The organism is Flavobacterium sp. AC267, from assembly GCF_979258715.1.
Genome location: NZ_OZ409875.1, coordinates 2,418,479 through 2,533,821, shown reverse-complemented (window position 1 = coordinate 2,533,821; position 115,343 = coordinate 2,418,479). Strand labels below are relative to the sequence as shown.

Below are 115,343 nucleotides of genomic sequence, written 5' to 3'. Positions count from 1 at the left end.
CGATGTTAATATTCAATATAATTTAGCTGAACTTGAAAAAGAATTTTTCGAAGCTATTGAAGAATTGAAAAAATTAGATTTCATTGACAGTGAAGAATACATGCACCAAGCTCAAAAAGCAGGTAAATCTATTCTTTGTGAAGGTGCTCAAGGATCTTTACTAGATGTTGATTTCGGAACTTATCCTTTCGTAACTTCATCAAATACTACTGCGGCTGGCGCTTGTACAGGTTTAGGAATTGCTCCTAACAAAATCAAAGAGGTTTACGGAATTTTCAAAGCTTACGTTACACGTGTAGGAAGCGGACCTTTCCCAACTGAACTTTTTGACGAAGTTGGCGCAACAATGGCAAGAGTTGGTAACGAATTTGGATCTGTAACAGGAAGACAAAGACGTTGCGGATGGTTAGATTTAGTAGCTTTAAAATATGCTGTGCAGGTAAATGGAGTTACGCAGTTAATGATGATGAAAGGTGATGTACTTTCTGGTTTTGAAACTTTAAAAGTTTGTACGGAATACAACTATAAAGGACAAAACATTTCTCACTTCCCTTATAACATTGAACCAGAAAATGTTACTCCGGTTTACAAAGAATTTAAAGGATGGAAACAAGATTTAACCGGATTGACAACTTACGATCAATTACCGATTGAGCTTAAAGAATATATTGAATTTATTGAGAAAGAAATCGAAGTGCCAATCAAAATTGTATCGGTTGGACCAGACAGAAAGCAAACAATAACAAAATAATACAATTAAACGCTCTGATAATCAGAGCGTTTTTTTTATGAAAATTTTTCAAAATGAGAAAAAATCCAGAAATTGAAATTACAGATACCAAATTACTATCAGACAATTGGTACGTATTAAACAAAGTTACCTTTAACTATACAAAGCAAAACGAAAAAACAGAATCGCATATTCGTGAGGTATACGACCATGCAGCAACGGCGCAGGAATTTTGTTATACAATACTGCGAAAAAAACGGTTATACTAACCAGACAATTTCGTCTGCCAACTTATCTTAACGGAAATAAAACCGGAATGATGATTGAGGTTTGTGCAGGACTTCTAGATAAAGACAATGCAGAACAGGCTATTATTCGCGAAACAGAAGAAGAAACTGGATACCGCTTAAAAAAGGTTCAGAAAGTAATCGAAACTTACATGTCGCCAGGATCTGTAACTGAAATTTTATATCTCTTTATTGGAGAATATGATGAAAGCATGAAAGTAAGCTCTGGCGGCGGATTGGACGCTGAACAAGAAAACATTGAAGTTTTAGAATATACTTTTGACGAAGCTTACAATATGATTGAATCTGATGAAATTACAGATGCTAAGACTATTTTATTCTCTGCGACATGCAAAAATAAAAGGTTTGATTTAGTAAGCCTCAAAATCATGTTTCACAACGCTCAAAAATAAAACATCTATTTGGAAGCAATTCGCAGAAGATACTAACGGTACTTTCATAAAAGGATATTCTTCGTATTCAGATTCTGTAAAGATTGGACACAAAAACTGGAATCTAGTCTTTGATAACTTCACACTTTGGTCTGGAAAATATAGCACAGAAATGACCAGAATTATTGTTCCAATTACTTTAAAAGATAATTTTAAGTTTGAAATATATTCAGAAGGATTCATTCGTAAAGTAGAAAAAATATTTGGAGCTCAAGATATTGAAATTGGTATAGCAAAATTCGACAAATCATTTACTATTAAAAGTAATAATGAATTCAAAATAAAATCATTACTACGAAATAGCACAATTCGTAATTTGCTTTTAAAACAAAAAGACGTTAATATTCAAATATCAGATCAAAAAGGAATTTGGGAACAAAAAATGCCTGAAGACGAATTTGAATTATCTTACTATGCAAATGAAAAAATTAATGATTTACAAATACTAAAGCAACTACTTGAACTTTTTCAATTATTTTTAGACGAGTTAGTTCAAATAAATACAATTTATAAATGAAAATCAGACAAACTATTCAAAAAATTATGTAACCCTGTTTAGCTATCACATTTATAACTTTACTATCATAAAAATACGACCTATGAGAAAGTTATATTACACAGCAAACGCATTACTTATATTGATGTTAACTTTAGCAGTTTCTTGCAAAAAAAGCGATACAATCAATCTAACCGAAAATAAAACTACCAAAAAAGCAATTGAATATAAGAAACCAGAATCTGCTGTTTCTTATCAAATTCAAAATACGAAAGAATGGCTGAAAACCAATCAAGCCGACAGCAAGCAAAAACAAAATGGATATTATTTATGCTTTAAACAGAACTGATAAAGCAAATTTCAAAAAACTTGATTCTGTTGTTATTCCAGCAGACTTTACTGGTGATTTGGTTTATTATCTTCCGTTTCCACTGCATGTTGCGGCTTTGCAGGAAGTTTCAAAAATTATCATTTTTTCTTATCCAACACAAACTTTTGCGGCTTACGAAAATGGCGAATTAGTTTATACAGGACCAACAAACATGGGTAGAAAAAAAGATCGTACTCCAACTGGATTATTTTTTACCAATTGGAAAGCAGAACAAACAACCAGCACGTTTAATGACGAGTGGGATTTGAAATGGAATTTTAATATCGAAAATAAACTTGGTGTTGGTTTCCATCAATATGAATTACCAGGATATCCTGCGTCTCATTCTTGTTTAAGATTATTAGAAAAAGATGCTAAATATTTGTACAAGTTTGCAGATGAATGGATTTTAAAAGACAAAGAAAATGTAAAAGTAAAAGGAACTCCGGTAGTTGTTTTTGGAAGTTACGATTTTGACGGCCCAAAACCTTGGTTGAAATTAGCATCAGATCCCGAAGCCTTAAATATATCAGAGTCTGAAATTGAAACACAGACAAAACCATATCTAAAAGAGATTTTAGAAAATCAAAATCTTAGAGAAGCCGAGCCCACAAAGACTTTATAAAATATACTATAAGTACACAATCAGCTGAAACAATTTAATATTGTTTCAGCTTTTTTTGTGATATAAAATAGAGATATGCATAATTTGGCTAAAGCCTTTTCCTCTTCTTTTCCATAACCTCCAGCTAAAGCTGGAGGCAATTCAAATACATAAATTTGAAATTGCAGATAGCAAAAGTACAATCACCAACAAGTAAAAAACACCAACCACCAACCACAAACCATCAGCCAACAACCAACAACCAAAAACCACAAACCAAAAACCATAAACCATCAACCATAAACCATTAACAATTAACCATTAAATCTTAGCATCTCAGCCCCTCAGAACCTTAGAACCTAAAAAAACATAACTAAGCGATCGTTCATTTATTATTTATTTATATCTTTGTACCATAATTAGAGAAATTATGAGAACAAGAGATACTAATAAAGAAGAAATTGTAAAGCAAAAAGCAATCGAAATGATTGTTTCACAAGGCGTTGAAGGCTTTGGAATGAATCGGCTGGCAAAAGATTGCGGTGTATCTGTTGCAACACTTTACATTTACTATTCAGACAAAGAGGATTTAATTCGTAAGATTGGAATTGAAATTGGTCGTAACTTTTTTGATAAAATGCTCGAGGGATTCTCTTCTGAAATGTCTTTTAAAGACGGATTACGAAATCAATGGGAAAATCGTATTTATTTCATGCCGCATTTTACCTTGGAAGCTACTTGTTTTGAGCTCTTGAAACATTCTAGTTACGGCGATGCAATTGTAGAGGAAATTACAGGCGATTTTAAACAAACGATGTCACAGTTTATGCTTTCGTCAATTGAGAAAAAAGAACTGATTCCAGTCACTTTTGAAGTATTTTGGAGTATTGCTTATGGCTCGCTTTATTCTCTTTTAGAACTTCACAGAGAAGGAAAATCTATGTCAGGAAAACCTTTTAAGTTTAATGATGATCTTAAAAATGAGGCTTTTAATTTGGTTTTAAAGGCGCTTACTCCTTAAGACAATGGCAAAATTCAATATCAATATCAATTTTAAATTTTAATTTTAGTAAAATGAAAAATTCAATTATAGAAAATAAAAAAATAGTGATAATCGGCGGTGGTCCCGTGGGACTTACAACGGCTCGAATTTTACAAATAAATGGTGCGGATGTAACGGTTTTTGAAAGAGACACGAATGCTCAAGCTCGAACTTCGGGAGGAACTCTTGACATTCACTCAGATTCTGGTCAATATGCGATTCAAAAAGCGGGGTTGATGGAGGAGTTTCGAAAATACGCGCGACCAACGGGCGAAAAAATGGCAGATATAGACGAAAATATTACTTCTGATGAAATGCCAGATGAAAGCAATGCTTTTTCCCGCCCCGAAATTGACCGCAATGATTTAAGAAAAATCATGTTGGATAATCTGGAGGAAAATACAGTTGTTTGGGACAGTCAGTTAATTAATATTGAGAAAACTGGAAATCAATACTATTTACAATTCAAAAACGGCAAAACCGCATACTGCCGATTTTGTGATTGTAGCAAATGGCGGTAGATCTAATGCAAGAAAATTTGTGAGCGATCAAGAACCAAAACTTTCTGGAACTTATATCATTCAAGGAGAAATTAAGAATCCAGATCTAGATTATCCTGAATTCAAGCCCAAATACGGAAATGGAAATGTTATGGCAATGGGCGAACAAAAAATGTTTTACACGCATACTATGCGCGATGGTTCTGTTCATTTTGGAGTTTCTTTTAAAGCTGATGAAAACTGGATTTTAAATAACCAAATTGACTTTGAAAAGGATCAGTCCGTAATTTCATTTTTAAACGAAACTTTTAAAAATTGGGGAGACGACTATCACAAATTCTTTAAAGCCTCAACAGAATTCTCAGGTCTACCATTAAGATTGTTTTCGCTAGAAGAATCTTGGAAAGAACATTCCAATATTACTCTTGTTGGTGATGCGAGCACATTTAATGCCCCCTTTTGCAGGTGAAGGCGTAAACATGGGACTTTTCGACGCTTATCATTTAACCAAAAACCTAACCGACGGAAAATTTGAAACAATAGACGAAGCAATTGCTGATTATGAGAAAAAGATGTTTGGTTACGCATTAGAAGCACAGCGCATGACAAAGAAAATGGAAGATTTACTCCATTCTGATGTTGTTGCTGAAGATATTTTAAATAGTAGATTTTAGTTAGAAATTAGATAAAACCCCAGCGGGGTAAAATATTTATAGAATTTCATTAAACAAATTGAAAAAGCTCCAGCGGAGCGACATATATTAGATTAAAAAATGTCGCTCCGCTGGAGCTCTGTATTATAAACGTATAATTTTATCTATAAATATTTTGCTTCTCCGAAGCTTACAAAGAAAACTAAAAATTATCTAGAATAATTTGGAGCTTCTTTAGTAATAGTTACATTATGAGGGTGACTTTCAGTGATTCCGCTAGAAGTGATTCTAACAAAACGTCCAGATTCTTGTAAAGTAGGAATATCTTTTGAACCACAATATCCCATTCCTGCACGAAGTCCACCAATAAATTGAAGCATACTTTCGTTTAATTCTCCTTTGTAAGGAACACGACCAACAATTCCTTCTGGAACTAATTTTTTAACATCATCTTCAACATCTTGGAAATAACGATCTTTTGAACCAGTCTGCATTGCTTCAACAGACCCCATTCCGCGGTACGATTTGAATTTTCTTCCTTCAAAAATAATAGTTTCTCCTGGAGATTCTTTTGTTCCTGCTAATAATGAACCTAACATTACACAGTCAGCACCTGCGACGATTGCTTTAGGAATATCCCCTGTATAACGAATTCCACCATCAGCAATTACAGGAACACCAGTCCCTTTAATAGCAGAAGCAACTTCTAAAACTGCTGAAAATTGAGGAAAACCAACACCTGCAACAATACGTGTAGTACAAATAGAACCAGGTCCGATTCCAACTTTTACACCATCAGCACCATTTTCTACCAAATATTTAGCAGACTTCCGGCGTTGCAATGTTTCCAACAATTACATCAATTTGAGGGAATTTTGATTTTACTTCTTTTAATGTATTAACCACACCTTCTGTATGTCCGTGTGCTGTATCGATAATAATTGCGTCTACTCCGGCAGACAACTAAAGCTTCAGCTCTTTGAACTGCGTCTCCAGTAACTCCAATTGCAGCAAGCAACTCTTAAACGTCCAAAAGAATCTTTATTTGCGATTGGCTTTTGAGTTAATTTTGTAATATCTCTAAATGTGATTAAACCAACTAATTCGTTTTTATCGTTTACAACTGGTAATTTTTCGATTTTATGACCTTGCAAAACAACTTCAGCCTGTTCTAAAGAAGTTCCTTCAGCAACAGTTACCAAGTCTTTGCTTGTCATAACCTCAATGATTGGTCTTGCACCATTTTTCTCGAAACGTAAGTCACGATTGGTAACAATTCCTTTTAAGATTTTGTTTTCGTCAACGATAGGAATACCGCCAATTCCGAATTCTTTCATGGCGTTTTTAGCGTCTGCAATAGTAGAACTAAGTGGTAAAGTCACAGGATCGATAATCATTCCTGCTTCAGCACGCTTAACTTTTCGAACTTTTCCTGCTTGTTGTTCGATAGTCATATTTTTATGTAAAACACCTATTCCGCCCTCTTGCGCCATAGCGATTGCCATTGCACTTTCGGTAACAGTATCCATAGCGACAGATACGATTGGAACGTTTAATGTGATGTTTCTTGAGAATTTTGATTTGATACTCACTTCGCGGGGAAGCACATTCGAGTAGTTAGGTACTAATAATACATCGTCGTAAGTTAAACCTTCGCCGATAATCTTGGAGTTGTGTGCTATCATGTTGCAATTTCTAGTTGAATTGCGTGCAAATATAGTGAATAAATTGGAAACTTGAATACTAACTTATTCATAAATTTGACTTTACAGGAAAAAACCTATATTTAAAATTCCAAATTTTTTAAATTCCAAATTCCAACTAATCTTAATCTTACTCTTTTAAAATTTCAAATTCCAATACAGTACCTGTATTTTATTGGAATTCGGAATTTAAAAAATTGAAGTTTTTACCTAATCTTCTTTACCCTCAAAAACAAAATTTATACCTATCTGAAATGCTCTGCACTGCTGGCTTTTGACAAATCTTTGTATTCAAGAATATTGTTTACTAAAGCATAAATATTGACTGGACCAATCGTTCCTGCGAGCCCGAGTCCTATATTTTTGTTTGAAAATGTATCAAAAGTATAGGTAGCTTTTACATCTAATTTTCTAAAAATATTTCTTCGATAAAAAGCAGTCAAAGCAACTAAAGGATCTCTTGGCGTAGTCATCGCGAATACCTGTGCTCCTACTGCGTTTTTATAATATTTTTCGACCTTACCTCTGCAATTGCATTCGTCATCAGGACGTGCTTCTCCAAAGGAGTATTGAATGGAGGAATAAAATTTAGTGGGACGCCAAGTAGTATATTTATTGTAAAGTGTATCTCTTGGAATGGCTTTTTCAAATTCATCGAAAACATCTTCTGGATCATCATTACCCATAAAATCAGGATTTACACCATTGTATTGATAGGTTCCTTTGTAGGTAATTGTCTCAATGTCTTTGGACTGTCTTATAAAACCTAAATCGACTATACTCGCTGTAAGCTGTAAATTATCTTTTATATAATAAGTAATTCCTGCATCGATTCCAAGTCCTAAACTTCCGTTGAAGAAGGTATTATTCGCAATATCCCGAGTAACATTTCCTTCGTATTCGTCTTTTGTAAAAGTGGCAATTCCAGAAGTTTTTAATTCTAAATTTGACGAAATAATTTGATTATACAGATTTGGTGTTCCTGCACTTTCGCCTGTGTAAATATATCCTGAATTCTTGGTTGAAGTTGCGTTTGCACCACTGGAATAAATCTTAGCGCGTCCTCCAAAAACAAATTTATCATTTACTTTTTTATGAAAACCAACATGAAGCACCGAAAGTACCTCAGCTTTAGCGCTTAAATCTCCAAGATTAAATGATTTACCAATGTAATCTCTATTTCCGTTCAATGCCAGCAAAGCTGGATCTTTTGGAACGTACATGAAAAAATCAAATTCCTGATACAATCCGAATGAAACATAAGAGCGGCTTTCTCGGCCTCCAACTCTGAATCCGCCAGAAAATATTTCTAACTGCTGATTGGTTACTACTTTATCATTGCCAGACGATTTATTAATAACATCTCGCACTTTTTGATTAAAATCTACACCATTATCTGCAAATAAATCATAGGCAGAAAAACTGCTCGAACCCAAATTGGCAGAAACTCCAGACAATACTGGAAATCCAAAATAATATTTGTAAGAAACGTCAGCCCCAGGGTTTACAAGGGAAGACTGTGGAATCGAAGTAAAATTATACAGCAGTTCTTTATTTTGAGAGAAACAAGAAAGCTGAAAAACGATACAGAAAATCAGATATATTTTTCTCATTCAATCACTAAATAAGCTGTTGCACTTGATCTTAATTTTAAATTTCCTAAACTTTCATCGTTTAATGGCGTCTCAGCGAGCAATTAAAACAACAAAACCAATTTTTGTAGTCTGTTTTAAAAGAGCTAATCGCTCATTTTCAAAAACTTCTGTTGGGTATTTTATAATATTAGTAGTTCCATTATAAGAAGGAACAGTATAAGATATTGTTTCCAATATTTGATTTTCATCATTCATCAACAGCATATTTAGAACAAAAGTTCGATCGATATTGTTTTCAATCTCAAAATTAAATTCTGCTTTGTTTAAGCGATTAGTGAAAAAACTACCTTTAAATACATCAAAATTTCTTGTATCATATGCAATATTGGTACCGCCATCATCTATAAGCTGATTAGCCGGAATATCGAAGTATGCAAGATTTGCTACAACCACTGGTTCGAGTTTTAAATCTTTGACCTGATCGAAATCTAATTCACTCGAACAGGAAAAAAATAAAAAAGCTACTAAAAATATACTTGAAATTTTACCTAGAAAATTTGATTTCATATCAAACAATTATATTGATAATAAATGTAACGCTGAATGTTTACAATCATTATGTAAGGTAAGAAAATATAACTATTTTTTAATGAAACTTTCCAAACAATTTTGAAGCTTCATTATAAGCGCTTTCAAAACTTAGTGAGTTTAGCCCTGTAGTTTTTTTATTAGCAGTAAAAAAAGAAATCAGTTTTTCGGTTGGCATATTACCCGTCAATTTATCGGTTGCCATAGGACAGCCTCCAAAACCTTGGATTGCACCATCAAAGCGTGTACAACCTGCTTTTGTCTGCTGCATCAATTTTTTCGAACCAGCTGTCTGGAGTAGTATGCAAGTGTGCTCCGAATTCTATCTGCGGGTATTTCGGAATTAAATTCGAAAATAAATGCGTAATAACTTCTGGTGTAGATGTTCCTACTGTATCTGAAAGTGACAGGATTTTTACGCCCATTCCTGCAAGTTTTTCTGTCCATTCTGCTACAATTTCAACATTCCACGGGTCTCCATAAGGATTTCCGAAACCCATTGAAAGATAAGTGACTACTTCTTTATTCTTTTTAGCCGCAACTTCTAGAATTTCTTCTAGTGTCACCAAAGATTCTGTAATTGTTTTATGCGTATTACGCATCTGGAAATTCTCGGAAATAGAAAATGGAAACCCTAAATATTGAATTTGCTCATAGCCTGCGACCGTAACTGCTCCTTGTGTATTAGCAATAATAGAAAGCAGTTTACTCGAAGTTTGAGATAAATCCAGCTGTTCTAAAACCGCCGCAGTATCCTGCATCTGCGGAATAGCTTTAGGAGAAACAAAACTTCCAAAATCAATCGTATCAAAGCCTACTCTAAGCAATGCCTGTATATAGGAAACTTTATTTTTTGTTGGAATAAAATCCTTTATGCCTTGCATGGCATCTCTAGGACATTCAATAATTTTGATTTCTTTATTCAAAGCTTATTCATTTGTAATCGCTAAGTTAGTTTCTTTTTTAAATAAATAAAATATAATTTTATTGGAATCGAAATTATTACAAAATATCGTAATAGGATTAATTATTACACAAAAACGTAATATTTCATAATATTACCAAAAAAAGTAATAATTAAATTTATTACTTATATTTGTAATAGAAAGTTTATTATTTTTTAATTATATTTGGTTATGACTAGTGTTATTACAGGCGACATAATAGGTTCAAGACAGCAAAAATCAGATCATTGGGTTGAGGATTTAAAAAAAATCTTAGCTCCATTTGGTAAGATGCCAAGTCAATGGGAAGTTTACCGCGGTGACGAATTTCAAATTGAAGTTCCGAACCCTGAAGATACACTGATGACTGCAATTTTGATAAAAGCACATTTACGAGCCCTAAAATCTGACGCCAGAATGAGTATAGGCTTTGGAGATAAAACGCATAACGCCGAAAGAATTTCAGAAAGTAATGGCTCTGCTTTCATCCATTCTGGAGAACTTTTTGAAACATTGAAAAAGCAGAAAGTCACTTTAGCGTCGCGAACAGGCGATATTAATTTTGACGAAAAAGATAAATTTAATGGTTCAGCTCGCCTTGACATTTATGGACAGCTGGCTGGTACAGTCAGCAGAATTTGTAGCCACGCAATAGAAAATCCGAGTTTATCTCAAGAAGAATTAGGACAAAAAATAGGCATTAACCAAGTCGCTGTAAGCCGAAGACAAAAACGCGCTCAGTTTGATTTGGTTATGAATTTAGATCGATATTTTAGAAAACAAATAAAACAACTTACAGCCTCATGATTTTATTTATAAAACTGCTTCTAGCTCATTTATTGGGTGATTTTATCTGGCGACCAAATTCTTGGGTTACCGATAAAGAGCATAAAAAACATAAAAGTATTTACTTATATATTCATGTTTTACTTCATGGAGTTCTAGCAACTGTTTTAGTCGGGCAAATCAGTTTTATTCCGTATGCAGTTTTAATTGCTGTTACGCACGGTGTTATCGATTTAATCAAACTGAATTTTCAAAAGCCAAAAAACAAACGTACTTGGTTTGTAGTCGATCAAATTGCGCATCTTTTGATTTTATTTGGAGTTACGTTTCTTTACCAAAATAACGGCATTATCGATTTTTGGGTTATGAATGAATTCTGGATTCTAATCACTGGAATTTTATTGGTAACCAAACCTTCTTCCATTTTTATTAAAACCATAATTTCAATTTGGAGTCCAGAAAGTCAAAATAGCCACCAGGACAATTCTCTTGCCAATGCAGGAAATTACATTGGCATATTAGAACGTTTATTTGTAGTTTGTTTTATTTTGACTGGACATTTTGAAGCAATAGGCTTTTTATTGGTCAGCAAAATCTATTTTTAGATTTGGAGATTTAAAAGAAGCCAAAGACCGAAAACTAACCGAATATGTAATGATTGGAACTTTAATCAGTTTTGGAATTGCAATAGTAGTCGGACTCGTTATTCAGGCACTTCTTTTACAACTGCCCTAAAACTTTTTTGTTAATAGCTTTGATCAGCGCTGGACCTTCGTAAATAAAACCAGTATACAATTGCACCAAACTTGCACCTGCATTTAGTTTTTCAATAGCATCATCTGCAGAATGAATTCCTCCTACTCCGATAATTGGGAATGCTTTATTGCTTTTTTCCGAAAGAAAACGAATAACTTCTGTAGAACGTTTTGTTAACGGTTTTCCAGACAATCCACCCATTTCAGATTGGTTTGAAGATTGCAAACCATCTCTTGAAATTGTGGTATTGGTCGCAATTACGCCAGCAATCTGTGTTGTTTTTACAATATCAATAATATCTAATAACTGCTCATCTGTAAGGTCTGGAGCAATTTTTAAAAGAATTGGTTTTACTTTCTGGGTACTTGTTTTTTGCTTTTCAATATTTCTGTCTTGCAAAGTCTGCAATAAAGCCGTTAAAGGTTCCTTGTCCTGCAACGCTCTTAAATTTGGTGTATTTGGCGAACTCACATTTACCACAAAATAATCAACGTGGTCAAACAAAGCATCAAAACAAATAATATAATCGTCTACAGCATTTTCATTTGGCGTTACTTTATTTTTTCCAATATTTCCTCCAATCAAAACGCTAGAGTTTTTCTTTAAACGTTCTACCGCTTCTAAAACTCCTCCGTTATTAAAACCCATTCGGTTAATAATAGCCTGATCTTCTTTTAAACGAAATAAACGTTTTTTAGGATTTCCTTCCTGACCAACCGGCGTTACAGTTCCAATTTCGATAAAACCAAAACCAAAATCAGAAAGCTCTTTGTACAACTTGGCATCTTTGTCAAATCCTGCGACAAGTCCTACTGGATTTTTAAATTTAATTCCGAACACTTCCCTTTCCAATCGAGAATCTTTTACTTCATAAATTGATCTTATAATTGACGAAACTCCTGGGATTTTTGAAATGAATTTAACGAATGAAAAAGTAAAGTAATGCACTTCTTCAGGATCAAACCAGAAAAGTATCGGACGAATTATCAATTTATACATAAGTGTGTTGTTGTTTATTTTGGGTGCAAATTTAAATATTATAGTTTAAAAAGGTGCTTTTTTACCAAAACAAATAATTTCTATTTTGTTCAATTCTTTAAAACCTATTTATATAGATATAAGTCAAAAATTTAAATTTTAAGGTTGCAAGTTATAAAATGAAACAACTTCAAGGATTTGAACAACCTACTCTGGATTATTTATTATTTAATTTTGAGCTATTTAAGAAAAAAATCTTCTGCAAATTTCATTCATTAAAAAAAACAGAAGCTATGCAAAATGAAACGACATCAGGAATCAATAACCTATTTGGAATAAGAATTCTTCTGATAATCCTTTTTTGTTTTTCAGGGTATTCAAAAATTACAGCTCAGGAAGAGGAAAAGAAATCATTTAGTCCGCATCACCAAATAGGAATATCTATTAATCATGTTCACGTTTTTGAAGGTCGTGACGACGAAGGAAATCGCGAAGTTCTAAGTCTGCCTGCATGGGGAATTGATTATACCTTTCAGTTTCATGAAAAATGGGCAATAGGTCTCCATACCGATTTTATAATTGAAAAATTTAAAGTCGAAAAAAACCTTGCCAGCGGAGATGATAAGGAAACTATTGAAAGAAGTTATCCTATTGCTCCTGCGGTTATGGGAATTTACAAACCAAATGAACATTGGAGTTTTCTTTTAGGTTTCGGTGGTGAATTTGCTAAAGAAGAAGATTTTTTCCTGACTCGGGCTGGAGCAGAATATGGATACGAACTCCCAAAAGGCTGGGAAGTTTTTGGCACCGTCAGCTATGATTTTAAATGGAATGCGTATGACAGCTGGGGAATTGGATTAGGAATTGCAAAAAACTTTGGAGGAAAATAATTGGATCAATACAAACCAATCGAGCTTATGTACATCGCAAACAAAACAAATCGTAATTCTAACCTTCTTTTGGTTTTTCTATTGCTAGTTGGTTTTAAAGGCTTTTCGCAGACAAGAAAAAGATACCACTAAACTTATGAATGTTCGGTATGGAAATAAAGGAATTGAATTACAGACGAAAGACAATAAGTTTTTATTTCAATTACAAAGCAGATTACAATTTCGTTTTTCTACTCCTTATGATACAGATCCTCTAACTTATGACGATTACACCCAAGATGCCAAAACAACTTTTAAAATAAACCGAGCCAGATTAAAAATTGGCGGTCATGCTTTTGAACCTTGGTTAAAATATTATTGGGAATACGAATTGAGTCAGTCCAATTTACTTGACTTTAGAATTATGATCGAAAAGTGGGATTGGCTGAGCTTTAAAGTCGGGCAATGGAAAACAGAATTTACCCGCGAACGCTTCATTAGCGACGGTGAACAGCAGATGGTTGAAAGATCATTAATTAATAGGCCTTTTACAGTGGACAGACAATTAGGAGCCGAAGTTTATGGCCATTTAAAAGGAAGTGGCATAGCCGATTTTAATTACTGGTTTGTCGCTTTAACAGGAACAGGAAGAGGGAGCACTTCAAACGACGATAATCATTTAATGTATTTTGGACGCGCACAATGGAATTTTTTAGGAAGATTTCTTGATTTTGAAGGCTGTGATTTAGAATTTCATGAAAAACCGACTCCGATCGTTGCTTTTTCAGCCATAACAAATCGAAGCCCTTATACGCGTTTTTCGCAGGCAGGCGGCTCATTAGATGGTTATGAAGATGGTCTGCCTGGTCAATACAGAGTAAATCAATGGAATCTGGAAACTGCGTTTATGTACCGTGGCTTTTCGTGGCAGAGCGAATGGCATACCAAGGAAATTATTGATCGATTGAATAATGACGACACGACCACATTAAAAGGATATTATGTTCAGGCGGGATATTTTTTCCATAATGTTTTTGACTGGTGGCCCAAGCACTTAGAAATGGCAGGAAGACATGCGGCATATAGACCCGATAATTCCATTAGACAAAATAGACAAGATGAATCTACATTGGCTTTCAACTGGTTTTTTAAAGGACATAAAAATAAACTCACTTCGGAGGTAAGTTATTTTAGTTTTCAAGACAAAACACTTCCTTTAGAGCAAGGCTGGCGCTTTAGAATACAATGGGATATTTCGCTGTAATTCAAATAAGTACTTTTAAAAATTTGAGAAATTTCTCAAAATCGAACATTTTTTTTCATAACTTTAATTCATCTAAATAACTGAAAATGAAAAACATATCCAAATCAGTAAAAAGATCAGCAATAGCGTGTCTGATCGGAACATTTTTCCTTATTTCAATAGATAGTTTTGCACAGCGCCATGGCGGAGGCGGTGTCGCCCACAGAGCCGGCGGAGCAACGCACACAAGACCAGCTGTACAGTCTAGACCTGGCTCTAACGGAGGCGGTATCAAACGTCCTGCTAACTCTTCTACAAATAGAGTAACCAGACCAGCAAGCATCAAATAATAATAAAATTACTAGACCATCAAGCTCTAACAATAAAGTTACGAGACCAGCAACTTCTACAAATAGAAATAACAACAACATTAATGGAAATAGAACTGGAAACAGAAATACAAATATAAGCGGCAATACAAGAAATGTTGACAGAAGTCGAGATATTACCATAAACAACAATCGCAACACAGTTGTGAGACGAAACACTGTAGTGTATGCCCGCCCTCCTTATGTATACGGAGGCTATAGATATCATGCTTACAATCCGTATTATTTTCATCCGTACAGACCGTTTTATTATGGACCAGTATGGCATCCTTGGGGATTTTTTGTTGCCACTTTAGCCGTTACAGCAATAGTAGTAAGTGTCGAAAGTACGCAATATCATTACGATCAGGGAGTTTGGTATGCACCATCTAATGGAGGCTATACGGCTGTTCCAGCACCAGTTGGCGGAACTGTAAATAATATCCCAAGCGACGCACAGACCGTCAATACGGGAACAGTAAATAATTACTACTACGGAGGAACCTATTATGAAAAAGATGGCAGTTCTTATAAAGTAGTACCTCCAACGGCGGGAACTATTGTCGACAATTTACCAGAAGGCGGAGAAGAAGTTACAATTGGAGATGTAAAATATGTAAAGTTTGGCGAAACCTATTACCAACCTGTTAAAGTTGATGGCAAAGACAAATATGAAGTAGTTTTAGTTGAAGAAGATAAATAATACTTATTAATCCTATATAATTACTATACTATAATGAAATTATTTTATAATTTTACCCCATCTATTTGACAACCAATATCAGATCAAAATCATTTACCATGAAAAATAAAACATTTTGGATTATCGCTTTCCTGACAATTTCCATTATTTCACTTGCTTACAGTTATACTAAATTAGTTGTACCCAAAAAAGAAATAGTTGTCAGCGCAGAATGTCATGAGATTCCAAACACTTCAGAATCTTCTGCTTTTAAACCAACAATTGAAAATAAAGTTAAACCGACAGGAAAAGCTCCTGCTGGAATGGTTTGGATTCCTGGAGGTGAATTTTCTATGGGAAGTAATGTCGAAGACGAAAGTTTGTGCAGTATAAAAGGGGTAACAAAAGATGCTCGCTCCTATTCACCGCGTTTATGTTGACGGCTACTATATGGATGAAACTGAAGTTACCAATGAAGAATTTGAAAAATTTGTGAAAGCAACTGGTTATATAACTGTTGCAGAACAAAAACCAACTAAAGAAGAATTTCCGACTGCAACTGACGAACAGTTAATTACAGGATCTGTTGTATTTACACCTACTCCATCTGCAGTTAATCTGAATAATTTTATGCAATGGTGGCGCTACGAACCAGGCGCCGACTGGAAACATCCAGATGGCCCGCAAAGTACTATTAAAGGGAGAGAAAAAATATCCTGTAGTACACGTCGTTTATGAAGATGCTTCTTTGCGTATGCGAAATGGGTGGGAAAAAGACTTCCGACAGAAGCAGAATGGGAATTTGCGGCACGCAGCGGTAAAACAGGGAATTTATATGCTTGGGGAAATGATTTAAAACCGAAAGGAAAATTTCAGGCGAATATCTACCAAGGAAATTTCCCAATTAAAGATGGAGACACTGGAGAAGATGGTTTTAAAGGAATCGCTCCAACAGCGCAATACGCACCCAATTCATACGGCTTGTATGATATGGCTGGAAATGTATGGGAATGGGTTAGCGATTGGTACAGTGTAGATTATTATAAATCATTGGCAGAAAGCGGTAAAACTGTAAAAAATCCGACAGGTCCTGACGCTTATAACGATCCTAATGATCCAACAGAAATAAAACGAGTACATCGCGGTGGTTCATTTTTATGTACCGACCAATATTGTACACGATATATGGTAGGAACGAGAGGAAAAGGCGAAATTAGATCTGCCGCAAACCATGTGGGTTTTAGATGTGTAAAGAGTAAATAATTATAGTAAAACGACTGAAAGGGATTCTGCAGAGAATCCCTTTTTTTATTCATTCAGATATAGGAAGCTAAATTATTGAGCAGAAAAAATTTTCTATATTTGCTAAAAATTCAAAGAAATGCAACATATCATAGACCGCTTTATCAGTTATGTAACAATTGATACCGAATCGGATCCAAATTCACAAACAACACCAAGTACGGAGAAACAATGGAATCTTGCCAATAAATTAGTTGAAGAACTAAAAGCAATAGGCTTGGATGAAGTAACTATCGATGATAAAGCGTATATCATGGCAACACTGCCAAGTAACGTTGATCATGAAGTGCCAACTATTGGTTTTGTTTCTCATTTTGATACTTCTCCAGATTTTAGCGGTGCCAACGTAAAACCTCAAATCGTAGAAAATTACGATGGAAAAGATATTATTCTTAACGCAGAAAAAAACATTGTTTTATCTCCAAATTATTTCAAAGATTTACTGCAGTATAAAGGTCAAACCATTATCACTACTGACGGAACAACTTTGTTAGGTGCCGATGACAAAGCTGGAATTACAGAAATTGTTTCAGCAATGGAATATCTTATCCAGCATCCAGAAATTAAACACGGAAAAATCAGAATTGGATTTACTCCAGACGAAGAAATCGGTCGCGGCGCGCATCATTTTGATGTCGAAAAATTTGGCGCTAAATGGGCTTATACGATGGACGGAAGTCAGATTGGGGAATTAGAATATGAAAATTTTAATGCCGCTGGAGCTAAAATCACTTTTAAAGGAAAAAGCGTTCATCCTGGTTATGCAAAAGGAAAAATGATTAACTCAATGCTTTTGGCAAATGAGTTTATTAATGAACTTCCGAAAGGCGAAACTCCAGAAGAAACAAAAGGTTACGAGGGATTTTTTCACGTACATCATATAAAAGGAAACATCGAAGAAACGGTTTTAGAATTGATTATCCGTGATCACAACAAAAAGAAATTCGAAAAAAGAAAAGAGCTTATTGAAAAAATTGCCAAAAAATTCAATAAAAAATTCGCGAAGAAATTTGGTGAAGACATCGTAATTGCGGTTGTAAAAGATCAATATTACAATATGAAAGAAAAAATTCTTCCTGTAAAACATATTGTAGATATTGCCGAAAAAGCGATGAAAGAATTAAACATAAAACCGATCATTAAACCAATTCGCGGTGGAACAGACGGTTCTCAATTATCGTTTATGGGATTACCTTGTCCGAACATTTTTGCGGGCGGTCATAACTTTCACGGAAAATACGAATATGTTCCTGCTGAAAGCATCCAAAAAGCAACTGATTTAATTGTAAAGATTGCTGAATTAACAGCTATTCCAGGAATTTTTGATACCGAAAAATCTAAATCAAAGAAATAATTGGAATCACAATCCGAAAATAGAGGCATTTGGAAATATGGTGATAAATGGGAAGAAGAGCTCCTTCTTCTTAAATCAATCATCGATAAAACAGAACTTATCGAAACCACAAAATGGGGCGGTCCAGTTTATGTTTATGACAAGAAAAATGTGATCGGAATTGGGGGATTTAAAGACTATTTTGCCATTTGGTTTTTCAATGGCGTTTTTCTAAAAGACACCAAAAAGAAACTCGTAAATGCTCAGGAAGACAAAACTAAATCATTGCGTCAGTGGCGTTTTACATCCAAAGACGAAGTAAATGAGGCGATGGTTTTAGAATATATTTCTGAAGCAATTGAAAATGAAAAGCAGGGAAAAGTTATAAAACCTTCTAAAAAAGAAGCAATTGTTTCTGAACTTTTAGAGAAAGAAATGGCAAAGAATCCAGCTTTAAATGACGCTTTTAATAAATTCTCGCCTTATAAAAAACATGAGTTTTTAGAATATATTGAAACCGCAAAACAAGAAAAAACCAAACTTTCGAGAATCGAAAAAGTGATTCCGATGATTTTGGCGAATGTTGGGTTGAATGATAAATACAGGTGATTTTTTTTTAAAATTCCAAATTCCAAATTCCAAATGCTTCGCCAATTCGCGATCACTCGGATCTAAATTCCAATACTTTGTCATTCTGAGCGAAGTCGAAGAACTAAACTATACGAGACCTTTGTCAAAGTTTAAAACTTTGACAAAGGTTTTTTTATGCGCAAACAATGTCATTGCGAGGAACGAAGCAACCACACAGAAAATAACCTATTACAACTACAAAGCATTCCCACATAGTATGTCATTCCGAAAAACGACAGTACACAACTATTTTTTGTCATTTCGACCAAAGGGAGAAATCCCACCAGAAACTCCACAAGTCCTGTCGCCAATCTTTAGCGATCAGCGAGCGTGATTTCTCCCTTTGGTCGAAATGACAATAACGCGTAAAAAAAATCCCAAACTCCTTTTGGAATTTGGGATTTTTCAATATTGTAATTTTAAAAAAATTATGCTTTTTTATTCAAAGTCGCACTCAATTCTAATGAAATCGCTGAACGCTCTAATTTTAATTTTCCTGACATAGTTTCGATTACAACAGTAGTTTCTGCTAATTCAGCAATTTTACCGTGAAAACCACTTTTTGTAACTATTCTATCACCTACTTTTAGGTCGCTTTCAAATTCTTTTTCGTTTTTAGCTCTTTTTTGTTGTGGTCTGATCATAAAGAAATAGATTACCACAAACATCAATAGAAATGGCGCAAATTGAGTTAATTGTCCCATAATTTAAATTTATTTTTGATTTATATTTAATATTTTCTTTTAACTCTTTTCCCGAAGCCTCGGGACGCTCAGAGAGACAAAGCAGTTGGAATTTGGTATTTAAAAAATTGAAAATTTAATTTTTACATCAACCCTCTTCCTACTTTTACCATCTTTTTATTAGCGGTAAGTTCTTTTACAAGGTTATCTAAAATTCCGTTGATAAAAATACTGCTTTTTGGTGTAGAATACTCTTTTGCGATTTCTAAATATTCGTTAAGAGTTACTTTTACAGGAATTGACGGGAATTTTAAAAATTCGCAGATTGCCATTTTCAAAATAATAGTATCAATTTCTGCAATCCTTTCGCTGTCCCAATTTGGTGTTTTATCATCGTATTCTTTAGCAAAAACAGTTTCATTTAAAACAGTTCTTCTAAATAAATCTTTTGCAAAATCTTTATCCTCAACATCTTTATACAATTTAGGAACTCTAAAATCGTCTGGATCTTCTGTCTTAATTGCTTTTAGTCGCTTAATAATATGCGTATTTACAACCGGAATATCATCAACCCAAGTTAATTTATCATCCTCCAAATACTCATATAATTTTTCATTTGGAACAATTACTTCAGCAAACAAATCAATTACAAATTGTCTGTCTTCCTCAAATGTATTCACATTATTGCTCATGTATTTTTTATACAAATCGCTTGCTTTTACATCATTTAAAAGCAAAATGATATAATCATCGTTTAATGACCAGTTGTTGATTTTACGATTTTCTAAAGCGATGCTTAAGGAATTGCTTTCGGCAAGAAGTTGAAAAATTTTATTCTTTACAAATTTTTCGTTTGGATTACGTTCTGCAGACAGTTGCAAGGTGTTTTTTACTTGACAGATGTAAAAAAACAGACTCTTTTTTACAAATTTCTATCAATGAAGAAAGCATTATAAGATATAAGTCCTGAATATTATCAATACTATAAAAAAGGAATTTCTCTTCTTTTTCCAGATTATCAGAACCGCTTTGGTGCATTGCATAAATGGATTGCATTACTTTAACGCGTATGTGTCTTCTATTTACCACCGTGTAAGAACATTTAAAAATTAGTCTGCAAAATTAGGAATTTCAATCCTTATAATAAAATTTATTCGTAAAAAAGTATTCAGTCGCAGTGTCAGTTTTCAGTCTTAGTCACGGTATTCAGCGAAATCAAAACAGTTCTCAGAAAAAACCAAAAATTGAGACTGGAACTGCAAACTAAAAAAAGCCCCAGTTTCCAGATAAAACTGTAAACTGAGACTGAGACTGTAAACCGAGACCTAAGAATTACTTAGAAGCGTTCTCTATTCTTCTTTGATCAATACGATTTTGAGCAATTGTAAGCGCCGCTTTATGAGTTGTAATATTATTTTTAGCGGCAAAATCTATAATTTCTAAAGTAGTATTATAAATATTTTCCGTTTTAGTCATGATTTCAGCTTTACCGTAATTTGCTAATTCAGCGTAAACATTGATAATTCCACCAGCGTTAATCAAGAAATCTGGAGCGTATAAAATACCTCTTTCCTGCAATCTTGCACCGTGAACATTCTCATCTGCTAATTGATTGTTGGCGAGCACCAGCAATAACTTTAGCTTTAATTTTGTCTACTGTATTATCATTAATTGTTGCTCCCATCGCACAAGGCGCATAGATATCAACATCTGCTGTATATAAATCTTCACCAGTGTAAATTGTCGCATTGTATTTTGACGCAACCTGATATAATTTTTCTTCATTAATATCAGTAATAGTTACCTGGGCTCCTTCTTTAGTTAAATACTCTACCAAAGTTTCACCAACGTGCCCAATTCCTTGAACCAAAACTTTTTTACCATCTAAAACATCAGTACCAAACTGACTTTTAGTCGCAGACTTTCATTCCTAAATAAACACCGTAAGCAGTAACAGGAGAAGGGTTGCCAGAACCACCTCTTTCTTCAGAAATACCCGTAACATAAGGCGTTACGTCTCTTACTGTATCCATGTCTTTAGTTTCCATTCCAACATCTTCTGCAGTAATATATCTTCCGCTTAATGAATGTACAAATTCACCAAACTTACGCATTAATTCAGGCGTTTTCTGTGTTTTAGCATCACCAATAATAACAGCTTTACCTCCGCCAATATTAAGTCCAGTAATGGCAGATTTAAACGTCATACCTCTTGAAAGACGTAAAACATCATTTAAAGCTTCCCATTCTGTGTTATAATTCCACATTCTAGTACCTCCCAAAGCTGGCCCCATAACCGAATTATGAATACCAATAATTGCTTTTAAACCTGTATCTTTGTCATTGCAAAATACAATTTGTTCGTGATCGTCAAAAGATAATTGACCAAAAACAGGATCCATTTTTTGAAGTTCCTTTCCAGTTGCGAAAGTTGCATCCATAGCGCTAGTATTAATTAGGTTAAAATTATGAATTTGTCAAAAAGACTTCTCAAACATAATTAAAAAATACACATGTGCTAATTTTTTATCTTTAAAATAACAATTTTACAATACAATTGTTTTGATTAAATTGCAATTTATTATAATTTTAATTACTAATAATTCACAAAATCAAATCAATTCAATATCAGATTTCTTAAAAAAATGAAAGAATTAAGCTATTTAAACAAATATTTCATTAAGTATAAATACAGTTTTTCGCTGGGTATTTTAATCACCATAATCGCACAAATATTTTCTCTATTTACTCCAAAATTGATTAGTAAGTCGTTAAATGCTATTGAGAATTTTGACAAACTATCTGCTTGCAGACCAAAAATCGGAAATAGTTATTGCCGCTTTTCGACAAGATTTAATTCATAACGTGCTGTTAATCATAGCAACCACGATTGTAGCTGGATTTTTAACGTTTTTAATGCGCCAGACTTTAATTGTAATGTCGCGTCATATTGAGTTTGATTTAAAAAATGAGGTTTTTAGACAATATGAAAATCTTTCTCAGACTTTTTACAAGCAAAATAGAACTGGGGATTTAATGAACCGTATCAGCGAAGACGTTTCAAAAGTACGTATGTATGTCGGGCCGGCTGTTATGTATACTATTAATACATTTATCCGTTTTGCGATTGTTATATTATATATGTATAATGTATCGTCACGCTTACCTTATACACGATACTGCCGTTACCAATACTTTCGTTTTGTATTTTTAAATTAAGTTCCGAAATCAATAAACGAAGTACTACTTTCCAGCAATATCTTTCCAAAGTTTCCAGTTTCTCACAAGAAATATTTTCAGGAATCAGGGTTATTAAAGCGTACTCTTTAGAAAAACAGCATCAAAATAATATGGTTGATCTTGCAGAAGAGAGCAAACGCAAGAGTTTAAGTCTGGCAAGAGTGCAGTCTTTATTTGGCCCGTTAATGATTGCCCTTATCGGAATTAGTAATTTGGTAGTTATTTATTTTGGAGGCGTAATGTATATTAATGGAACGATTCCGAATATCGGAACTATTGCCGAATTTATCTTATATGTAAACATGCTGACTTGGCCGGTTGCTTCTTTAGGATGGGTTTCGTCAATGGTGCAAGAGGCAGAAGCTTCTCAAAAACGTTTAAATGAATTTTTGAAAATAGAACCAGAAATCAAAAACAACAACGAAAACACATCAGATATTCAAGGAACGATTTCTTTCGAGAATGTTTCTTTTACCTATAATGATACTAATATCGAAGCTTTAAAAAATGTTTCGTTTACGGTTAAAAAAGGAGAAACGCTGGCAATCTTAGGAAAAACAGGTTCAGGAAAATCAACTATACTTTCGTTAATCTCCAGATTATATGATGTAACCGATGGCGAGCTTAAAATTGATGCAAACGAAATCAGTACTTTAAACTTAAACGATCTTCGAAATAATATTGGAATTGTTCCGCAAGATGCTTTCTTATTTTCTGATACTATTAAAAATAATATCAAATTTGGAAATCAAAATGCAACTGACGAAGAAGTATTCGAAGTCGCTAAAAATGCGGTTGTCCACGATAATATTATAGCGTTTAACAAACAGTATGACACTGTTTTAGGAGAAAGAGGAATTACACTTTCGGGCGGACAAAAACAGCGTGTTTCGATTGCAAGAGCTATTATTAAAAATCCTGCTATCTTACTTTTTGACGATTGTTTATCTGCTGTTGACACCGAAACCGAAGAAATGATTTTGAATAATTTATTTGAAATTTCTAAAGATAAAACAACTATAATTGTAAGTCATCGTGTGTCATCTGCAAAGAATGCAGACAAAATTATCATACTCGAAGACGGCCGCATTATACAACAAGGTTCTCATAATCAATTAATAAATCAGGACGGCTATTACGCATCGTTATATTTAAAACAACTTTCGGAAAAAGAATTACTTTAATTGTTGCGTAATAGATAATTTTTTATGATTTTTGAGTACTATTAATTCCAAAAATGATAGAACGTATTATGAGAGAAAATGACATGTTAGAAAAAGAAGAGATTTTTTCTAAAGTATTACGAGCAGGAAGAAGAACTTATTTCTTTGATGTGAGAGCTACCAAAGCTGATGATTACTATATCACTATTACCGAAAGCAAAAAATTTACTGAGGAAGATGGTTCATTTCATTTCAAGAAACACAAAATTTACTTGTACAAAGAAGATTTTAGTGCTTTTGCCGAAATACTAGAAGAAATGACCTCTTATGTTTTGAACCACAAAGGCGAAGAAGTAATTTCTGAAAGACATCAAAAAGATTTTAAGAAAGAATACAGTTCTGAAAAATCTGAAAGCCAAAGATCTAGCTTTACAGATATTGATTTTGACGATATTTAATTCAAAATAAACTTTTTATAAGTACGAGTCCAATTTGTTCTGCATTTTGGACTTTTTTTATATATTAATTTATTATTTTAGATTTTAGTCCCGAAGTTTCGGGATAGATTTTAGATTTCTCCAATCAACTAAACTCGAAAACACAATTCAATATTTTTAAAATGAAAAAATTAATTATCCTTTTAAGTTTCTTTCTCTACGGAATTTCAATCTCTGCGCAGAATCTAGAATACGAAACAAAAACCAACATTCAATATTACAATACCGCCGCAAACAAATCTGACAAGTACATTAACGAAAGATGTGTATTGGATATTTATTATCCAAAAAACAAAACGGGATTTGCTACAATTGTATGGTTCCACGGCGGCTTAACGGGCGGGAATAAAGAAATTCCTGAAGCCTTAAAAAATAAAGGTTTTGCGGTTATTGGCGTAAATTACAGATTATCACCAAAAGTAAAAGCGGCAAAAGCTATTGAAGATGCGGCAGCATGGTTGCTTGGACTTTTAATAATATATCAAATTATGGAGGTGACAAAGCTCAGATTTTTGTTTCTGGACATTCTGCTGGCGGTTATTTGGGAATGATGATTGGTTTGGATAAAAAATGGCTTCAAAAAGAAAATATCGATGCTGATAAAATCGCTGGATTAATTCCGTTCAGCGGACAATGTATCACGCATTTTGAAATTAGAAAAGAAAACGGAATTCCTGAAAAACAGCCTACAATTGATGCTTTTGCGCCTTTATACTACGTTCGCGCCGATGCACCGCCTCTTTTGTTAATTACCGGAGATCGTGAATTAGAAATGCTCGGACGTTATGAAGAAAACGCATACATGGCCAGAATGATGAAATTATCAGGGCACAAACAAACTAAACTTTACGAACTTGACGGTTACAACCATGGAATGACTGAACCTGGTTTTCCGCTTTTAGTGAATGAAGTAAACCGAATTTTGAAAGAAAATAAAAAATAATATATAATTTAAAATCCACGGCAATGGAAACAAATTTATTGATATTACCCGGTCTGGGCGACTCAGGCGAAAAACACTGGCAGACCTTTTGGCATAAAAAATTCGAAAACTCCATTCGAGTTGTACAAGATAATTGGGACGAACCCGTTCGCGAGGATTGGATTGCGAGATTAAACGAGAACATTTTAAAGCTTACTAAACCAACTATTTTGGTAGCACACAGTTTAGCGGTTTCGCTGGTCCTGCATTGGGCAGAAAAGTACAACAACGAAAATATAATTGGAGCTTTTTTAGTTGCTCCTGCAGATGTAGATTCACCTCAACACACACCAGAATGCATTAGAAATTTTTCGCCAATGCCAATCTACAGATTACCTTTTCCATCTGTTGTTGTTGCCAGCGAAAATGATCCTTACGCTTCTTTCGAAAGAAAACAATATTTCGCCGAAAAATGGGGAAGTGATTTTGTAAATGTCGGTCAACAAGGACACATTAACTCTGATTCTGATTTAAAATATTGGGAAGAAGGACAGCAGATTCTTAGAAAGTTTATTGGAAAAATAGGTTCCTAATTTAACCGCAAAGATTTTACGCAAAGATTTTACGCAAAGATCGCAAGGTTTTATGATAAGTTTTTTGTCTGTTAAAGTTCACAAAGCTTTGCGAACTTTAACCTTTTCTAAAAATGTTATCTGCAAAAAAAACTTTGCGTGCTTTGCGGTAAAATTGATTGAACAGCAAACTACCCGATACGCAATCCATTCGGGATCTTAAAATCTGGAGCTAATAAAATTACGTCTCCCTCCTCGCCTACAGCGCCAAGAACCAGACATTCGCTCATAAACTTCCCTATCTGCTTTTTAGGAAAATTTACCACTGCAACAATCTGGTGGTTTACTAAATCTTCTTTTTGATATCTTTTTGTTATTTGTGCCGATGATTTTCGAATCCCAATCTCTGAGCCAAAATCAATAGTAAGCTGATAAGCAGGTTTTCTCGCTTCTGGAAAATCATTTACTTCGATTATAGTTCCTACGCGCATATCTGTGCGATCAAATTCGTTCCAGGTTAAATCCATTTTTTAATGTATTAGAATTACAAACCTATAAATTTTGTAATTAATGCACCTAATTCTGTAACCTATTTCTTTCGGTTAGCTTATAATTTTACTGTAGAAAATAGTATACTAACGAAAAATATATAACATGGAACATACTGAACCAAATGCATGCATGTCAATTAAAGATTTTGAATCAAATTTAAAACAGGTTCACACCGATAAATATATAGAAACAGCTCAAAACGTAAGATTATATGTTAAAGATTATGGACAGGGAAAACCAGTAATTCTTATTCATGGCTGGTCGCTTTCTAACGAAATGTGGGAATATCAAATCGACCATTTAGTACAAAATAATTACAGAGTTATTGCCTACGACCGACGCGGTTTTGGTAAATCTTCGCGACCTTGGGACGGTTATGACTACGATACTTTGACAGACGATCTTAAAGAAATTATAGAACAATTGGAATTAGAAAACGTAACACTTGTTGGTTTCTCAATGGGAGGCGGAGAAGTTGTTCGTTATTTCAGCCGTCATGGCGGAAAGGGCGTTACCAAAGCAGTTTTAATTTCTTCAGTTATTCCATTCCTTTTAAAAACTCACGATAACCCAGACGGACATCCGAAAGAGAAAAGTGAAACTACTGCGGCAACAATTAAAGAAGACAGAATTGCTTTTGTAGACAATTTCGGAAAAACGTTTTTTGGCATCAATATTATCAATAAACCAATTAGCACACCGCTTCTCGAATATTACAGATCATTATGTTCGCTAGCTTCTCCAAGAGCGACTTTGAAATGTGCTGAATCTTTCTCATTTACTGATTTTAGAGATGAATTAGATTTTATCAAGGTTCCAACTTTGATCATTCATGGTGATGACGATAAAATTGTTCCTATCGATCTTACTTCAAGAAAAGCGGCAATAGCAATTGCAAATAATACTTTTATTGAATATGAAGGAGCGCCACACGGTTTATTTTACACAGACAGAGAAAAACTAAACGAGGATTTACTGCAATTTCTAAATTCTTAAAAACATAAAAAAGTGTCCAAAGAAGCAAGCTGATTCAGCTAACTGCTTCTTTGGATATTTTTTTTATTCTTGTGCTCTTTTATTTACAGATTTTTAAAGCTATTTTTGAAAATCTAATTTCTAGTAAAAATGGCACAAGCTAAATCAACAATGCTTCCTTTAGGAACAATTGCTCCTGATTTTTATCTAAAAGACACTAACTCAAATGACACTTTTTCTTTTGAAGATTTAAAAGGGTCCAAAGGTACTTTGGTTATGTTTATCTGCAACCATTGTCCGTTTGTGCTTCATGTTATTAATGAAATTGTAATGATTGCTAACGATTATCGCGTACAAGGAATTGGAGTAATTGCTATTTCAAGCAACGACATTGTTAAATACCCCGAAGATGCTCCAGAATTGATGACGGCATTTGCTATGCATCATAAAATTGATTTTCCTTATTTGTATGATGAAAGTCAGGAAACAGCAAAAGCTTATGACGCCGCCTATACTCCAGATTTCTATTTATTTGATAATCAAGATAAACTTTTTTACCGCGGGCAACTGGATGATTCAAGGCCTGCCAACGGAATTCCTCTTAGCGGAAGCGACCTTAGAGGCGCTATAGATGCCTTAATTTACAACAGAAGTTTAAAAGAACCGCAAGTACCAAGTCTGGGCTGTGGCATTAAATGGAAGTAAAACCTCACTAAATTGAAAAAGATTACCTATCTTTGCAGATCAATTTAATTCTCCTCATGGGAAATATAATATCACATACAGCTATAAAAAAGTCATTTTCCTTTTCGGGAAAATCGCTTAGTGCTGTAATTATTTCGCATAATAGGGCCTTTATTAATTAGGCCTCCGTCTATTCCAGTTTCTTCTTTCTGACGGAGGATTTACAATCAAGCTTAAGCATTTTATTATTTGACAAAAATCAATTTTGGTCAGATATTTTTTTGTTTTTCAAATTAAAACATTTTAAATCCTTGTCTTATTTTAAGACTAAGAAGCAGTACGATTAAATTCATAAAAGAATCATTTAAATTTTATAACAATAAATTCAATATAGATATGAAACCAACACCCACTTTCTGTAAATCAGATTATAAATTTTTAAGAGAATTGATTTTAAAAAGTAAAAACTCAACAAATACCAAAGAAGCCAATCAGCTTTCGCAAGAATTAGACCGCGCTGTAATAAGCAAAGAAAGCGAACTTGATAGTTCTGTTATCCGAATCAATTCTTTTGTAACAATTGAAGATGTGAAAGCCAAAAAACAAATGAAAATTCAAATCGTTTTACCTTCTGCGGCAGACGTAAAACAATCTAAGATCTCAATTCTAGCGCCGCTAAGTGTTGCTATTATTGGTTTTAAAGAAAATGATGAAGTAGATTGGGAATTACCGGCTGGCATCAAAACTTTAAAAGTAATTGCGGTAGATAATTCGGCTGTACATCATTCTTAACTTTTTAAACACCTCATTCTGTGAAGGTGTTTTTTTATATCTATTTGAAAATAAAAAAAACGGTTCAATTATATTTTTAACCGTTTTTTTATGCTTTATTAAATCAATTATAATTGTGAATGAATATAACTGGTAACAGACGCTAATTGAGTTTCGTCTAATTTTGCTTTTTTACCCATTCTTACCAAAATTGGCGCCCATTCTTCTTTAGTGTATTTCTTTGGATCGTACAATTTGTGGCATCTTGCACAACTGTTCTCATATAAGTTTTTCGCTTCTGCTAAATCTACATATGTAGTAGTTAATTCTTTAGCATCTCCTGCTTTTGGTGGAGGTGGAGGTGATGGCGCGACTTCTGCAACCGTTTTTGTAGTACCGCAAGCCACTAAAAGCAGTGTCACAGCAGTTAAAGTTAGTATTCTTAATTTCATCTTGCTTTTTTTATTTGAAAGTAAATATAAAAAAATCCCATACACAGCGGTGTATGGGATTACAATTTAAAACAATACTAAATTGCTTGTAAATTCTTATTTTACGTCCATTAATTCAACGTCAAAAATCAAAGTTGCGTTTGGCGGGATCACTCCTCCTGCACCAGATGGTCCATATCCTAAATCAGATGGAATTACAAAACGAGCTTTGTCTCCAACTTGTAATAAAGCGATACCTTCGTCCCATCCTTCGATAACCTGCCCAACTCCTAATTTAAATTCGATTGGTTTTTTACGTGGGTAAGAGGAATCAAAAACTTTTCCGTTTTCTAATGATCCTTCGTAGTGAACAGAAACCGTTTTTCCAGCTTCCGCTTTTTTACCATCTCCTTTTTGAATCATTTTGTAACGTAAACCGCTTTCCGTTTTATCAAAACCTGCGGCTAATTGTTCCATTTTTGCTTCTGTTTCTGCTTTTAAAGTCGCTTCACGTTTTAGACGAGCACCTTTTAAACCGATGAAAGATTCGATAGCATTAAATTTTTCTGCTTCTTCTCCTACTCTAATGATTTCTACAGACTCTAAATTATCACCTTGAGCAACAGCATCAACGATATCTTGTCCTTCAACAACATATCCAAAAACACTGTGTTTTCCGTCTAACCAAGGAGTCGGAACGTGTGTAATAAAGAATTGAGAACCATTGCTTCCAGGACCAGAGTTTGCCATAGACAATACTCCTGGACGATCGTGTTTTAAACTTGGGTGAAATTCATCATCAAATTTGTAACCTGGATCTCCAGTTCCAGTTCCTTTTGGGCATCCACCCTGAATCATAAAATCAGGAATTACTCTGTGAAATGTTAATCCGTCATAGAATTTTTGTCCTTGAGGTTTAACTTTATTTTCCATATTACCTTCTGCAAGAGCTACAAAGTTCCCTACAGTTCCAGGTGTTAAATCGTGTGTTAGTTTTACTAAAATCGAACCTTTGCTAGTGTTGAATTTAGCGTATATTCCGTTTTCCATGTTGTTATTTTTAATTTGAACGCAAATTTACAAATTAATTTTTTAATCAATTTGTGCTTTTGCTTTTTTAGTCCCTACGTTTCGAGATTGATTTATAAGTCAGTCCGTAAATTGCCAATGAGATTAATGATAAAACCATACAGCCAATAGCTACCGCATGCCATCCTCCTAGTTTCCACAATAACAATCCGTATGCAGATCCAGCAAGCAGTTCCTAAGAAACTGAAAGACATAAATACAGTATTCAATCTATTTCTGGCTTCTGGTAATAAAGAATAAACGCGGGTTTGGTTTGAAATGTGAACACCTTGAATTCCTATATCAATAAATACAATTCCAATTGCAATTCCTATTACACTTTCTACAGAAAAATAGAAAACCAAAAAGCTAATTAAAATCAATAAACAGCCGTAACCAACTGCAATTCTGGAATTTCCTTTATCTCCAAGTTTACCAACCAAAGGTGCTTGCTAAAGCTCCAGAAGCACCAACAATTCCGAATAAACCAATTGTGGCACTATTAAAATTAAAAGACTCACCAGAAAGCAGTAAAACCATTGTTGTCCAGAAAGCTCCAAACTGGGCAAAACTAAAAACATTGATTGCCGTTGCTTCACGCAAAACAGGCTGTGTTTTTATAAGCGTAAATAAAGATTTAATTAACTGGCCATAAGTGCCTTGAAACTGCGGTTTATTAACTGGAAATTTATTTTGAATGACAAAAAAGATTAAAAGACAAATTCCGGCGACGATATAAAACATAGACCTCCAGCCTAAAACCTGACCAATAAAACCGCTTAAAGTCCGCGAAAGCAAAATCCCTACCAAAAGTCCGCTCATAATTGTTCCGACAACTTTTCCCCTCTGTTCAGGCGCACTTAGAGAAGCCGCCAAAGGCAGAATAAGCTGTGGCACTATAGATGTGATTCCAATAAGCAGTGAAGCAATTTGTAAAATAAGAAAACTTTTTGCCGTTGCCGCAATTAATAAGGCAATAACAGAAGCAAAAGTGGTCATTAAAATTTGTTTTTTTCGTTCTATTTTGTCACCAAGAGGCACCATAAAAAACAACCCAATTGCATAACCTGCCTGAGTTAAATAGGTTATCGTTCCTGCGCTGGCTTCGGGAATTTTAAATTCGTTGGCAATTAGAACAATCAGAGGCTGGCAGTAATAAAGATTTGCAACTATAAGACCAGTGCAAACTGCCATAAAAAGTACATTTGTTTTAGATAAATTCATGCTTGCAAAAATACCGATCTAATCTTAATCAAAAGTTTAAAAAAGTTATAAAATTTTTAAATTTAAGATCAGATCAGTCTTTTCAGCTTATATTTTGGTTGATTCTAAAAGTGTTACGACTTCAAAAAATCTTCTCTTGCCGGACCAAAAACATCCGTCAGCATACCCGTTTCCAAACAAACAACCCCATGAATTGCGTGAGGAGGAATGTAAAAACTATCGCCTTCTTTTAAAGTTTCTGTTACACCATTTATCGTGACATCAAATTTACCGCTCGCCACATAAGTAACCTGCGTATGATAATGTTCGTGCAAAACACCGATTCCTCCTTTTTCAAAATGTACATTTACCAGCATCACTCTGTCATCAAAAGCCAAAATTTTACGTTTGATTCCTTCGCCAACTACTTCCCACTCTATTTCGTCGCCTTTAATAAACTCTTTGCTTGTTCCTATCTTATGCATAACTTTAAAATTGATTTTTACAAAAATAAGGATTTTAACGAGTTGTTTTAAAGCAATTTTTCGGAAATAAAATCACAGCTTTTCTTAATAGAAGCAAAAGAATTTACTGCAAAATTATTTTCTTGTTCCACAAAAAAATGAACCATTCCAGATTGTGTCGTCGCTGTAAATAAAGGTTTAAAATCTATTAAACCCGAACCAACTTCGGTATTTAAATCGTTATTATTTTTGTCTTTATCCTTTACATGCCACATTTTGAAACGTCCAGGATTTTCTTTAAATAATTTTAGAGGATCATTTCCAGAGTGAATGACCCAGTATAAATCTAATTCAAAATAAACTAACTCTTTATCGGTTTCATTAAGTAAAATCTCGTAGCCTGTAATTCCCTCATATTTCTGAAATTCAAAATCATGATTATGATAAGCCAATTTCAAACCTGCTTTTTCGCACATTTTAGCGACTTCATTTAAGCGTGAAGCAATCTTTTTATAATCTTCAAGATTTCTTCTAAAAGGTTCATCGACCCACGGAACAGTCAAAAACTCACTTTTTAGATTTTTTGTCGCTTCTATTGAAGCTATTAGTTCTTCGGTATTTCCATCATATAAAAAGCTTCCTAAATTATAATGACCGCTTACTGCCTTCAGTCCGTTATCATCTAAAATCTTTTTCAACTCTTTAGGCGTTAATCCCCAAAACTGATCTTTAATCGAAAAACCATATGTTTCGACAGTTGTAAATCCTGCTTTCGCTACTTTTTCTAAAGTCTGCCTTTACATCTTTCGGAATCTCTTCACGAAGTGTATATAACTGTAAACCTATTTCTTTTTTATTCATAGAAAATGCAAATGACGGCGAAGCCAAAACTGCTGTTGCGACAAGACTCGTATTAATTATAAAATTTCTTCTGGTAATCATAAATCAGAACAATTAGATATTCTTTTTTGTTGAAACAGCGTCAGTATCCTTTTTCATTGCCAGAAATTCGGGAGTGAGGTTATTTCGTTTAAAATAATTCTCTAAATCTGTCAGCCTCTTCCTGTCATCGTATTTTATACAAGAGCTTAATTTTTGCTGGCAGACAGAACATAATCGTATAGAATGCTTGTCTATTTCGATCATGCTGTTAGATCCATTCATTACACAATCGGCATTAATACAATGATGTAATCCAAACATATGACCTATTTCATGAGAACTTATTTTGAGTAATCGAGACAGACAAAGATTAAAGTTTTCAGAAGTCAGTTCCCCATCTTGCAGTCTGTAAATTGAACTCACACCAACTTTGTCGTGATAAGAAGCCAAACCAAAAACATAGTTCCATTCTGGTTTAGGATATAGATCAAGTTCTGAAAGTCCCATTAACGCAATTCTGTTTACAGGTTTTTCTTTCTTTAGTACATTGTCTAAAAGATAACCTGCCAATAACTGTTCGTGCCCAAACATCATTCTTCTTGCAGAATTTGGAACTACATCATTAGGGATGGGTTCAAGAGTATTCGTTTGTAGTCGAAAGAAAATTGCTAAATATTCATTTAATAATTCGATTTGCTTCTTTTGTAAAGAATTAAAATTTCCAATTGGGCGTATATAAATAATATTTTCTTCCTTGGTCGGAATAATATGTTTAGAAAAAAAGTATTGCTCAAAAGTCTGACCTTTTTCTTTGCGAGAAAACAGCCAATCACCATAAAGCGGCTTTCCTAATTTGACATCATTACTTTTAATCTGCGTAAAATATAATGCTGTTTCAGGAACCTTTTTTAGGGTTTCTTTAGGAGTCTTCTTTAACTTTTCCTTATTACAGGAACATAATAATACAAAAATAATAATAGCTATTTTTTTCATATACTTTTTGCTAAATATATTCAAAAAACAGCTACAATTTAAATCAAATAAAAAATATTTTAACAATTTAATTAAACCGTTAAAATAATTCAATAGAGAATAGAATTACTTCGAAGTTAACAATTTCATCCCTTCTATTTTTTGTGAGTCAATGGCTTGAGGAGGATAATTCTGTTTTTCTTGTCTTGTTGAAGTAACTTTACCTTCTTTATTTAAATATATATAATTGTAAGTCCAATAATTTTGACCAGCAATTCTTGATCCGTCAGGATTATCTTCATTCATAAAAACTTGATCCGCATAAACAAGAATTTGCCCATCTTGATTGTCAGCCAATGTTCGCACAGGAGTTCCCCAAGTTTTTATCAATTTTGCTTTGGTTTCTCCAACAGAATTGTCCATTGCATTTTTTGAACTTGAACATGAAATCTGTAAAAGTATTATTGAGGCAAACAATAGTATTTTTTTCATATAGATGTGTTTTTGGAATTTTATAAAATTTTAAATATGTAATTAGGTATTGTAATGGTACTTAAAATTACGAAATAAAAAATTACACAATTACATTTTAGTGTTATATAATTATTACTAACAAACTAAAAAGCAATAAGTTGCATAAAAATATTTTCTACCAGACAGAATTTACAGCTAGTACCCTCAAGCATTTACAAGCATTTTAATTTTCCTTTTATTGCCAAATATTAACTTGTATCTTTGCGACTTAGAATAACAACAGAAAAATGCGAATTGATATTATTACACTTTTACCAGAATTATTAAGAAGCCCGTTTGAAGCTTCGATTATGAAACGTGCCATCGATAAAGGTTTGGTCGAAGTACATTTTCACAATCTTCGTGATTATAGTACTAACAGACAGAAAAGTGTAGACGATTATCCTTTTGGAGGCGGTGCTGGTATGGTAATGACAATTCAGCCAATTGATGATTGTATTACCCATTTAAAAAGTCAGCGCGAGTACGACGAAATAATTTATATGTCTCCGGATGGTGACACTTTAAATCAAAAAATGGCCAATACGATGTCTATGTATGAAAATATCATCATTTTGTGCGGACATTATAAAGGTGTTGACCAAAGAGTTAGAGATCATTTTATTACTAAAGAAATTTCGATTGGCGACTACGTTTTATCTGGAGGAGAATTAGGCGCTTTAGTTTTATCTGATGCGTTAATTCGATTAATACCTGGAGTTTTAAGCGACGAAACCTCAGCTTTAACAGATAGTTTTCAGGATAATTTATTATCAGGACCTATATATACAAGACCAGCAGATTATAAAGGATGGAAAGTCCCAGAAGTATTAACCAGCGGTCACTTTGCAAAAATCGACAAATGGCGCGAGGATATGGCGTATGAACATACTAAGAATAGAAGACCGGATTTACTTGAAGAGCACTAAGATTAGTTTCAGGTTTCAGGTTATTTTTGTTTCAGGTTTCTACATGACGTAATAAACCTGAAACCTAAAACAAAGTACTTTTATCCATTGTATCCCATAGAAGTTATTGATCTGTTATCAATTTCGATCTCTAGCAAATGATCTCTATAAAAATCGTCTCCTGCTGTGATTGAAGTAAAAATACTGCCAAAGTCGTCTATTGTTATTTCTACTCTATAAATTTCTAATGTATCAAACCAATTGTTATCTGCTTTATTTATAGCATTTTCATCTCCTTCATTATTAAAAAAATCAATTAAATCATTTTTACAATTTCCTAGCCAAGTTATATAATCAATAATTTTATCTAAAAACAAAGTAATATTATCGTTAGGCAGATATATTGAAACTTTTCCTTTTTTGATTATTTTATTAAATACTACAAGCTTTTTATCGGTAATTTTAAATTTATTTTCATGCTTTTTTGATAGTTTAAAATCATTCAATTCAATCTGAGGCTGTTCTTTCTTTTCTCGATATTTTCTAACATCTTTTATAATAAAATTATTTTTATGCGATTTCGCTTTTTGTTCCAAAACATATAATCTTGAAATATCTTTTTTATTACTCAAATCTGCAACTATCTTGAAGGTCTCATAGGCAGATTCGTGAAATTGTAATAAACTATATAAATTTGAAAGAACTAAATCCTCTTTTTTTGTCCTTTCTATATTTTTCATTTCATAAAGCAGATCATAAAGTTTACTTATACTTTCTTTTGAAGAGTTTGACTTTCTGAATTCATTAGAAAACTCAATATAATCTTTTAAATAATCCCTATTCATTTTATCTAAATTTGAAGAAACAAATATAGTAAGACTTTACCTCCTTTTATTTAGAAAACCAGAATTAGAGTTTGAAAATTTAATGTAAATTAAAAGAAACTACAAACCCCAATTGATCAACTAGTTAAGAAATTGGAATTTGGAATTTACTTTTATTGAGATTTGCTTTTTTTTATTGGAATTTGGAATTTATTTTTATTGGAATTTATATTTTTTTAATTACATTTGCACCCGAATTAGACTAACCTCTGGCGAAATCCGTGAATGTTACTCTATTAAAAACAATAATATAAAATTATCATGGCAGATTTATTAAAATTCGTTCAAGACGAATTCGTTGCTAGAAAAGATTTCCCTGAATTTGGAGCTGGAGATACTATTACAGTATTCTACGAAATTAAAGAGGGTGAAAAAACTAGAACTCAGTTTTTTAAAGGAGTTGTTATTCAAAGAAGAGGTTCTGGTAACACAGAAACTTTTACTATTCGTAAAATGTCTGGAGCTATTGGAGTTGAGCGTATCTTCCCAGTAAACTTACCAGCTTTACAAAAAATCGAAATCAACAAGAAAGGTGCTGTACGTAGAGCTAGAATTTTCTACTTCAGACAACTTACTGGTAAAAAAGCTAAGATTAAAGATAAAAGAAGATAATCATTTATCGAATTGTTATAAAAAACTCGTTTCATATTATTTGAAACGAGTTTTTTTTGTCTTCTATTTTCAGCACTAACAAAACTGTAATTTTTTAATATCAAAATCATCGAATTAGCAATTTAACGAGCTTGAAATAACAATCTGTTAATTTCTGCTTTTCTCGGGAAAACTCAACCGTTTTCGTTGTGATTTTATTATATTTGCTCCGCTCATTTTGAGCCGAATATACCTGTTACATCGTTAACTCCCAACGATACGATTATAAAAAAAAAGAAAATGACAAAATCAAAAATTTTTTACACCTTAACTGATGAGGCGCCGTTATTGGCAACTTACTCTTTGTTACCAATTGTTCAAGCTTTTACAGCGACAGCTGGAATTGAAATCGAAACCAGAGATATTTCGCTGGCAGGAAGAATTTTATCGAATTTCCCAGATTCTTTGACAGATGCTCAAAAAACTGGAGATGCATTGGCAGAACTTGGCCAATTAGCAACTCAGCCGGAAGCAAACATTATTAAATTACCAAACATTTCAGCATCTGTACCGCAATTAAAAGCCGCAATTGCTGAATTACAATCTCACGGATACAACGTTCCAAATTTCCCAGAAGATCCACAAAATGATGCTGAAAAGGAAATTAAAGCAAAATATGCAAAAGTTTTAGGTTCTGCTGTAAACCCAGTTTTACGTGAAGGTAACTCTGACCGTAGAGCTCCAAGAGCAGTTAAAAACTTCGCAAAAGCAAATCCACACTCTATGGGTGCTTGGTCTGCTGATTCAAAAACTAAAGTGGCTTCTATGCCAAATGGTGATTTTTACGGAAGTGAAAAATCATTAACTGTAAATGAAGCTAACGATGTAAAAATCGAATTTACGGCTAAAGACGGAACTACAACTGTTTTAAAAGCAAGTACTCCGCTAAAAGCTGGAGAAATTATTGACAGTTCAGTTTTAAGCGTAAGCAAATTAAAAGCTTTTGTCGCTGATGCAATTGCTGAAGCAAAAAAAGAAGGAGTTTTACTTTCTGTGCATTTAAAAGCTACAATGATGAAAGTTTCAGATCCAATTATCTTTGGCGCTATCGTTGAAGTATATTTTGCAGATCTTTTCAAAAAATATGAAACTTTATTTGCTGAATTAAACATTGATACCAGAAATGGTTTAGGTGATATCTATGCAAAAATTGCAGGAAGACCTGAACAGGCTGAAGTTGAAGCTGACATTACTAAAGCAATCGAAAACGGACCAGCTTTGGCAATGGTTAATTCTGATAAAGGAATTACAAACTTACACGTTCCTTCTGATGTTATTGTTGATGCTTCTATGCCAGCAATGATCCGTACTTCTGGTCAGATGTACAACAAAGAAGGAAAACAACAAGATACTCTTGCTGTTATTCCAGACCGTTCTTACGCTGGAATTTATACTGCAACAATTGATTTCTGTAAAAAACACGGTGCTTTTGATCCTAAAACAATGGGAAGTGTTCCTAACGTTGGATTAATGGCTCAAAAAGCTGAAGAATACGGATCTCACGACAAAACTTTTCAAGTAAAAGGTGACGGTGTTGTTCGTGTTGTAGATGCAAACGGAACTGTTTTAATGGAACAAAACGTTGAAGAAAACGATATTTTCAGAATGTGTCAGGCAAAAGACGCTCCTATTCAGGACTGGGTTAAACTTGCTGTAAACAGAGCTCGTTTATCTGATACGCCTGCTGTTTTCTGGTTAGACGAAAACAGAGCACACGATAGAGAATTGATCGTTAAAGTTCAAAAATATCTTAAAGATTACGATACTACAAACTTAGATATCCGTATTTTAAACCCTATTGTCGCTACTGAATTTACTTTAGACAGAATCATCAAAGGTTTAGATACTATCTCTGTAACAGGAAACGTTTTACGTGATTACCTTACAGATTTATTCCCAATTTTAGAATTAGGAACTTCTGCAAAAATGTTATCTATCGTTCCTTTAATGAACGGCGGTGGATTGTTCGAAACTGGTGCTGGAGGTTCTGCTCCTAAACATGTTGAGCAATTTACAGAAGAAGGATATTTACGTTGGGATTCATTAGGAGAGTTTTTAGCTCTTGGTGCTTCATTAGAGCATTTAGGACAAACTTTAGACAATTCTAAAGCAATTGTTTTAGCTGAAACTCTTGACGAAGCAAACGATAAATTCTTAGCAAACGATAAATCTCCAGCTCGTAAAGTTGGACAAATTGACAATCGTGGTTCTCATTTCTATTTAGCTTTCTATTGGGCTCAAGCTTTGGTCGCTCAAAACAAAGATGCTGAATTGAAAGCGATCTTCGCTCCAATTGCTGCTGAATTTGAAGCTGAAGAAGCAAAAATCGATGCAGAATTAATTGGTGCTCAAGGAAAAGCGCAAAGCATTGGCGGTTACTACCAGCCAACTCCTGAGTTAGTGAGTAATGCAATGCGTCCTAGCGCAACATTTAACGCTATTATTGCTAAAATCAAATAATTCAAAATACATAAATCGTATTTTTAATAAATAAAAAAAGGACAGCTCTAAAAGTTGTCCTTTTTTTTATTAACTTATGTTTAACAAAAGTTTCGTGGTAATGTCTAGCAAGAATTATTAACTATGTAATTCAAAATCAATGTAATGATTACAAAAAATACCTGCACATTTTTTCTTTTTATTTTAACGATTTTCAGCGCCTTTTCACAAGAAAAATTCACATTAAGCGTACACCATCAGCGACAGCAAAAATAATGAAACTTTAATTGGAGTAAATATCTACATTCCCGCTTTAAAAATCGGAACAACTACAAACGAATACGGATTTTACTCACTTTCTGCTCCTAAAGGAGAATATGAAATTGAAATCAGTTATGTTGGTTATCAAACCATTCAGAAAAACATTCTTTTAAATCAGAATACAAAAAACAACTTTTCTATCAGCGAAGGCGGCGAAGAATTACAAGAAGTTATAATTACAGATAACAAAAGTAAAATCAATATCAAATCGCCCGAAATGAGTACCAACAAACTTTCTATTGCCACCATAAAAAAGATGCCCGTTGTTCTCGGAGAAGTGGATGTTCTTAAATCCATTTTATTACTTCCAGGCGTTACTAATGCAGGAGAAGGCGCTTCTGGATTTAATGTCCGCGGAGGCGGTGCAGACCAAAACCTGATTCTTTTAGACGAAGCTACCATATTTAATTCATCACATGTTTTCGGATTCTTTTCTGTTTTTAATCCAGACGCCATCAAAGATTTAAAACTCTATAAAGGCGGTATTCCTGCACGCTATGGCGGAAGAGCTTCATCTGTTTTGGATATTTATCAAAAAGACGGAAGCAGTAAAGATTTTCACATGAATGGCGGTATCGGATTAATCTCAAGCCGTCTGCTTGCAGAAGGTCCGATTGTAAAAGACAAAGGTTCGTTTTTAATTGGCGGAAGAGCTTCTTACGCCCATTTATTTTTAAAACTCTCCGAAGATGATAAAAATAATACTGCTTATTTCTACGATTTAAACACCAAATTAAGCTATAAACTCAACGACAATAACAGCTTGTATTTATCCGGATATTTTGGCCGAGATGTTTTCAGCTTAAATAAAAGTTTCACCAATACGTACGGAAATTCAATTTTAAATTTGAGATGGAATCATTTATATTCTGATAAATTATTTTCTAATCTTTCCCTGATTTACAGCGATTATTATTACGGATTAGACCTTGATTTTGTTGGTTTCAAATGGGACTCTGGAATTAAAAACTATAATATAAAATACGATTTCAAGCATTATCTTTCAGATAAATTAAAACTAAATTATGGCATCAACGGAACGTATTATGAATTTAATCCCGGAACTATCAAACCAACCGGAACTGATTCAGGAATTAATCCCGATCAATTGGATAAGAAATATTCTTTTGAACCTTCTGTATATTTAGATGCAGAAAGTCAGCTTACTACTAAAATCACCATTGCTTACGGATTGCGTTACAGCCTTTTTTATAGATTAGGTTCTTCTACAATTAATTATTACGAAAATAATCAAGCAGTAATTTTTGATACTGATATGCAGATTTATGAAAAAGGAACACCCACTTCTACACAATATTTCGGCAAAAATAAAGTGATTAAAGACTATACTAATTTCGAACCCAGATTCTCTGTTTCTTACCAATTAAATAACGATCAAGCCATAAAAGCGAGTTACAACAGGATGACACAGTATCTGCAATTAATTTCGAATACCTCATCTCCTACTCCGCTTGACGTTTGGATGCCGAGTGATAATTACATCAAACCGCATGACTTGCAGATCAGGTTGCTTTAGGATATTTTAGAAATATTAGCAATGGTGATTACTCATTTGAAGTTGAAACTTATTACAAGGAAATTCAAAACAGACTGGATTATATCGATGGTGCCGATTTAATTGCGAACGATGCTATCGAACAAGTAATTTTGAACGGTCAGATGCGCTCGTATGGCTTGGAAATTATGTTCAAGAAAAACAAAGGTCAGTTTAATGGCTGGGTTTCCTATACTTTATCTAAATCAGAACAGCAGACTCCAGGCCGAACGCCAGATGAAATTGGAATCAACAATGGTCAATGGTATGCTTCTGCTTATGACAAAAGGCATAATTTAGCGATAACGTCGGCTTATAATTTAAATGAAAAATGGTCGTTTGGTGCTAACTTTGCTTTGCAGTCCGGACAGCCCGTTACGTATCCGAATGGACAATATGAATATTTAGGAATTACGGTTCCAAGTTACGGATTACGAAATGAAAACCGACTTCCTGCGTATCACCATTTAGATATTTCTGCAACTCTGACACCAACTAAAAACAAAGGCCGAAATTGGAAAGGCGAATGGGTTTTCAGCATTTATAACCTTTACAATCGCATGAATGCGACCTCAATTAATTTCCGTCAAAATGTTGACACGGGCGCAAATGAAGCAGTGCAGTTATCCATTTTCGGGATTGTTCCAGCGGTAAGTTATAATTTCAAATTCTAAAGATCAATTCAGAAACTAAAATATAATTATGAAAAAATTAGTTTTGTTAATCGCATTTTTTACATCAATTTTCTTTACCAGCTGTGAAGATGTTGTGGATGTTGACTTAGATACTGCCCCTCCAAAATTAGTAATTGAAGCGGCAATAAACTGGGAAAAAGGCTCCAGCGGAAGACAGCAGGTAATAAGGCTTACGACAACTACAGGTTATTTTGACGACTTGATTCCTATTGTTTCCAACGCCGTTGTTTTTATAAAAAACAGCAAAAACCAGCAATTTAATTTTAATGAATTTAATAAATCGGGGAATTATGTCTGTAATGATTTTAGAGCTGAAATGAATGAGCAATACACCTTAACGGTTATCAGCGGTGACAATACTTATACGGCATCAGAAATCTTAAAATCGGTTGCACCAATAACAAGAATGGAGCAAAAAAATGACGGCGGTTTTACAGGACAGGATATTGAAATTAGGTCTTATTTTACAGATCCTGGCGACGAAGACAATTATTATTTATTCAAATACGTTTATTCTAATAAGGTAACTTCAAACTTCTATGTTTCTGAAGATAAATTCTATCAGGGAAATGAAATTTTTAGCGACGACCGATGACGAAGATCTAAAAGCTGGTGATGAAATTGAAGTGACACATTTGGGAATTTCAAAACAATATTACAATTACATGAATATTCTGGTAAGCATTGCCGGAAGTAATATTGGCGGACCATTTCAGTCACCGCCGGCAACAGTAAAAGGAAACATTATTAATACGACCGATAAAAGCAATTATCCTTTGGGTTATTTCTCTTTGAGCGAAACGGTTACAAAAAAATATACTATTCAGTAATTATGCAGCCACTAATAAAATCTTTATCCGAAAAAAAACTTATTGGACATTCTATCGAAATGTCTTTCCTAGAAAATAAAACATTTCAGTTATGGAGTGGTTTTATGCCACAACGAAAGGAAATAAAAAATGCAGTAAACGCTAATTTGTATTCTTTGGAAGTATATTCCGAAAATCATTTTGATAACTTTGATCCTAGTGATAATTTCCAAAAATGGGTCGCAGTAGAAGTTTCCGATTTTGAGAATGTTCCAACAGAAATGAAAAACTTAATTGTGCCTAGTGGTTTGTATGCCGTTTTTCTTCATTCTGGACCTGCGACAGAAGCACATAAAACCTATCAATATATTTTTGCAGAATGGCTTCCAAATTCAGAATACATTGTAGACGAAAGACCGCATTTTGCAGTAATGGACGAAAAGTATAAAAAAGACGATCCAGACTCTGAAGAAGAGATTTGGATTCCGATAAAAAACAGAAGCTAGTTATGATACTTGAAACTCTAAAAATACTTTTTAATAGAGATTTGAATAAACTCAAATTCGAAATTGAATCGTACCAATATGAAAATCAAATTTGGGCTGTCAATAACGATATTTCCAATTCTGGCGGTAATCTTTGCCTTCACTTAATTGGAAACTTGAATACTTACATTGGAGCAGAAATTGGAAAAACAGGCTATATTCGAAATCGCCCACTGGAATTTTCACTAAAAGATATTCCGAAATCAGAATTAATCCAGAAAATTGAAGATACAATCCTAGTGGTAAACCATGCACTTGATGTTTTAAATGAAAAAGATTTAAGCGCCATTTATCCGCAGATTGTTTTCGAAAAAGAAATGACAACCGGATTTTTCTTAGTACATCTTTCAACGCATTTAGCGTACCATTTAGGCCAAATAAATTATCATAGAAGACTGATTTAACAAATTCCAAATTTTAAATTCCAAATTCCAAAAAAGAGCGAAGCGATTTTTTTGGAAAAATCTAAAATCTAAAATCTATCCCGAAACTTCGGGACTAAAATCTAAAATCTAAATGTACCTTTGTACAACATTCAAAAAAAACTAAAATGTCATCACACCATATAGTTCGCGACGATCAGGAACCTGCTTTAATAATTGCCAACGGCAGCCGCCTGCGATCCTGAATTATTAGGACAATTGCTTGAATGGTCTCCTTTGGTTGTTGTTTTAGATTCGGCTATCGAAAGAGTGATCGAATTGGGCATAAAAGTTGATGTTCTTTTAGGTGATTTTGACCGTGGTTTCGATCCTGAAATCTATAAAATTTCACAATTTCCAATAGAAATTGTCCATACGCCAGATCAAAATAAAACAGATCTGGAAAAAGCATTCGATTACCTTATCGAAAGAAAAATTCCTGCCGCAAATGTCGTTTGGGCAACCGGAAGACGCGCCGATCATACGATAACAAATCTTACTAATATTGTTCGTTACCGCGATTTACTTAAAATTGTTATTCTTGACGATCACTCCAAAATATTTTTGCTTCCGAATAAATTCGAAAAATGGTACACAGCCAAAACGCCTATTTCTTTGATTCCTATTGGTGTTGTAAACGGAATTTATTCGACCAATTTAGATTATCCACTTCAAAATGATACACTTACTATGGGGTACAGAACCGGAAGTAGTAATTCTGTCGCACAAGACGGGCTTGTAACGATCACACATCAAAATGGTGATTTGTTGTTGATGGAGTGTATTGATTAAATTGTTTCTGAGAATTCTGATTACTTTGACAGAAGTTTTTTTGAAATCTGATCCTCCATACACTTTTAGTAATTTAATAGCATAAAGTCACTGACACAGTAGTTCTTATTTTAAATACATAACTATTTTCTTACTTTAGCTGTTAAATTATTACAACGATGAATTGGGAAGCTAGAATTATTACTTATAAAAAAGAAAAAAGAATTGCAGTGTATTTTGAAAAAAATGCCGAATTAATACAACGAATGAAAAAACTGGCAGGTTCACGCTGGAGCCAAACTTTGGGCGTTTGGCATCTCCCTGACACAGTTGAAAACAGGAAACGATTTCATTTGGTTTCTCTTTCACATTCTTTACCATCAACAGAAGGCATTGAGCAGATAAAAAAATACATTCAATGGCTTTCTTCTAAGCGATACAGTTCCAACACTATCAAAACGTATTCTGAAGCTTTGAAATCTTTTTTGGTATTTTATAGAGAGAAAACTATTGCCGACATTACCAATGAGGATTTGATTACTTACAACAATGAATTTATCCTTAAAAACAATCTTTCATCTTCTTATCAAAATCAAATTGTAAATGCTATAAAATTATTTTTTAGTACTGTGAGAGGTGCCAAAATTGAAATTGACAAAATTCATCGTCCCAAACGTTCAAAAATTTTACCTAACGTTTTGAGTAAAGAAGAAATAAAATTGATTTTGAATGCACATTCCAACATCAAACACAAAACAATGCTTTCGTTGATCTATAGTTGCGGATTGCGCCGAAGTGAGCTTTTAAATTTAAAACCTGCTGATATTAATTCTAAAAGAGGAATTGTCATTATTAAACAAGGCAAAGGTAAAAAAGACCGAATATCACCTTTGTCCCTTAAAATATTAGAAATGCTTAGAGAATATTACAGTATTTATAAACCTGCGATTTGGTTGTTTGAAGGTCAAAATTCTGGAGAGAAGTATTCAGAACAAAGTTTGCAAAGTGTTTTGAAACAAGCTCTTCAAAAAGTTGGGACTAAAAAACCAATAACGCTTCACTGGTTGCGTCACAGTTATGCAACACATTTGCTAGAGAGCGGAACCGATTTGCGTTACATACAAGAACTATTAGGTCATAGTAGTAGCAAAACTACTGAAATTTACACCCATGTAAGTACTAAAAGTATTCAGCAAATTAAAAGTCCTTTTGATGATTTATAAGGAATTATCTATATATTTGATTTAAATAAAGTATGTAGTCAGTCATACTTATCTATCCAAAACTGGTTAGATATGTATGATTTTGTCATACATATATACTAGTTACCAGTAATGGTCAAAAATTTAGTATGAAAAACAACATTATACTTCTATTGGTAATTTTGATCATAACAGCTTCGTGTAAAACCGGAGTTGAAGTGACATTCACAAACGAAACCAAAGAAGATTTTAAGAAGCTGACAATCGGGATTTTTAATAAAAGATTTGATTTTGAAAACTTGAAAAGCGGACAAACCACACAGACTATTAAAGTCGAACAAGTTTATCCCTATTGTTATGCCAAAGTAGTAACTAAAAATGATACTGTTAGCTTTATTCCGATTGATTTTGATGGCGAAAAATTAAAGAAATACGGAAAATTAAATATGAAAATTTATATTGATTCAATACAGAATAAAAAGCGTCAATTGAGTATAGTAACCGACAAAGATTAACAGTATAAAACCACTACTGGTAACAGCCACTACAACGGATTTGGGCAATTGGCTTAATGGAAAAATGGTCTTGTATTTGGAATATTTGGCTAATCCGAAAATAGGGCTTAATTTAGTCCCAAACCCGCTGTAGTGCCAGAACGTTAGCAGTAACCCTATGACAACATTCTATTACAAAAGACATTTTGACGAAATTCGGATTGAAAAATTCGAAACTTGGGGAACTTGTGACTATTATCTTGAATCCAATCAGAACGGAGAAATACTTCGACAAATTGAAATTTATGAGAATGGCAAAAGATTAAAATACAGTGAAGAATTTATTGAAGACGAATTTGGATTTCTTGCTGACCAAACAATTAGCCTTTTGGAATTTGAAGAATACGCAATAAATAAAAAAGATTTTGAATATCAATGGACAGTGAAATAAATTATCTTATTGGAGATGCCACACAGCCGAAAATAACTGACAACAAAATCATTGTACATATTTGTAATGATATTGGAGCTTGGGGAAAAGGTTTTGTAATGGCAATTTCTAAACGTTGGAAAGAACCGGAAAAAGAATATAGAAATTGGTTTAAAAATCAAGGAAATTTTTCACTTGGACAGATACAATTTATAAAAGTTGAAGATGACATTTGGATTGCAAATCTAATTGGACAGCATAAAATAAATAAAGACGAAAATGGCAATGCTCCTATTCGCTATGACGCAATAAAAGTGGGTCTTAATAAAGTTGTAGAATTTGCAAAAGAAAATACTGCGACCGTTCATATGCCTAGAATCGGTTGTGGACTTGCAGGCGGAACTTGGGACAAAATAGAACCCATTTTAAAAGAAACTCTATTGAAAAATGAAGTCGCAACTTATGTTTATGACATTGCGTAAAAAAGGGCTACTGCTAACACACGCTACAAGCAATTTGGGGATTTGGCTTAATGGAAAAATTGGTTTGTATTTGGAAGATTTGGCAAATCCGAAGATAAGGCTTAATTTAATCCCAAACTGCTTGTAGCGCGAGAACGTTGGCAGACACCGAAGCGCGCGTGAAAGTAGATAATGTATAATTAGAAATGATAAAATGATTTAATAAAAATAACCTTTTTGGGGTCAGAAAGGTCGGAATGATACGTTTAACTATAATATACCAGTCTAAAACATACGTTAGCTGGGAAGGTAAATACCAATTTCCAAATATTCTGATGAAAGAATTAATGAGGAAAGAGTTATTAACAGCATAATGACTGTTGAAGCCCTGAGGTTGGTTCTGCGTTTCAATTTTCTGAACATATTAGATGTGTTTATGGATTTAATTACAAAGATAACAATTTCGATACCTGAAGAGAGTAGTGTCGCAATAGCCTTGCAAAAGGCAAAAGCTTCGACGGAGCCTGTACATTCTAAACCTGCTACTATAGAATCTGACCCCTTTTTTAAAATATGGAAATAGAAAACTGGTTTAAACTTAAAAAATATCCACATATTGGTTTACCAATTACAATCAAAGATTATAATTGGGCAAAAGAATATATAATGGATAAAGAAAAAATAAAAAAGCATAGCTTTCTTCCTCTTATTCATAAATGTATTTCGCAGAGAAAATTTAGACCCGATAAAACTAGAACCGACTTAACTAAAACAAAAAAAAGATTTAGAATTAAAGACAAAAAAGATAGAAACATTTATTTTGCTTCACACATTGATTCTTTAATTTTTTCATATTATAATACTTTATTAGTTGATGCTTATGAAGCATATATTTCAAAGAAAGAGTATAACAATTCGATAGTTGCTTATAGAAAAATTCCGCTTTTTAAAGGCGCAGAAAATAATAAATGTAATATTGAATTTGCAAAAGAACCTTTTGAATTTATTAAAAAAAATAATGAAAAAAAACTTTCTGTAATTGTTGCTGACGTCACTTCTTTTTTTGACAATCTTGACCATAAAATATTAAAAAAGCAGTGGACTAAAATATTAAGCGAAACAACATTACCTCCAGAGCATTATAATGTTTTCAAGGCTCTCACTAAGATTAAATATATTGAAGGCGAACAACTTTTCAATAGTTATAATAGAACTATGATAGTTGAAAGAGGATTACCTAATTACTCTAAAAAATCAATTTACAAAAGAAAAGAAATTAGTAAATCTCACTATTTCAAAGAAAAAAAAGCAGTTGCATATTGTGAAAAAAATGAATTTATAAAGAATAATTTAAATTTAGTTATTTCAAAAAATAATAAAACTGGAATTCCACAAGGAAGCCCAATAAGTGCGACATTGGCAAATGTTTATATGATCGATTTTGACAAAATCGTTTATGAAAAAGTTGATTTAATTAAAGGATACTATCAAAGATATAGTGATGATTTAATTATAATTTGCGAACAAGAATATGAGGATGATATTATCAAAACAATCAGAGAAAATATTTCGGCCAAAAATGTAGCTAATCTTGAAATTCAGCCAAAAAAAACAAGTGTATATCGATTTGAAAATATAGAAAATAAGTTTAAAGGTTTTGAAATTGATGAAATAACTAAAATACCAAATTTCAATAAAACACTTGAATACTTAGGTTTTTCTTACGATGGGCAAAAAGTGCTAATTAAAACTTCTGGTTTTTCTAAATTTTATCGCTCAATGATAAAATCATTTAAAAAATCAGCTTCACTTTCAAAATACAGCAAAAATCCAGATAAGAGAATTTTTAAATCTAAACTTTTTAAAAGATTTTCGTATCGAGGCTCAAAAAAGAAAAATAATTTATAGACCATCTAAAGACGATAAAACAAAATACGTAAAAACTAAAGAATATAATTGGGGAAACTATTTGAGTTATGTCTATAAAGCTAATTTTACAATGAGAGAAATCAATCACGAAGATTCAATTAAAAAGCAAACTCGTAAATTTTGGAAAAACTTTAATCACTTAATGAAAAAGCATAGCGCTTAATAAAAGGCGATCTGCCAACACACGCTACAAGCAATTTGGGCATTTGGCTTAATGGAAAAATTGGTTTGTATTTGGAAGATTTGTCAAATCCGAAAGATAACGCGGATTTAGTCCCAAACTGCTTGTAGCGCGATAACGTTAGCAGTAACCGTAACGCAGAAAAAACGTGGACAACGAAACAGCAAAATATGTCATTAACTATTTTTCCAACTTATTAACAATTGTGGAAAGAATGGCTATTACACATACGAATTCAACATACAAACTTGAAAATTTAATTTCCGACAATACAAACCTTACAAAAATCTATAGAGAAAAAGGTTGGTTAACTTCTGACCAATCAGTTCTTGATTTATTAAAGGATGGTTACGACAACTTTGAATTGAATGTAGCAAATAGAATTATTGAGCAAAACGCAGACAAAGTGTTTTTTAACAATTGTCCGAAATGTAATAAACTTGCAAGAACACCTTATGCAAGACAATGCAGACAATGCGGACACAAATGGCACCATATAACAGTTGCTCAGTTTAAACTTAACAGTTCGTTTCAATTGACAAGCAGACAATTTTTCCTTTTAGGAGAAATAATAAAAGGAGAAATTAAGCAGGGACAATTTATGGATTTGACAATGTTGGGATTAAATAAAAAACCGAAAATTGAAGCTGTTGAATTTGCTCTTAAACGACAAGACGGAAAAGTTTGGGAAGACGTTGGGCTAGGAACAAACGAACTAACAGAAGAAGATAAGGAATATTTAAAAAATATTGGCTCTTTTGGGACACCATTTGACATAATTAATGAACGATGAAAACGGCAATATGCTAACACACGCTACAAGCAATTTGGGGATTTGGCTTAATAGAAAAATTGGTTTGTATTTGGAAGATTTGGCAAATCCGAATAATGGGCTTAATTTAGTCCCAAACTACTTGTAGCGCGGGGACGTTAGCAAGCAACCGTAACGCAGAAAAAAACGTGGACAACGAAACAGCAAAATATGTCATTAACTATTTTTCCAACTTATTAACAATTGTGGAAAGAATGGCTATTACACATACGAATTCAACATACAAACTTGAAAATTTAATTTCCGACAATACAAACCTTACAAAAATCTATAGAGAAAAAGGTTGGTTAACTTCTGACCAATCAGTTCTTGATTTATTAAAGGATGGTTACGACAACTTTGAATTGAATGTAGCAAATAGAATTATTGAGCAAAACGCAGACAAAGTGTTTTTTAACAATTGTCCGAAATGTAATAAACTTGCAAGAACACCTTATGCAAGACAATGCAGACAATGCGGACACAAATGGCACCATATAACAGTTGCTCAGTTTAAACTTAACAGTTCGTTTCAATTGACAAGCAGACAATTTTTCCTTTTAGGAGAAATAATAAAAGGAGAAATTAAGCAGGGACAATTTATGGATTTGACAATGTTGGGATTAAATAAAAAACCGAAAATTGAAGCTGTTGAATTTGCTCTTAAACGACAAGACGGAAAAGTTTGGGAAGACGTTGGGCTAGGAACAAACGAACTAACAGAAGAAGATAAGGAATATTTAAAAAATATTGGCTCTTTTGGGACACCATTTGACATAATTAATGAACGATGAAAACGGCGATTGCTAACACACGCTACAAGCAATTTGGGGATTTGGCTTAATAGAAAAATTGGTTTGTATTTGGAAGATTTGGCAAATCCGAATAATGGGCTTAATTTAGTCCCAAACTACTTGTAGCGCGGGGACGTTACCAGTAATTTTATGAAAGAAACTGCACAAACAAAACGCTCATTGATTTTAACAACAATCATCTGTTGCATTTATCTTTTGCTGACAATATTTTATCATCATATCGATAAAAATCTTTCAGGAATTCTTTACATATTTCTGACAGTTCTAATTCCAATAACATTTGTAACCATAATTGTCTTTGAGATTAAAGGAATTATCGAAATTATTCGCAATAGACGAAATTTTAATTTTAAATTTTGCTTACCGACAATAGTTTGTACAATAACACTTCTTTATACTTTATTTTGTCCTTACAGAATTGATTCTGAAAAACTGGAAAGCGAAGCTGAATTTAGAGCTTGTTACGAAGGAACTCAAAACCAAGCTTATATTCTTTTCCGAAAAGACAAAACATTCGAATTGAATTGGACAGGTGTTTTTGGTTACAACGAGTGGTGGACTGGTAAATGGAATAAAAACGGCAATGTTTTGACACTCAAATATGACGGAAAAGAAGTTAAACAACTTGGCGATAAAATTCTAATTTCAAACGGTTATTTAAATCCAATTGGAAAATCATTTGACAGAAATAAATATCCACGCCCAATGTTCTATCTAGGAAATTGTAGAAATGAAAATTAATGCGTAATAAAAACTACTGATAACAGCTACTACAACGGATTTGGGCAATTGGCTTAATGGAAAGTTGGTTTTGTATCTGAAATGATTTGGCAAATCCGAGAATAGGGCTTAATTTAGTCCCAAACCCGCTGTAGTACCAGAACGTTACCAGTAATTGTTCCACAACTAAATCTTAAACGAGAATGAAACTTCTAAAAGGCTGTTTAATAACATTAATATTATTTATTGTCGTTTGTGTAATTGGATGGCTTTTCCTGGAAAATAATGTTAGTGGAAACTTATCAAGTTTAAATCAGAATGTAGAAAAGAATTGGGAAAATTATGTTGCGAACTTAAAAGAAAGAAATGCAGAATTTACTCAACAGAAAATTAAAAATGATAGTTTGAAATATTACTCAGAAAGTTCAAAAAAAATTATTGATTCTAAAGATTATCTAAAAGAACTTGAATTGATTGAATACAAATTAAATAAAATTGCAATGTCAAATAGCTTTAAGTCAAATTTAAATGACAAGCTCAATTCCAACTTAGACAATTATAACCAAGCAGTTAGAGAATATAATGTTTACAGAATCCGATTTCCAAATTCTATAATTGCTCGAAGAATGAATTTCCGTAAATCGTACAAGTATTTTGACATTAGATATGGAGTTGAAAATGAAAAAGTTATGGCAAGAAAAAAAGAAATGGAAAATTGGGTTAAAAATGGGGGCGAATATCCACAATAACAACTACTGCTAACAGCCGTTTGGCGAAATTGGGGTTTTAGGCTAAATTTAAAGATGATTTTGTATTTGGAAAATTTGTGTTTAACCGAAAAACCCCGCATCTTTAATCCCCAACCTCGCCAAGCGCCAGAACGTTACCTGCCATTTTAAAAAAACGAAACGATTAAACAATGAAAATTTTAATTACAACTCTTTTTACATTTTTATCATTTATAAATTATTCACAAGTAAAGCTTGATACGAAAGATTTAAAAAATCTGATTGCTATTAGTGAAATATATTCTAAAAACACAAATGCAAGAGGCGAACAATTTGCAAAATCAATTGATTCTTTAAGAACTCCAAAATTAAATCATATTTGTGATGCTTTAATTGAAGTTGGAAAAGGTGAAGAAACCATATTAACAAATAAATACCTTTCGAGACCCAGTAACGAAGAATTAGTTTTATGGTATGTAATTCGTGAAATTCATTACAACTTAGTGAGCAAAACAAAAAAATCAAGACCAAATTTAGATGTAGCAAGTGAAGTTCTCTCTCAAAAAAATGATGAACGTTGGCTTTTAGACAATTATTACTATAGAATTCACGGAGGAATTGCTACACTCTTTAACTCAGCTGATTTAAGATCAAAAAATATAAATATTGAAGAACTTGGTTTTAAAAATCAAACTGAAAAATCAATTTTTTATTTCAGCATTATGGATGCATTAATTGGAGGACGTTTTAAAATTCTCCTAATGTTAAAGAAATATGACAAAATTTTAGAATTTTCAGACAAACTTCCAACTTTTAATAACCAAAAATATTACTACTACACAGAACTTGACTTTGAAGATTTTAATTGGATAGGTTATGAAGAAACTAAATCATATAGCGAAGTAAATTTTGGAAATCTCTATAATGTGATAATAGCACAATTTAGTGCAACCTCACAATTAAGGGACAAAAAAGAAGCGCAAGAAATTTATTTCAATTCTATTTTGCATGAAGAAAAATATTTTAAATATTCAGGAGCGAAAGAAGATTTGAAAATGTTATTTGAAAAATCTAAATAAACAAAAAACGGCAGGTAACACACGCTACAAGCAATTTGGGGATTTGGCTTAATGGAAGAATTGGTTTGTATTTGGAAGATTTGGCAAATCCGAATATAAGGCTTAATTCAATCCCAAACTGCTTGTAGCGCGAGAACGTTAGCAGTAACTTATGAAAACTATCATATTCATAGCACTTTTTTTATACTTGGGAATTCCTATTCTCAAGAAAAAACTACTGTTACAAATATTGAGGGAATTTATATGCAAGGATGGGAATACTCAAACTTTATGCAATTGGATTTTGAGAATTGTGTTTGGATTTCGGATAATTGGACAGAATTTGCACCAAACCTGAAATATAAAGGAAAACCGTTTGATTTTAATCAAATTGAAAATTTAGAAGGAGTTTATATGAAAGTTAACGCTATACAGTTTACAGGAAAGACATTTGGACATTTAGGCTCTTGGAAATCAAAGATTTTTGTTACTGAAATACTCGAAATAGACACGACTCGGAACTTAAATAAATGCTTAAAAGATTACGGACCAATAAAACGGAAAAGCAGGATGTAAAGCTACTGCTAACACACGCTACAAGCAATTTGGGGATTTGGCTTGATGGAAAAATTGGTTTGTATTTGGAAGAGATTTGGCAAATCCGAAGAATGGGCTTAATTTAGTCCCAAACTGCTTGTAGCGCGAGAACGTTGTAGGATATTTTCAAATAACAGAAAGTTAAAAAGAAACAAAATGGAATCATCGGAATTAGAGTTTTTTGAAAATCAAAATTTAAACATTTCAAATGAAATTTGGAATGTAGAGGTTTCATATTGTAAAATAAACTCTGAAAACAAAAAATCCGATATTAATAAACTAATTGAATTACAAAATGAATATAAATCAAATTCATTATTTGTCAACATTCAAAAGAGGGATTCTGAAATTTATAAAAATATTGAAATAAATGGTTTAGATGGAGGATTCTATCTTCATAAATCAACAGAGAATGATAAGAGTCAATCGATAAAACTAAATGAAAATAATTTAATTATGAGTTTAGGTTTTACAATTTTGTCGTTAAACCTAAATGAAATCGAAATTGATTGGATTTTAAGACCTGATATTGCAGAATTATTTGAATTTTATGATTTAGAAAATGATATATTATTGAGAGGTGAACACCAGATTTTTCGCATCGATAAAAATGGAAATATAAAATGGGAATATGGTGGAAGAGATATTTGGGTTAATTTAGAAGGTAAAAGCGAGGTGAATATTGAAGAAAATAAAATTAGACTTTTCGATTTTGAATCTAACGAATATCTATTAAATTTTGAAGGAGAATTATTAGAGGATAAACCAAGAATAATTAAAACAAAGAAACCAACTTTTTTCACTAATCCAAGAAGATGGTTTAACCAAAAAGTTTGGGCGCATTTCACAAAAAATGAAACTTAATAAAAAAACATCCTACAACAGCCGTTACACGAGATTTGGGCATTGGGCTGAATTTAAAAGATGGTTTGCACTTGGGAAATTTGTGTTTAACCGAAAACCTCGCATCTTAATCCCAAACCTCGTGTAGCGCCAGAACGTTACCAGTAATTGTTCCACAACTAAATCTTAAACGAGAATGAAACTTCTAAAAGGCTGTTTAATAACATTAATATTATTTATTGTCGTTTGTGTAATTGGATGGCTTTTCCTGGAAAATAATGTTAGTGGAAACTTATCAAGTTTAAATCAGAATGTAGAAAAGAATTGGGAAAATTATGTTGCGAACTTAAAAGAAAGAAATGCAGAATTTACTCAACAGAAAATTAAAAATGATAGTTTGAAATATTACTCAGAAAGTTCAAAAAAAATTATTGATTCTAAAGATTATCTAAAAGAACTTGAATTGATTGAATACAAATTAAATAAAATTGCAATGTCAAATAGCTTTAAGTCAAATTTAAATGACAAGCTCAATTCCAACTTAGACAATTATAACCAAGCAGTTAGAGAATATAATGTTTACAGAATCCGATTTCCAAATTCTATAATTGCTCGAAGAATGAATTTCCGTAAATCGTACAAGTATTTTGACATTAGATATGGAGTTGAAAATGAAAAAGTTATGGCAAGAAAAAAAGAAATGGAAAATTGGGTTAAAAATGGGGGCGAATATCCACAATAACAACTACTGGTAACAGCCGTTTGGCGAAATTGGGGTTTTAGGCTAAATTTAAAGATGATTTTGTATTTGGAAAATTTGTCTTTAAACGAAAAATCTCGCATCTTTATTCCCCAACCTCGCCAAGCGCCAGAACGTTAGCGGTAATTACCACGCAGAGTCAGGAATCTAACTCAATTTAATAACCAAAAAATAAGTTGAAATTTAAAACGAATAAAAAAGCAATAATTTAAAAAAGAAAGAATAATAGAATTTTATATACAGAAAATGAAAAACAAATACAGTTTAACAATTGTTATGGGTGTTTTAACAGCAATAGCTGGAATAATTCTCCTTGTAATTAGAGAAGATATAGCATACGGTCTTCGATTAGAAAGACCAATTTCTATATCAATAACAGCTTCAATATTATTGCTGTATGGAATTGGATTTTTATTATATGCCTATTTGCAATATAATAAACGAGTTGAATTTCAAGTTTCAGATTTTTCTATTGGTAATCAATCTATCAGAGAAGAATTAGAATTACTAAAACTGGAACTCTATAAGTATAGAAATAAAAATGCCCATTCTAATGTTGACGAAGAAGAAATTAGCGGACTAATTAAACGATTAATAAATCAAAACCTTGAAAGCGAACAATTTTTAAAAACTGTTGAAACAAAATTTGGGAATCAAATAATTGAAGAGCAAAAAATTAATAGGATCAGTAGAGATTTTGAAAGTATAAATCAAAGAATTGGTTTTGAAATAAGTAGACTTTCAAAAAGTGCAAATATTAATTTAGTATTTGGTAGTCTATCAACATTGTTTGCAATTGGATTTCTAGGATACGAAGTAATTTATAATCCTGTAAAATTTACAGAACTTATTCCATTATTATCTCATTACATTCCGAGAATTTCTATAGTTATTTTCGTTGAAGTATTTGCCTTTTTCTTCTTAAAAATATACAAAACAAACTTGTCTGACATAAAATATTTTCATAATGAAAAGACAAATATTGATTTAAAACTTATTGCAATTAAGTCTGCAATTTCAACAAAAAATGAAATAAGTATTCAATTAGTAATTGAAGAACTTGCTAAAACAGAAAGAAATTTTATTCTTAAAAAAGGCGAATCAACAATTGAAATTGAAAAAGAAAAAATGGATATGAGAAATAGTAAAAATATGATTGACGCATTAAAAGATATAATAAAAACAAAGTAAGTACCGCTAACACACACTACAAGCAATTTGGGGATTTGGCTTAATGGAAAAATTGGTTTGTATTTGGAAGATTTGGCAAATCCGAAAGATAACGCTGATTTAACCCCAAACTGCTGGTAGCGCGAGAACGTTACCAGATATAGCAAAAAAACTAAAAGAATTATAGATGTTCAAAGTACTCTTAAAATACTATTTAATAATTCTTGTTACGACATACATATTAAGTTTAATTGTAATAAGTTTTTGGAATTTGACTAATATGTCATCAACACGAGAAATATACATTGCTTTATTAATGACCATTATTGGAGGATTATATTATAATTCTATACTAGCGTTTCTGTCATTAAGTATTTTTCTAAACGTAATCGAAGTTGCACGGCAGAATTATTTGTACAGATTAGCGAGTTTTGTATTATTATCACTAATCTTTATTGTGATTCTATTGTTTTATGATATAAATTTTTTAATCATTTATCCCACAACATATTTTTTGGTTCAACTATATCTTTGGAAAAAGTATGACTTGAGCATCAGAAGTGCCGATTAGCTACATCTGGTAACAGCCACTACAACGGATTTGGGCAATAGTCTTAATGGAAAGTGGGTCTTGTATTTGGTATAATTTGGCAAATCCGAAGAATGGGCTTAATTTAGTCCCAAACCCGCTGTAGTGCCAGGACGTTAGATGCAAACTTTGAGAAGCGCCAAACTAAATCGAATAAATATGAATGGGAAAATAAAAATTCATAAAACCATTTCAGATCATAAAATTAAAAGAATTCAATTTTTCAATTGTAGTGGGGACATATTGAAAGATGAAGATTTTGAAAATGATATGCTAAAATTTGTTACTATTTATAATTATGAGAATAATGGCATTCTTGTGAAAAAATTCAATGTTGAAGGTAAATTAGTTTGGAGAAATGAGGAAATATTCGACGAAGTTGGTAACAAAATCATAGAATACAATGGACTAGGAGAAGAACTACAGAAGTCATTTTATCAGTATGATGAAAATAAAAGACTTTCATCCTTAACCATTTTAGATTCTGAGGAAAGAACAATTCGAACGATGATTTATGAATACGTAAACGCTAATGTATATAAAAAACATTTTAATTCAACTGGTATTCTTGAAGCATTTACAATTACAAAATACAACGAAAAAGAGTCAGTGCGTAAGAGTTATCCATTTTTGAAACACCAAACTTTAAGCCATTAAATAGTTTTCAATCTGAAAATTTTGAAGAATATTTTAAAATGATGGATGTATTTAATTATGATATCGAAGGAAAAAAGAATGATATTCAACTATCTATTCATTATCTAATATGTGATACGGTTTATGAATATGATAAATTTGGAAATGAAATACTTTGTGAAGAATCTAAATTTCACGAAGATTTTGGGAAAACTCATTTAACACTGCTGAGCGCAAGCTATAATGAGTATAATGAAAATAATCTGTTAGTGAAAAATAGTTCTTTTGAAATTCATACAGATTGGGATGAACAATATCAAACTCATTATGAATATTCACTTAATGAAAACGGTGATATAATTAAAAAAACAACTGATACAGGATTCAAAAAAATAATTGAAAAGTTTGAGTATGACGAACAGCTAAAATTAGTTTATAATATTGAAAATCATAATAATTCGGAATTCACAAAGGAGAGATTTTATGATGATTTTGGAAATGAAATATTAGAAATTGAAAAGTATGATTACGAAGATGAAGAAAAGGACGAGAATACTACTAAATATGAAATTGAGTATTACTAATAAAGTCTGCATCTAACAGCTACTACAACGGATTTGGGCAATTGGCTTAATGCAAAGATGGTTTTGTATTTGGGATGATTTGGCAAATCCAAAAATAGGGCTTAATTTAGTACCAAACCCGCTGTAGTACCAGAACGTTGGCAGTAACCGAAGCGCAGAAATTAAAAAAAACAATAATGTCTAAAATCGACCAACTAAAATACTTATTAAAAAAAAACAAGTTTTCATACTCTGAATGGGAAAAAAGAGGACTAAATCCATCCGCTTCAGAATTATGTGAATATTTGGAAAATAATTTAAATAGTTGTTTAAATTCATTAATAGACAAGACTGAAAATAACGCTTCACAAAAAGAATTGAAAAAAACTTTGAGCTTAAACTTGAGAAGCTTAAACAAATCGAATTTAGACACTGAGGAAAAGGAATTTGTTTGTGATTATTATAATGACTTTTCAAAAATTGTCGAAGTTGACTTTAAAAGTGAACTCAATAATTGGCTTTACGGGACACTCTTAAATTTACTCATAAAAATAACGGAATTAATTAAAGGCAAGGAAAAAATAGTAGAAACGTTAGTACAAAACTGTACTAAATGTAATTCTAAGCTTGAAACATTTATTCTTGAAAAAAACGAAGAAATTCCTGATTCTGGTTTTTTTATTGTGAGATGTAAATCTTGTAGAGAATATAATTTAATCGAAAAAGGCTCTAAAATTAAAAGATTGAGATTTGGAGAATATGAATTAACTGAACAACTTGCTAAAAAAGACTATGATTTAGAAGGAGCAAAAATCAGACTAAAACAAATTCAATTTTTCAGAAAATAAAAAGGCTACTGCCAACACACGCTACAAGCAATTTGGGTATTTGGCTTAATGGAAAAATTAGTTTGTATTTGTACGATTTGGCAAATCCGAAAGATAACGCTGATTTAACCCCAAACTGCTTGTAGCGCGGGAACGTTAGCGGACAGGCAACCAAAAAACAAGAAGAGACCAATACTAATGAAAGAAAAAGATAAAAACCAAATATGGCAAACACCAAAATACTTGCCATATGTTCAGCCTGAATTAACTACAGAAATAATTTCAGAAGCCGAAAAGAAAATTGGTCATAAATTGCCGATTGAATATTTAGAACTTTTAAAAATACAAAACGGCGGTTATATTCGTTACACTTTATCTGAAATTCGAAATGAACAAATTTATGGAATTGGACCATATTTTCCTTCAATATTAGATACAGATTGGGATGAATATTTTGAAGATTTAAGTTTTGAACTTGATGGATTAATACCATTCGATGGAGATGGTCACTGGTTTATATGTTTTGATTACAGAAATGGAAAAACAATACCTGAAATAACTCATATAGACATAGAACTCGATGCAGAAGAAAAAATCGCTGATAATTTCAATAAATATCTTGAACTTTTAGAAATTAATTACGAAGACCAATTTGTTATTGAAACAAATTTTTCACTAGAAGAGTCTGTAAATGAAATTGAAAAAGCATTAAAAATAAAATTTGAAGAACCTGATTCTGATTCTCACGGTTATCCACAATATAGAAGTAAATATAAAGACAATTGGATTTGGGTAAATGCCAATAAAGTTCCAAATGGGTTTATAAGAAATGAAGATGAAAGATATGAGGAATTAAAATTACAAATGGAATCTACAACTTTATATTTTCAAGAATTACCTGAAAATAGCGTGATGTTAAAAATATATGGAAATGAAGCACAAAAAATAATGGTTGATGAATTAAATCAAAAATCTATAAAAGTAAAACCATTAAAAGAATATTTCAGATAAATAAATGCCCGATCCGCTAACAGCCACTACAACGGATTAGGGCATTTGGCTTAATGGAAAATTGGTTTTGTATTTGAAATATTTGGCAAATCCGAAAATAGGGCTTAATTTAATCCCAAACCCGCTGTAGTGCCAGAACGTTGGCGGTAAGTTTAACAATTGAAATACTTATGATGAAATAATGAAAAAACTTCTTCACATACTTTCCATATTTTGTTTTTTAAATTCGTTTGCTCAAACTATAATTAAAGTTGAAACCTACGATGATGATGAAAAACACAAATATTTTTTACCTCATTTAATAGATGAAAAGGATATGGGGAGCAGTCTAGGAACTCAAGATGGTAATGGTTTTTACAATTTAAAATACTTAAAATTAGATAGCCTAAAAACTTATCGATTATATCTTGATGATTCTCGGTTTATAAAGATTGATAAAAAGTTAAATTTAAAAAACAATGATACTTTAATTGTAAAATTAAAACCTAATCCAAACTACAATCGCAAAACCTTCCCCAAAGATGTCATAGTAATCAATTGCCCATTTTATGATGTTTATCCGTATATGCCAAAAATAGCTACAAGACTTGATGATTTACCTTTAAATATATCTCAAAAAGTTAAAGATTATCTTTTATCTAGAGTTGGCGAAAAGTTTTATAAAAAGATTTATTTCAAAGAAGGAAAAATAATTGACAGCATTTTTTGTAAAAGGCATAATATGGAAACACGATACCTTTATATTTTATGTTTTGCATTTTCAAATATTGAAAAAGGAATTGGCGAATATACTTCTACCATTGAAGTAGATGAATTTGGTAAAATTATTAAAGACATTGATTTACCAATAAAAAACCCTTTAATAAATAATATAATTTCTTTAAAAGAAACAAAAAACAAAGCCATTAACCGAAAATTCTATGTTGAAGAAAAAACAAAAATAGAATTGAATTACGATGTAAGTAAAAATATATTGGTTTGGAAATTCACAAATGAAGATTATAAATCAAATAATACTTTTCTTCAAAAAATATTAAGATATAATGCTCATAATGGAAAGTATTTGGATTTAAATATTGCTGAAGGACAATGGATTGAATAAAACCTACCGCCAACACACGCTACAAGCAATTTGGGTATTAGGCTTAATTTGAAATTGGTTTTGTATTTGGAAGATTTGGCAAATCCGAATGATGGGCTTAATTTAGTTCCAAACTGCTTGTAGCGCGAGAACGTTATGGGTAAGCCTACAGTACAACAATAAATAAAATTAAAAATGAATAAGTACAAAACAAAATTTATAATTGGTCTTTTTGCATTAACTACAATTGGGATGTCATCCTGTGCTAATAAACAACAAATTCAAGACAATCTTGTTAGAAAAAATTTTGAAGAATATTTTAGAAATAAAGATATCAACTTTGATAACAACTATGAATTTGAAAAAATTGAGTTAAAAGATTCAGTATTATATTCTGACAATATTGAATTCTGTAAAGAATGGTTCAGAAGAGATTTGGAATTTAGTAAAAATCATCTCGATAACATAAAAAAGACCAAAACTGAATTCCCAACAATATCTGAAGAACAATTAGTTAAAATGTTTAAAAATGATTTTGAAGAAGAACAACGTATTCTTTCTAAAATTGATTCATTAGAAACAAAAATGGGAAGTAAAAAATATGAAGTAGCCTCTTATACTTACGCATTAAGTGGTCAGATAAATAGTGCTTTACAAGGTAAAATTTTAAGAGAGTATATCGTACAAACAGGACCTAAACCCGATTTTAAAATAATTAACATTGCTAGAGACAAGGATGAAATGCATGAAACTCCTAATGATTTTCCAGGATATAGAGAAATGTTAAACAAGAACCTTAAATAAAGCCTATCCATAACAGCCGTTACAAGAGATTTGGGCAAAAGGCTAAATTTAAATATGATTTTATACTTGGAAGATTGTGCATAATGGAAAAAACTCGCATCCTAACCCCAAACCTCTTGTAGCGCCAAGACGTTAGCCGTAATTATAAATGAACGTAATCAAAAAAAGAAAATTGAAAAAATATATTTTATTATTATTGGTTTGCATGTTTTTCTCATCTTGCAAGGAAAAAAACAGTAATTGAAAATGAGCTAGATTCTCTTAAAATAAACTTGAAAAATTTTACCCACATCGATACAATTTTTTATAAAAGTAAAAAAGTAAAATCTTTACGCTTATATAAAGTAAAATCAGAATATGTTGATGTTAATTTTTACGAATCTGGAAAAAAGAAATCTATTGGTAGTGTAAAAGACAGCCAATGTCATAAAGAATATATTGATTGGTATGAGAATGGAAAATTTAAATGGTTACGTCAATATAATCTTGGAAATCAAATTGGAAAAAATATTGAATATTTAGAAAATGGAAATTTAAAGCAACAATTTGACAACGAAAATAATGAAACAATAGAGTATTGGAAAAATGGAAAACCAAAATACCAATTCGTTGAAAATGTATCAAGTAGTTATCACTATTTTAATGGCAATTTTTTGGAAAAATATACTAACAAACTAAAAGACGAATGTGACGTAGAATATTTTAATGAAAATAGAAAGTTAATATTTAAAGGACATTATAAAAAATATGCTCTTTTTAAAGATAATTTAAAGTATAACGGGACAATAATTTGTTATTTTAACAATGGAAAAATTGCACTTTATCAAAATGTTGTTAATGGAATTCCAAATGGCAAATTTTACAGTTCTTATGGAAATGGAAATTTAAAATATGAAAGTGAAGTTGAAAACGGAAAAGAAATTTATTATAAATCATATTACGAAAGTGGAAAAGTAAATTTTATTCGAGACGGAATAAAAAACACATTTACGTCATGGGACGAAAACGGAAAACTAATAAAATAACTACGGCTAACAGGCGTTTGGCAAGATTGCGAATTTTGTAGTAAATTCACGATTACTTTTCGCAAGAAATTTTATTTTTAACAGAAAATATCCAGTTACGAAGTTCGCAACCTCGCCAAGCGCCAGAACGTTAGCGGTTATATTTGAGAAACAAATGAGAAAAAGACCTTTGCATTATTACTACTTTCAATTCTAATTTCTTGTAAAAAAAAGAAATCAGAAGTCACAAATTTTTCTAATAAAAAAAGTCTTATAACTAAAAATATAAACCTAAAACAAACACCTAGCATTGAGGAACCGAAAAAATTGGAAATTGAGCCTTACGATTTTGATACAATACTAAAAAATGGTTTTCATTTATCTTATCGAGTTTATAAAGACACAGTTGAAAATGAAACTTTACAAAGTTTAACTTTAGCAAAAGGAAAAAAAGATATAAAACAAATCAGTGAAACAAGTTTTCCAATGTTGCATAAAAACTTGGGATATATTGGTGCTGATTTTGGAGAAACTTTTCTATTTGTTCAATCATTTGGTTCTGGAAATCCACACGAAATTCAACTTATTGAAAAGGAAAATGGAAAAGTAATAACTGACGGTATATTAGTTGACATTAATGAAGTTGAAAAAGTATTATTATATATCAAAAACAAACACGAAAAAGAGGAAAAATTAATTTTGCTTGACATCAAAAATAATAAAGAGAAAATAATAACCGATTTTGGTAATTTAGAATGTACTCACACTGGTGGATTAAGAAACTGTATCGTAATTGACACTGTGACGAAGAACGAAATTATTATAAAAACTGATTCCGAAGAAGACAACTTAAAGAAAAAATACAACCGCTAACACACGCTACAAGCAATTTGGGCATTAGGCTTATTGTAGAAATTGGTTCGTATTTGGAAGATTTGGCTTATCCGAAAGATAGCGCTGATTTAGCCCCAAACTACTTGTAGCGCGAGAACGTGAGTAGCCATTACCAGAAAAAGAGAACTTAAACTTATGAAACAGATTTTATTTTTATTTACAGTTTTTATAGCATTTAGCTGTCAAAAACAACAAGAAAAAAATAATGCGAAAGTAAATATTGTAAAACTTCCCTCTCCTCCAAAAGTAATTGACGAAAAAACTTTAGTTGGATTTGCGTGCTATCATGCAGGAAGCAAATCTAAACCTGTTAAAAAAATATCTGAAATTCTGAAAAGCAAAAATTATATAACTCTTAAAGTTAAACTATACGACGTAAGTCCTGCCGAAAAGTACTTGGCTACCGTTGCTTGTGAAAAATTAGAAACCAAAAAAACAATCAAACTTACCGAAAAGGAGTTTGCCCAAATAAAAATTAACAAAGCAAGCGAAGAAAAAGTAAATATTTGCAGTGGTTGCACGAATGAAGAAGAGTTAACGCTAAAACAGATGTTTACTTCCGAAGATAATTTTTTAGCTGACTCTGTTGAAGAATGGATAAACGAAATGATAAAGTAACGGCTACTAACAGCCACTACAACGGATTTGGGCATTGGGCTTAACGGAAAGATGGTTTTGTATTTGGGATGATTTGGCAAATCCGAAAATAGGGCTTAATTTAGTCCCAAACCCGCTGTAGTGCCAAGACGTTACAGGAAATAGCACACGAAATGTTTAACAGAAATTACCTGAGTTTTTAATGGAAGATTACAATTTTTATAAAAGTAAATTAGACCGAGAACTTTCAAGACGAAATGACCTTGACAACGCTATTAGCAATCCTATCCTTGGTATTACAATTATTGTTGGATTAACATCATATATCATTCAAAACAATGATTTCAAATGCTTTGACTTGACGGATTATTGTATAATTTATATCTTAATAATTTCTTCTCTAACTACTTTACTTTCTTTATACTTCATTTTTCTATCAAATAATAATCTTCTAAAAGGTTTTGAATACAAAAATTTTGGTCTTCTTAGTGAATATCGTGATCTTCAGAAAAAACTAGATATTTACAACAAACAAGTTGAAGAAAAAGATAAAGAAGATTTTGAAACAAAAATTGTTGAAAAGATCATCTCCTTTTCTGACAATCACACTATTATAAATGACAAAAGAGCTTTAGATTTACAATTAGCAAGAAAATATATAATTATATCATTCATCCTTGTAGTTTTGAATTTGATATTTCTAACAATTAACAATTTGATTTATGCTTGATAACGATAGACAAACAACTCAACCGACAACTCAACCTTCTGAGAGTCCAAAACCTGAAGCCCCAAGAATGCCAGCTGACAGAATTGAAAAAGGCGAAACTCCAGATTTGGGAAGAAAGTAATAACTGCTAAATTAGTTTTTATGATAAGTGATGATGATAAATCAAAAAGTCAGCCACCTAAAGTGCAAACGGCAAAACCTGAAGCGCCAAAAATGCCAAAAGACAGAATTGAACGAAGCGGTGATTCTACTACTATAAAAACACGCTGACTAAAAAAGCTACTTCCTGTAACAGCCACTACAACGGATTTGGGCATTGGGCTTAATGGAAAGATGGTCTTGTATTTGGGATGATTTGGCAAATCCGAATAAGGGGCTTAATTAAGCCCCTTATTCGGATTTGCCAAAAAGTTACCAGAAAGCGCAAACACCCAATAAATTAAGAAAATATAGTCATTAATATAATATTTCATCCATTTAAAGTATTTTTGTAATAGACTTAAATTGGAGCTAAATCTATATGAAAAATATCGACAAAAATAGTTTAGAAAACGCATATCGATTGTTTGAATCGAACGACATTGACAAAATAGAAATCGGCACCACAAAAGGCCTCAAAGAAATACACCTCTATCTGTTTGATGGTTTATATGATTTCGCCGGAGAAATAAGAAAACTCAATATTTCGAAAGGCGGTTTTAGATTTGCAAATGCTTTATATCTGAATGAAATTTTAGTGAAGATCCAGGAAATGCCAGAAAATAATTTTCATGAAATTATTGCTAAATATGTCGAGATGAATATTGCTCATCCTTTTATGGAAGGTAACGGCAGGTCAATGAGAATTTGGCTAGATATGATTTTAAAAAATAGAATCCAGAAAGTTGTAAATTGGCAACTCGTTGACAAAACTCTTTACTTACAATCAATGGAAAGAAGTCCTATTAATGATTTGGAATTACGAACTTTATTACAAGAAAATCTAACTAGCGATGTTAACAATAGGGAAATTATCTTCAAAGGAATTGATCAGTCATATTATTATGAAGGCTACGAAAAAGATGAAGAATAAAATCTTTCGAAAGCGCCTTCTGGTAACACACGCTACAAACAATTTGGGGATTTAGTTAAATTTAAAGATGGTTTTGTATCAGATAAATTTGTGTTTATCCGAAGATTTGGCTTCCTTAATCCCAAACTGCTTGTAGCGCGAGAACGTTGGCAGTAATATTACCTCAGAAAATGAAAATTCACGAAAAGAAATTTAACGAAATTAAAGACTTGCTAACTAGTAAACTTGTTGAAAAAGTTAGTATATATAAAGAACAAGGTACCGAATTTTTAAAAATAGAAAACACTGAATTTTGGTTGTCTATTGATGAAAAAGAATTTACAGTTGGTTATGGATTTAATCATACTCATTTTAGTGAAGATTATGGAAACCTGTATGAAGGAATAATTCAAGCATTTGATTTAATAACTAACAAAGTAAAAACGACAAAATTCATAAAAGGGAATACTATTTTCAAAACAAAAACCGAAATAGAATTTCCAAATTCAAAACTTGTAAATATTGGTGAAACAGGATTATTAATTTTTCCTTTTTGGAAAAAAACTAAAATTGAAACTTGCTTTTCTGACTTAATAATTAATAAAAGCGAAATTGAAAACGAAGTGAATAAACTAATCAACTAAAAATACTACTGCTAAAACACGCTAAAAGCAATTTGGGCATTAGGCTTGATTTGAAGTTGATTTTATATTTGGAATGATTTGGCAAATCCGAAGAATGGGCTTAATTTAGTGCCAAACCCGCTGTAGCGCCAGAACGCTACCAGCTATTTTAGAGAATCGAATATGAGAGAAAATTGGCTTTTTATTAAAACTCCGGATCATTACGGAAAGTCGGAGATTATTCAGATTGATGAAGATATCATTTATTATTTTGTCGTTGAAAAAACTGATAAAATCTGTCTAATAAAGAACGAAAATAGAAATGAAAATCTAAGCGAGACAGAATATAAATACATAAATCAAAATCGAATTAGATTTTTTAGAAAAGGAAAAATCTACAAAGTTTTAATCGATGAAAAGTCTATAACTGAAGATTGCGTATTCGAAAATGATTACGAAAAACTAAACGCTACTGAAACTGAATTAACAGAAAGTGCAATTCAGGATTTAAAGTTTGAGTTTAATTGGAATGGAGAAAAAAAGAATCTTAGGTTCAATGAAGTTTTGGACTCGCCAGTTATGCAAGAAATAAACAAGCGTATGAATAAAGAAGGAAGCAGAATTATACTTGAAAAACTAAATGAAACGCTATTTCTTTCATTTTATACAGACAATTATCTTGATAAACTAATTCCAATAAAATATGTTGACAAACAAAAGATAATTTTATATGGTTTCCCAAAAGAACCTTATGAAATTAATTGTCCAATAATAGAATAAAAAACAGTTGGTAATAGCTACAACAAAGGATTTGGCATTGGCTTACTAAAAAATTAGTTTTGTATTTGTGATGACATACTTCTCTTATTCGCTATCGCTCGCATGTTTCACCTGTTCCCTATCTATCTAGTAGCAAATCTGTGGAAAAAAGCATAATTTAGTTAAGGTCTTTCCAATGTTTTATTAGATCAATGCACTACTTTCATTAGGGCTTTTCTAAAAAAGGAATACCTATCTTTGCACGAAATCCATAAAAATGAAAGCAATCGACAATTCTGAAAAAAATAATTTACATCCGAGAAATCTTCACCGAACTCGTTACGACTTCGAAAAACTGATTTCGAATTGTCCAGAACTAAAAGCTTTTGTAACCATAAACAAACACGGAATCGAAACGGTTGATTTTAGCAATCCTCTTTCTGTAAAAACCTTGAATAAAGCGTTACTACAAACTTACTACGATATTCAAAACTGGGATATTCCGAAAAATTACCTTTGCCCGCCAATTCCAGGACGAGCAGATTACATTCATTATATTGCCGATTTATTAGCAGAAACCAACAACAACGAAATTCCTGACACATCAAATGTTTTAGGTTTAGATATCGGAACAGGCGCAAATTTAATCTATCCGATATTAGGGGATTCCATTTACAATTGGAGTTTTGTGGCAACAGATATAGATAAAAAAGCAATTGAAAACTGCAGTAAAATTATAGAAGCCAATCCAAAACTAATTGACGCCATAAGTTTACAACAGCAAACTGAATCTCGCTTTATTTTTAAAAACATTATTACGCCCGAAGATCGTTTTACGTTCACAATGTGTAATCCGCCTTTTCACGCTTCGGCAGAAGAAGCGAATAAAAGCACATCGAGAAAAGTTTCCAATTTAAATCCGAAAGAAAAAAGAAATACAAATCCAGTTTTGAACTTTGGAGGTCAAAATGCAGAATTGTGGTGTAATGGCGACGAAATCGGATTTGTAACGCAAATGATTTACGAAAGTGCAAAATATACTTCACAGGTTTTATGGTTTACAACATTGGTTTCTAAAAAAGAAAATCTTTCTTCTATTTACAAAATCTTGAAAAAAGTAAATGCCGTTGCTGTAAAAACAATCGAAATGTCGCAGGGTCAAAAAACAAGCCGAATTGTAGCGTGGAGTTTTATAGATAATACCGAAAAACAAAAACAGTTCTTTTAAACAACTGATTTTCAAATACAAAATATTGATTTTACAATTTGATTTGCTACATTTATTGTAAACAATTTAAAATCAATTTTATGGCTGAATATGTTGGTTACCTCGCATCTGTTTTTATTGTTGGCGGATTTTTATTGAAAAACTTGAGAACAATTCGCTTCATTAATATGTTTGGCTGTATCTGCTTTGTAATCTATGGCATTTTTTTAAATGATTACAGGGATTTAAATCAATGGCTTTGGCCTGTAATAATTCCGAATGCGATTTTAGCGTTTGTTCAAATTTATTATCTGACTTCCAAAAACGATCAATCGTAAAATTATGATACTTTAAAATAAAATTCTGATACACTTTTTGGTCGCGATACTTGTAACTTTAAGGTCAAATTGAATTTTATTCCTATGTTAAAACTATATTCTCGTTTGGCTGTCGTGCTATTTTTAATCACAAGTTGTGCTTCAACAAAGAAGGTGAAATTTGAGGATTACGTTTTTAAAACCAGAACCGAAGAGCAGAAATACCAAAGCTCTTATGACAAAGCTTTAAAACTTTGGAACATTCCTTATACAGAAGAAGACATTCAAACCACTTTTGGAACAGCACATGTCGTTATTGCAGGTCCAAGAAATGGCAAAGATTTGGTTTTACTCCACGGAATGGATGCCAGCTCAACCATGTGGTATCCCAACATTCAGGTATTAGCTAAAAAACACCGTATTTATGCCATCGACTTTTTGATGGAACCGGGAAAGTCAAATTTAACCGCAAAAGCCCTTTCATCAGAAGAAATCGTAATTTGGTATAACGAAATTTTCTCGCATTATAAATTGAAGAAATTTGACATAATCGGAGCGTCACGCATGCATGCTGGATCGCAACATTATTGGCAACACAAAAAACAAATTCAATAGACCGAATTGTTTTGTTGAGTCCCGCTCAGACTTTTAAATTTATCGATAAAGTGGGAAAAACAACTTCGGCATTAATGTTGAAACTTTTTCCAAGCGAAAAGAAATTCGGCAAAACATTAAACACTTTTTCGACTCATCCAGAAAAAATTAGTCAGATATACAAAAGACAGTTTTATTTGGCTAATAAATATGCCAAATCAAATTCGAGTATGCTTAAAATGCATCCGTTTTCAGACAAAGAATTGCAATCAATAGATAATCCCGTTTTGGTTTTAATTGGTGACAAAGACGTTATTAATTCCGAAGACAGTTTAGAACGAGCTCAAAAATATTTAAAAAACAGCAAAACAAAAGTCATAAAAGATGCCGGACATTTTTTATCGATCGATCAATCTAAAATCACCAACGACGCTATGATTAATTTTTTAGAATAGCATCCAAACTTTGTATCTTTACAAAACCAAATTTTCAGCGCACAAAAATGAAATTTCAAGTATCCTCAGAATATAGTCCAAAAGGAGATCAGCCTCAAGCCATACAAAAACTGGCACAAGGTGTAGTCGACGGAGAAAAATATCAAACTTTATTGGGGGTTACAGGATCTGGTAAAACATTTACTGTAGCAAATGTAATTGAAGAAGTACAGCGACCTACTTTGGTTTTGGCACACAACAAAACCTTAGCGGCACAGTTGTATTCTGAATTCAAGCAATTTTTCCCGAACAACGCGGTTGAATATTTCGTTTCCTACTACGACTATTATCAGCCAGAAGCTTTTATGCCGGTAACGGGGGTTTTTATTGAAAAAGATTTATCTATTAACGAAGAGCTTGAAAAAGATGCGTTTGAGCACCACTTCTTCCCTGCTTTCTGGGCGACGTGATGTTTTGGTTGTAGCATCTGTTTCTTGTTTATACGGTATTGGAAACCCTGTCGAATTTAAAAAGAACGTAATTGAAATAACCCGAGATCAGGTCATTTCCAGAACCAAATTACTGCATAATCTTGTTCAAAGTTTATATGCCAGAACAGAAGCCGATTTTAATCCCGGAACTTTTAGAATAAAAGGTGACACGGTCGAAGTATATCCTAGTTATGCCGATGATGCCTACAGAATACATTTTTTTGGAGATGAAATTGAAGAAATAGAATCTTTTGATGCTAAAACTTCATTGGTAATCGAAAAATTCAAACGACTTACTATTTACCCTGCCAATATGTTTGTAACTTCTCCAGATGTTTTACAAGGTGCAATTTGGGAAATTCAGCAGGATTTGGTTAAGCAAGTTGATTATTTTAAAGAAACTGGAAAACACTTAGAAGCCAAACGTCTAGAAGAACGAACCAATTTTGATTTAGAAATGATTCGGGAATTAGGCTATTGCTCTGGAATTGAAAATTATTCTCGTTATCTTGACGGAAGACAAGCAGGAACAAGACCTTTCTGTCTTTTAGACTATTTTCCAAATGATTATTTAATGGTTGTTGATGAAAGTCACGTAACTGTTTCGCAGGTTCATGCCATGTATGGAGGCGACCGCTCGCGTAAAGAAAACTTAGTAGAATACGGTTTTCGTCTGCCTGCTCGCAATGGACAACCGACCTTTAAAATTTGAAGAGTTTGAGGCATTGCAAAATCAGGTAATTTACGTTTCGGCAACGCCCGCAGATTATGAATTGCAGAAATCAGATGGTATTTATGTCGAGCAGATTATTCGTCCAACGGGATTATTAGATCCAGTTATCGAAGTGCGACCTAGTTTGAATCAGATCGATGATTTGATTGAGGAAATTCAGGTTCGCTGTGAATTGGACGAAAGGGTTTTGGTAACAACTTTAACCAAAAGAATGGCAGAAGAATTAGCAAAATACCTGACCAAAGTAAGCATTAGATGCCGTTATATACATTCTGAAGTGGACACTTTAGAGCGTATTGAAATCATGCAGGATTTACGAAAAGGTATTTTTGATGTTTTGATTGGTGTTAACTTACTTCGTGAAGGTTTGGATTTACCAGAAGTTTCTCTTGTCGCTATTTTAGATGCTGATAAAGAAGGTTTCTTAAGAAATCACAGATCTTTAACGCAAACTATTGGGCGTGCGACAAGAAACTTAAACGGAAAAGCAATTTTGTATGCTGATAAAATTACGGCGAGTATGCAGAGAACAATTGACGAAACGGAATATCGAAGAACCAAACAGATTAATTACAACGTACAAAACAATATTACGCCTCAGGCTTTAAATAAAAAAATCGAAAGCGCTTTCACCAAAAATCCGTTGGTAGAATACGAATTAGGCCATCCAATTCCAGTTGCGGCAGAACCAGAAACTGCTTATTTATCTAAAGGAGAATTGGAAAAAATGATTCGCGAAAAACGCAAAACAATGGAAAAAGCCGCTAAAGAATTAGACTTTTTACAAGTCGCTAAACTAAGGGATGAAATTAAAAAACTACAGGAACAGCTTGCTTAATTGTGCTGTTCTTGAAAAACCTGCAGTATTACATTTGGATTAATTACCGTATTTGGTGCTTTTTTCATCATTTCTAAAACACGTTTTACTGCAGATGGATTTAATCCCATTTCTAAAGCAATCTGCTGAATGGCGTTAAATTCTCTTTCGTGCAAAACTCCGTCGCAATGCATTAATAAAGCCAGTCTGTAAAATTGATTGATACGCCGCATTTCTGACTTTATTGGAATTGATTTTACTTCTTGATGAAATAAATCTTGAAATTCTTGTTTGTTGATATTCAATTCCTGAGCTACAATCCAAAGAAAATCCAGCTCGCGTTTATGCAAATGTCCGTCTACCGTGGCAAACATAATCATTTCTAAAAGTAAACTTCTTTTTTCTGCTTCTGTATTCATCAATTTATTATTTTTAGCTAAAATATTGCTTTTATATTTAAATACAAAACACAGATAATGAAGAGGTTTTTCTTAGCTATTTTATTTTTATTAACTATTACTGGAAAGGCACAGGAAAGCACGGCTTCAAGGAACATTTCGACTTTTACAATTGAAGCTCCTCAGTTAAATACTTCAAAAAAAATCTGGATTTATCTTCCAAAAAATTATTCAAAAGACATCAAAAAAAAGTACAGCGTTATTTACATGCACGACGCTCAGAATTTGTTTGATGCTAAAACTTCTTTCTCCGGAGAATGGAATGTCGATGAAAAATTAGACAGCTTAAAAGCTCCCGTAATTGTTGTTGGAATTGAGCATGGAAATGAAAAACGCATCAATGAACTGACTCCGTTTAAAAATGAAAAATATGGCGGCGATGATGCCGACAATTATTTGGAATTCATTGTAAAAACGTTAAAACCTCATATCGACCAAAACTACAGAACCAAGACAAAAGCCAAAAACACTATTCTTTTTGGAAGTTCACTTGGCGGTTTGGTTTCCTATTATGGCGCTTTAAAATATCCTGAAGTTTTTGGTAAAGCAGGTGTTTTTTCTCCTTCTTTTTGGTTTTCAAATGATATTTATACTTTCACTGAAAAACAAACCAAAATCAAAACTAAAATTTATTTTCTATGCGGTGACAAAGAAAGTGACGATATGGTAAAAGATTTAACTAAAATGAAACGTTTACTAGATACCAAAAGATGCTATTGCCTTCATCTGGATAAAATCAAAATTGTAAAAAATGGAGAGCACAATGAAAAATTGTGGCGTGATAATTTTACTGAAGCTTTACTCTGGCTGGGTTATTAAATTAATACTAAAAAAATAATTCTATAAAAATGAAAATGATTTTAAGAGAATACAACCTAAAATTAAAACACACTTTCACGATTTCCAGAGAATCTATTGATTTTCAACCTTCTTTAATTGTAGAATTACAAAGTGATGGTTTTTCTGGTTTTGGAGAAGCCACTTCAAACCCTTATTACAATACAACGGTTCCGATGATGATTCAGGATTTAGAAAAAATCAGAAGTATTATCGAAAGTACCGAAAACGAAATTCCTGAAGTATTTTGGGCAAAAATTCATCCGTATTTAAAAGACGATATGTTTGCTTTGTGCGCCTTAGATTTGGCTTATACTGATTTGTATGCCCGAAAAAAAGGAAAAAAGTTGTACGAATTATGGAACTACACAACCGAAAGAAATCCGATGACCGATTATACAATTGGAATTGCTTCTATCGATAAAATGGTTTCTAAAATGCAGGAACTTCCTTGGCCGATTTATAAAATAAAATTGGGAACTAAAGAAGATATCGAAATTGTAAAAGAACTTAGAAAACATACCAATGCTATTTTTAGAATAGACGCCAACTGCGACTGGGGAGTTGAAGAAACAATCAATAATGCTGTCGAATTAAAAAAACTAGGCGTTGAATTCTTAGAACAACCCATGAAAGCAGATAATTGGGAAGCGCATAAAGAAGTTTTCAAACATTCTGTTCTTCCTGTAATTGCAGATGAAAGCTGTATTATTGAGGAAGATGTAGCAAAATGTTTCAACCATTTTCATGGCGTAAATGTCAAATTGGTTAAATGCGGCGGTCTGACTCCTGGAAAACGCATGATCGAAGAAGCTAAAAAATTGGGATTAAAAACCATGGTAGGTCGCATGACAGAATCTACTGTTGGAATTTCTGCTATTGCGCATTTATTGCCGCAATTGGATTATGTGGATATGGATGGCGCGCTTCTTTTGGCAGAAGATATTGCTACTGGAGTTACCATAAAAGACGGCGTTGTAAGCTATTCTGATCTTAACGGAACTGGAGTTACACTTTTATAAAAATGATAGTCGAAAAATTTCCAGATAGAATTATTGAAATTGACCAAGAACAGTATTTGTATTTTGGCGGCACCGCCTATTTAGGTTTGCCGACAAACAAAGAATTTCAAGATTTAGTCGTTAAAAACATTCTGAATTGGGGAACTACTTACGGAAGTTCGAGAACAGCAAATGTTAAGTTAAGCGCGTATGATTATGGTGAGAAGTTTTTAGCCTCTCATATTGGCTCAGAAGACGCTGTTACGGTTTCTTCGGGAATGCTGGCCGGAAAACTGGTTATAGATTTAATGAAAAAGCAGACCGATTGCTTTTTTCATTTTAATGATATACACGCCGCGATCAAAATAGAAAACAGTCTTCCTTTGTTTGAAAATGGAAAATTGAACGAGCGCTTATTCGATTCCAATTCGGAAAAAATTACAATTCTAACGGATGGAGTTCCTTCTTTCGAAACAAATCCTGTTGATTTTTCTTTTTTAGCAAAAATTCCAAGTAATAAAGAAATTACAATACTTGTAGACGAATCGCATTCTTTTGGAATTATTGGTAAAAATGGTTCAGGAATTTATTCTTCAATTCAATTTCCAATTAAAAGAAAAGTAATGATTTCTTCTTTGGGAAAAGCCTTTGGTTTAACGGGCGGCGTTATTGCCAGCGATTCTGAATTTATTACTCAAATAAAAGAATTAGAAGTTTTTACAAGTGCTGCCGGAATGAATCCAGCATTTGTGCAGACGCTTTCAGATGCTTCAGAAATTTACAGTAAACAGCATAAAAAGTTACTGGAAAATTTAAATTACATCGATTCGATTTTAATCCAAAACAGGAATATCAAATTTGACAAAAATTATCCTTTAATTTATTTATTATCAAAAGATTTAGTAGAAAAATTGAAAATTGAAAAAATCATAATTGCAAGTTTTAAATATACGAAAGATGCGGAACCACTCAATCGTATTGTAATTACTGCCAATCATCTTAAAGAAGATTTAGATAAACTTGTAGATATTTTAAATTCGTGTAATTACTAAAGCTTAAAACATTTATTAGCTTATTCAAGTAAGCGGAAATTCCTGAATTCGCGGCAAAAAAAAATAAATCGGCTAATTACTTTTAAAACGTACCTTTGTAAAAAATTAAATAATGACGAATAACGATATACTTAAAAAACTTCGCGTGGCTTTGATGCTCCGTGATGACCAAATAGTTGAAATTTTAGAACTAGTAGATTTTAGAATTACAAAATCTGAATTGGGCGCTTTTTTTAGAGCCGAAGATCATCCAAATTATATGGAATGCGGCTGATCAGGTATTGCGTAATTTCTTAAACGGATTGGTTATTCATTTAAGAGGAACAAAAGAAAACCCTAAAAATCCAACTGACGTTTTAGCAAAACACAAAGCGGAAATTCCAAACAAAGAAACTTCTAAAGACCGACCTGAGTTTAAAGTCGCTCCAAAAGATTCTGAAAGAGCAAGAGGCGATCAAAAACCTTCAAAATCTGGAACAGTCTGCTAAAAAACCTTTCAAGAAAAAACCTGCAACACCCAAAATTCAGGTGGTAGAAAAAGTGGTTTATAAAAACGGTAAGAATAAAAAGTAATTTTTAACCGAAAAGCACACAAGCAATTACACAAAGTTCGCAAAGTTTTATTTAATAAAGCTTTGCGAACTTTGCGTTTTAAAGGAATTGTTGTTACAATCCAATTTTCAAATATAGCCCGCGGTTTCAACCGCGGGGAAACAATGCATATTAAAATCCGTATATCAACATCTGTATATCACGGAACGTTTCAATGGTTGAAACCACGGGATATATTCGCAAAGAAAAAGTTTATTGGTAGAGCCACACAGCGGTGCGTCTACGCAAAGTATTTCTCCAATATGGATTCACGCGACGTTAGACGCACTGCTGTGCCTCTCTACGATATACTTTGTTCTTTATTAATAATCTTAATTTTTTTTCTCGCAGGATTTATTGTAGAGCCGCACAGCGGTGCGTTTACGCAAAGTATTTCCCCAATATGGATTCACGCGACGTTAGACGCACTGCTGTGCGTCTCTACGATATACTTTGTCTTTATTAATAATCTTATTTTTTTTCTCGTTCCGAAATACGGATTCACGCGACGTTAGACGCACTGCTGTGCGTCTCTACGACATACTTTGTCTTTATTAATAATCTTAATTTTTTTCTCGCAGGATTTATTGTAGAGACGCACTGCTGTGCATCTACGCAAAGTTTTTCTCCAATATGGATTCACACGATGTTAGACGCACTGCAGTGCGTCTCTACTGAAAAACATTCTCAAAAGGGATTCTTTTTTAAAAATATGAAAACAAAAAAATCCACTCCTTTCGGAATGGATTTGTATATAAATTGAATTTCTTATTTGATTAAGAAAGTGCAGCTTTAACTTGGTCAGCAGCTTCTTGGAATTGAACAGCTGATAAGATTGGCATACCAGAGTTATCAATTAATTCTTTTGCAATTTCAGCATTTGTTCCTTGCAAACGAACGATAATTGGCACATTGATAGCATCTCCCATGTTTTTGTAAGCGTCAACAACACCTTGAGCAACACGGTCACAACGAACGATTCCTCCGAAGATGTTAATCAAAATAGCTTTTACGTTTGGATCTTTCAAGATAATTCTGAAAGCTGTTTCAACACGTTTTGCGTCAGCAGTTCCTCCTACGTCAAGGAAGTTAGCAGGCTCAAAACCAGCATATTTAATTAAATCCATAGTTGCCATTGCAAGACCAGCTCCGTTTACCATACATCCTACAGTACCGTCAAGATCTACATAGTTTAGACCAACTTCTTTAGCTTCAACTTCGATAGGATTCTCCTCACGGATATCTCTCATTTCAGCATATTTAGGTTGTCTGTATAAAGCGTTATCGTCGATATTTACTTTAGCATCAACAGCTAATATTTTGTTATCAGAAGTTTTTAAAACTGGGTTGATTTCAAACATAGAAGCATCAGAACCAATGTAAGCATTGTATAATGCATCGATGAATTTCACCATTTCTTTGAAAGCATTTCCAGAAAGACCTAAGTTGAAAGCAACTCTTCTAGCTTGGAAACCTTGTAATCCAACAGATGGATCAATTTCTTCAGTAAAGATTAAGTGCGGCGTATGCTCAGCAACTTCTTCAATATCCATTCCACCTTCAGTAGAATACATAATCATGTTGCGTCCTGTACCTCTATTCAATAAAACAGAAACATAAAATTCAGAAGTTTCGCTTTCACCTGGATAGTAAACATCTTCTGCAACTAATATTTTGTTTACTTTTTTACCTTCAGGCGGAGTCTGAGGCGTGATCAATTGCATTCCGATGATTTGTTCTGCAATTTCTTCAACTTGCTGTAAGTTTTTTGCCAGCTTAACTCCTCCACCTTTTCCACGACCACCTGCGTGAATTTGTGCTTTTATTACGTGCCATCCTGTACCAGTTTCGGCAGTTAATTGTTTTGCGCCAGCCTACAGCTTCAACCGGATTGTTAGCTATAATTCCGCGTTGTACGCGTACTCCGTAACTCGCTAAAATTTCTTTTCCTTGATATTCGTGTATGTTCATAATATAGAATTTGTCTGGTTCTGAATTTATTTCAGAATAAAAGTGCGACAAAAGTAACAAAATACAACTTAATAGTAAAATCTTTTTCAATTAAATAAATGTTACCTATAGGTATTAAACGTTGATTCTTTTGCAAAGCAAACAAATCGTTAACGAAAGACTTTGTTAATGTTAACACAAAACCGCTAAAACGTTTGATATTTAACAAAAACTTCACTGAATTCAAGACCTAAGCGACGATTTTTCTTAATATATTTTATTCTCAATTATGATTTTGATAATTCGCAATCGTTTATATAATAATATTATCATTTAAGAACCGTTTTTCTAATATTACAACAAAAATGAAAGCGAATACATAATTTCAATACATTATGTTTAACGAAATCTTTATTTTTGTAGAAAAAATATCAAGAATGAGAGTTAAAGAACAAGGGCTTTATCTGCCTGAATTTGAACACGACAATTGTGGTGCAGGATTTATTTGTAATTTGAATGGTATTAAGTCAAATGATATTATTCACAAAGCATTAGACATCTTAATTAAATTGGAACATCGTGGTGCAGTTAGTTCTGATGGACGAACTGGTGACGGGGCCGGAATTTTATTCGACATCCCTCATGATTTTTTTAAGAAAGTTTGTGACTTTGAAATCCCAGAAACGCGTGAGTATGCAGTAGGAATGGTTTTTTTACCAAAAAGCAAAAACCAGGTTTCGTTTTGTATTAATGCATTTGAAGCAACTATCAAAGACCAAAACTTAAAAGTCTTAGGTTGGAGAGATGTACCAGTTGACGTTGAAAATTTAGGGCAAATCGCCGCAGAAAAAGAACCAACAGTTAAACAAGTTTTCGTTTCTAAAAACGGACAAAATTTAACTGAACAAGAATTTAATGCAAAACTTTTTGCGACTAGAAAAAATTGCAGAACATGCCGTAAGAGGTTCTAAGACTTCTGAAAGCCATATGTTTTATTTTACTAGTTTATCGACAACTACTATAATATATAAAGGTCTATTGATGCCGGAAGACATCAGCCGTTATTATATAGATTTAAAAGATCCAGACTTGGTGACGCGTTTAGCGCTTGTTCACCAGCGTTTCTCTACAAATACATTCCCATCTTGGGACTTAGCGCGACCGTTTAGATACATGTGTCATAATGGTGAGATCAACACACTTCGTGGAAACGTAAGCCGTATGCGTGCTCGTGAAGAGCTTATGCAGAGTGCTGTTTTTGGCGATGATATTAAAAAATTATTCCCAATTATCTTAGAAGGAAAATCAGATTCTGCTTCTATGGATATGGTGGTTGAACTTTTATTAATGACTGGACGTTCTCTTCCAGAGGCAATGATGATGGTTGTTCCTGAAGCTTGGGAAAAACACCAGACAATGTCTCCGGAGAAAAAGCATTCTACGAGTTTAACGCTTGTATTATGGAACCTTGGGATGGTCCAGCTTCGATTCCCTTTACAGATGGAAACGTAATTGGTGCTTTACTAGACAGAAACGGATTGCGTCCTTCTCGTTACACCTTAACAAAAAGTGGTTTCGTAATCATGTCGTCAGAAATTGGTGTATTAGATATCGATCCAGAAGATGTAATTCAGCACGGTCGTTTAGAGCCAGGAAAAATGTTCTTGGTTGATATGAACGAAGGTCGTATTATCGAAGATGAAGAAGTTAAAAAAGCGATAGTTACAAAACGTCCTTATAAAGAATGGCTGGATGCTAACTTATTACCATTAGCTAATATTCCATACACAAATAATCCTACTCCAGTTGAGAAATTAGATTTCTTAACGAGACAAAAATTATTTGGTTACACGATTGAAGATTTAAAAACAATCATCAATCCAATGGGAGGTCAAGGAGCTGAAGCAATCAGTTCTATGGGTAACGATACGCCTTTGGCAGTATTGTCAGACCAGCCACAATTGTTGTACAACTATTTCAAGCAGTTATTTGCTCAGGTTACCAATCCGCCTTTGGATGGTATTCGTGAAGAAATCATTACTGATATCAGTTTAGCAATTGGAGGGGATTTCAATATTTTTGAAATTGAATCTAAACAATGTAAAAAACTAAAAATCCAAAATCCAGTTATTTCTAACGAGGATTTAGATAAAATCAGAAACATTGATCACGCAGATTTCAAATCGGCTACTATTTCTACTTTATACAAAATAGAAAAAGGAGTTAACGGCTTAGAGCGCGCGCTTGAAAAATGTGTTCAGGCAACTTTCAAAGCGGTTTCTGAAGGGTGCAATATCATCATTTTATCAGATAGAGGTGTTAGCGAAGAATTTGCTCCAATCCCTATGCTATTGGCTTGTTCTTACATTCACCACTCTTTGAATATTTTACAGGTTCGTTCTAAATTCGGAATCATTATTGAATCTGCAGAGCCTCGTGAACCGCATCATTTTGCTTTACTGTTCGGATACGGCGCAAGTGCGATCAATCCATACATGGTAAATGAAATTATTCACGATCAGGTAAACCAAGGATTCATTAAAGGTGTAAAAGCTGATTATGCGATTGTAAATTACAACAAAGCGATTGCGAAAGGAATCGTTAAAATCATGAACAAAATTGGTATCTCTACATTACATTCGTACAGAGTCGCGCAAATATTCGAGATTTTAGGCTTAAACAAAACATTTACTTCTAAATATTTCCCTTACACACCTTCTAGAATTGAAGGAATTGGTTTAATGGAAGTGGAGAAAGAGGTTAAAAAACGTTTCCAAAAAGCATTCCCAAATTCAAAAATCGCAAACTTGCTTTCTCTTGAAATTGGAGGTATTTACAGATGGAGACGTGGCGGTGAAAAACACATGTTTAACCCAACTACTATTTCTAAATTACAACAAGCGGTTCGTTTAAACAGCCCTGAAAGTTATAAAGAATACTCTAATGCCGTTAATGAGCAAAGCTCAAACTTAATGACTATTAGAGGTTTATTTGAATTCAACAACTTAGATCCAATTTCTATTGATGAAGTAGAACCGTGGACAGAAATTGTAAAGAAATTCAAAACGGGTGCGATGTCTTACGGATCTATCAGTAGAGAAGCACACGAGAATCTTGCGATTGCAATGAACAGAATTGGCGGGAAAAGTAATTCTGGAGAAGGTGGAGAAGATCCAAAACGTTTCCAGAAAGAAATTAACGGAGATTCTAGAAATAGTGCCATCAAACAAGTTGCATCAGGACGTTTTGGTGTTTCGATCAACTATTTGACAAACGCTAAAGAAATTCAGATTAAAATGGCTCAGGGAGCGAAACCTGGTGAAGGTGGACAATTACCTGGAGAAAAAGTAGTGCCGTGGATTGCTGAAACTAGAAACTCTACACCTTATGTAGGTTTGATTTCGCCTCCTCCTCACCACGATATTTATTCTATTGAGGATTTATCTCAGTTGATTTACGACTTGAAAAATGCAAACCGTGAAGCACGTGTAAACGTAAAATTAGTATCTGAAGTGGGTGTTGGAACGATCGGCGCCGGTGTTGCCAAAGCAAAAGCTGATGTTATCTTAATTTCAGGTTATGACGGAGGAACGGGTCTTGCTCCATTAACTTCATTACAACACACAGGTATTCCGTGGGAACTTGGTTTAGCTGAAGCACAGCAGACTTTGATCTTAAACGATTTAAGAAGCCGTGTAGTTTTAGAGTGTGACGGACAGTTAAAAACAGGTCGTGACGTAGCAATTGCTCGCATTATTAGGAGCAGAAGAATTTGGTTTTGCAACTGCACCACTTGTAGCTTCTGGATGTATCATGATGAGAGCTTGTCACTTAAATACTTGTCCAGTTGGTATTGCAACTCAGGATCCTGAATTGAGAAAAAATTTCAAAGGAACTCCAGAGCACGTAATCAACTTCATGTATTTTATTGCTGAGGAATTAAGAGAAATCATGGCGCAATTAGGTTTCAGAACCTTAAAAGAAATGGTAGGTCAGTCACAAAAATTAAATGTGAATAAAGCGATCAAACATTACAAAGCAAATGGTTTAGATTTATCATCAATTCTATACAAACCAGAAAAAGCAAAAACGGTTCCAAATCACAATACGACCGAACAAGATCACCAACTTGAAAATGTATTGGATTTTGCGATCATCAAAGAAGCAATTCCGTCTATTTATAGAAAAGAAAAAACAAGAGTTACGTTTAAAATTAAAAATACAGACCGTTCTGTAGGTGCTATTTTGAGTAATGAAATCTCAAAAATATATGGCGCACAAGGATTACCTGATGACACTATTTTAGTTGATTTTGAAGGTTCTGCTGGACAAAGTTTTGGTGCTTTTGCAACAAACGGATTGTCGTTTAAAATTCACGGAAACTGTAATGATTATTTAGGAAAAGGACTGTCTGGAGGAAAATTGATTATCAAAGTCCCTCCTACTGCAACCTTTAAACCTGAAGAAAACATCATTATTGGAAACGTTGCCCTTTACGGAGCCATTACCGGAGAGGCTTATATTAATGGTATGGCCGGAGAGCGTTTTTGTGTGAGAAATTCTGGAGCAACAGCCGTTGTTGAAGGAATTGGAGATCACGGATGCGAATACATGACCGGCGGTACAGTGGTAGTTTTAGGAAAAACAGGAAGAAACTTCGCGACTGGTATGAGCGGTGGTGTAGCTTATGTTTACGATCCAAATAAAAAATTCGATTCGACTGTATGTAACATGGAAATGGTTGCATTCGACCCAATGGAAGAAGAGGACGTTACAAAACTAAGACGATTGATCAAAAATCATTCCCTGTACACTAGCAGTCCATTAGCAAAAAGAATTTTAGCAGACTGGGAAAATGAGCAGAAACATTTCGTAAAAGTAATGCCGACTGATTACAAAAAGGCATTACAACGAATTGCAGAAGAGAAAAAAATAGAAGAATTAATAGCTGGATAAAAATCAATTTCAAAAAATAAAATTCCAAATTCCAATGGCAAGATCAATGCCTATAGTAATAAAAAATTGGAATTTGGAATTTAAAGAAATTGGAATTTAATTTAAAATGTCATGGGTAAAATAGGCGGATTTAAAGAATATAATAGAGCCGACGAAAGTAATTTAGCAGTAGCAGAACGCGTTTCTAACTATAACGAATTTACTATTCCGTTAGCAGAAGATAAGAAAAAAGAACAAGGTTCAAGATGTATGGATTGTGGTATTCCTTTTTGCCACAGTGGTTGTCCGTTAGGGAATTTAATTCCAGATTTTAACGACATGGTACATCAGGAAGAATGGCAGAGTGCATTAGAGATTTTACAGTCGACTAATAACTTTCCAGAATTTACAGGTCGCTTATGCCCTGCTCCATGCGAAAAAGCATGTGTATTAGGAATCATTCAAGATCCTGTTGCGATCGAAAACATCGAGAAAAATATCGTTGAAAGAGGTTTTGCTGAAGGATGGATTAAACCACAGACTCCAAAAACTAGAACTGGAAAAACAGTAGCTGTTATTGGTTCTGGACCTGCAGGTTTAGCAGCGAGCACAACAATTAAACAGAGCAGGTCACACCGTTACTGTTTTTGAAAGAGACAATGCTATTGGAGGTTTATTACGTTACGGAATCCCTAATTTCAAATTAGAAAAAGAAATTATCGACAGACGCGTAATTATCCTTGAAGCAGAGGGAATCACTTTTAAAACGAATATAAATGTTGGTGTTAACTTCAGCGTAGAAGAATTAAACGCATTTGATTCTATCGTTTTATGCGGAGGAGCAACGGAAAGAAGAAGCTTGCCAACTAAAGGAATCGAAAGTAAAGGTGTTGTTCAGGCAATGGATTTCTTAACACAGCAGACTAAAGTTTTATTTGGAGAATCTATCCCAGATCAAGTAAAAGCTACTGGAAAAGATGTAATCGTTATTGGTGGTGGCGATACTGGTTCTGACTGTGTTGGAACATCAAACAGACACGGAGCTAAGTCGGTAACTAACTTTGAAATTTTACCAAAACCTCCAGTTGGAAGAAGCGAGTCAACTCCTTGGCCTTTCTGGCCGTTGCAGTTAAAAACATCCTCTTCTCACGAAGAAGGCTGTAACAGAAACTGGTTAATCAACACTAAAGAATTCATTTCTAATGATAAAGGTGAATTAACTGGATTAAAAACAGTTGAAGTACAATGGAAAATGACTCCTGGTCAGCGTCCTGAATTAATCGAAAAAGAAGGTTCTGAAAAAATCTGGCCTTGCGATTTAGCTTTACTAGCTTTAGGATTTACAGGTCCAGAGAAAACATTGAGCGAGCAATTAGGAATCGAAACTGACGCAAGAAGCAATTATAAAGCCCACAATTATCAGACAAATGTTCCACATATTTTCACTGCTGGTGATATGAGAAGAGGACAATCTTTAATTGTTTGGGCAATTTCTGAAGGCCGTGAAGTCGCAAGAGAAGTAGATTTATTCTTAATGGGTTCTACCAATCTTCCAACTAAAGGAAGAGGAGATTTACCTAGTTTGTAATCTTTTAAGGTTCTAAGATATTAAGGTACTATCCCGAGACTTCGGGACTAAGTTTTTTTCTTAGCATTTAATTAATCTTTTCAAATAAACAACATAATTACTACAAACCCTTGAATTGATATTCAGGGGTTTTGTTTTTTTTAGCCACTGATTTCAAGATTAAATGGATTTTCTATTTCAAACATAGCCCGTGGTTTTATGCATTTTGCGAATAATCCAAATTAAAAATTAGTGTAATTGGTGTAATTCGTGGCAAAAAAAAATATTTTGAAGCATCGCAATAGGCATTTTAGTAAACATAGTTCCCGCTTTCGGCTATATCTCTCCGTTCCACTGCGAGGATACCGCCTCAATCGGAGCTGAACCCAAACATCTGGCTTCTTTTAAAAACTTAGGAAAAAAAGAAATCCATTTAATCTGTGCAATCTTTGGCAAAAAACAAGTTCAACAGCATTTAAGAATAAGTTAAATTCGTGAATTCGTGGCAAAAAAACTTAGTACCTTAGCATCTTAAAACCTCAGCACCTAACAAAAAGGTTATAAAAATCTAAATTAAGTCGATTTTTGTTTAAAATTAAACATTTTGTTATAATTTGTTATTTTTCTACAAAAAATTTGTCGTTACTCAAAAGTGTAATAACTTTGCCCAAAATGATTTAAAAATGCAAGCAAAAGATTTACTGCAGTTAGCAGACCAATTTGGAAGTCCATTATATGTTTATGATGCCGAAAAAATCCAATCTCAGTACAATAGGTTAACTAAAGCTTTCTCTAAGGTAGAAAACTTGAGAGTTAATTACGCCATGAAGGCATTGTCAAACGTTGCGATTCTTCAGTTATTAAAGAACATGGGGTCTGGTTTAGATACTGTATCAATTCAAGAAGTTTTATTGGGACTTCATGCTGGCTATGATCCTGACAAAATTTTCTTTACACCAAACGGAGTTTCTCTAGAAGAAATCGAAGAAGTTGTCGCAATGGGTGTACAAATCAATATTGATAACTTATCTATTCTGGAGCAATTCGGAACAAAATATCCACAAATTCCGGTATGTATTCGTATCAACCCACACGTAATGGCGGGTGGAAATGCCAATATTTCTGTTGGACATATCGACAGTAAATTCGGAATCTCTGTTCACCAAATACCACATATTTTGCGAATTGTAGAGAATACAAAAATGAGCATCGTGGGAATCCACATGCACACAGGATCTGATATTTTAGATATCGAAGTATTCTTGTATGCTGCCGAAATCTTATTCGATACGGCTAAACATTTCAAAGATTTAGAATTCTTAGATTTCGGAAGCGGATTCAAAGTTCCTTACAAAAAAGACGATATCGAAACAGACATCGAAGAATTAGGTAAAAAATTATCAAAAAGATTCAATGCTTTCTGTACAGAATATGGCAGAGATTTAACGCTGATTTTCGAACCAGGAAAATTCTTGGTGAGCGAAGCAGGTTTCTTCTTAGCAAAAGTAAACGTAGTAAAACAAACAACATCAACAGTTTTCGCTGGAGTGGATAGTGGTTTTAACCACTTAATTCGTCCAATGTTTTACGGTTCACAACATTATATCGAAAACATCTCTAACCCTAAAGGAAAAGAGCGTTTTTACTCTGTTGTAGGATACATTTGCGAAACAGATACTTTTGCCAACAACCGTAGAATTTCAGAAATTACAGAAGGTGATATTTTAGCTTTCAGAAATGCTGGTGCATACTGCTTCTCAATGTCATCTAACTATAATTCAAGATACAAACCAGCCGAAGTTTTATGGAAAGACGGAAAAGGGATTCTAATTCGCGCTCACGAAACTTTCGAAGATTTACTTAAAAATCAAATTCCGTTGCCACAAGAAATTGCTTGCAACAGTTTAAAAATAAAAAAAAAGAGAATATCTAGTTAATCCCGTTTCTTAATTGAGGCGGGATTTTTTTTATTTTAGATTTTAGTCCCGAAGCCTCGGGATAGATTTTAGATTAATGCGTTTGTCTGGCTGATCGAAGTTGAAGCTTTAGGATAGATTTTAGATTAATACATTTGTCAGGGTGAGCGAAGTCGAAGCTTCTGGATAGATTGTAGATTAATGCATTTGTCAGGCTGAGCGAAGTCGAAGCCACGCAAAACAACCATAAAGTATAGAGAATAATTCAGCTTTATTTAAGCGCCAAACCGGACAGGTTTTAAAAACCTGTCCGGTTTACTAAACGACTACAATTGGAATTTGGAATTTAAAAAATTGGAATTTCTATTTTATGGAATATCCACCCCTATCCCTTATGCAGAGTAACATTTTGTAATTAAACACAGAATTATACTACAAATTATTTACTTTTGCAGAATTACTCAACAAAGAAACATAGAACTTATGAGATCTATTGTGCCAATAGAATGAAAAAGATAGCATAAACACAAATCACGCTTCAAAATTGAGACTTCATTTTTTTATTGTAGAAAACTAAACACACCTAAACATGATTTTTATATATATCATATCAATTTTTTTAGCAATCATTATAATTGTAACTGCAATATTTAAAAAAATAAATAAAAATATTTCAACTTTAGAAATAATTGCGACCAATATTTATGTTTTTTCACTTATCTTTTTATCTTATGGAATACAAACTCACAGCAATCAATATTATACTGCTATCGATCCCATTGATGGAGAATGCTATATTCCTTTTGGCGAAAAACATATTATCTCTTTAATCTTTTACTTTATAGCCTTTAATGTTTCAATTCTATTAATTTGGTTAAAAGAAAACAAATTACCACCTCTAACGAGAGTTTTGTCTTTGAGTTTTCTGGTAATTGGCACAATTATATGGTTTATCGTTTTATTACAAATATCCAATCACGATATAGGTGGTTATGACCCATCAGAACATTATTATCTTTTTGTGCCTATATCAATTATAAGCCTAATAATTTCAATAAGTCTTATAATTCAAAGTGTAAAAAATAAAATGATTGAAGCAAAGGAAGTAACATACTCAAATAAATTTCTGAATAGATTAAATCTCTTCTTTGCTCAAAAAAGCAATTTGCCGCTTTGGAGTTTTATTCTAGTGATTCCATTATTATTGCTTATAACATTTTTCCTTATTTTATTTGGACAAGAGCCAAATTCACTTATAAAGGTATTTACTGAAACGGCAACTTGGAGATTTTCTCAACAAATTCCTCCACCATATCTTGATCATAAAGGACATTATTTATGTACCGTCGCAAGCATCTGGAAATCCTAAAGTTGTAAAACCTATACGGTTAGGTAAAAGAAATAAAAATACAATAATAGTTAACAGACAATTACTCATTGCAAATGCATTCGAAGAAATGATTCAGGATTTCTCGCCTAAATTGCATTACTTCATACGAACTAATTACGATAAATATGGTTATAATTTATCTAAAAAAATTAACACCAGACAAATGTCTAATTTAACTTATTTAGTAATGAAACCTTTAGAATGGTTATTTTTACTTTGCCTATATTTATTCTGTGAAAAACCAGAGGAAAAAATAAATAAACAGTATCAAAATTAAAAACGTTACCTCTACAAAATCAGAAAAATACAGATAGCGCGGATTAATTCGGAATATTATCCCATCTGCTAGCGCGAGCGTCTCGCTCGTGAACAAGACAACTGATTAAATAATAAGATAAAACGTTGCGGGCACGAGCGAGACGCTCGAGCTAGCAATGAGGACGCTATCAAAAGTTTTTCGGAGGAAAATGTATTTAATTATTTTAATACTTTTAATGAATCTGTAACTGGAAGTTTCATAACAAATAATTCTTGCAATTTCAATCCTCTAGATAAAGTTGTCGAACTTTATGAACGTTTGGTTCAGGCTGAAAAAGACAAAGTTGAATATTTAGAAAAACTACTGAAAGGAAAATAATTTCCTCAAAAATAAATTCTACAAAAGCACAAATATCTTCTTATTTTGTGCTTTTTTTGTAACCAAGAAAATTCGAACCCAAATTTTAAACCAATGAAATTAAATCTACTCACACTCTTTTTTGTATTTTCATCAGCCTTTATTTACTCTCAAAAAAGGATTAATATAATTTTAGATCCAAAAATAAAAGCGCTTAGTCTGGAAAATATAAACACCACCAGCGATCGAACAAAATATATGACTGATTCAATTTACGAAACGGTTTATAGAGGAAAAAACATGGTAGAAGATACCGTTTATTACGACAATTTAAAAAATAACTTTACAAGGAAAGATTTCAGTTGTAATCATTATTATATCAAGGATACATTAGTAATCAAAGGAGGTTTTGGCAGTAGATTTCAGGTGTACGGTTTCGTTGCCAAAGTATTTCCAAATAAAACCGCAGAAATAAAATTACGCAAGTATTGGGGTTATCCATCTTACTTTACTAGCAGAGATCAAGTAGATGCAAAAAGCGAAATATTAGTTAAGACAAAAACTTCAAAACTTGTTCTGAACAGATTACCCAACAACAAATCTGATCGCAAACATATTTTTGGCTGTGTTGATTTTTTAAGTGAAGATTTTTTTATTGAAATGAAAGACAAAAAAAAGGAGAACTTTATAAGGAAAAAAACACTATGGAATATAAGATTTATTTTGATAGTAGGTATTTAAAAGATGATGAGTAACATTAAAATTTTGTTGTAAAATATAATATCCCAAAACCTATGAAACCTACAATCCCAATATTTATAATATTCCTACTATTCACAACAAATTCCTTCAGCCAAACAATTGCTGATTTAAAACTAAAACCAAAAGAAATTCCAAAAACCTATACTTTAAGCGACGGTAATATTTGCATTACGCCTCAGGCTTGCAGTTTTTATAATGATATTGAAACCTACAGCAACATTGTTGGAACTATAAAAAGTAAAGCAATTCAAAGTTTTAAAAGCAAAACAGATCGTGGTTCTATTATGTATTTTGAATTTGAACATACCTTTAAAGGCGACAGATTCCTGCAAGGCTTGCTTTGGGGAAAAGACGGCCAGCCAACAGATGAACATCCGGAAGAATATTTGGCAAAAGGAAAATTCCTAATCATTTGGAGTTTTCGTCCAGAAAGCGCTTTAAAGGAAAAATCAGAGTCTAAAATTGAGGCGATTTTGGAATAAAATAAAAGTCTGAATTGGAAATATTGTGACTTCACTTAGAATTCATCTTTTAATATTATCTTCGTATTGAAAAATCTTCATCATAAATAATACAAAAAATGAAACCGCAAATACGAATCCTTCTCTACTCAATCCTATTCTTTTTATATCTTACTTCAACATCTTTTTTTCTTTCGTTAGGACAAGTATTGAAGACAGATCCCTATATTACTTTAGGTTGCGGTTTTGCTGTTTTTAATCTTATTTATGCTTTCCTAGCTTTAAAATGGAAACCAGTTTTAAATATAATATTTGCTATTGCAATTGCGGCTTTGTCATTATTTCTAGCTTTGCAATTTACTAATTTACATCTTCTTATAAATTACGATCCGTATCAGGTTAAAACTGCCATATTTGCCAATGCTTTCTTTTCCATTATTTTTTGGGAAATTGTGTATCAGGTGAAGATCAGAAAATCATAAAAATCAATATCAATTGCCTACAGCTTTAGCTGGAGGTTAATAAAAGTCTTTTATATTAAGGCTTTAGCTAAAAAGCGCATTTCTTTTGGCTAAAGCCTTTTTCCTTTAGCAACAAATACCTCCAGTTAAAACTGGAGGCAAATCATTTTATATTTCATAAAAAATCCAATAAATTAATTTTATCAAAAAATGATTAAATACTTAAAAGATAATTCATTAGATTTACCTTAAGTATTTAAAAATCAAACTCATGAAACGACAGCCATCAATAGATATTGTTCGCGGCATTGTAATGATTATTATGGCTCTCGATCATGTTCGGGATTTGATGCACGTCGATTCGATTACGCAGAGTCCGACTGATTTGGCTTCTACTTCACCTTTGTTGTTTTTTACACGCTGGATTACGCATTTGTGTGCGCCTATTTTTGTTTTCTTGGCGGGAACTTCAATTTATCTTTCACTTCAAAACAAAAACGATTTTACCAAAACCAGACAGCTTTTATTAAAAAGAGGACTTTGGTTAATCTTACTCGAATTTACAATTGTCAATTTTGGGTTGTTTTTCGATATTGGTTTTCACACACTTTTATTTGAAGTAATAGCCGCGATAGGTTTTGGGTTTGTTATTTTAAGTTTACTGCTAAAGGTCCGTTCCAAGATATTAGGTATAATTGGACTGGTAATTATCTTTTTCCATAATCTTTTACCGCTTATTCCGTTTGCAGAAAATTCAGTTTTAAAAACGATTTTAACGCCATTATTGGGCCCAGTTGTATTTCCGTTTGCTGGAAAAGCATTTATTATGGGTTATCCGCCTATTCCGTGGCTGGGAATTATGCTCGTTGGCTTTGCCACAGGAAAATTCTTCGAACTCGTAGAAGCACAAAGAAAAAAATATTCCTAAAAATTGGTTTGAGCGCTTTGGCTTTATTTATAGTATTTCGGTTTATAAATATTTATGGCGATCCCGCTTTGTGGACTGCGCAAAAAGATTTGGTTTTTACGTTTTTATCTTTTATGAATGTAACGAAATATCCGCCATCGCTCCTATTCTGTTTAGTGACTTTAGGAATTCTGTTTTTACTGCTCGCCTTTGCGGAACAATTTCATAATACGGTTAAAAAAGTTACCTTGGTTTACGGAAAAGTGCCTTTGTTTTATTTTGTCGTTCACTTTTATGTCATTCATATTCTAACGCTTTTTATGCTTTTCGCACAAGGCTTCAATTGGCGGCAATTGGAATTTGTCGCAGGAACTTTTGGCAGACCTAAAGGCGTTGAAAGCGACCTGCCTCTTTGGTCAATTTATTGTATCTGGCTTTTTGTTGTGGCACTGCTATATAAACCTTGTCAATGGTTCGGGAAATATAAAGCTGAAAAGCAGTATTGGTGGCTGAAGTATATTTAATTTTTCTAAAATGGCTAGAAGGAATATTGTAATTCTAGTTATATAGAATGTATAAAAAACAGCCGAATTTCGTACGTATTTTTTTATATTAGCATCTTGAATTTTTCCAAGCCAAAATACTAACTATGAAAATTAGAATTCTAATACTTTTATCTTTAATTGCGATTTCTTGTAAAAAAGAAAAACAAACCATAATTGAAACACCAAAAAAACAAGAAAAAGATACGTTAGAAATTGCTTCAAAAACAACATCTGAAACTCCAAAAACAGATACAATCGTACTTTCTTCCAAGCATAAAACGAACAAAATTTTATGTGATTTGGATGGAGACGGAAAAAACGAAACCGTAGAAATAGTAAGAAGTACAAAAAGCGATAAAAGCGGTTTGAAAATAACTTTCGGAAACGGAAGAAGAACTGATTTTCTTGGTCTGGGAAATACTGTTTTAGCACAAGGTTTTGATGAAATTGACTGGGCAGGAATATTTGAAAAAGCTCCAAAAGGTGAAACGTACTGGAATAATGTAAATGACGACGGCGAAATAATGGCTGACGAAGAAGTAAACGAAGAAGAAAAAATTAAACTTCCAAATGACGGAATATTTATTCATGCCGAAGAAAGTCATGGCATGGCGGTATTATTTATATAAAAAACGGAAAATACGAATGGATTCAGCAGGAATAAAATTATACGGAATCTAACTTTTAAACTATTTTAAATTATGAAAATAAAATTTCTAGTATTACTAAGCATACTTTTTCTTGCAGGCTGTAAAGAATCAAATAAAATTGAAAGAGAAAACGAACCAACAATTTATGGTGTTGAAAGCGAAAATGAAGAAATGAATGCGGCAATACTAAAAGCAAATGAGACATTGGATGATTTTAACGCTGGATTATCGAATCCGAATGCTGACAGTCAGGCTTTAAAGATTAAGTTTTCAAATGCTAAAGGCATCGAACATATGTGGATTGGAGATATTGTATTTAAAGACGGTAAATATTCTGGTATTTTAAATAACGAACCCGAATATGTTACAGAATTCAAAGCAGGTGACAAAATAGATATTGATCCGTCTAAAATAAGCGATTGGATGTATCTAGAAAATGGTAAATTATTTGGCGGCTACACGATAAAGGTTTTGCGAAACAGAATGACCAATGAAGAGAAAAAACAATTTGATGAGGAAAGCGGTATGCAAATCGATTAATTTAAAATAATGATGAAAAATATTCTATTCTTTTTTTTATTTATAATTCTTTTTTCAAGTTGTAAAGAAGATAAAAAACAAGAAACTCAAGTTATTTCAAATACGGAATCAAACAAAGAAGAACAGTTCGTTTTAAACGTACAAAAAATCGATTCTACCCAATTTCCAAGCGTGATTAAATACGAAGGTTTTGTGAAAAATGCTGTTCGCTGGAAAGATAAACTTGGTGATAATATTGTTATTACTACTGAAACAGGCTATCATATTAACAAAAAGTTTGAGCATGAAACTGATGGATCAGATGCTGAATTGTTTGCGTATCATTTTATAGTTTCTGGAAATGAGGTAAAACAAACTTGGAAAGTTTACGATTTTATTGCCGATTGTCCGGTTGATATTGTGGCCTCGTTTGTAAAAAACTCTTTTCAAATTACTGATTTAAATAATAACGGAATTGCCGAAACTTGGCTGATGTATAAAACAACCTGTCACGGTGATGTGAGCCCTTGTGACATGAAAATTATTATGTACGAAGAACAGCAGAAATATGCGATACGCGTGCGAAAGCAGAGTTCAGGTTGGAGTTTTAGATAATGGTGAAAAACAATTTATAGGCGGTGAATATAAACTGGATGAGAACTTTAAAAAAGGTCCAAAAGTCTTTAAAGAGTTTGCCGAAAAATTATGGAAAGATAATTTGATTGAAACTTGGGAAGATTAAGTATTCTTTCTTTAAAGCAAATTACGCACAAAAAATCATGCTGAAAATTTAAATCTTTATTTTTCCGCCAGTTTGTGTCATTTCGTCGAAAGGAGAAATCGCACACGGGGTTCCACAAATATTTGTTATTTCACTTTGCATCCGTTCCTCGCAATTAAAAACTTCACCTTCTCCAGTCTAGATACCTTATTTATTATGAAAAACTAAAGACCTAATCTAGCCCCGATAGAGCCGATATCCTCGCATCCCGATGGCTATCGGGAGGAGAGATAAAGGCGAAAGCGGGACTAAAGGTTATTATGAAAAATTGATTTCTGCTCCTTAAAATAAATCAAAAAAAAGGCATAGTTGTTGAAAGTTAAAAAAGATATATTTACACCTTCAAAAGAGATACTATGCAAAAAACTACTTTACTATTTTTTATATTCTTTTTGGTTCTTTCTTCGTGCGGGGTAAAAACGACTCAGGCGTTAATAAGCGACGGAAATTATGACAGTGCTATTGATCGCGCTGTAGAGGCTTTGAGGACAAATAAGGATGCAAAAGGAAAACAAGATTATGTGTATTTACTCGAAGAGGCTTTTGCCAAAGCGAAAGACCGTGACCTGCGTAATCTGGAAATGCTTTCTAAAGATACCAATCCGGCAAATGCTGAGCGAATCTACAATACGTATTTACAACTCAATAACCGTCAGGAAAAAATTAGTCCGATTTTGCCTTTGAAATTAATAAAGCAAGGCAGAAATGCAAATTTTCCGTTTGATAATTATTCCAATGAAATTGTAAACAGCAAAAATGCACTTTCAAAATATTTGTACGAGAACGCTTCTAACCTTTTGAAATCGAACAACAAAATGGATTTTAGAAAGGCGTATGATGATTTTGCTTATTTGGAAAGTATAAACCCAGGATATAAGAATACCAAGAAATTAATGGATGATGCTCTTTTTAAAGGAACTGATTTTGTGGATGTGTATGCGAAAAATGAAACCAATATGGTGATTCCGAAAATGCTTCAGGATGATTTGCTGGATTTTAAAACGTACGGACTTAATGATAAATGGACGGTTTACCATAGCGCAAGACAAAAAAATGTAACGTACGATTATAGTTTGATTATTAATTTTAGACAAATTGCAATCTCGCCAGAACAGATTAAAGAAAAAGAATTTGTGAAGGAAAGACAAATTAAAGACGGTGTAAAAACACTTCTGGACAGTCGCGGAAGACCTGTAAAGGATAGTTTGGGCAAAGAGATTAAAGTAGACAATTATAAAATACTTCGCGCAAGTGTTTATGAATTCAGACAATTTAAATCTTGTTTGGTAACTGCTAAAGTTGATTATGTAGATTTGAAATCAAATCAGCTGGTACAGACTTTTCCTATTAGCGACGAATATGTTTTTGAGAATATTTATTCGAAATATAAAGGAGACCGAAATGCCTGCGACGATAATTATCAAAGCTATTTTTCTAAGCGTGCTGTTCCTTTTCCGAATAACGAACAAATGGTTTTTGATACGGGTGAAGACTTAAAAGCGAAACTTAAAGATATTATTGTCAGAAATAAATTTAGACGATAACACCTAAAAACGATATAAAAGGGCGCATTAAATATGCGTCTTTTTTTGTTTACGATATTTCAATTAAAAAAAAATCACTTTTTTAACATTACGCAACCAAAAAGTTGCTTATATTCGCAACTAATTAGTTGCGTAATTCTATTTTAAAATGAAACGAGATATTTTTCAGGCCATTGCCGATCCTACCCGCAGAGCAATTTTAGTTTTGATTTCTTCAACTTCGTTGACACCAAATGCAATTGCAGAACAGTTTCAAACTACAAGACAAGCCGTTTCTAAACACATTAAAATACTGAATGAATGTGATTTGCTGGAAGAAAAAAAATTAGGCAGAGAAATTTATTATCAGCTCAAAATAGATAAAATGAAAGAAATAGATCATTGGCTGGAGCAATTTAAAAAGATTTGGGAACAGCGTTTTGATCAATTGGATCAAGTATTAATGAATTTAAAATCTAAAGAAAATGAAATCTGATCTTTTAATTAATTTTTCTGTAGACAAGGAAAATAAAACAGTAAATGTAAAACGCGAATTTAAGGCGTCATTGTCAAACGTTTGGTCTGCCTGGACAGAAGCTTCCATTCTGGATTTGTGGTGGGCGCCGGCTCCGTTTAAATCCAAAACAAAGTTTATGGAATTTAGAGAGGGCGGAAAAAGATTGTATGCGATGGTGAGTCCTGAGGGAGATGAACGCTGGGCTGTATTTGAATATAATTCAATTTCTCCTAAAACAAATTTTAAACATTCGTCTACTTTCTGCGATTCAGAAGGGCTTCCAAATTCTGCTTTAGGCAGTTCTTATTGGGACATTACTTTCTCTGAAGAGGGAGATTCTACAATTGTTGCTATTGCGATTAAGCGCGACAGTTTAGAAGAATTAGAAAAAATAATTGAAATGGGTTTCAAAGAAGGCTTTACAATTGCGATGGAAGGTTTAGATAAAATTCTGGAAACAAATAAATAAAATTATTCTAAGAAATAACTATTAATAAATTTAAAATCTAAAGAAAATGAAATCGAATCTATTAATGAATTTTACTGTAAACAAGGAAAATAATACTGTAAATGTAAAACGCGAGTTTAGTGCTTCTCTAGCAAACGTTTGGTCTGCTTGGACAGAAGCGACGATTTTGGATCAATGGTGGGCGCCGGCACCATGGAAATCAAAAACAAAAAGTATGGATTTTAAAGAAGGCGGACGCAGATTGTATGCAATGCTTGGCCCAGAAGGTGAAGAACATTGGGCAATCGCCGATTTTACTTCGATAAGTCCGAAAACCAATTTTAAATATCTGGATGCTTTTTCAGACAGCGAGGGAAATTTGAATACCGAATTTCCGCGTTCGGATTGGGATGTAACTTTTTCGAAGCAAGGCAGTTCTACATTTGTTGATATTGTAATCAAGCACGAAAAACTATCTGATTTGGAAGCGATCATTCAAATGGGCTTTAAAGAAGGATTTACCATTGCAATGGAAGGTTTAGATGCAATTTTTGCAGAGCAATAAATAATCTTAAATTACTAACAAAGCTGGGGTAAAAAAGGGAATTTGATGTATTAAATTCGTATTTTCGTTTTTATTCTTTTACCTGCTTACTTCAATGAACAAATTTATTACCCTGGCTTTCTTTCTTTTTTCTTTCACTTTAATATTCAGCCAAAAAAACAAAACCAAAGTCGCAGAAATACAAAAACCATTCGTTTTAGGTGTTATTGACGAAATTCAATCGAAAGAACTTAACGAAAAAAGAATACTAAATATTTATCTTCCTGAAGCTTACAATCCTTCTGAAAACATAAAATATCCTGTTATATATTTATTGGACGGCTCTGCCGATGAAGATTTTATACACATTACTGGTTTAGTTCAATTTAATAGTTTTGAGTGGATCAACCAAGTTCCAAAATCAATTGTAGTAGGAATTGCAACTGTAGACAGAAGAAGGGATTTTACATTTCCAACAACTATTGAAAGTGATAAAAGCCGTTTTCCAAGCGGTGGTCATTCGGATCGTTTTATTGCTTTTATCGAAAAGGAACTACAGCCTTTTATTGAGCAAAGATATAAGACAAATGATTCGAAAACTATTATTGGCCAATCTTTAGGCGGATTATTAGAAACTGAAATTTTGTTTAAAAAGCCTTTTCTTTTTAATAAATACGTCATTGTAAGTCCGAGTCTGTGGTGGAATAATGGTTCTTTACTTGATTTAGATTCAGAAATACTGAAAGAAGATTTTAAACAGCAGACCGACATTTATATTGCAGTTGGAAAAGAAGGCTTAACTCCCACAACAATTCCGCGAGTTATGGAAGTAGATGCTAATTTATTGACTGAAAAAATAAAAAAATCTAAAAGTAAAAACATCAAAGTTTATTTTGATTATTTACCAGATGAAAACCACGCAACTATCCTTCATCCAGCAGTATCGAACTCATTTAAAATCTTCTACCCTCAAGCAAAAAATAAAAATGAATAATATTGACGAAAATAAACTGGACAATCCTGTCTTGAATTCTTTATCTGAAAATCACGAAAAATTTTGCCTTGATTATAATGGAGTAAAATTTTACAATCCCGATTATTGTCCTTTTGGGGGCTTTATAAACCTCGAAAAAACTGAAAAAGCAACTGCTGACTACGCCTCATTATGTGAAAATTTTTATATTGTTGGAGAAAAGCCTAACATTTCAAGTCCTTTAAAGATCATCAAAGAATTGGTCTGCCTTCAAATGATTATCTCTAAAAAAATTCAACTAACTCCTAAAAATGAAATCATCAAACTTACAGATGAGCATACTAAAGAATTATTGGATTTAGTCAATTTAGTACAGCCTGGATATTTTAAACCAAAAACAGTCGCGCTGGGAAATTACTACGGAATCCTTATAGATAAAAAATTAATTGCTGTCGCAGGTGAGCGCATGAAAATGAATCATTTTACAGAAGTCAGCGCTATCATCACTCATCCAGATTACACTGGAAAAGGATATGCAAAACAATTGACTGCCTATGTTGTAAACAAAATTTTCGAAGAAGGTAAAACTCCTTTTTTAAATGTCGTAGAAAGTAACATTGGAGCTGTAAAATTATACGAAAAACTGGGTTTTGTTACGAGAAGAAAAATGAGTTTTTGGAATATTTCAAAATAGTAAACTGAAATATTCAAGACTGAAAAATAAAAAATTAGCCCTGATAATTATTATCAGGACTAAAATGAATTTATCCCAGCCATCCTTCTCGATCCAAACTTCTATACTGAATTGCTTCTGCAATATGCGACGAAACTATACTGGGCGCATCATCTAAATCGGCAATGGTTCTGGAAACTTTCAAAATTCTGTCATACGCTCGAGCGGAAAGATTCAGTCTTTCCATTGCGGTTTTCAACAGCTCTTTTGAAGCGTCATCTAAAACACAATATTCCCTAATTAATTTACTGCTCATTTGAGCATTGTAATGAACATTTTCTACCGCTTCAAATCGTTTGGTTTGAATTTCGCGTGCTTGCAGTTACACGTTTCCGAATTTCTACACTGCTTTCTGCTTTTCTTTCATCGGCCAATTTTTCAAACGGAACTGGTGTAACTTCTATATGAATGTCGATTCTGTCTAATAACGGACCCGATATTTTACTCATATAGCGCCGCATTTCGTGAGGTGAAGAAGTATTTGGCGTACTAGGATCGTTAAAAAATCCACTCGGACTTGGGTTCATACTGGCGACAAGCATAAATGAAGACGGATAGGTAATCGTAAACTTAGCGCGCGAAATAGTAACTTCTCGATCTTCTAACGGCTGGCGCATTACTTCAAGAACATCTCGTTTAAATTCTGGTAATTCGTCTAAAAACAAAACACCATTATGCGCCATCGAAATTTCTCCTGGTCGCGGATAACTGCCTCCACCAACCAAAGCTACATTCGAAATAGTATGGTGCGGACTTCTAAATGGACGCTGATTCATTAATCCAACTTCTTTTAATTTTCCTGCAACACTATGAATTTTAGTAGTTTCAAGTGCTTCCCGCAAAGTCATAGGAGGCAGAATACTCGGAACACGTTTTGCCAGCATCGTTTTTCCAGCTCCAGGCGGGCCTATTAAAATAATGTTGTGACCTCCCGCTCGCCGCAATTTCCATACAGCGTTTAATACTTTCTTGTCCGCGAACATCTGAAAAATCAAATTCTGGAAAATCCAACGTTTTATAAAATTCTGCCCTCGTATCTATTACTGTTGGCTGAAGCGTACCTTTTCCAGCAAAAAAGTCAATGATTTCTTTTAGATTCTCTACGCCATAAACATCTAAATCGGATACAATCGCCGCTTCCTTTACATTTTGAATGGGAAGAAAAAAACCTTTATAACCTTCTTCTTTTGCTTTGATGGCAATTGGTAAAGCACCGCGAATAGGCTGCAGACTTCCGTCTAAAGAAAGTTCACCCATAATAATATATCGCTCAATTTCTGGCGCTTTTATCTGATCTGAACCGACTAGAATTCCCATTGCCAAGGTCAAATCGTAAGACGAACCCTCTTTTCTAAGGTCTGCCGGCGCCATATTAATGGTAATTCTTTTTCCAGGCATACCGAAACCATTATTTTTAAGTCGTTGCAGCGATTCGGAAACTGCTTTCTTTTATAGCATTGTCTGGAAGTCCAACTAAATGATAACCAATCCCTTTATCCATATGAACTTCGACTGTAATTGTCGTTGCCTCTACGCCAAAAACGGCACTTCCATAAACTTTTACTAACATAAATATCTTTTCATTAAATGTTTTTAAAACTAATGAAAAATTATTATTATGTAAATATTTTATTACAAAATTTTTAAAATTAAAATGGAAGCTTGATTTGGATCTTAATTTCCTCCACAATCTTACTCAAATCCAAACTATTCTGATGTGACCAAAGTTCACTTTCTATGTGGTTATTTCGAATACAATTATGACATTCTATTATTTCATGTGAATAGCCTTTTCCTAATGTTGGTAAACTGACAACTGCTTCTTTTTCATCATTTATAAATAAAGAATACCCATCTGCCACATACCAAGGCGAATTCAATTCGATTCTCCCTTTTGAACCGCTTATTGAAGCTTTCATATCAGACTCTGAAACAATTGAAGCATGCAGAACCGATTGAGCAGATTCGTATTGCAGTATGATAGAAGTCTGCAAATCAATATTATTTTTATGCTTTACCGCTTTTGCAATAATCTCTTTTGGTTTTCCTAATAGTATATAAGACAGGAACAAAGGATAAACACCAATATCAAATAGCGCTCCGCCTCCTAAATCTTTATCAAAAAGTCTTTTATTTTCGATTTCACTTCCGTGAAAGGCAAAATCGGCTTTTATATAATTTATGCTTCCTATGACTCCGCTATTTATCTTTTGTAAAACATCTTGAACAGAAGGGATAAAGCGCGTCCAGAAAGCTTCCATAAAAAACCTGTTGAACTTTTTAGAAGCTTCAATCATAAGCTTGGTATCTTTATAAGACAAAGACATTGGTTTTTCACAAATAACATGTTTCCCATTTTCAAGCGCTTTTATCGATAATGACGCATGCGAATTATGCGGTGTCGCTATGTAAATAATTTCAACTTCTTTATCTTCAAAAAGTAAATCGTATGAATTATATATTCTTGAAGCATTAAATTTTTCTGCAAACTGCTCTGCCTTCGAAATATCTCTTGATGCAACAGCTGTTAGCTCTGCATCTTCAACTAATAATAAATCTGCTCGCAAACTGATTGGCTATATTGCCAAGACCAATAATTCCCCATTTAATTTTCCTATTTTCCATTCTTGTGTTTTAATCATTAAAATTGTTAAAAACATTAAAAAAATCTTATTCTCAAAAATTATCAGATGTTTTTAAACAACAAATATCCAATATATCGCAAAAAGTAACAATCAATTAACCCAAAAATTATCAAAAGTCTTAGTAAGGAGAAAAAAAATGTTGCCGAATTACAAATTTTAAGTCTGTTTTAACAAATTCACGCAAAATTTAAGGGTTCAAATTTTAAATTTAACAAAAATTAAACATTGAACCCTATTTTTTTAGGGGTATGAAATCATTTTATACTTTTATAAAAAATTTTAAAACTAAATAACTATGCGAAAAATTATTTTAAGTGTGATTCTTATCACTATTTTGGTACTAACCTTTATATCAAACTTTATCATTGCAGATAACCCAATTCCTGCAGAAGCGGTTAAGTTTGATACAGGAGATACGGCTTGGATGATCGTTGCAACTGCTTTTGTATTGTTAATGACTCCTGGTTTAGGATTTTTCTACGGAGGAATGGTAGGTAAGAAAAACGTAATTAGTACTATGCTTGCAGAGTTTTATGGCCATGGTAATTGTTACAATTTTATGGACAGTTGTAGCTTTCGGATTAGCTTTCGGACCAAGTATTGGAGGAATTATTGGAGATCCAACCAGTAATTTATTCTTTCAAGGTGTTGGAACCAATACAGCATGGAGCCTTGCGCCAACGATTCCTTTTATGTTATTCGCATTATTTCAGGCAAAATTCGCCATCATTACTCCTGCGTTAATTACAGGTGCTTTTGCAGAACGTGTACGTTTCTGGGCTTATTTGTTATTCATGGTTTTATTTATATTATTAATATATGCTCCGTTGGCTCACATGACTTGGCATCCTGATGGAGTTTTCTTTAAAATGGGAGTTCTTGACTTCGCTGGTGGAACGGTAGTACACATGAGTGCTGGCTGGGTCGCATTGGCTGGAGCAATCTTCTTAGGAAAAAGAAAAATTCAAAAAGTTAATCCTGCTAGAATTACTTATGTATTATTAGGAACAGGTTTACTCTGGTTCGGATGGTTTGGTTTCAACGCTGGATCTGCATTAGGAGCAAATGGTTTAGCTGTACAAGCTTTAGGTACAACTACTGTTGCTGCTCGCAATCGCTGCAATGGCATGGGTTTTCCTTGATAAAATATTAGGACACAAATTATCTGCTCTTGGAGCTTGTATCGGAGCTGTTGTAGGTCTTGTTGCTATTACGCCTGCGACTGGTTTTGTTAGTATTCCTCATGCAATTTTCATCGGTTTATTCTCTGCAATCGTAAGTAACCTTGTAGTTAGCAAATTCCCTAAAGGAAAAATTGATGATGCATTAGATGTATTTGCTTGTCACGGTGTTGGTGGTATGGTTGGTATGTTATTAACCGGAGTTTTCGCTTCAAAAGCAATTAACCCAGCTGTTGGAGACAATCAAGGTTTAATCTTCGGAACTCCAACTTTATTTATCAATCAATTAACAGCTTTAGTGGTAGTATCAATCTTTGCTTTTGTAGGTTCTTATATTTTATTCTTCGTTGTAAATAAAATTACTCCTCTAAGAGTTACTGAAGAAAAAGAAGAACTAGGTTTAGATATCTCTCAACACGGAGAATTCTTATAAGATATTAATTTTCAACTTTCAATCTTGATAAAAAAAGCGCTCTAAGTAATTAGAGCGCTTTTTGTTTGAAGTATCTTCTCCGTTAAAATAAGTTATAAAAAAACACACGAAAGAAGAACTAGTAAAACTTAAATCTTTATTTCTCAATTGCATAAAAAAAGCGCTCTAAGTAACTTAGAGCGCTTTTGTTTGAATTAATTTCAACCGAATAAAGTACTGATTGTAGATTTTAGATTTTAGATTGTAGATTGCAGATTTTAGATTTTAGATTGCAGATTGTTACAACACAAACATCAACCATTAACATTCAACCATTAACAATTAACCATTAACAATAAACAATCAACCTATTCTTATTTAAAATTAGAAATTCCTTCTTTTAACCAGTGCAGATATTCTTCTGTACTTACGTAGCTAATTGTTGGTTTTGTATTGTTTAAATTATTTCCTTCTAAATCTGTAATAACATATAAAGGCTGTGTATTCGTTTTATATTTAGAAATCATAAAATCGGTCCATTTATCTCCAACCGTGATAATTTTATCGCCTGAAGCAGTTACAAACTGCTCCTCTTTTGGAAGTTCACGTTTATCATCAACATACAGCGAAATTAAAACCACGTCATTTTTTAGAATTGGTAAAACCGTTGGATCCGACCACACATTATTTTCCATTTTTCGGCAATTTACACAAGCGTAACCTGTGAAATCAAGCATTATTGGTTTCTTGATTTCTTTTGCGTAAGCTAAACCATCTTCATAATCGTGAAATACCATAATTCCGTGCGGACCTAATTCTGCACCTTCAGGAAGTCCTTTTATAGATTCTGCTGAACCTCCTCCATTTCCTGATCCTCCTACTCCAAACGGACTTTCGCTATATTGCGACGTGCGGTGGAAAAGCACTAATTAATTTTAACGGCGCTCCCCAAAGTCCAGGAATTAGATACATCGTAAATACTAAAGTAAGCAATCCTAAATATAGTCTTCCAACAGAAATATGCTCGCATTGGACTATCATGAGGCAATGTAATTTTTCCGAATAAATATAAAGTCAAAGCTCCAAAAATGGCAATCCAGATTGCGATGAAAACTTCTCTTTCTAAGAAATGCAATTGTAAAACTAAATCGGCGTTTGATAAAAATTTGAATGCCAAAGCCAATTCTAAAAATCCAAGAACCACTTTTACAGTATTTAACCATCCTCCAGATTTTGGTAAAGAATTCAACCATCCAGGGAACATTGCAAACAACATAAAAGGAAGTGCTAATGCAGATGAAAATCCTAACATTCCCACAACTGGAGCGATTCCACCATTTGAAGCTCGCTTCAACTAATAAAGTTCCTACAATTGGACCTGTACAAGAAAATGACACAATAGCCAAAGCTAAAGCCATAAATAATATTCCGATTATCCCGCCTTTATCGGCTTGCTGATCGGCTTTGTTGGCCCATGAATTTGGAAGCATAATTTCGAAAGCACCCAAGAATGAAGTAGCAAAAACAACTAAGATTACAAAGAAAATCAAGTTGAACCAAACATCTGTAGATAATGCATTTAACGCATCTGCTCCGAATATTTTTGTTACAATAAGTCCTAAAATTACATAAATAGCAATAATAGAAAGTCCGTAAATAACAGCATTTCTAATTCCTTTTGCTCTGCTTTTACTTTGTTTGGTAAAGAAACTCACCGTCATCGGAATCATTGGGAAAACGCAAGGCGTTAACAAAGTCGCAAATCCTGATAGAAAGGCAATAAAAAAGATTGACCATAAACTTCTAGCAGGTACTGGAGCAGGAATTTCTGTATCAGCATCTCCTTTAGCCAACTCCTGATCTTTCTTTATAACATTCTCTATTTCGGAAGCTGTTGCTTTTGCAATCGTATCAACTGCAATTCCAGCTACTTTGGTTTCATCTTTTTTTGCTTCTGCAACAACTGGAACTTCATCAATTTTAAAAGTGGAAGGAACAGCAATTGAGAACTTTTTGCTCGAATTGATACAAACTTCTTTACAAACCTGAAAATCAAAATCTACATCAACCGTTTTTAAGTTTGGGTTAATGATTTTTATCTCTTGTTCAATATGTGCTTTACCTTCAAAAAACGTTTCGTTTACTTCAAAAACATCATTATATGCCGTTCTTGTTTTTCCTTCTTTTGCTTTTCCAATCAATTCATAATTGCCTTTCTGATTTTTAAAAGCAATTTCTAAAGCAAGCGGTCCGCCTTCTGGAGTAAACTGAGAATACATATGCCATTCCTTTTCGATAACAGCATCGAAAATCAGCACAGCATTATTTCCTTTTTTTTCAATTTTTGAAGTCCATTTTACCGGCTCTAATATTTGAGCGTTACCATTTGCAAAAGCAAAGAAAAACAACAGCAGTAAAATAGTTTTAGTCCAAACACTTTTAAAAAATTTTGTTTGATGATTTTGAGTAAAGTTCATTATTGTAGTTCTATTTTAAGTATTTTATTTGTGGTATTTTCAATTTTAAAACGTTCGTCTTGTCTGATTCCGATAACCCAGACGATTTGGTCATTTGAACATAAAAGCCATGTTTTTTCCTTTTCAATCAAGGATAATTTTTCATCTTTAAAAAGTTTGCTGACTTTTTTTGACTTACCATGCATCCCAAAAGGCTGAAAAACATCCCCCTCTTTCCACTTACGTAATACCAGCGGAAAGCGGATTTTATGGGCGTCGACAAATATAACTCTATTTGAATCGAATGTTGTGTGACCTACGTTACAAAGACTTAATTTTAAGGGAAAATTAACTTCTGTATCGTTTTCATAAATTTCAAATTCTTCTTTTTCTGACGCTTCAGAAAACGGACTCAAAATTAAGGTTTCTCTGTTTTTTAATAATCGAAATTCTTCTGCATAAATTTGCTTTCCAGATTGTCCTTCAGCCAAATCATAAATATCATTCCACGCCGAAAAACCAAATTCGTTAAGCCATTGGTACAAATATGATTTATAGTTTGGAAGTTTTTTAAGCTGATTTAAATCGAAGTGAATATCATCTCCTGCTTCTTTTGCAACTTGCTGATAAATCATAATAGAGGCGTCTTCCACCATTTCTTTTGTTTCCTGAAGATAAGACTGTGTTTTCTGAAATGCATCTAAAAAATTAGGATTGATTTCTTTTAAAACAGGAACTAAATCATGGCGGATTTTATTTCGCAGGTATTTATTTGAAGCATTACTGCTGTCCTCACGCCATTCTATATTATTTTCTTGGGCATATTTTAGAATTTCATCTCTAGAAAAAGGAAGAAGCGGACGGATAATTTTATCATTTTGTTCCGGAATTCCTGTCAAACCTTCTAGTCCCGTTCCGCGTGTTAAATTGATAATAAACGTTTCCAGATTATCATCGGCATGGTGCGCTGTTAGAATAAAATCGAAGTTTTTTTCTTCTAAAAGTTCATAAAACCAGCTGTATCTTAATTCTCTTGCCGCAACTTGTGTGGACAATTTATAATCTTTAGCGAAAGCTTCTGTGTCAAAATGAGTGGTAAAAAATGGAATATTATTTTGATCGCAATAATTCTGAATGAACTCCTGATCTCCAAAACTTTCTAATCCGCGAAGCTGGAAATTACAATGTAAAACTGCAATTTCATAGGATAACTGCTTGAATAAATGCAGTAAAACCATGCTGTCTAAGCCACCGCTTACTGCAAGAAAAAGCTTTTTTCCCGCTAAGAAAGGAAATCTTGAAACGATATGATTTTGAAATTTTGAAAACATCTGATAAAAGTAAAAAATTAAATTCGATCTATTTTTAAATGAAATGTTAAGTGATGTTCTTTGCCACGAATTACTCGAATTTCCACTAATTTTTTCTTTCCTAAAGCTAAAAAATTATAGGCACAGATCAGAAGATTAAAAATGATTAAAAAAAATCTGTGTTAATCTTTTAATCTGCGGTAAAAAAATAATACGCGTAAATTCGTGTAATCCGTGGCGATATTTTATTGCAAAACCTCCCGCATTGCCTTAGCTTTTAACAAACATTCCTCATATTCTTTTTCAGGATCAGATAATGCTGTAATGGCACTTCCTACCGAAAAAGAAACATATTGATTTTCCTGATTGTATAAAATACTTCTGATTACGACATTAAAATCAAAATCCCCTTCTGGTGTAAAATAACCAACTGCACCACTGTACAATCCTCTTTTTGTTTCTTCCAGATTTTCAATAATTTCCATGACAGAAATTTTTGGTGCGCCGGTCATGCTTCCCATTGGAAAAGTTGTCTTTAAAACATCTAGGGCCGAATATTGAGAATCCAGTTTTGAACTAATTGTAGAAATCATCTGATGCACTTGTAGAAATGAATAAATCCCGCAAAGTTCTTCAACCATAACAGATCCTTTTTGCGCCGTATGCGATAAATCGTTACGAACTAAATCGGTTATCATGATGTTTTCAGCTCTTTCTTTTTCATCTGAAACCAAAACAGCTTTTGATTTCTCGTCTTCAATCTGATCTAAAAATCGTTTCGAAGTTCCTTTAATGGGTTGTGAAATGATCTTTTCTCCTGCTTTTTTAATGTAACGCTCTGGTGAAGCGGAAAGCAAATAATGCTTGTAATTTTTAAAGAAAACGGAAAATGGCGCTTTCGAAATTTCATTGAGTTTCTGAAACTTCTCTAACGGATTTATACTTGCATTTTCAGCATAAAATTCCATACAAAAATTAGCTTCGTACATATCACCAACATGAATATGTTTGAGCATTTTGTTTACTTTTTCAACATAGGAATCTTTAGAAATGCGTTGTTTTATTTCTAAAGTCTCTAGACTTTGGACTTTTGTCTCGAAGCTTCGGGATGGACTTTGAACTATTTCTTCGAAATCAATTTCAACTTCATCATCACAAAGCATCAAATATTGAATTTCAAGTTCATTTCCTCTCAGAATAAATATTTTTTTAGGCTGAAAGAAAGACAAATCTGGAAAATTTAATCCGTCAAAATTATTAGATCGGAGACTTTCTACGTCATTTTTTAAATCATAAGAAAGATAACCAAAAAGCCAGTCTTTTGTGTTTTGCTGATATTGTTTTAAATCGTCAAAAGCATTGTAAAAATCTGTTTTTAAAGAAGTAAAAGCGTCAACTGCGAGCAGGCAGTCAAAATCGGAATAGTTTTGTGGATAGGAATTGCTGTCTAAAAAAATGACTTCGCGAAACTGCTGTGCCCAATTTAAAAGCTGTTCTTTAAACAGTTCTGGATTTGCAATATTTTTATGAATGGAAACTCTCAAAAATCAGTAAATTTTAAACCTCAAAATTACGACAAAATTCTGTCATTACTATAAAGCAAAAGAAATAACCAAATGATTCGAACAATGATGCAAAACTGTTAAAAAGACTTACTTTTTATAAGAAAAAATTCGTTATATTTGATATACAATTAGATTAATCCCAAAAACCAACTAATCTCATTGAAAAATCCTTAAAAATGAAGCACAAAAAAATTGATTTGTGATTCTAATTTGAGCCTTTAGACTGCATCTTTTCCAATAACTTAATTATATTTTTTAACCTTAAAAAATCCTAAGTATTATGAAAATTGCCACAATTATTGTCCGCGTTTTAATTGGTCTTTTGTTACTTTTTGCCTCTGTCAGTTATTTTTTTCATTTAATGCCTGAACCAGAAACTACAGGAAATTTTAAAGCTTTTAATGTAGGTTTAATGGCTTCGACTTATTTAATACCACTTGCTAAATCAATTGAATTGTTATGTGGAATTGCATTTATAACTGGGCGATATGTAACGCTTGCTAATATTCTGATCCTGCCTATTACGGTAAACATCTTGTTTATTAATTATTTTCTTGCTCCCGAAGGTCTGCCAATTGCAATTTTATTGTTTCTAGCAAACTTATTTTTGATTTACAGATATTGGGATAATTACAAGAGTATTTTCAAACCATAATTTTTCCCAAACTAAAAATAAAAAAACCCGACAGCTTTTTAACTGTCGGGTCCTTTTTTAATTCGTTCTATCATGCTTCACCCAAACCAGATCGGTTACTTTGTATCCAATATCTTGAGCTTTGATCAAAAAATCTGCTTTTACACTTTCTGGAATTGTTTTTTCTCTCGAAAGAATCCACATATATTTTAAGCTTTCGCCGGCCACAAGTGCATACTTGTAATCTGGATCGACAGCTACGACATTGTATCCAGAATAAAAAGGACCAAAAAATGAGACTTTCAGCATACCAATATTGTCTTTTTTGACAAATTTAGCTTTCCCGATACTTTGTTCCCATTTGTCTTTTTTGACATTATAGCCCTTATTATCTACTTTTATAGTTTTATCATCTTTTAAAGAATACTCGGCTGTTACATTATCAAGGTCTCTTTCCCATTTGTAATCTAATCTAGCGATTTCATACCATTTCCCGAGATATTTTGCACTGTCAAAATTAGTTACAGCCTGTGCTTTTTTCGGAATACCTCCTCCACAAGAGTAAAGTGCAAATCCGATTCCTGCTCCGATCAAAATCGGAACTATATATCTATTTTTCATAATATTATCTTTTAGTCTTGTAAAGATAACACCCGAATTACCCATCTAATTTACAAAATTATTTTCAATTATTATATTATCCGAAGCTTTAAATAAAGCATAAAAAAACCGCTAGATTGCTCCAGCGGTTTTGTATTATTAGTTTACGTAAATTATACGTGTATTGCTCTATTTTCGGTAGTCGCCAATGTCGCTTCTTTTACCGCTTCCGCGAAAGTTGGGTGCGCATGGCTCATTCTTGAAATATCTTCAGCAGAAGCTTTAAATTCCATTGCAGTTACCGCTTCAGCAATTAAATCTGCTGTACGTGCTCCAATCATGTGAACCCCTAGAACCTCATCCGTTTTTTCGTCAGCAAGGATTTTTACGAATCCGTCTAAGTCAGCACTTGCTCTTGCACGTCCTAACGCTTTGAAAGGGAAACTTCCAGATTTATAAGCAATTCCTTCTGCTTTTAATTGCTCTTCAGTTTTTCCAACTGCGACAACTTCTGGCCAAGTGTATACTACACCAGGAATTAAGTTATAATCGATGTGTGGTTTTTGACCTGCTAAGATTTCAGCAACCATAGTTCCTTCTTCTTCCGCTTTGTGTGCCAGCATCGCGCCGCGAACAACGTCACCAATTGCGTAGATATTTGGAACATTAGTTTGTAAATGATCGTTTACTTCAACTTGTCCTCTGTCTGAAATTTTCACTCCAGCTTTGTCAGCGTTTAATCCGTCTGTGTATGGACGACGACCAACAGAAACTAATGAATAATCTCCTTCTAGAGTTATAGTTTCTCCTTTTGCATTTTCAGCCTGAACCACAACAGCATCGCCGTTTCTTTCTACCGATTTTACTTTGTGAGAAACGTAAAATTTCATTCCTTGTTTTTTCAATACTTTAGTCAATTCTTTAGAAAGAGAACTGTCCATTCCTGGAATAATTCTGTCCATAAATTCTACTACAGAAACCTGAGCTCCTAGACGAAGGTAAACTTGTCCAAGCTCAATTCCGATAACTCCTCCACCGATAATTACTAAGTGTTTTGGAACTTCTTTTAAAGCCAAAGCTTCAGTAGAAGTAATGATTCTTTCTTTATCAATTTTGATGAATGGTAAAGAAGATGGTTTTGAACCTGTAGCGATTACAGTATATTTTGCTTCGATAGTTTCAGATGTTCCGTCTGCTTTTGCAACTGCAATGTGTGTTGCGTCTACGAAAGAACCTAAACCATTGAAAACAGTGATTTTATTTTTATCCATTAAGTAGTTGATTCCACCTACGGTTTGATCTACAACGGCTTGTTTGCGCGCGATCATTTTCTCTAAATTGATTTTTACATCGCCAGAAACTTCAATTCCGTGATCTGCAAAATGAGCAATTTCTGAATAATGATGAGAAGAAGCTAACAAAGCTTTTGAAGGAATACAACCTACGTTAAGGCAAGTTCCGCCAAGAGCGTTATACTTTTCTACAATTGCTGTTTTAAAACCTAATTGTGCGCAACGAATTGCTGATACATATCCGCCCGGTCCTGAACCTATAATGACTACGTCAAATGAACTCATAGTTTGTCTATTTTATTTTTAGCGATACAAAATTAAGGAATAAAGTTTTGTTTAAAGTTTAAATTCCAATGTTTTTTGTGTGAAATTTTGGGGTTGGAGGGTTTCTGCCACGAAGGCACTAAGGCAGAAAGTTTTTTTTATGGATTGGGTATTTTATCGCAAAGTTTTTTTGGGGACTGTGCATTTTACCGCAAAGTTCGCAAAGGTTTTCTTTTTTTTAGTCTCGCAAAGTCGCAGAGTCGCAAAGTCTTAATGAAAGGGTTGTATCATACTTTTACAGAAATGATAAACTTAACGGTCATTGATAAAAAACTTTGCGCCTTAGCGACTTTGCAAGATTAAAAAACTTAGAACCTTAGTAACTTAGAATCTTAGTCTCTTTTATTAAAACCTTTGTCCCTTTGCTTCTCTGAACCTTTGAACCTCTCAAAAAGAAATCACCGTCGAATTTTTCACTTCGCTAATCATAAACATACTTTGTGTACTGCCAATGTGTTGAAGTGAAGTTAGTTTAGTTACCAAAAATTCCCTGTAAGCTTCCATGTCTTTTACTAGCACTTTTAGAATATAATCATAATCACCGCTTACGTGGTGGCATTCTAAAACTTCATTTAGTTTGATGACTTCGCTTTCAAATTTGGTAAGGAATTCTTTGGTGTGCTGAATGAGTTTTAAATGACAGAACACTACAAATCCTTTTTCGATTTTGGTTTTATCTACTAACGCTACATAGTTTTTGATGATTCCTTCACGTTCCAGTTTTTTGATTCTTTCATAAACTGCTGTTACCGAAAGATTTAGTTTTAAAGACAATTCTTTGTTTGTTTTTTTACTGTCGGTTTGAAGTAAAACTAAGAGTTTTTTATCGGTGGCGTCTAAAGTCATTTTAACAGTTTATGGTTTATGGTTTATGGTTTTTTGTTTTTGGTTGCGATGAAAAAAAATCTATTGAATCGGATTTTCTAAATCAAATTTAGATTAAAAATCGCAACAAATGTATTTTTATAGTTTTAAAATCTAATTATAAGTCTTAGGATTGATTATTTTTCTAAATAGATCTTATTTTGAATAGAATTTATTTTGAAAAAGAGTGCCCTAGCCCTGATAGAAGTGGAAATCCTTTTGTGTCTCGTTTCTTTAACGAGACACAAAAGATTGAAACGGATAGCAGGAATAGCTTCTAAAAATTAAACTTAGGTTCAAACAACTTGAAACCTGAAATTTGAAACAAACAAAAACTAACTATAATGAACGACTTTAACCCAGCAGATAAAATTCAGGATTTGCAATACTTTGGAGAATTTGGCGGTGTGAATCCGTCGATCTCTGATTCTTCGACTTATACTTTTCTTTCCGCTAAAACTATGTTTGATACTTTTGAAGGGAATATGGAAGGCTGTTATTTGTATTCGCGTCATTCTTCGCCGAGTAATTTGTATTTGGATCAAGCTTTGGCGACGATGGAAGGCACGGAAACGGCAAATGTTTCGGCTTCGGGAATGGGAGCGATTACGCCTACTCTACTACAGCTTTGCGGTGCGGGCGATCACATTGTTTCAAGTCGAACGATTTATGGCGGAACTTACGCTTTTTTAAAGAATTTTACGCCTCGATTCGGAATCGAAACTACGTTTGTTGATATTACGAAATTAGAAGTTGTAGAAGTCGCAATTACAGCAAAAACGAAAGTTTTGTATTGCGAAACGGTCAGTAATCCGTTATTAGAAGTGGCTGATATTGCAGGCTTGGCTAAAATTGCTAAAAAGCACAATTTGAAATTGGTTGTCGATAATACGTTTTCACCTTTATCTGTTTCTCCTGCAAAATTAGGCGCTGATATTGTGATTCATAGTTTAACGAAATACATAAACGGAAGCGACTGATACGGTTGGCGGTGTAACTTGTGCGTCGAAAGAATTTATCAATTCGCTGAAAAATGTAAATTCCGGAGCCAGTATGCTTTTAGGACCAACGATGGATAGTTTACGTTCGGCTTCGGTAATGAAAAATCTTCGAACTCTTCACATCCGAATTAAACAGCACAGTCATAATGCGCATTTTCTGGCAGATCAATTTGAAGCTGATGGTTTGAAAACGGTTTATCCAGGATTGAAAAGTCACCCGAGTCATGAATTATACAAAACGATGATTAATCCGGAATATGGTTTTGGCGGCATGCTGACAATTGATGTTGGAACTTTGGCAAAAGCCAATGAATTAATGGAGTTGATGCAAGCTAAAAACTTAGGCTATTTGGCGGTAAGTTTGGGGTTTTATAAAACGTTATTCAGCGCGCCGGGAACTTCGACTTCTAGTGAAATTCCACTTGAAGAGCAAAAAGAAATGGGATTAACAGATGGTTTGATTCGTTTCTCGATTGGATTGGATAATGATATTCAACGTACTTATGAGATGATGAAAGCTTGTATGGTGGAGCTTGGGATTTTAAATTCCGCAGAGATTCGCAAAGAGGTTTTCGCAGAGATTCGGTAAGATTTTTTTTGTTTTCTCTCGCAGATTTAGGAGATTTGGCTGATCTTCTCCTAAACAAAAAAAAACTGCTTTATCTGCCAAATCTGCGAGAGGCAAAATCTTTTTAATCGTTTTGATCTGTGGCAAAATAAAGTTTGATTCGTTTTTCTATTGGTTGGTATATTAATATTCAGCGTACTTATGAGATGATAAAAGCTTTGTATGGTGGAATTAGGAATTTTGAAACAAGAATTTCACTAATTTTCACTAATTATTTCGCGACTGTTTTTTGCCACGATCCGAGCAAAAGCGAACACGCGAAGCAATTCACGAATTAATTTGTTTTTAAAAATTCGTGAATTCGTGGCGATTTTTTTTTAGCAAATTGATAATCGGCACCAATTTGTCATCCTGACGAAGGAAGGATCACACGCGTAACTTCGTATAGTAAATCTTCAATCTTTGTCGAGTTTCTAGTGTGATCCTTCCTCCGTCAAGGATGACAAAAAAAAAACGGAAAAGCCGTTCTAAGACTATTTTCAGAACGGCATTTCTATAATTTATAATTTAAAACTTAAACCCTCTCAACGAAGTTTAACTTACTATTTTTTCTACTATAAGTAAAGTAAATAAACAATCCTATTAATAACCAAATTGTAAAGTAAATCCAGTTCCAAACGCTTAATTCGGCCATCATGTAAAGACAGCAGATTAAACCTAAAAGCGGAATTAACGATAGATTTTTTCTGAAAGCCCAAACCGCTAATCCAACTAAAACGAAAAGGAAAATCCACATTGGAATTTTGTGTTTGAATAAGCTGAAACCTGATTCGTACTTTAATGAATCGTTGATTGGTAATCCTTTTACAACTTCAATATACTTAGCTTCGTCTTCTTGATATTGTCCTAATAAATGTTCTAAATCTGATGTTTCGGCAGTTTTATTTTTAACATCTATGCTTTCTAAATAATTGAAAACCTTTGCAGATTCTTCTTTATTTAATGACGTAATAATTGTTGTTGCATCGTTTATCTGCGCATCATTATTAATAAAAGCCATTGTCGCTTTGTTATTGAATGCAAAAGCGTAATACAATCCAGCAATCATTAAAACTGGTAAAATATATTTTGAGTTTACATAAGGCGTTTTGAATTTTCCTCTTGGAATTTCTGGCTTATTCTGCAATACTAAAACTCCTGCACAAACTAATACAAAGGCAAATAAAGTTCCGATACTGCATAAATCTGTAACCATTGTTAAATTTAAAAATAGAGCTGGAACTGCTACCACAAAACCAGTTACAATTGTAGCAAAAGATGGCGTTTTGAATTTAGGGTGAACCGTAGAAAATTTCTTTGGCAATAAACCGTCACGGCTCATGCTCATCCAGATTCTAGGCTGTCCCATTTGGAAAACCAATAAAACGCTCGCCATAGCTACTACTGCACTTACGGCAATAATTCCTGACATCCATTTAAGGTTTAATTTATCGAAAACGAACGCCAGAGGATCTCCAACATTTAATTCGTTGTATTTTACCATTCCTGTCAAAACTAAGGCAATAGCAATATATAAAATGGTACAAATAATAATCGCCCACATCATGCCTCGTGGTAAATCTCTCTGCGGATTTTTACATTCTTCGGCAGTTGTTGAAATCGCATCAAAACCAATATAGGCAAAGAATACGGCAGAAACTCCTTTTAAAACCCCTCCAACTCCATTTGGAGCAAACGGATCCCAATTTGCAGTATCTACATAAAATACACCAACTGCAATTACCAAAAGAACCACACAAAGTTTTACTACAACCATTAAGTTACTCGCATTACGAGATTCTTTCATTCCTCTGTAAACCAAAGCGGTAATTAAAATAATGATAAATAATG

At 33.1% G+C, this 115,343-nt stretch carries 106 protein-coding genes and 21 pseudogenes (2 of these 127 running past the window's edge); 98 read left to right on the top strand and 29 right to left on the bottom strand.

Translation table 11 applies throughout. The features are described 5' to 3' along the window. From ACZZ95_RS13270 to ACZZ95_RS13230, 9 genes and pseudogenes are all read left to right on the top strand, one after another. Positions 1 to 751 (top strand): annotated as a pseudogene (locus ACZZ95_RS13270) (adenylosuccinate synthase); it begins 522 nt to the left of the window's first position. A 53-nt stretch (positions 752 to 804) separates the two neighbouring features. Continuing rightward, positions 805 to 1,392 (top strand): annotated as a pseudogene (locus ACZZ95_RS13265) (NUDIX domain-containing protein). A gap of 189 nt (positions 1,393 to 1,581) precedes the next feature. Beyond that, positions 1,582 to 1,986, top strand: a complete 405-nt coding sequence (locus tag ACZZ95_RS13260; protein WP_463469399.1) for a hypothetical protein — start codon at positions 1,582 to 1,584, stop codon at positions 1,984 to 1,986. Positions 1,987 to 2,068: 82 nt separating this feature from the next. Next, positions 2,069 to 2,314 carry a hypothetical protein gene (locus ACZZ95_RS13255; protein WP_463469398.1) on the top strand — a complete coding sequence of 82 codons (246 nt, stop codon included), beginning with the start codon at positions 2,069 to 2,071 and terminating at the stop codon, positions 2,312 to 2,314. Further along, on the top strand, positions 2,283 to 2,960 hold the full coding sequence (locus tag ACZZ95_RS13250; RefSeq protein WP_463469397.1) for a L,D-transpeptidase: 678 nt from the start codon (positions 2,283 to 2,285) through the stop codon (positions 2,958 to 2,960). The genes ACZZ95_RS13255 and ACZZ95_RS13250 overlap by 32 nt, the downstream gene beginning before the upstream one ends. 409 nt (positions 2,961 to 3,369) lie before the next feature. After that, positions 3,370 to 3,960 carry a TetR/AcrR family transcriptional regulator gene (locus ACZZ95_RS13245; protein ID WP_463469396.1) on the top strand — a complete coding sequence of 197 codons (591 nt, stop codon included), beginning with the start codon at positions 3,370 to 3,372 and terminating at the stop codon, positions 3,958 to 3,960. A 53-nt stretch (positions 3,961 to 4,013) separates the two neighbouring features. Further along, positions 4,014 to 4,502 carry an FAD-dependent oxidoreductase gene (locus ACZZ95_RS13240; RefSeq protein WP_463469395.1) on the top strand — a complete coding sequence of 163 codons (489 nt, stop codon included), beginning with the start codon at positions 4,014 to 4,016 and terminating at the stop codon, positions 4,500 to 4,502. After that, on the top strand, positions 4,414 to 4,950 hold the full coding sequence (locus ACZZ95_RS13235; protein WP_463469394.1) for a hypothetical protein: 537 nt from the start codon (positions 4,414 to 4,416) through the stop codon (positions 4,948 to 4,950). Before ACZZ95_RS13240 ends, ACZZ95_RS13235 begins: the two co-directional genes overlap by 89 nt. Next, positions 4,916 to 5,155: an FAD-dependent oxidoreductase gene (locus tag ACZZ95_RS13230; RefSeq protein ID WP_463469393.1), complete on the top strand. Its 240-nt coding sequence runs from the start codon at positions 4,916 to 4,918 to the stop codon at positions 5,153 to 5,155. The genes ACZZ95_RS13235 and ACZZ95_RS13230 overlap by 35 nt, the downstream gene beginning before the upstream one ends. 188 nt (positions 5,156 to 5,343) lie before the next feature. Here ACZZ95_RS13230 and guaB read toward each other — a convergent pair. The 4 genes and pseudogenes from guaB to ACZZ95_RS13210 form a co-directional block, all read right to left on the bottom strand. Further along, positions 5,344 to 6,819, bottom strand: a pseudogene (guaB, locus tag ACZZ95_RS13225) (IMP dehydrogenase). A 263-nt stretch (positions 6,820 to 7,082) separates the two neighbouring features. Then, positions 7,083 to 8,450, bottom strand: a complete 1,368-nt coding sequence (locus ACZZ95_RS13220) for a DUF5723 family protein (RefSeq protein ID WP_463469392.1) — start codon at positions 8,448 to 8,450, stop codon at positions 7,083 to 7,085. Between the two features lie 72 nt (positions 8,451 to 8,522). Then, a complete protein-coding gene (locus ACZZ95_RS13215) occupies positions 8,523 to 8,999 on the bottom strand; it encodes a hypothetical protein (RefSeq protein ID WP_463469391.1) in 477 nt (158 codons plus the stop codon). Between the two features lie 79 nt (positions 9,000 to 9,078). Further along, positions 9,079 to 9,946, bottom strand: a pseudogene (locus ACZZ95_RS13210) (beta/alpha barrel domain-containing protein). Positions 9,947 to 10,156: 210 nt separating this feature from the next. Here ACZZ95_RS13210 and ACZZ95_RS13205 point away from each other — a divergent pair. Both ACZZ95_RS13205 and ACZZ95_RS13200 read left to right on the top strand, forming a co-directional pair. Then, positions 10,157 to 10,771, top strand: coding sequence for a hypothetical protein (locus ACZZ95_RS13205; RefSeq protein ID WP_463469390.1), 615 nt, complete (start codon positions 10,157 to 10,159; stop codon positions 10,769 to 10,771). Next, positions 10,768 to 11,355 (top strand): DUF3307 domain-containing protein, encoded by a 588-nt coding sequence (locus ACZZ95_RS13200; RefSeq protein WP_463469389.1) that lies wholly within the window; start codon positions 10,768 to 10,770, stop codon positions 11,353 to 11,355. Before ACZZ95_RS13205 ends, ACZZ95_RS13200 begins: the two co-directional genes overlap by 4 nt. A gap of 115 nt (positions 11,356 to 11,470) precedes the next feature. Here ACZZ95_RS13200 and ACZZ95_RS13195 read toward each other — a convergent pair whose 3' ends face one another. Continuing rightward, positions 11,471 to 12,505 carry a quinone-dependent dihydroorotate dehydrogenase gene (locus ACZZ95_RS13195; RefSeq protein ID WP_463469388.1) on the bottom strand — a complete coding sequence of 345 codons (1,035 nt, stop codon included), beginning with the start codon at positions 12,503 to 12,505 and terminating at the stop codon, positions 11,471 to 11,473. Positions 12,506 to 12,777: 272 nt separating this feature from the next. Between ACZZ95_RS13195 and ACZZ95_RS13190 the strand changes: the two genes are divergently transcribed. From ACZZ95_RS13190 to ACZZ95_RS13155, 8 genes and pseudogenes are all read left to right on the top strand, one after another. Further along, positions 12,778 to 13,374 (top strand): hypothetical protein, encoded by a 597-nt coding sequence (locus ACZZ95_RS13190; RefSeq protein ID WP_463469387.1) that lies wholly within the window; start codon positions 12,778 to 12,780, stop codon positions 13,372 to 13,374. Between the two features lie 136 nt (positions 13,375 to 13,510). Continuing rightward, positions 13,511 to 14,617, top strand: a complete 1,107-nt coding sequence (locus tag ACZZ95_RS13185; RefSeq protein WP_463469386.1) for an OprO/OprP family phosphate-selective porin — start codon at positions 13,511 to 13,513, stop codon at positions 14,615 to 14,617. 86 nt (positions 14,618 to 14,703) lie between these two features. Beyond that, the gene (locus tag ACZZ95_RS13180) at positions 14,704 to 14,946 is read left to right on the top strand and encodes a hypothetical protein (RefSeq protein ID WP_463469385.1); all 243 of its coding nucleotides are present in this window, start codon (positions 14,704 to 14,706) and stop codon (positions 14,944 to 14,946) included. A 184-nt stretch (positions 14,947 to 15,130) separates the two neighbouring features. Continuing rightward, positions 15,131 to 15,667 (top strand): DUF6515 family protein, encoded by a 537-nt coding sequence (locus ACZZ95_RS13175; RefSeq protein ID WP_463469384.1) that lies wholly within the window; start codon positions 15,131 to 15,133, stop codon positions 15,665 to 15,667. Positions 15,668 to 15,765: 98 nt separating this feature from the next. Further along, positions 15,766 to 16,086, top strand: a complete 321-nt coding sequence (locus tag ACZZ95_RS13170; protein ID WP_463469383.1) for a hypothetical protein — start codon at positions 15,766 to 15,768, stop codon at positions 16,084 to 16,086. Beyond that, positions 16,055 to 16,909 (top strand): annotated as a pseudogene (locus ACZZ95_RS13165) (formylglycine-generating enzyme family protein). Before ACZZ95_RS13170 ends, ACZZ95_RS13165 begins: the two are co-directional and overlap by 32 nt. Before the next feature lie 118 nt (positions 16,910 to 17,027). Then, positions 17,028 to 18,302, top strand: coding sequence for a peptidase T (pepT, locus tag ACZZ95_RS13160; protein WP_463469382.1), 1,275 nt, complete (start codon positions 17,028 to 17,030; stop codon positions 18,300 to 18,302). Continuing rightward, positions 18,303 to 18,890 carry a YdeI/OmpD-associated family protein gene (locus ACZZ95_RS13155; RefSeq protein ID WP_463469381.1) on the top strand — a complete coding sequence of 196 codons (588 nt, stop codon included), beginning with the start codon at positions 18,303 to 18,305 and terminating at the stop codon, positions 18,888 to 18,890. A 449-nt stretch (positions 18,891 to 19,339) separates the two neighbouring features. On the opposite strand, the gene yajC is transcribed toward ACZZ95_RS13155, so the two are convergent. The 3 genes and pseudogenes from yajC to ACZZ95_RS13140 form a co-directional block, all read right to left on the bottom strand. After that, the gene (yajC, locus tag ACZZ95_RS13150) at positions 19,340 to 19,615 is read right to left on the bottom strand and encodes a preprotein translocase subunit YajC (RefSeq protein ID WP_463469380.1); all 276 of its coding nucleotides are present in this window, start codon (positions 19,613 to 19,615) and stop codon (positions 19,340 to 19,342) included. Between the two features lie 122 nt (positions 19,616 to 19,737). Then, positions 19,738 to 20,650, bottom strand: a pseudogene (gene nusB / locus ACZZ95_RS13145) (transcription antitermination factor NusB). Between the two features lie 276 nt (positions 20,651 to 20,926). Continuing rightward, a pseudogene (locus ACZZ95_RS13140) lies at positions 20,927 to 22,035 on the bottom strand (Glu/Leu/Phe/Val family dehydrogenase). Positions 22,036 to 22,239: 204 nt separating this feature from the next. Here ACZZ95_RS13140 and ACZZ95_RS13135 point away from each other — a divergent pair. The 5 genes and pseudogenes from ACZZ95_RS13135 (at position 22,240) to ACZZ95_RS13115 (ending at position 26,009) form a co-directional block, all read left to right on the top strand. Then, a pseudogene (locus ACZZ95_RS13135) lies at positions 22,240 to 24,018 on the top strand (ABC transporter ATP-binding protein). Between the two features lie 68 nt (positions 24,019 to 24,086). After that, entirely contained in the window at positions 24,087 to 24,455 is a 369-nt protein-coding gene (locus ACZZ95_RS13130; protein WP_057119174.1) for a PUR family DNA/RNA-binding protein, read from the top strand. A 161-nt stretch (positions 24,456 to 24,616) separates the two neighbouring features. Further along, positions 24,617 to 25,045: a hypothetical protein gene (locus tag ACZZ95_RS13125; protein WP_463469379.1), complete on the top strand. Its 429-nt coding sequence runs from the start codon at positions 24,617 to 24,619 to the stop codon at positions 25,043 to 25,045. After that, positions 24,949 to 25,437: an alpha/beta hydrolase gene (locus ACZZ95_RS13120; RefSeq protein WP_463469378.1), complete on the top strand. Its 489-nt coding sequence runs from the start codon at positions 24,949 to 24,951 to the stop codon at positions 25,435 to 25,437. Before ACZZ95_RS13125 ends, ACZZ95_RS13120 begins: the two co-directional genes overlap by 97 nt. Before the next feature lie 23 nt (positions 25,438 to 25,460). Then, positions 25,461 to 26,009, top strand: coding sequence for an RBBP9/YdeN family alpha/beta hydrolase (locus ACZZ95_RS13115; RefSeq protein WP_463469377.1), 549 nt, complete (start codon positions 25,461 to 25,463; stop codon positions 26,007 to 26,009). 170 nt (positions 26,010 to 26,179) lie between these two features. On the opposite strand, the gene ACZZ95_RS13110 is transcribed toward ACZZ95_RS13115, so the two are convergent. After that, complete coding sequence (locus ACZZ95_RS13110) at positions 26,180 to 26,515, bottom strand: tRNA-binding protein (protein ID WP_463469376.1); 336 nt, start codon at positions 26,513 to 26,515, stop codon at positions 26,180 to 26,182. A 127-nt stretch (positions 26,516 to 26,642) separates the two neighbouring features. On the opposite strand from ACZZ95_RS13110, the gene ACZZ95_RS13105 reads away from it, so the two are divergent. The 3 genes from ACZZ95_RS13105 to ACZZ95_RS13095 all read left to right on the top strand — a co-directional run bounded on the left by ACZZ95_RS13105 (position 26,643) and on the right by ACZZ95_RS13095 (position 28,991). Beyond that, positions 26,643 to 27,536 (top strand): alpha/beta fold hydrolase, encoded by an 894-nt coding sequence (locus tag ACZZ95_RS13105; RefSeq protein ID WP_463469375.1) that lies wholly within the window; start codon positions 26,643 to 26,645, stop codon positions 27,534 to 27,536. A gap of 129 nt (positions 27,537 to 27,665) precedes the next feature. Beyond that, positions 27,666 to 28,220 carry a thioredoxin family protein gene (locus ACZZ95_RS13100; RefSeq protein WP_463469374.1) on the top strand — a complete coding sequence of 185 codons (555 nt, stop codon included), beginning with the start codon at positions 27,666 to 27,668 and terminating at the stop codon, positions 28,218 to 28,220. Positions 28,221 to 28,595: 375 nt separating this feature from the next. Next, positions 28,596 to 28,991, top strand: a complete 396-nt coding sequence (locus ACZZ95_RS13095) for a GreA/GreB family elongation factor (protein ID WP_463469373.1) — start codon at positions 28,596 to 28,598, stop codon at positions 28,989 to 28,991. 107 nt (positions 28,992 to 29,098) lie between these two features. Here the strand turns inward: ACZZ95_RS13095 and ACZZ95_RS13090 are convergent, their stop codons facing one another. The 8 genes and pseudogenes from ACZZ95_RS13090 to ACZZ95_RS13055 form a co-directional block, all read right to left on the bottom strand. After that, on the bottom strand, positions 29,099 to 29,422 hold the full coding sequence (locus tag ACZZ95_RS13090; protein WP_463469372.1) for a c-type cytochrome: 324 nt from the start codon (positions 29,420 to 29,422) through the stop codon (positions 29,099 to 29,101). Positions 29,423 to 29,518: 96 nt separating this feature from the next. Further along, positions 29,519 to 30,451, bottom strand: a complete 933-nt coding sequence (locus ACZZ95_RS13085) for a peptidylprolyl isomerase (RefSeq protein WP_463469371.1) — start codon at positions 30,449 to 30,451, stop codon at positions 29,519 to 29,521. 67 nt (positions 30,452 to 30,518) lie between these two features. Next, positions 30,519 to 31,693: pseudogene (locus ACZZ95_RS13080) on the bottom strand (MFS transporter). Positions 31,694 to 31,806: 113 nt separating this feature from the next. Then, the gene (locus ACZZ95_RS13075) at positions 31,807 to 32,157 is read right to left on the bottom strand and encodes a cupin domain-containing protein (RefSeq protein ID WP_463469370.1); all 351 of its coding nucleotides are present in this window, start codon (positions 32,155 to 32,157) and stop codon (positions 31,807 to 31,809) included. 47 nt (positions 32,158 to 32,204) lie between these two features. Then, entirely contained in the window at positions 32,205 to 32,870 is a 666-nt protein-coding gene (locus ACZZ95_RS13070) for a sugar phosphate isomerase/epimerase family protein (RefSeq protein WP_463471672.1), read from the bottom strand. Continuing rightward, positions 32,866 to 33,078, bottom strand: coding sequence for a hypothetical protein (locus ACZZ95_RS13065; protein ID WP_463469369.1), 213 nt, complete (start codon positions 33,076 to 33,078; stop codon positions 32,866 to 32,868). Before ACZZ95_RS13065 ends, ACZZ95_RS13070 begins: the two co-directional genes overlap by 5 nt. Before the next feature lie 12 nt (positions 33,079 to 33,090). Next, positions 33,091 to 34,011, bottom strand: a complete 921-nt coding sequence (locus ACZZ95_RS13060; RefSeq protein WP_463469368.1) for a Zn-dependent protease — start codon at positions 34,009 to 34,011, stop codon at positions 33,091 to 33,093. A 105-nt stretch (positions 34,012 to 34,116) separates the two neighbouring features. Beyond that, on the bottom strand, positions 34,117 to 34,482 hold the full coding sequence (locus ACZZ95_RS13055) for a hypothetical protein (protein ID WP_463469367.1): 366 nt from the start codon (positions 34,480 to 34,482) through the stop codon (positions 34,117 to 34,119). Between the two features lie 269 nt (positions 34,483 to 34,751). Here ACZZ95_RS13055 and trmD point away from each other — a divergent pair, with 269 nt between their 5' ends. After that, positions 34,752 to 35,432, top strand: a complete 681-nt coding sequence (gene trmD / locus ACZZ95_RS13050; protein ID WP_463469366.1) for a tRNA (guanosine(37)-N1)-methyltransferase TrmD — start codon at positions 34,752 to 34,754, stop codon at positions 35,430 to 35,432. 80 nt (positions 35,433 to 35,512) lie between these two features. Here trmD and ACZZ95_RS13045 read toward each other — a convergent pair whose 3' ends face one another. Continuing rightward, entirely contained in the window at positions 35,513 to 36,256 is a 744-nt protein-coding gene (locus tag ACZZ95_RS13045) for a hypothetical protein (RefSeq protein WP_463469365.1), read from the bottom strand. A gap of 300 nt (positions 36,257 to 36,556) precedes the next feature. On the opposite strand from ACZZ95_RS13045, the gene rplS reads away from it, so the two are divergent. From rplS to uvrB, 42 genes and pseudogenes are all read left to right on the top strand, one after another. Continuing rightward, positions 36,557 to 36,907 carry a 50S ribosomal protein L19 gene (gene rplS / locus ACZZ95_RS13040; RefSeq protein ID WP_095954994.1) on the top strand — a complete coding sequence of 117 codons (351 nt, stop codon included), beginning with the start codon at positions 36,557 to 36,559 and terminating at the stop codon, positions 36,905 to 36,907. A 279-nt stretch (positions 36,908 to 37,186) separates the two neighbouring features. Beyond that, positions 37,187 to 39,406: an NADP-dependent isocitrate dehydrogenase gene (locus ACZZ95_RS13035; protein ID WP_463469364.1), complete on the top strand. Its 2,220-nt coding sequence runs from the start codon at positions 37,187 to 37,189 to the stop codon at positions 39,404 to 39,406. Between the two features lie 128 nt (positions 39,407 to 39,534). Next, positions 39,535 to 41,935, top strand: a pseudogene (locus ACZZ95_RS13030) (TonB-dependent receptor). Between the two features lie 28 nt (positions 41,936 to 41,963). Continuing rightward, entirely contained in the window at positions 41,964 to 42,551 is a 588-nt protein-coding gene (locus ACZZ95_RS13025) for a DUF4249 family protein (protein ID WP_463469363.1), read from the top strand. Further along, positions 42,526 to 42,786 (top strand): hypothetical protein, encoded by a 261-nt coding sequence (locus tag ACZZ95_RS13020; RefSeq protein ID WP_463469362.1) that lies wholly within the window; start codon positions 42,526 to 42,528, stop codon positions 42,784 to 42,786. The genes ACZZ95_RS13025 and ACZZ95_RS13020 overlap by 26 nt, the downstream gene beginning before the upstream one ends. Before the next feature lie 2 nt (positions 42,787 to 42,788). Beyond that, positions 42,789 to 43,271: a GyrI-like domain-containing protein gene (locus ACZZ95_RS13015; protein ID WP_463469361.1), complete on the top strand. Its 483-nt coding sequence runs from the start codon at positions 42,789 to 42,791 to the stop codon at positions 43,269 to 43,271. A gap of 2 nt (positions 43,272 to 43,273) precedes the next feature. Beyond that, a complete protein-coding gene (locus ACZZ95_RS13010; RefSeq protein WP_463469360.1) occupies positions 43,274 to 43,714 on the top strand; it encodes a DinB family protein in 441 nt (146 codons plus the stop codon). Between the two features lie 146 nt (positions 43,715 to 43,860). Further along, a pseudogene (locus ACZZ95_RS13005) lies at positions 43,861 to 44,524 on the top strand (thiamine diphosphokinase). 158 nt (positions 44,525 to 44,682) lie between these two features. Continuing rightward, the gene (gene xerA / locus ACZZ95_RS13000; RefSeq protein ID WP_463469359.1) at positions 44,683 to 45,726 is read left to right on the top strand and encodes a site-specific tyrosine recombinase/integron integrase; all 1,044 of its coding nucleotides are present in this window, start codon (positions 44,683 to 44,685) and stop codon (positions 45,724 to 45,726) included. Between the two features lie 128 nt (positions 45,727 to 45,854). Further along, positions 45,855 to 46,220 carry a hypothetical protein gene (locus ACZZ95_RS12995; protein WP_463469358.1) on the top strand — a complete coding sequence of 122 codons (366 nt, stop codon included), beginning with the start codon at positions 45,855 to 45,857 and terminating at the stop codon, positions 46,218 to 46,220. Between the two features lie 157 nt (positions 46,221 to 46,377). Further along, the gene (locus ACZZ95_RS12990) at positions 46,378 to 46,650 is read left to right on the top strand and encodes a hypothetical protein (protein WP_463469357.1); all 273 of its coding nucleotides are present in this window, start codon (positions 46,378 to 46,380) and stop codon (positions 46,648 to 46,650) included. Continuing rightward, the gene (locus ACZZ95_RS12985) at positions 46,635 to 47,111 is read left to right on the top strand and encodes a macro domain-containing protein (protein WP_463469356.1); all 477 of its coding nucleotides are present in this window, start codon (positions 46,635 to 46,637) and stop codon (positions 47,109 to 47,111) included. The genes ACZZ95_RS12990 and ACZZ95_RS12985 overlap by 16 nt, the downstream gene beginning before the upstream one ends. Positions 47,112 to 47,663: 552 nt before the next feature. Continuing rightward, entirely contained in the window at positions 47,664 to 48,998 is a 1,335-nt protein-coding gene (locus ACZZ95_RS12980; RefSeq protein WP_463469355.1) for a reverse transcriptase domain-containing protein, read from the top strand. A gap of 350 nt (positions 48,999 to 49,348) precedes the next feature. Beyond that, a complete protein-coding gene (locus ACZZ95_RS12975) occupies positions 49,349 to 49,993 on the top strand; it encodes a hypothetical protein (protein WP_463469354.1) in 645 nt (214 codons plus the stop codon). A 167-nt stretch (positions 49,994 to 50,160) separates the two neighbouring features. Then, the gene (locus ACZZ95_RS12970) at positions 50,161 to 50,805 is read left to right on the top strand and encodes a hypothetical protein (RefSeq protein ID WP_463469354.1); all 645 of its coding nucleotides are present in this window, start codon (positions 50,161 to 50,163) and stop codon (positions 50,803 to 50,805) included. A 150-nt stretch (positions 50,806 to 50,955) separates the two neighbouring features. Further along, positions 50,956 to 51,567, top strand: coding sequence for a hypothetical protein (locus ACZZ95_RS12965; RefSeq protein ID WP_463469353.1), 612 nt, complete (start codon positions 50,956 to 50,958; stop codon positions 51,565 to 51,567). A gap of 182 nt (positions 51,568 to 51,749) precedes the next feature. Then, positions 51,750 to 52,295, top strand: a complete 546-nt coding sequence (locus ACZZ95_RS12960) for a LemA family protein (RefSeq protein WP_463469349.1) — start codon at positions 51,750 to 51,752, stop codon at positions 52,293 to 52,295. Between the two features lie 170 nt (positions 52,296 to 52,465). Then, positions 52,466 to 53,353: a hypothetical protein gene (locus ACZZ95_RS12955; protein WP_463469352.1), complete on the top strand. Its 888-nt coding sequence runs from the start codon at positions 52,466 to 52,468 to the stop codon at positions 53,351 to 53,353. Positions 53,354 to 53,623: 270 nt separating this feature from the next. Further along, positions 53,624 to 53,908, top strand: coding sequence for a hypothetical protein (locus tag ACZZ95_RS12950; RefSeq protein WP_463469351.1), 285 nt, complete (start codon positions 53,624 to 53,626; stop codon positions 53,906 to 53,908). 177 nt (positions 53,909 to 54,085) lie between these two features. Then, positions 54,086 to 54,793, top strand: coding sequence for a hypothetical protein (locus tag ACZZ95_RS12945; protein ID WP_463469350.1), 708 nt, complete (start codon positions 54,086 to 54,088; stop codon positions 54,791 to 54,793). A gap of 175 nt (positions 54,794 to 54,968) precedes the next feature. Then, the gene (locus ACZZ95_RS12940) at positions 54,969 to 55,514 is read left to right on the top strand and encodes a LemA family protein (protein WP_463469349.1); all 546 of its coding nucleotides are present in this window, start codon (positions 54,969 to 54,971) and stop codon (positions 55,512 to 55,514) included. A gap of 264 nt (positions 55,515 to 55,778) precedes the next feature. Further along, complete coding sequence (locus tag ACZZ95_RS12935; protein WP_463469348.1) at positions 55,779 to 56,723, top strand: hypothetical protein; 945 nt, start codon at positions 55,779 to 55,781, stop codon at positions 56,721 to 56,723. Between the two features lie 727 nt (positions 56,724 to 57,450). Continuing rightward, entirely contained in the window at positions 57,451 to 57,948 is a 498-nt protein-coding gene (locus ACZZ95_RS12930; protein ID WP_463469347.1) for a hypothetical protein, read from the top strand. 38 nt (positions 57,949 to 57,986) lie between these two features. Next, on the top strand, positions 57,987 to 58,511 hold the full coding sequence (locus ACZZ95_RS12925; protein WP_463469346.1) for a hypothetical protein: 525 nt from the start codon (positions 57,987 to 57,989) through the stop codon (positions 58,509 to 58,511). 137 nt (positions 58,512 to 58,648) lie between these two features. Beyond that, entirely contained in the window at positions 58,649 to 59,338 is a 690-nt protein-coding gene (locus ACZZ95_RS12920) for a DUF4844 domain-containing protein (RefSeq protein WP_463469345.1), read from the top strand. Positions 59,339 to 59,515: 177 nt separating this feature from the next. Then, a complete protein-coding gene (locus tag ACZZ95_RS12915) occupies positions 59,516 to 60,328 on the top strand; it encodes an SMI1/KNR4 family protein (protein ID WP_463469344.1) in 813 nt (270 codons plus the stop codon). A 181-nt stretch (positions 60,329 to 60,509) separates the two neighbouring features. Continuing rightward, entirely contained in the window at positions 60,510 to 61,430 is a 921-nt protein-coding gene (locus ACZZ95_RS12910) for a hypothetical protein (RefSeq protein ID WP_463469343.1), read from the top strand. A gap of 174 nt (positions 61,431 to 61,604) precedes the next feature. After that, positions 61,605 to 62,213, top strand: coding sequence for a hypothetical protein (locus ACZZ95_RS12905; RefSeq protein WP_463469342.1), 609 nt, complete (start codon positions 61,605 to 61,607; stop codon positions 62,211 to 62,213). Between the two features lie 272 nt (positions 62,214 to 62,485). Then, positions 62,486 to 63,238: a toxin-antitoxin system YwqK family antitoxin gene (locus ACZZ95_RS12900; protein WP_463469341.1), complete on the top strand. Its 753-nt coding sequence runs from the start codon at positions 62,486 to 62,488 to the stop codon at positions 63,236 to 63,238. A 306-nt stretch (positions 63,239 to 63,544) separates the two neighbouring features. Beyond that, on the top strand, positions 63,545 to 64,090 hold the full coding sequence (locus ACZZ95_RS12895; protein ID WP_463469340.1) for a hypothetical protein: 546 nt from the start codon (positions 63,545 to 63,547) through the stop codon (positions 64,088 to 64,090). Between the two features lie 156 nt (positions 64,091 to 64,246). Continuing rightward, on the top strand, positions 64,247 to 64,729 hold the full coding sequence (locus ACZZ95_RS12890) for a hypothetical protein (protein ID WP_463469339.1): 483 nt from the start codon (positions 64,247 to 64,249) through the stop codon (positions 64,727 to 64,729). A gap of 181 nt (positions 64,730 to 64,910) precedes the next feature. After that, on the top strand, positions 64,911 to 65,438 hold the full coding sequence (locus ACZZ95_RS12885) for a hypothetical protein (protein ID WP_463469338.1): 528 nt from the start codon (positions 64,911 to 64,913) through the stop codon (positions 65,436 to 65,438). Then, positions 65,431 to 65,559 carry a hypothetical protein gene (locus ACZZ95_RS12880; RefSeq protein WP_463469337.1) on the top strand — a complete coding sequence of 43 codons (129 nt, stop codon included), beginning with the start codon at positions 65,431 to 65,433 and terminating at the stop codon, positions 65,557 to 65,559. The genes ACZZ95_RS12885 and ACZZ95_RS12880 overlap by 8 nt, the downstream gene beginning before the upstream one ends. Positions 65,560 to 65,579: 20 nt before the next feature. Next, entirely contained in the window at positions 65,580 to 65,708 is a 129-nt protein-coding gene (locus ACZZ95_RS12875; RefSeq protein WP_463469336.1) for a hypothetical protein, read from the top strand. 250 nt (positions 65,709 to 65,958) lie between these two features. Beyond that, complete coding sequence (gene fic, locus ACZZ95_RS12870; RefSeq protein ID WP_463469335.1) at positions 65,959 to 66,510, top strand: protein adenylyltransferase Fic; 552 nt, start codon at positions 65,959 to 65,961, stop codon at positions 66,508 to 66,510. A 170-nt stretch (positions 66,511 to 66,680) separates the two neighbouring features. Then, positions 66,681 to 67,133 carry a hypothetical protein gene (locus ACZZ95_RS12865; protein ID WP_463469334.1) on the top strand — a complete coding sequence of 151 codons (453 nt, stop codon included), beginning with the start codon at positions 66,681 to 66,683 and terminating at the stop codon, positions 67,131 to 67,133. A 162-nt stretch (positions 67,134 to 67,295) separates the two neighbouring features. Next, positions 67,296 to 67,892, top strand: a complete 597-nt coding sequence (locus ACZZ95_RS12860) for a hypothetical protein (protein ID WP_463469333.1) — start codon at positions 67,296 to 67,298, stop codon at positions 67,890 to 67,892. Between the two features lie 256 nt (positions 67,893 to 68,148). Further along, positions 68,149 to 69,099 carry a 23S rRNA (adenine(1618)-N(6))-methyltransferase RlmF gene (gene rlmF / locus ACZZ95_RS12855; protein WP_463469332.1) on the top strand — a complete coding sequence of 317 codons (951 nt, stop codon included), beginning with the start codon at positions 68,149 to 68,151 and terminating at the stop codon, positions 69,097 to 69,099. An 80-nt stretch (positions 69,100 to 69,179) separates the two neighbouring features. Beyond that, complete coding sequence (locus ACZZ95_RS12850) at positions 69,180 to 69,416, top strand: uroporphyrinogen decarboxylase (protein ID WP_095955010.1); 237 nt, start codon at positions 69,180 to 69,182, stop codon at positions 69,414 to 69,416. 84 nt (positions 69,417 to 69,500) lie between these two features. After that, on the top strand, positions 69,501 to 70,010 hold the full coding sequence (locus ACZZ95_RS12845) for an alpha/beta fold hydrolase (protein ID WP_463469331.1): 510 nt from the start codon (positions 69,501 to 69,503) through the stop codon (positions 70,008 to 70,010). After that, positions 69,983 to 70,444 carry an alpha/beta fold hydrolase gene (locus tag ACZZ95_RS12840; RefSeq protein WP_463469330.1) on the top strand — a complete coding sequence of 154 codons (462 nt, stop codon included), beginning with the start codon at positions 69,983 to 69,985 and terminating at the stop codon, positions 70,442 to 70,444. Before ACZZ95_RS12845 ends, ACZZ95_RS12840 begins: the two co-directional genes overlap by 28 nt. Positions 70,445 to 70,491: 47 nt before the next feature. After that, positions 70,492 to 72,485 (top strand): annotated as a pseudogene (uvrB, locus tag ACZZ95_RS12835) (excinuclease ABC subunit UvrB). Here the strand turns inward: uvrB and ACZZ95_RS12830 are convergent. Continuing rightward, positions 72,482 to 72,883, bottom strand: a complete 402-nt coding sequence (locus ACZZ95_RS12830; protein ID WP_463469329.1) for a TerB family tellurite resistance protein — start codon at positions 72,881 to 72,883, stop codon at positions 72,482 to 72,484. The pseudogene uvrB and the gene ACZZ95_RS12830 overlap by 4 nt on opposite strands. 57 nt (positions 72,884 to 72,940) lie before the next feature. Here ACZZ95_RS12830 and ACZZ95_RS12825 point away from each other — a divergent pair, with 57 nt between their 5' ends. The 5 genes from ACZZ95_RS12825 (at position 72,941) to ACZZ95_RS12805 (ending at position 76,300) form a co-directional block, all read left to right on the top strand. Next, entirely contained in the window at positions 72,941 to 73,741 is an 801-nt protein-coding gene (locus tag ACZZ95_RS12825; RefSeq protein WP_463469328.1) for an alpha/beta hydrolase, read from the top strand. Between the two features lie 29 nt (positions 73,742 to 73,770). Continuing rightward, a complete protein-coding gene (locus ACZZ95_RS12820) occupies positions 73,771 to 74,781 on the top strand; it encodes a dipeptide epimerase (protein WP_463469327.1) in 1,011 nt (336 codons plus the stop codon). A gap of 2 nt (positions 74,782 to 74,783) precedes the next feature. Then, positions 74,784 to 75,812: an aminotransferase class I/II-fold pyridoxal phosphate-dependent enzyme gene (locus ACZZ95_RS12815; RefSeq protein ID WP_463469326.1), complete on the top strand. Its 1,029-nt coding sequence runs from the start codon at positions 74,784 to 74,786 to the stop codon at positions 75,810 to 75,812. Between the two features lie 112 nt (positions 75,813 to 75,924). Further along, positions 75,925 to 76,086 (top strand): DUF1456 family protein, encoded by a 162-nt coding sequence (locus ACZZ95_RS12810; RefSeq protein ID WP_463469325.1) that lies wholly within the window; start codon positions 75,925 to 75,927, stop codon positions 76,084 to 76,086. Positions 76,087 to 76,093: 7 nt separating this feature from the next. Then, positions 76,094 to 76,300 carry a hypothetical protein gene (locus ACZZ95_RS12805; RefSeq protein ID WP_463469324.1) on the top strand — a complete coding sequence of 69 codons (207 nt, stop codon included), beginning with the start codon at positions 76,094 to 76,096 and terminating at the stop codon, positions 76,298 to 76,300. Between the two features lie 879 nt (positions 76,301 to 77,179). On the opposite strand, the pseudogene sucC reads toward ACZZ95_RS12805, so the two are convergent. Then, positions 77,180 to 78,374, bottom strand: a pseudogene (gene sucC, locus ACZZ95_RS12800) (ADP-forming succinate--CoA ligase subunit beta). A 416-nt stretch (positions 78,375 to 78,790) separates the two neighbouring features. Here sucC and gltB point away from each other — a divergent pair. The 20 genes and pseudogenes from gltB (at position 78,791) to ACZZ95_RS12700 (ending at position 98,562) form a co-directional block, all read left to right on the top strand. After that, positions 78,791 to 83,309, top strand: a pseudogene (gene gltB, locus ACZZ95_RS12795) (glutamate synthase large subunit). Positions 83,310 to 83,420: 111 nt separating this feature from the next. Next, a pseudogene (locus ACZZ95_RS12790) lies at positions 83,421 to 84,876 on the top strand (glutamate synthase subunit beta). A gap of 593 nt (positions 84,877 to 85,469) precedes the next feature. Beyond that, positions 85,470 to 86,792: a diaminopimelate decarboxylase gene (gene lysA / locus ACZZ95_RS12785; RefSeq protein ID WP_463469323.1), complete on the top strand. Its 1,323-nt coding sequence runs from the start codon at positions 85,470 to 85,472 to the stop codon at positions 86,790 to 86,792. Positions 86,793 to 87,360: 568 nt separating this feature from the next. Further along, the gene (locus ACZZ95_RS12780; RefSeq protein ID WP_463469322.1) at positions 87,361 to 88,140 is read left to right on the top strand and encodes a DUF6688 domain-containing protein; all 780 of its coding nucleotides are present in this window, start codon (positions 87,361 to 87,363) and stop codon (positions 88,138 to 88,140) included. After that, positions 88,088 to 88,438 carry a DUF6688 family protein gene (locus tag ACZZ95_RS12775; RefSeq protein WP_463469321.1) on the top strand — a complete coding sequence of 117 codons (351 nt, stop codon included), beginning with the start codon at positions 88,088 to 88,090 and terminating at the stop codon, positions 88,436 to 88,438. The genes ACZZ95_RS12780 and ACZZ95_RS12775 overlap by 53 nt, the downstream gene beginning before the upstream one ends. A 162-nt stretch (positions 88,439 to 88,600) precedes the next feature. Beyond that, positions 88,601 to 88,798: pseudogene (locus tag ACZZ95_RS12770) on the top strand (transcriptional regulator); the annotation flags it as partial. 93 nt (positions 88,799 to 88,891) lie between these two features. After that, the gene (locus tag ACZZ95_RS12765) at positions 88,892 to 89,518 is read left to right on the top strand and encodes a hypothetical protein (protein ID WP_463469320.1); all 627 of its coding nucleotides are present in this window, start codon (positions 88,892 to 88,894) and stop codon (positions 89,516 to 89,518) included. Between the two features lie 53 nt (positions 89,519 to 89,571). Further along, complete coding sequence (locus ACZZ95_RS12760) at positions 89,572 to 90,021, top strand: hypothetical protein (RefSeq protein WP_463469319.1); 450 nt, start codon at positions 89,572 to 89,574, stop codon at positions 90,019 to 90,021. A 98-nt stretch (positions 90,022 to 90,119) separates the two neighbouring features. Continuing rightward, a complete protein-coding gene (locus ACZZ95_RS12755) occupies positions 90,120 to 90,482 on the top strand; it encodes a hypothetical protein (RefSeq protein ID WP_463469318.1) in 363 nt (120 codons plus the stop codon). 250 nt (positions 90,483 to 90,732) lie between these two features. Then, positions 90,733 to 91,389: an acetyltransferase domain-containing protein gene (locus tag ACZZ95_RS12750; protein ID WP_463469317.1), complete on the top strand. Its 657-nt coding sequence runs from the start codon at positions 90,733 to 90,735 to the stop codon at positions 91,387 to 91,389. A gap of 17 nt (positions 91,390 to 91,406) precedes the next feature. After that, entirely contained in the window at positions 91,407 to 91,892 is a 486-nt protein-coding gene (locus ACZZ95_RS12745) for a hypothetical protein (RefSeq protein WP_463469316.1), read from the top strand. A 125-nt stretch (positions 91,893 to 92,017) separates the two neighbouring features. After that, on the top strand, positions 92,018 to 92,542 hold the full coding sequence (locus ACZZ95_RS12740; RefSeq protein WP_463469315.1) for a hypothetical protein: 525 nt from the start codon (positions 92,018 to 92,020) through the stop codon (positions 92,540 to 92,542). A gap of 72 nt (positions 92,543 to 92,614) precedes the next feature. Continuing rightward, a complete protein-coding gene (locus tag ACZZ95_RS12735) occupies positions 92,615 to 93,103 on the top strand; it encodes a YegJ family protein (RefSeq protein WP_463469314.1) in 489 nt (162 codons plus the stop codon). 12 nt (positions 93,104 to 93,115) lie between these two features. Beyond that, a pseudogene (locus tag ACZZ95_RS12730) lies at positions 93,116 to 93,824 on the top strand (M949_RS01915 family surface polysaccharide biosynthesis protein). Between the two features lie 395 nt (positions 93,825 to 94,219). After that, positions 94,220 to 95,407 (top strand): hypothetical protein, encoded by a 1,188-nt coding sequence (locus tag ACZZ95_RS12725; RefSeq protein WP_463469313.1) that lies wholly within the window; start codon positions 94,220 to 94,222, stop codon positions 95,405 to 95,407. Positions 95,408 to 95,555: 148 nt separating this feature from the next. Further along, the gene (locus tag ACZZ95_RS12720; RefSeq protein WP_463469312.1) at positions 95,556 to 95,882 is read left to right on the top strand and encodes an ArsR/SmtB family transcription factor; all 327 of its coding nucleotides are present in this window, start codon (positions 95,556 to 95,558) and stop codon (positions 95,880 to 95,882) included. Further along, positions 95,872 to 96,372, top strand: coding sequence for an SRPBCC family protein (locus ACZZ95_RS12715; RefSeq protein ID WP_463469311.1), 501 nt, complete (start codon positions 95,872 to 95,874; stop codon positions 96,370 to 96,372). Before ACZZ95_RS12720 ends, ACZZ95_RS12715 begins: the two co-directional genes overlap by 11 nt. A gap of 46 nt (positions 96,373 to 96,418) precedes the next feature. Next, positions 96,419 to 96,916, top strand: a complete 498-nt coding sequence (locus tag ACZZ95_RS12710) for an SRPBCC family protein (protein WP_463469310.1) — start codon at positions 96,419 to 96,421, stop codon at positions 96,914 to 96,916. Positions 96,917 to 97,010: 94 nt separating this feature from the next. Continuing rightward, positions 97,011 to 97,889, top strand: coding sequence for an alpha/beta hydrolase (locus tag ACZZ95_RS12705; protein ID WP_463469309.1), 879 nt, complete (start codon positions 97,011 to 97,013; stop codon positions 97,887 to 97,889). Beyond that, positions 97,882 to 98,562, top strand: a complete 681-nt coding sequence (locus tag ACZZ95_RS12700; RefSeq protein ID WP_463469308.1) for a GNAT family N-acetyltransferase — start codon at positions 97,882 to 97,884, stop codon at positions 98,560 to 98,562. Before ACZZ95_RS12705 ends, ACZZ95_RS12700 begins: the two co-directional genes overlap by 8 nt. Positions 98,563 to 98,632: 70 nt before the next feature. Here ACZZ95_RS12700 and ACZZ95_RS12695 read toward each other — a convergent pair. After that, a pseudogene (locus tag ACZZ95_RS12695) lies at positions 98,633 to 100,171 on the bottom strand (YifB family Mg chelatase-like AAA ATPase). Between the two features lie 79 nt (positions 100,172 to 100,250). Further along, entirely contained in the window at positions 100,251 to 101,168 is a 918-nt protein-coding gene (locus ACZZ95_RS12690; protein WP_463469307.1) for a Gfo/Idh/MocA family protein, read from the bottom strand. Positions 101,169 to 101,541: 373 nt separating this feature from the next. On the opposite strand from ACZZ95_RS12690, the pseudogene ACZZ95_RS12685 reads away from it, so the two are divergent. Continuing rightward, positions 101,542 to 102,860, top strand: a pseudogene (locus ACZZ95_RS12685) (ammonium transporter). Positions 102,861 to 103,213: 353 nt separating this feature from the next. Here the strand turns inward: ACZZ95_RS12685 and ACZZ95_RS12680 are convergent. From ACZZ95_RS12680 to ACZZ95_RS12670, 3 genes and pseudogenes are all read right to left on the bottom strand, one after another. Then, positions 103,214 to 105,316 (bottom strand): annotated as a pseudogene (locus ACZZ95_RS12680) (protein-disulfide reductase DsbD family protein). After that, entirely contained in the window at positions 105,316 to 106,626 is a 1,311-nt protein-coding gene (gene tilS, locus ACZZ95_RS12675; RefSeq protein ID WP_463469306.1) for a tRNA lysidine(34) synthetase TilS, read from the bottom strand. The pseudogene ACZZ95_RS12680 and the gene tilS overlap by 1 nt, the downstream one beginning before the upstream one ends. 224 nt (positions 106,627 to 106,850) lie before the next feature. Then, entirely contained in the window at positions 106,851 to 108,149 is a 1,299-nt protein-coding gene (locus ACZZ95_RS12670; protein WP_463469305.1) for an anthranilate synthase component I family protein, read from the bottom strand. Between the two features lie 301 nt (positions 108,150 to 108,450). Between ACZZ95_RS12670 and ACZZ95_RS12665 the strand changes: the two genes are divergently transcribed. After that, positions 108,451 to 108,825: a DoxX family membrane protein gene (locus ACZZ95_RS12665; protein WP_095955185.1), complete on the top strand. Its 375-nt coding sequence runs from the start codon at positions 108,451 to 108,453 to the stop codon at positions 108,823 to 108,825. 57 nt (positions 108,826 to 108,882) lie between these two features. Here the strand turns inward: ACZZ95_RS12665 and ACZZ95_RS12660 are convergent, their stop codons facing one another. From ACZZ95_RS12660 to ACZZ95_RS12650, 3 genes are all read right to left on the bottom strand, one after another. Further along, positions 108,883 to 109,425: a lipocalin family protein gene (locus ACZZ95_RS12660; protein ID WP_095955192.1), complete on the bottom strand. Its 543-nt coding sequence runs from the start codon at positions 109,423 to 109,425 to the stop codon at positions 108,883 to 108,885. Between the two features lie 152 nt (positions 109,426 to 109,577). Continuing rightward, positions 109,578 to 110,981: a dihydrolipoyl dehydrogenase gene (lpdA, locus tag ACZZ95_RS12655; protein ID WP_463469304.1), complete on the bottom strand. Its 1,404-nt coding sequence runs from the start codon at positions 110,979 to 110,981 to the stop codon at positions 109,578 to 109,580. A 426-nt stretch (positions 110,982 to 111,407) separates the two neighbouring features. Continuing rightward, positions 111,408 to 111,866 carry an Lrp/AsnC family transcriptional regulator gene (locus tag ACZZ95_RS12650; RefSeq protein WP_095955183.1) on the bottom strand — a complete coding sequence of 153 codons (459 nt, stop codon included), beginning with the start codon at positions 111,864 to 111,866 and terminating at the stop codon, positions 111,408 to 111,410. Between the two features lie 362 nt (positions 111,867 to 112,228). On the opposite strand from ACZZ95_RS12650, the pseudogene ACZZ95_RS12645 reads away from it, so the two are divergent. After that, positions 112,229 to 113,474, top strand: a pseudogene (locus ACZZ95_RS12645) (aminotransferase class I/II-fold pyridoxal phosphate-dependent enzyme). Positions 113,475 to 114,027: 553 nt separating this feature from the next. Here ACZZ95_RS12645 and ACZZ95_RS12640 read toward each other — a convergent pair. Then, positions 114,028 to 115,343, bottom strand: the 3' portion of a protein-coding gene (locus ACZZ95_RS12640) for an amino acid permease (RefSeq protein WP_463469303.1). It continues 619 nt past the right edge of the window; only the last 1,316 of its 1,935 coding nucleotides appear in the window; the start codon falls outside the window, past its right edge — the gene reads right to left on this strand; its stop codon occupies positions 114,028 to 114,030.

Bases quoted from the DNA above. Each gene is read 5' to 3' on its own strand.
- ACZZ95_RS13260 (WP_463469399.1), top strand. From the start codon at position 1,582: ATGACCAGAATTATTGTTCCAATTACTTTAAAAGATAATTTTAAGTTT.
- ACZZ95_RS13255 (WP_463469398.1), top strand. From the start codon at position 2,069: ATGAGAAAGTTATATTACACAGCAAACGCATTACTTATATTGATGTTA.
- ACZZ95_RS13250 (WP_463469397.1), top strand. From the start codon at position 2,283: ATGGATATTATTTATGCTTTAAACAGAACTGATAAAGCAAATTTCAAA.
- ACZZ95_RS13245 (WP_463469396.1), top strand. From the start codon at position 3,370: ATGAGAACAAGAGATACTAATAAAGAAGAAATTGTAAAGCAAAAAGCA.
- ACZZ95_RS13240 (WP_463469395.1), top strand. From the start codon at position 4,014: ATGAAAAATTCAATTATAGAAAATAAAAAAATAGTGATAATCGGCGGT.
- ACZZ95_RS13230 (WP_463469393.1), top strand. From the start codon at position 4,916: ATGCGAGCACATTTAATGCCCCCTTTTGCAGGTGAAGGCGTAAACATG.
- ACZZ95_RS13220 (WP_463469392.1), bottom strand. From the start codon at position 8,450: ATGAGAAAAATATATCTGATTTTCTGTATCGTTTTTCAGCTTTCTTGT.
- ACZZ95_RS13215 (WP_463469391.1), bottom strand. From the start codon at position 8,999: ATGAAATCAAATTTTCTAGGTAAAATTTCAAGTATATTTTTAGTAGCT.
- ACZZ95_RS13205 (WP_463469390.1), top strand. From the start codon at position 10,157: ATGACTAGTGTTATTACAGGCGACATAATAGGTTCAAGACAGCAAAAA.
- ACZZ95_RS13200 (WP_463469389.1), top strand. From the start codon at position 10,768: ATGATTTTATTTATAAAACTGCTTCTAGCTCATTTATTGGGTGATTTT.
- ACZZ95_RS13195 (WP_463469388.1), bottom strand. From the start codon at position 12,505: ATGTATAAATTGATAATTCGTCCGATACTTTTCTGGTTTGATCCTGAA.
- ACZZ95_RS13190 (WP_463469387.1), top strand. From the start codon at position 12,778: ATGCAAAATGAAACGACATCAGGAATCAATAACCTATTTGGAATAAGA.
- ACZZ95_RS13185 (WP_463469386.1), top strand. From the start codon at position 13,511: ATGAATGTTCGGTATGGAAATAAAGGAATTGAATTACAGACGAAAGAC.
- ACZZ95_RS13180 (WP_463469385.1), top strand. From the start codon at position 14,704: ATGAAAAACATATCCAAATCAGTAAAAAGATCAGCAATAGCGTGTCTG.
- ACZZ95_RS13170 (WP_463469383.1), top strand. From the start codon at position 15,766: ATGAAAAATAAAACATTTTGGATTATCGCTTTCCTGACAATTTCCATT.
- pepT (WP_463469382.1), top strand. From the start codon at position 17,028: ATGCAACATATCATAGACCGCTTTATCAGTTATGTAACAATTGATACC.
- yajC (WP_463469380.1), bottom strand. From the start codon at position 19,615: ATGGGACAATTAACTCAATTTGCGCCATTTCTATTGATGTTTGTGGTA.
- ACZZ95_RS13130 (WP_057119174.1), top strand. From the start codon at position 24,087: ATGAGAGAAAATGACATGTTAGAAAAAGAAGAGATTTTTTCTAAAGTA.
- ACZZ95_RS13125 (WP_463469379.1), top strand. From the start codon at position 24,617: ATGAAAAAATTAATTATCCTTTTAAGTTTCTTTCTCTACGGAATTTCA.
- ACZZ95_RS13120 (WP_463469378.1), top strand. From the start codon at position 24,949: ATGGTTGCTTGGACTTTTAATAATATATCAAATTATGGAGGTGACAAA.
- ACZZ95_RS13115 (WP_463469377.1), top strand. From the start codon at position 25,461: ATGGAAACAAATTTATTGATATTACCCGGTCTGGGCGACTCAGGCGAA.
- ACZZ95_RS13110 (WP_463469376.1), bottom strand. From the start codon at position 26,515: ATGGATTTAACCTGGAACGAATTTGATCGCACAGATATGCGCGTAGGA.
- ACZZ95_RS13105 (WP_463469375.1), top strand. From the start codon at position 26,643: ATGGAACATACTGAACCAAATGCATGCATGTCAATTAAAGATTTTGAA.
- ACZZ95_RS13100 (WP_463469374.1), top strand. From the start codon at position 27,666: ATGGCACAAGCTAAATCAACAATGCTTCCTTTAGGAACAATTGCTCCT.
- ACZZ95_RS13095 (WP_463469373.1), top strand. From the start codon at position 28,596: ATGAAACCAACACCCACTTTCTGTAAATCAGATTATAAATTTTTAAGA.
- ACZZ95_RS13090 (WP_463469372.1), bottom strand. From the start codon at position 29,422: ATGAAATTAAGAATACTAACTTTAACTGCTGTGACACTGCTTTTAGTG.
- ACZZ95_RS13085 (WP_463469371.1), bottom strand. From the start codon at position 30,451: ATGGAAAACGGAATATACGCTAAATTCAACACTAGCAAAGGTTCGATT.
- ACZZ95_RS13075 (WP_463469370.1), bottom strand. From the start codon at position 32,157: ATGCATAAGATAGGAACAAGCAAAGAGTTTATTAAAGGCGACGAAATA.
- ACZZ95_RS13065 (WP_463469369.1), bottom strand. From the start codon at position 33,078: ATGATTACCAGAAGAAATTTTATAATTAATACGAGTCTTGTCGCAACA.
- ACZZ95_RS13060 (WP_463469368.1), bottom strand. From the start codon at position 34,011: ATGAAAAAAATAGCTATTATTATTTTTGTATTATTATGTTCCTGTAAT.
- ACZZ95_RS13055 (WP_463469367.1), bottom strand. From the start codon at position 34,482: ATGAAAAAAATACTATTGTTTGCCTCAATAATACTTTTACAGATTTCA.
- trmD (WP_463469366.1), top strand. From the start codon at position 34,752: ATGCGAATTGATATTATTACACTTTTACCAGAATTATTAAGAAGCCCG.
- ACZZ95_RS13045 (WP_463469365.1), bottom strand. From the start codon at position 36,256: ATGAATAGGGATTATTTAAAAGATTATATTGAGTTTTCTAATGAATTC.
- rplS (WP_095954994.1), top strand. From the start codon at position 36,557: ATGGCAGATTTATTAAAATTCGTTCAAGACGAATTCGTTGCTAGAAAA.
- ACZZ95_RS13035 (WP_463469364.1), top strand. From the start codon at position 37,187: ATGACAAAATCAAAAATTTTTTACACCTTAACTGATGAGGCGCCGTTA.
- ACZZ95_RS13025 (WP_463469363.1), top strand. From the start codon at position 41,964: ATGAAAAAATTAGTTTTGTTAATCGCATTTTTTACATCAATTTTCTTT.
- ACZZ95_RS13020 (WP_463469362.1), top strand. From the start codon at position 42,526: ATGAAATTTTTAGCGACGACCGATGACGAAGATCTAAAAGCTGGTGAT.
- ACZZ95_RS13015 (WP_463469361.1), top strand. From the start codon at position 42,789: ATGCAGCCACTAATAAAATCTTTATCCGAAAAAAAACTTATTGGACAT.
- ACZZ95_RS13010 (WP_463469360.1), top strand. From the start codon at position 43,274: ATGATACTTGAAACTCTAAAAATACTTTTTAATAGAGATTTGAATAAA.
- xerA (WP_463469359.1), top strand. From the start codon at position 44,683: ATGAATTGGGAAGCTAGAATTATTACTTATAAAAAAGAAAAAAGAATT.
- ACZZ95_RS12995 (WP_463469358.1), top strand. From the start codon at position 45,855: ATGAAAAACAACATTATACTTCTATTGGTAATTTTGATCATAACAGCT.
- ACZZ95_RS12990 (WP_463469357.1), top strand. From the start codon at position 46,378: ATGACAACATTCTATTACAAAAGACATTTTGACGAAATTCGGATTGAA.
- ACZZ95_RS12985 (WP_463469356.1), top strand. From the start codon at position 46,635: ATGGACAGTGAAATAAATTATCTTATTGGAGATGCCACACAGCCGAAA.
- ACZZ95_RS12980 (WP_463469355.1), top strand. From the start codon at position 47,664: ATGGAAATAGAAAACTGGTTTAAACTTAAAAAATATCCACATATTGGT.
- ACZZ95_RS12965 (WP_463469353.1), top strand. From the start codon at position 50,956: ATGAAAGAAACTGCACAAACAAAACGCTCATTGATTTTAACAACAATC.
- ACZZ95_RS12960 (WP_463469349.1), top strand. From the start codon at position 51,750: ATGAAACTTCTAAAAGGCTGTTTAATAACATTAATATTATTTATTGTC.
- ACZZ95_RS12955 (WP_463469352.1), top strand. From the start codon at position 52,466: ATGAAAATTTTAATTACAACTCTTTTTACATTTTTATCATTTATAAAT.
- ACZZ95_RS12950 (WP_463469351.1), top strand. From the start codon at position 53,624: ATGCAATTGGATTTTGAGAATTGTGTTTGGATTTCGGATAATTGGACA.
- ACZZ95_RS12945 (WP_463469350.1), top strand. From the start codon at position 54,086: ATGGAATCATCGGAATTAGAGTTTTTTGAAAATCAAAATTTAAACATT.
- ACZZ95_RS12940 (WP_463469349.1), top strand. From the start codon at position 54,969: ATGAAACTTCTAAAAGGCTGTTTAATAACATTAATATTATTTATTGTC.
- ACZZ95_RS12935 (WP_463469348.1), top strand. From the start codon at position 55,779: ATGAAAAACAAATACAGTTTAACAATTGTTATGGGTGTTTTAACAGCA.
- ACZZ95_RS12930 (WP_463469347.1), top strand. From the start codon at position 57,451: ATGAATGGGAAAATAAAAATTCATAAAACCATTTCAGATCATAAAATT.
- ACZZ95_RS12925 (WP_463469346.1), top strand. From the start codon at position 57,987: ATGATGGATGTATTTAATTATGATATCGAAGGAAAAAAGAATGATATT.
- ACZZ95_RS12915 (WP_463469344.1), top strand. From the start codon at position 59,516: ATGAAAGAAAAAGATAAAAACCAAATATGGCAAACACCAAAATACTTG.
- ACZZ95_RS12910 (WP_463469343.1), top strand. From the start codon at position 60,510: ATGAAAAAACTTCTTCACATACTTTCCATATTTTGTTTTTTAAATTCG.
- ACZZ95_RS12905 (WP_463469342.1), top strand. From the start codon at position 61,605: ATGAATAAGTACAAAACAAAATTTATAATTGGTCTTTTTGCATTAACT.
- ACZZ95_RS12890 (WP_463469339.1), top strand. From the start codon at position 64,247: ATGAAACAGATTTTATTTTTATTTACAGTTTTTATAGCATTTAGCTGT.
- ACZZ95_RS12885 (WP_463469338.1), top strand. From the start codon at position 64,911: ATGGAAGATTACAATTTTTATAAAAGTAAATTAGACCGAGAACTTTCA.
- ACZZ95_RS12880 (WP_463469337.1), top strand. From the start codon at position 65,431: ATGCTTGATAACGATAGACAAACAACTCAACCGACAACTCAACCTTCT.
- ACZZ95_RS12875 (WP_463469336.1), top strand. From the start codon at position 65,580: ATGATAAGTGATGATGATAAATCAAAAAGTCAGCCACCTAAAGTGCAA.
- fic (WP_463469335.1), top strand. From the start codon at position 65,959: ATGAAAAATATCGACAAAAATAGTTTAGAAAACGCATATCGATTGTTT.
- ACZZ95_RS12865 (WP_463469334.1), top strand. From the start codon at position 66,681: ATGAAAATTCACGAAAAGAAATTTAACGAAATTAAAGACTTGCTAACT.
- ACZZ95_RS12860 (WP_463469333.1), top strand. From the start codon at position 67,296: ATGAGAGAAAATTGGCTTTTTATTAAAACTCCGGATCATTACGGAAAG.
- rlmF (WP_463469332.1), top strand. From the start codon at position 68,149: ATGAAAGCAATCGACAATTCTGAAAAAAATAATTTACATCCGAGAAAT.
- ACZZ95_RS12850 (WP_095955010.1), top strand. From the start codon at position 69,180: ATGGCTGAATATGTTGGTTACCTCGCATCTGTTTTTATTGTTGGCGGA.
- ACZZ95_RS12845 (WP_463469331.1), top strand. From the start codon at position 69,501: ATGTTAAAACTATATTCTCGTTTGGCTGTCGTGCTATTTTTAATCACA.
- ACZZ95_RS12830 (WP_463469329.1), bottom strand. From the start codon at position 72,883: ATGAATACAGAAGCAGAAAAAAGAAGTTTACTTTTAGAAATGATTATG.
- ACZZ95_RS12825 (WP_463469328.1), top strand. From the start codon at position 72,941: ATGAAGAGGTTTTTCTTAGCTATTTTATTTTTATTAACTATTACTGGA.
- ACZZ95_RS12820 (WP_463469327.1), top strand. From the start codon at position 73,771: ATGAAAATGATTTTAAGAGAATACAACCTAAAATTAAAACACACTTTC.
- ACZZ95_RS12815 (WP_463469326.1), top strand. From the start codon at position 74,784: ATGATAGTCGAAAAATTTCCAGATAGAATTATTGAAATTGACCAAGAA.
- ACZZ95_RS12810 (WP_463469325.1), top strand. From the start codon at position 75,925: ATGACGAATAACGATATACTTAAAAAACTTCGCGTGGCTTTGATGCTC.
- ACZZ95_RS12780 (WP_463469322.1), top strand. From the start codon at position 87,361: ATGATTTTTATATATATCATATCAATTTTTTTAGCAATCATTATAATT.
- ACZZ95_RS12765 (WP_463469320.1), top strand. From the start codon at position 88,892: ATGAAATTAAATCTACTCACACTCTTTTTTGTATTTTCATCAGCCTTT.
- ACZZ95_RS12760 (WP_463469319.1), top strand. From the start codon at position 89,572: ATGAAACCTACAATCCCAATATTTATAATATTCCTACTATTCACAACA.
- ACZZ95_RS12755 (WP_463469318.1), top strand. From the start codon at position 90,120: ATGAAACCGCAAATACGAATCCTTCTCTACTCAATCCTATTCTTTTTA.
- ACZZ95_RS12750 (WP_463469317.1), top strand. From the start codon at position 90,733: ATGAAACGACAGCCATCAATAGATATTGTTCGCGGCATTGTAATGATT.
- ACZZ95_RS12740 (WP_463469315.1), top strand. From the start codon at position 92,018: ATGAAAATTAGAATTCTAATACTTTTATCTTTAATTGCGATTTCTTGT.
- ACZZ95_RS12735 (WP_463469314.1), top strand. From the start codon at position 92,615: ATGAAAATAAAATTTCTAGTATTACTAAGCATACTTTTTCTTGCAGGC.
- ACZZ95_RS12725 (WP_463469313.1), top strand. From the start codon at position 94,220: ATGCAAAAAACTACTTTACTATTTTTTATATTCTTTTTGGTTCTTTCT.
- ACZZ95_RS12720 (WP_463469312.1), top strand. From the start codon at position 95,556: ATGAAACGAGATATTTTTCAGGCCATTGCCGATCCTACCCGCAGAGCA.
- ACZZ95_RS12715 (WP_463469311.1), top strand. From the start codon at position 95,872: ATGAAATCTGATCTTTTAATTAATTTTTCTGTAGACAAGGAAAATAAA.
- ACZZ95_RS12710 (WP_463469310.1), top strand. From the start codon at position 96,419: ATGAAATCGAATCTATTAATGAATTTTACTGTAAACAAGGAAAATAAT.
- ACZZ95_RS12705 (WP_463469309.1), top strand. From the start codon at position 97,011: ATGAACAAATTTATTACCCTGGCTTTCTTTCTTTTTTCTTTCACTTTA.
- ACZZ95_RS12700 (WP_463469308.1), top strand. From the start codon at position 97,882: ATGAATAATATTGACGAAAATAAACTGGACAATCCTGTCTTGAATTCT.
- tilS (WP_463469306.1), bottom strand. From the start codon at position 106,626: ATGTTTTCAAAATTTCAAAATCATATCGTTTCAAGATTTCCTTTCTTA.
- ACZZ95_RS12665 (WP_095955185.1), top strand. From the start codon at position 108,451: ATGAAAATTGCCACAATTATTGTCCGCGTTTTAATTGGTCTTTTGTTA.
- ACZZ95_RS12660 (WP_095955192.1), bottom strand. From the start codon at position 109,425: ATGAAAAATAGATATATAGTTCCGATTTTGATCGGAGCAGGAATCGGA.
- lpdA (WP_463469304.1), bottom strand. From the start codon at position 110,981: ATGAGTTCATTTGACGTAGTCATTATAGGTTCAGGACCGGGCGGATAT.
- ACZZ95_RS12650 (WP_095955183.1), bottom strand. From the start codon at position 111,866: ATGACTTTAGACGCCACCGATAAAAAACTCTTAGTTTTACTTCAAACC.